General features: G+C 68.1%; 94 protein-coding genes, 3 tRNA genes and 1 pseudogene (1 of these 98 only partly in view). 44 read left to right on the top strand and 54 right to left on the bottom strand.

The window, feature by feature from the left end; translation table 11 throughout:
* Positions 1 to 62 precede the first annotated feature (62 nt).
* The 4 genes and pseudogenes from tuf to ASC79_RS20280 all read right to left on the bottom strand — a co-directional run.
* A pseudogene (gene tuf / locus ASC79_RS20290) lies at positions 63 to 1,244 on the bottom strand (elongation factor Tu); the annotation flags it as partial.
* A gap of 1 nt (position 1,245) precedes the next feature.
* Positions 1,246 to 1,353 (bottom strand): GTP-binding protein (locus ASC79_RS21800; protein ID WP_156378288.1); only part of this gene is annotated, 108 nt, incomplete at its 3' end.
* A 31-nt stretch (positions 1,354 to 1,384) separates the two neighbouring features.
* A tRNA-Gly gene (locus ASC79_RS20285) sits at positions 1,385 to 1,458 on the bottom strand.
* 55 nt (positions 1,459 to 1,513) lie between these two features.
* Positions 1,514 to 1,599, bottom strand: a tRNA-Tyr gene (locus ASC79_RS20280).
* A gap of 189 nt (positions 1,600 to 1,788) precedes the next feature.
* On the opposite strand from ASC79_RS20280, the gene rlmB reads away from it, so the two are divergent.
* Both rlmB and ASC79_RS20270 read left to right on the top strand, forming a co-directional pair.
* Positions 1,789 to 2,487: a 23S rRNA (guanosine(2251)-2'-O)-methyltransferase RlmB gene (rlmB, locus tag ASC79_RS20275; RefSeq protein WP_235528848.1), complete on the top strand. Its 699-nt coding sequence runs from the start codon at positions 1,789 to 1,791 to the stop codon at positions 2,485 to 2,487.
* A gap of 81 nt (positions 2,488 to 2,568) precedes the next feature.
* On the top strand, positions 2,569 to 3,297 hold the full coding sequence (locus tag ASC79_RS20270; protein WP_056026673.1) for a TerC family protein: 729 nt from the start codon (positions 2,569 to 2,571) through the stop codon (positions 3,295 to 3,297).
* A 69-nt stretch (positions 3,298 to 3,366) separates the two neighbouring features.
* Here ASC79_RS20270 and ASC79_RS20265 read toward each other — a convergent pair whose 3' ends face one another.
* A complete protein-coding gene (locus tag ASC79_RS20265; RefSeq protein WP_056026670.1) occupies positions 3,367 to 3,669 on the bottom strand; it encodes a helix-turn-helix transcriptional regulator in 303 nt (100 codons plus the stop codon).
* A gap of 66 nt (positions 3,670 to 3,735) precedes the next feature.
* On the opposite strand from ASC79_RS20265, the gene ASC79_RS20260 reads away from it, so the two are divergent.
* Both ASC79_RS20260 and ASC79_RS20255 read left to right on the top strand, forming a co-directional pair.
* Entirely contained in the window at positions 3,736 to 4,602 is an 867-nt protein-coding gene (locus ASC79_RS20260; protein WP_056026667.1) for a PhzF family phenazine biosynthesis protein, read from the top strand.
* On the top strand, positions 4,602 to 5,519 hold the full coding sequence (locus ASC79_RS20255; RefSeq protein WP_056026664.1) for a DMT family transporter: 918 nt from the start codon (positions 4,602 to 4,604) through the stop codon (positions 5,517 to 5,519). The genes ASC79_RS20260 and ASC79_RS20255 overlap by 1 nt, the downstream gene beginning before the upstream one ends.
* Here the strand turns inward: ASC79_RS20255 and metG are convergent.
* Positions 5,516 to 7,330, bottom strand: a complete 1,815-nt coding sequence (gene metG / locus ASC79_RS20250; protein ID WP_056026661.1) for a methionine--tRNA ligase — start codon at positions 7,328 to 7,330, stop codon at positions 5,516 to 5,518. The genes ASC79_RS20255 and metG overlap by 4 nt on opposite strands.
* A gap of 69 nt (positions 7,331 to 7,399) precedes the next feature.
* On the bottom strand, positions 7,400 to 7,753 hold the full coding sequence (locus ASC79_RS20245) for a DMT family protein (RefSeq protein ID WP_056026658.1): 354 nt from the start codon (positions 7,751 to 7,753) through the stop codon (positions 7,400 to 7,402).
* Between the two features lie 83 nt (positions 7,754 to 7,836).
* Between ASC79_RS20245 and ASC79_RS20240 the strand changes: the two genes are divergently transcribed.
* Genes ASC79_RS20240 through ASC79_RS20225 form a run of 4 tightly spaced genes read left to right on the top strand, consistent with a single transcriptional unit; the run spans position 7,837 to position 11,806 of the window.
* Positions 7,837 to 8,949 (top strand): polyamine ABC transporter substrate-binding protein, encoded by a 1,113-nt coding sequence (locus ASC79_RS20240; RefSeq protein ID WP_056026655.1) that lies wholly within the window; start codon positions 7,837 to 7,839, stop codon positions 8,947 to 8,949.
* A gap of 12 nt (positions 8,950 to 8,961) precedes the next feature.
* Positions 8,962 to 10,125, top strand: a complete 1,164-nt coding sequence (locus ASC79_RS20235) for an ABC transporter ATP-binding protein (protein ID WP_056026652.1) — start codon at positions 8,962 to 8,964, stop codon at positions 10,123 to 10,125.
* A complete protein-coding gene (locus ASC79_RS20230; protein WP_056026649.1) occupies positions 10,122 to 11,021 on the top strand; it encodes an ABC transporter permease in 900 nt (299 codons plus the stop codon). Before ASC79_RS20235 ends, ASC79_RS20230 begins: the two co-directional genes overlap by 4 nt.
* Complete coding sequence (locus tag ASC79_RS20225; RefSeq protein WP_056026646.1) at positions 11,018 to 11,806, top strand: ABC transporter permease; 789 nt, start codon at positions 11,018 to 11,020, stop codon at positions 11,804 to 11,806. The genes ASC79_RS20230 and ASC79_RS20225 overlap by 4 nt, the downstream gene beginning before the upstream one ends.
* Here ASC79_RS20225 and ASC79_RS20220 read toward each other — a convergent pair.
* From ASC79_RS20220 to ASC79_RS20195, 6 genes are all read right to left on the bottom strand, one after another.
* The gene (locus ASC79_RS20220; RefSeq protein ID WP_056026643.1) at positions 11,803 to 12,657 is read right to left on the bottom strand and encodes a cytochrome c; all 855 of its coding nucleotides are present in this window, start codon (positions 12,655 to 12,657) and stop codon (positions 11,803 to 11,805) included. The two genes, ASC79_RS20225 and ASC79_RS20220, sit on opposite strands and share 4 nt — an antisense overlap.
* 9 nt (positions 12,658 to 12,666) lie before the next feature.
* Positions 12,667 to 14,079 carry an amidase gene (locus ASC79_RS20215; RefSeq protein ID WP_056026640.1) on the bottom strand — a complete coding sequence of 471 codons (1,413 nt, stop codon included), beginning with the start codon at positions 14,077 to 14,079 and terminating at the stop codon, positions 12,667 to 12,669.
* Between the two features lie 65 nt (positions 14,080 to 14,144).
* Entirely contained in the window at positions 14,145 to 14,675 is a 531-nt protein-coding gene (locus tag ASC79_RS20210; RefSeq protein WP_056026637.1) for a hemerythrin domain-containing protein, read from the bottom strand.
* A gap of 57 nt (positions 14,676 to 14,732) precedes the next feature.
* Positions 14,733 to 16,025 carry an MFS transporter gene (locus tag ASC79_RS20205; RefSeq protein WP_056026634.1) on the bottom strand — a complete coding sequence of 431 codons (1,293 nt, stop codon included), beginning with the start codon at positions 16,023 to 16,025 and terminating at the stop codon, positions 14,733 to 14,735.
* Positions 16,026 to 16,147: 122 nt separating this feature from the next.
* The gene (locus tag ASC79_RS20200; RefSeq protein WP_056026631.1) at positions 16,148 to 16,468 is read right to left on the bottom strand and encodes a multidrug efflux SMR transporter; all 321 of its coding nucleotides are present in this window, start codon (positions 16,466 to 16,468) and stop codon (positions 16,148 to 16,150) included.
* 132 nt (positions 16,469 to 16,600) lie between these two features.
* Positions 16,601 to 16,676, bottom strand: a tRNA-Thr gene (locus ASC79_RS20195).
* 117 nt (positions 16,677 to 16,793) lie between these two features.
* On the opposite strand from ASC79_RS20195, the gene ASC79_RS20190 reads away from it, so the two are divergent.
* Complete coding sequence (locus tag ASC79_RS20190; RefSeq protein WP_056026628.1) at positions 16,794 to 17,279, top strand: YaiI/YqxD family protein; 486 nt, start codon at positions 16,794 to 16,796, stop codon at positions 17,277 to 17,279.
* A 36-nt stretch (positions 17,280 to 17,315) separates the two neighbouring features.
* Positions 17,316 to 17,810 carry a cytochrome c family protein gene (locus tag ASC79_RS20185; RefSeq protein ID WP_056026625.1) on the top strand — a complete coding sequence of 165 codons (495 nt, stop codon included), beginning with the start codon at positions 17,316 to 17,318 and terminating at the stop codon, positions 17,808 to 17,810.
* A 199-nt stretch (positions 17,811 to 18,009) separates the two neighbouring features.
* On the opposite strand, the gene ASC79_RS20180 is transcribed toward ASC79_RS20185, so the two are convergent.
* From ASC79_RS20180 to glpK, 4 genes are all read right to left on the bottom strand, one after another.
* Positions 18,010 to 21,168: an efflux RND transporter permease subunit gene (locus tag ASC79_RS20180; protein ID WP_056026734.1), complete on the bottom strand. Its 3,159-nt coding sequence runs from the start codon at positions 21,166 to 21,168 to the stop codon at positions 18,010 to 18,012.
* A complete protein-coding gene (locus ASC79_RS20175; RefSeq protein ID WP_235528846.1) occupies positions 21,168 to 22,346 on the bottom strand; it encodes an efflux RND transporter periplasmic adaptor subunit in 1,179 nt (392 codons plus the stop codon). The genes ASC79_RS20180 and ASC79_RS20175 overlap by 1 nt, the downstream gene beginning before the upstream one ends.
* Positions 22,347 to 22,591: 245 nt before the next feature.
* Complete coding sequence (locus ASC79_RS20170; protein WP_056026619.1) at positions 22,592 to 23,362, bottom strand: class II aldolase/adducin family protein; 771 nt, start codon at positions 23,360 to 23,362, stop codon at positions 22,592 to 22,594.
* Positions 23,363 to 23,855: 493 nt separating this feature from the next.
* Positions 23,856 to 25,355 (bottom strand): glycerol kinase GlpK, encoded by a 1,500-nt coding sequence (gene glpK, locus ASC79_RS20160; RefSeq protein ID WP_056026615.1) that lies wholly within the window; start codon positions 25,353 to 25,355, stop codon positions 23,856 to 23,858.
* A 121-nt stretch (positions 25,356 to 25,476) separates the two neighbouring features.
* Here glpK and ASC79_RS20155 point away from each other — a divergent pair, with 121 nt between their 5' ends.
* The 3 genes from ASC79_RS20155 to ASC79_RS20145 all read left to right on the top strand — a co-directional run bounded on the left by ASC79_RS20155 (position 25,477) and on the right by ASC79_RS20145 (position 27,956).
* Positions 25,477 to 26,592: a DUF2336 domain-containing protein gene (locus tag ASC79_RS20155; RefSeq protein WP_327082821.1), complete on the top strand. Its 1,116-nt coding sequence runs from the start codon at positions 25,477 to 25,479 to the stop codon at positions 26,590 to 26,592.
* A 33-nt stretch (positions 26,593 to 26,625) separates the two neighbouring features.
* The gene (locus tag ASC79_RS20150; protein ID WP_056026607.1) at positions 26,626 to 27,408 is read left to right on the top strand and encodes an NAD kinase; all 783 of its coding nucleotides are present in this window, start codon (positions 26,626 to 26,628) and stop codon (positions 27,406 to 27,408) included.
* 98 nt (positions 27,409 to 27,506) lie between these two features.
* Positions 27,507 to 27,956 carry a hypothetical protein gene (locus tag ASC79_RS20145; RefSeq protein ID WP_056026604.1) on the top strand — a complete coding sequence of 150 codons (450 nt, stop codon included), beginning with the start codon at positions 27,507 to 27,509 and terminating at the stop codon, positions 27,954 to 27,956.
* Positions 27,957 to 27,962: 6 nt separating this feature from the next.
* Here ASC79_RS20145 and ASC79_RS20140 read toward each other — a convergent pair whose 3' ends face one another.
* Complete coding sequence (locus tag ASC79_RS20140; RefSeq protein ID WP_056026601.1) at positions 27,963 to 28,736, bottom strand: NUDIX hydrolase; 774 nt, start codon at positions 28,734 to 28,736, stop codon at positions 27,963 to 27,965.
* A 53-nt stretch (positions 28,737 to 28,789) separates the two neighbouring features.
* The gene (locus ASC79_RS20135; RefSeq protein ID WP_056026598.1) at positions 28,790 to 29,956 is read right to left on the bottom strand and encodes a DUF2336 domain-containing protein; all 1,167 of its coding nucleotides are present in this window, start codon (positions 29,954 to 29,956) and stop codon (positions 28,790 to 28,792) included.
* Positions 29,957 to 30,116: 160 nt separating this feature from the next.
* Between ASC79_RS20135 and ASC79_RS20130 the strand changes: the two genes are divergently transcribed.
* Together ASC79_RS20130 and ASC79_RS20125 are read left to right on the top strand one after the other, a co-directional pair.
* The gene (locus ASC79_RS20130; RefSeq protein ID WP_056026595.1) at positions 30,117 to 31,919 is read left to right on the top strand and encodes a hybrid sensor histidine kinase/response regulator; all 1,803 of its coding nucleotides are present in this window, start codon (positions 30,117 to 30,119) and stop codon (positions 31,917 to 31,919) included.
* A gap of 74 nt (positions 31,920 to 31,993) precedes the next feature.
* On the top strand, positions 31,994 to 33,190 hold the full coding sequence (locus ASC79_RS20125; protein ID WP_162244322.1) for a CaiB/BaiF CoA-transferase family protein: 1,197 nt from the start codon (positions 31,994 to 31,996) through the stop codon (positions 33,188 to 33,190).
* Positions 33,191 to 33,200: 10 nt separating this feature from the next.
* Here ASC79_RS20125 and ASC79_RS20120 read toward each other — a convergent pair whose 3' ends face one another.
* Both ASC79_RS20120 and ASC79_RS20115 read right to left on the bottom strand, forming a co-directional pair.
* A complete protein-coding gene (locus tag ASC79_RS20120; RefSeq protein ID WP_056026729.1) occupies positions 33,201 to 34,025 on the bottom strand; it encodes a transglycosylase SLT domain-containing protein in 825 nt (274 codons plus the stop codon).
* A gap of 93 nt (positions 34,026 to 34,118) precedes the next feature.
* On the bottom strand, positions 34,119 to 34,700 hold the full coding sequence (locus ASC79_RS20115) for a hypothetical protein (RefSeq protein ID WP_056026592.1): 582 nt from the start codon (positions 34,698 to 34,700) through the stop codon (positions 34,119 to 34,121).
* A gap of 273 nt (positions 34,701 to 34,973) precedes the next feature.
* Between ASC79_RS20115 and ASC79_RS20110 the strand changes: the two genes are divergently transcribed.
* The 3 genes from ASC79_RS20110 to ASC79_RS20100 all read left to right on the top strand — a co-directional run bounded on the left by ASC79_RS20110 (position 34,974) and on the right by ASC79_RS20100 (position 38,262).
* Positions 34,974 to 36,473 (top strand): arylsulfatase, encoded by a 1,500-nt coding sequence (locus ASC79_RS20110; protein ID WP_056026589.1) that lies wholly within the window; start codon positions 34,974 to 34,976, stop codon positions 36,471 to 36,473.
* A gap of 150 nt (positions 36,474 to 36,623) precedes the next feature.
* Positions 36,624 to 37,445: an aldo/keto reductase gene (locus ASC79_RS20105; protein ID WP_056026586.1), complete on the top strand. Its 822-nt coding sequence runs from the start codon at positions 36,624 to 36,626 to the stop codon at positions 37,443 to 37,445.
* Positions 37,446 to 37,575: 130 nt separating this feature from the next.
* On the top strand, positions 37,576 to 38,262 hold the full coding sequence (locus ASC79_RS20100) for an energy transducer TonB (RefSeq protein WP_056026583.1): 687 nt from the start codon (positions 37,576 to 37,578) through the stop codon (positions 38,260 to 38,262).
* A 16-nt stretch (positions 38,263 to 38,278) separates the two neighbouring features.
* Here ASC79_RS20100 and ASC79_RS20095 read toward each other — a convergent pair whose 3' ends face one another.
* The 3 genes from ASC79_RS20095 to ASC79_RS20085 all read right to left on the bottom strand — a co-directional run bounded on the left by ASC79_RS20095 (position 38,279) and on the right by ASC79_RS20085 (position 41,193).
* Positions 38,279 to 39,448: an acyl-CoA dehydrogenase family protein gene (locus ASC79_RS20095; RefSeq protein WP_056026580.1), complete on the bottom strand. Its 1,170-nt coding sequence runs from the start codon at positions 39,446 to 39,448 to the stop codon at positions 38,279 to 38,281.
* Between the two features lie 10 nt (positions 39,449 to 39,458).
* Positions 39,459 to 40,496: an FAD-binding oxidoreductase gene (locus ASC79_RS20090; RefSeq protein WP_056026577.1), complete on the bottom strand. Its 1,038-nt coding sequence runs from the start codon at positions 40,494 to 40,496 to the stop codon at positions 39,459 to 39,461.
* A gap of 106 nt (positions 40,497 to 40,602) precedes the next feature.
* Complete coding sequence (locus ASC79_RS20085) at positions 40,603 to 41,193, bottom strand: TetR-like C-terminal domain-containing protein (protein WP_056026576.1); 591 nt, start codon at positions 41,191 to 41,193, stop codon at positions 40,603 to 40,605.
* 211 nt (positions 41,194 to 41,404) lie between these two features.
* On the opposite strand from ASC79_RS20085, the gene ASC79_RS20080 reads away from it, so the two are divergent.
* Positions 41,405 to 42,862, top strand: coding sequence for an NAD(P)/FAD-dependent oxidoreductase (locus ASC79_RS20080; protein ID WP_056026573.1), 1,458 nt, complete (start codon positions 41,405 to 41,407; stop codon positions 42,860 to 42,862).
* Position 42,863: 1 nt separating this feature from the next.
* Here the strand turns inward: ASC79_RS20080 and ASC79_RS20075 are convergent, their stop codons facing one another.
* The 3 genes from ASC79_RS20075 to ASC79_RS20065 form a co-directional block, all read right to left on the bottom strand.
* Entirely contained in the window at positions 42,864 to 45,362 is a 2,499-nt protein-coding gene (locus tag ASC79_RS20075) for an Ig-like domain-containing protein (RefSeq protein ID WP_056026570.1), read from the bottom strand.
* Positions 45,363 to 45,460: 98 nt separating this feature from the next.
* Positions 45,461 to 47,878, bottom strand: coding sequence for an ATP-binding protein (locus ASC79_RS20070; RefSeq protein ID WP_056026567.1), 2,418 nt, complete (start codon positions 47,876 to 47,878; stop codon positions 45,461 to 45,463).
* 93 nt (positions 47,879 to 47,971) lie between these two features.
* Positions 47,972 to 48,949: a LysR family transcriptional regulator gene (locus ASC79_RS20065; protein WP_056026564.1), complete on the bottom strand. Its 978-nt coding sequence runs from the start codon at positions 48,947 to 48,949 to the stop codon at positions 47,972 to 47,974.
* Positions 48,950 to 49,051: 102 nt separating this feature from the next.
* Between ASC79_RS20065 and ASC79_RS20060 the strand changes: the two genes are divergently transcribed.
* From ASC79_RS20060 to ASC79_RS20040, 5 genes are all read left to right on the top strand, one after another.
* Positions 49,052 to 49,612, top strand: coding sequence for a hypothetical protein (locus ASC79_RS20060; RefSeq protein ID WP_056026561.1), 561 nt, complete (start codon positions 49,052 to 49,054; stop codon positions 49,610 to 49,612).
* Positions 49,612 to 50,244 carry a GNAT family N-acetyltransferase gene (locus ASC79_RS20055; RefSeq protein WP_200937253.1) on the top strand — a complete coding sequence of 211 codons (633 nt, stop codon included), beginning with the start codon at positions 49,612 to 49,614 and terminating at the stop codon, positions 50,242 to 50,244. Before ASC79_RS20060 ends, ASC79_RS20055 begins: the two co-directional genes overlap by 1 nt.
* The gene (locus tag ASC79_RS20050; RefSeq protein ID WP_056026558.1) at positions 50,241 to 50,780 is read left to right on the top strand and encodes a cysteine hydrolase family protein; all 540 of its coding nucleotides are present in this window, start codon (positions 50,241 to 50,243) and stop codon (positions 50,778 to 50,780) included. The genes ASC79_RS20055 and ASC79_RS20050 overlap by 4 nt, the downstream gene beginning before the upstream one ends.
* Positions 50,777 to 51,034: a hypothetical protein gene (locus ASC79_RS20045; protein WP_056026555.1), complete on the top strand. Its 258-nt coding sequence runs from the start codon at positions 50,777 to 50,779 to the stop codon at positions 51,032 to 51,034. The genes ASC79_RS20050 and ASC79_RS20045 overlap by 4 nt, the downstream gene beginning before the upstream one ends.
* Positions 51,035 to 51,198: 164 nt before the next feature.
* The gene (locus ASC79_RS20040; RefSeq protein WP_082532283.1) at positions 51,199 to 51,612 is read left to right on the top strand and encodes a helix-turn-helix domain-containing protein; all 414 of its coding nucleotides are present in this window, start codon (positions 51,199 to 51,201) and stop codon (positions 51,610 to 51,612) included.
* On the opposite strand, the gene ASC79_RS20035 is transcribed toward ASC79_RS20040, so the two are convergent.
* From ASC79_RS20035 to ASC79_RS20020, 4 genes are all read right to left on the bottom strand, one after another.
* The gene (locus tag ASC79_RS20035) at positions 51,609 to 52,349 is read right to left on the bottom strand and encodes an RNA methyltransferase (protein ID WP_235528844.1); all 741 of its coding nucleotides are present in this window, start codon (positions 52,347 to 52,349) and stop codon (positions 51,609 to 51,611) included. The genes ASC79_RS20040 and ASC79_RS20035 overlap by 4 nt on opposite strands.
* Positions 52,350 to 52,423: 74 nt before the next feature.
* A complete protein-coding gene (locus ASC79_RS20030; RefSeq protein ID WP_056026717.1) occupies positions 52,424 to 54,538 on the bottom strand; it encodes a M13 family metallopeptidase in 2,115 nt (704 codons plus the stop codon).
* Positions 54,539 to 54,637: 99 nt separating this feature from the next.
* Positions 54,638 to 54,886, bottom strand: a complete 249-nt coding sequence (locus ASC79_RS20025; RefSeq protein WP_056026552.1) for a hypothetical protein — start codon at positions 54,884 to 54,886, stop codon at positions 54,638 to 54,640.
* 61 nt (positions 54,887 to 54,947) lie between these two features.
* Positions 54,948 to 56,297: an FAD/NAD(P)-binding protein gene (locus ASC79_RS20020; RefSeq protein ID WP_056026549.1), complete on the bottom strand. Its 1,350-nt coding sequence runs from the start codon at positions 56,295 to 56,297 to the stop codon at positions 54,948 to 54,950.
* Positions 56,298 to 56,482: 185 nt separating this feature from the next.
* Between ASC79_RS20020 and ASC79_RS20015 the strand changes: the two genes are divergently transcribed.
* From ASC79_RS20015 to ASC79_RS20005, 3 genes are read left to right on the top strand one after another with little or no spacing between them, the layout of a single operon-like run.
* Positions 56,483 to 57,739 (top strand): cytochrome P450, encoded by a 1,257-nt coding sequence (locus tag ASC79_RS20015; protein ID WP_056026716.1) that lies wholly within the window; start codon positions 56,483 to 56,485, stop codon positions 57,737 to 57,739.
* 57 nt (positions 57,740 to 57,796) lie between these two features.
* Positions 57,797 to 58,246, top strand: coding sequence for a nuclear transport factor 2 family protein (locus ASC79_RS20010; protein ID WP_056026546.1), 450 nt, complete (start codon positions 57,797 to 57,799; stop codon positions 58,244 to 58,246).
* 26 nt (positions 58,247 to 58,272) lie between these two features.
* Positions 58,273 to 59,085 (top strand): phytanoyl-CoA dioxygenase family protein, encoded by an 813-nt coding sequence (locus tag ASC79_RS20005; RefSeq protein WP_056026543.1) that lies wholly within the window; start codon positions 58,273 to 58,275, stop codon positions 59,083 to 59,085.
* Here ASC79_RS20005 and ASC79_RS20000 read toward each other — a convergent pair.
* Genes ASC79_RS20000 through ASC79_RS19990 form a run of 3 tightly spaced genes read right to left on the bottom strand, consistent with a single transcriptional unit; the run spans position 59,082 to position 61,167 of the window.
* Positions 59,082 to 59,816: a dienelactone hydrolase family protein gene (locus ASC79_RS20000; protein ID WP_056026540.1), complete on the bottom strand. Its 735-nt coding sequence runs from the start codon at positions 59,814 to 59,816 to the stop codon at positions 59,082 to 59,084. The two genes, ASC79_RS20005 and ASC79_RS20000, sit on opposite strands and share 4 nt — an antisense overlap.
* A 3-nt stretch (positions 59,817 to 59,819) precedes the next feature.
* Positions 59,820 to 60,386: a hypothetical protein gene (locus ASC79_RS19995; RefSeq protein ID WP_056026537.1), complete on the bottom strand. Its 567-nt coding sequence runs from the start codon at positions 60,384 to 60,386 to the stop codon at positions 59,820 to 59,822.
* A gap of 10 nt (positions 60,387 to 60,396) precedes the next feature.
* Complete coding sequence (locus tag ASC79_RS19990) at positions 60,397 to 61,167, bottom strand: SDR family NAD(P)-dependent oxidoreductase (protein ID WP_056026535.1); 771 nt, start codon at positions 61,165 to 61,167, stop codon at positions 60,397 to 60,399.
* 96 nt (positions 61,168 to 61,263) lie between these two features.
* On the opposite strand from ASC79_RS19990, the gene ASC79_RS19985 reads away from it, so the two are divergent.
* Positions 61,264 to 61,833 carry a TetR/AcrR family transcriptional regulator gene (locus ASC79_RS19985; protein WP_056026532.1) on the top strand — a complete coding sequence of 190 codons (570 nt, stop codon included), beginning with the start codon at positions 61,264 to 61,266 and terminating at the stop codon, positions 61,831 to 61,833.
* Here ASC79_RS19985 and ASC79_RS19980 read toward each other — a convergent pair.
* Entirely contained in the window at positions 61,830 to 62,843 is a 1,014-nt protein-coding gene (locus ASC79_RS19980) for a transporter (protein ID WP_200937252.1), read from the bottom strand. The genes ASC79_RS19985 and ASC79_RS19980 overlap by 4 nt on opposite strands.
* Before the next feature lie 167 nt (positions 62,844 to 63,010).
* On the opposite strand from ASC79_RS19980, the gene ASC79_RS19975 reads away from it, so the two are divergent.
* Complete coding sequence (locus ASC79_RS19975; RefSeq protein WP_056026529.1) at positions 63,011 to 63,826, top strand: alpha/beta fold hydrolase; 816 nt, start codon at positions 63,011 to 63,013, stop codon at positions 63,824 to 63,826.
* Here the strand turns inward: ASC79_RS19975 and ASC79_RS19970 are convergent.
* A complete protein-coding gene (locus tag ASC79_RS19970; RefSeq protein WP_056026526.1) occupies positions 63,801 to 64,325 on the bottom strand; it encodes a GNAT family N-acetyltransferase in 525 nt (174 codons plus the stop codon). The two genes, ASC79_RS19975 and ASC79_RS19970, sit on opposite strands and share 26 nt — an antisense overlap.
* A 157-nt stretch (positions 64,326 to 64,482) precedes the next feature.
* On the opposite strand from ASC79_RS19970, the gene ASC79_RS19965 reads away from it, so the two are divergent.
* Together ASC79_RS19965 and ASC79_RS19960 are read left to right on the top strand one after the other, a co-directional pair.
* Positions 64,483 to 65,472 (top strand): aldo/keto reductase, encoded by a 990-nt coding sequence (locus ASC79_RS19965; protein WP_056026523.1) that lies wholly within the window; start codon positions 64,483 to 64,485, stop codon positions 65,470 to 65,472.
* 97 nt (positions 65,473 to 65,569) lie between these two features.
* A complete protein-coding gene (locus tag ASC79_RS19960) occupies positions 65,570 to 66,367 on the top strand; it encodes a DUF1295 domain-containing protein (RefSeq protein ID WP_056026520.1) in 798 nt (265 codons plus the stop codon).
* 4 nt (positions 66,368 to 66,371) lie between these two features.
* On the opposite strand, the gene ASC79_RS19955 is transcribed toward ASC79_RS19960, so the two are convergent.
* From ASC79_RS19955 to ASC79_RS19945, 3 genes are all read right to left on the bottom strand, one after another.
* The gene (locus tag ASC79_RS19955; protein ID WP_056026517.1) at positions 66,372 to 67,205 is read right to left on the bottom strand and encodes an alpha/beta hydrolase; all 834 of its coding nucleotides are present in this window, start codon (positions 67,203 to 67,205) and stop codon (positions 66,372 to 66,374) included.
* Between the two features lie 78 nt (positions 67,206 to 67,283).
* Positions 67,284 to 68,684, bottom strand: a complete 1,401-nt coding sequence (locus ASC79_RS19950) for an AMP-binding protein (RefSeq protein WP_056026514.1) — start codon at positions 68,682 to 68,684, stop codon at positions 67,284 to 67,286.
* Between the two features lie 142 nt (positions 68,685 to 68,826).
* Positions 68,827 to 69,291, bottom strand: coding sequence for an Lrp/AsnC family transcriptional regulator (locus ASC79_RS19945; protein ID WP_056026511.1), 465 nt, complete (start codon positions 69,289 to 69,291; stop codon positions 68,827 to 68,829).
* 117 nt (positions 69,292 to 69,408) lie between these two features.
* Here ASC79_RS19945 and ASC79_RS19940 point away from each other — a divergent pair, with 117 nt between their 5' ends.
* The gene (locus tag ASC79_RS19940) at positions 69,409 to 69,645 is read left to right on the top strand and encodes a DUF6356 family protein (protein WP_056026508.1); all 237 of its coding nucleotides are present in this window, start codon (positions 69,409 to 69,411) and stop codon (positions 69,643 to 69,645) included.
* Positions 69,642 to 70,640 carry a YeiH family protein gene (locus ASC79_RS19935; RefSeq protein ID WP_235528843.1) on the top strand — a complete coding sequence of 333 codons (999 nt, stop codon included), beginning with the start codon at positions 69,642 to 69,644 and terminating at the stop codon, positions 70,638 to 70,640. Before ASC79_RS19940 ends, ASC79_RS19935 begins: the two co-directional genes overlap by 4 nt.
* Positions 70,641 to 70,834: 194 nt before the next feature.
* On the opposite strand, the gene ASC79_RS19930 is transcribed toward ASC79_RS19935, so the two are convergent.
* The 3 genes from ASC79_RS19930 to ASC79_RS19920 are packed head-to-tail and all read right to left on the bottom strand — an operon-like array spanning position 70,835 to position 74,521.
* Positions 70,835 to 72,115 carry an N-succinylarginine dihydrolase gene (locus ASC79_RS19930; protein WP_056026505.1) on the bottom strand — a complete coding sequence of 427 codons (1,281 nt, stop codon included), beginning with the start codon at positions 72,113 to 72,115 and terminating at the stop codon, positions 70,835 to 70,837.
* Complete coding sequence (gene astD, locus ASC79_RS19925; RefSeq protein WP_056026502.1) at positions 72,112 to 73,521, bottom strand: succinylglutamate-semialdehyde dehydrogenase; 1,410 nt, start codon at positions 73,519 to 73,521, stop codon at positions 72,112 to 72,114. Before astD ends, ASC79_RS19930 begins: the two co-directional genes overlap by 4 nt.
* Positions 73,508 to 74,521 carry an arginine N-succinyltransferase gene (locus ASC79_RS19920; RefSeq protein ID WP_056026499.1) on the bottom strand — a complete coding sequence of 338 codons (1,014 nt, stop codon included), beginning with the start codon at positions 74,519 to 74,521 and terminating at the stop codon, positions 73,508 to 73,510. The genes astD and ASC79_RS19920 overlap by 14 nt, the downstream gene beginning before the upstream one ends.
* A 114-nt stretch (positions 74,522 to 74,635) precedes the next feature.
* Between ASC79_RS19920 and ASC79_RS19915 the strand changes: the two genes are divergently transcribed.
* The 3 genes from ASC79_RS19915 to ASC79_RS19905 all read left to right on the top strand — a co-directional run bounded on the left by ASC79_RS19915 (position 74,636) and on the right by ASC79_RS19905 (position 78,270).
* The gene (locus tag ASC79_RS19915) at positions 74,636 to 75,121 is read left to right on the top strand and encodes an Lrp/AsnC family transcriptional regulator (protein WP_235528842.1); all 486 of its coding nucleotides are present in this window, start codon (positions 74,636 to 74,638) and stop codon (positions 75,119 to 75,121) included.
* A 360-nt stretch (positions 75,122 to 75,481) separates the two neighbouring features.
* Positions 75,482 to 76,930, top strand: a complete 1,449-nt coding sequence (locus ASC79_RS19910; protein ID WP_056026496.1) for a CoA transferase — start codon at positions 75,482 to 75,484, stop codon at positions 76,928 to 76,930.
* Positions 76,930 to 78,270: a carbohydrate porin gene (locus ASC79_RS19905; protein WP_056026493.1), complete on the top strand. Its 1,341-nt coding sequence runs from the start codon at positions 76,930 to 76,932 to the stop codon at positions 78,268 to 78,270. The genes ASC79_RS19910 and ASC79_RS19905 overlap by 1 nt, the downstream gene beginning before the upstream one ends.
* On the opposite strand, the gene ASC79_RS19900 is transcribed toward ASC79_RS19905, so the two are convergent.
* Positions 78,242 to 78,934, bottom strand: coding sequence for a glutathione S-transferase family protein (locus ASC79_RS19900; protein ID WP_056026490.1), 693 nt, complete (start codon positions 78,932 to 78,934; stop codon positions 78,242 to 78,244). The genes ASC79_RS19905 and ASC79_RS19900 overlap by 29 nt on opposite strands.
* A gap of 166 nt (positions 78,935 to 79,100) precedes the next feature.
* Here ASC79_RS19900 and ASC79_RS19895 point away from each other — a divergent pair, with 166 nt between their 5' ends.
* The gene (locus ASC79_RS19895; RefSeq protein WP_056026487.1) at positions 79,101 to 79,505 is read left to right on the top strand and encodes a GFA family protein; all 405 of its coding nucleotides are present in this window, start codon (positions 79,101 to 79,103) and stop codon (positions 79,503 to 79,505) included.
* Positions 79,506 to 79,511: 6 nt separating this feature from the next.
* On the opposite strand, the gene ASC79_RS19890 is transcribed toward ASC79_RS19895, so the two are convergent.
* Both ASC79_RS19890 and ASC79_RS19885 read right to left on the bottom strand, forming a co-directional pair.
* Entirely contained in the window at positions 79,512 to 80,285 is a 774-nt protein-coding gene (locus ASC79_RS19890) for a GNAT family N-acetyltransferase (RefSeq protein WP_056026479.1), read from the bottom strand.
* An 18-nt stretch (positions 80,286 to 80,303) separates the two neighbouring features.
* Entirely contained in the window at positions 80,304 to 80,648 is a 345-nt protein-coding gene (locus ASC79_RS19885; RefSeq protein ID WP_056026476.1) for a DUF2200 domain-containing protein, read from the bottom strand.
* Between the two features lie 106 nt (positions 80,649 to 80,754).
* Here ASC79_RS19885 and ASC79_RS19880 point away from each other — a divergent pair, with 106 nt between their 5' ends.
* Entirely contained in the window at positions 80,755 to 81,642 is an 888-nt protein-coding gene (locus tag ASC79_RS19880; RefSeq protein WP_056026473.1) for a DMT family transporter, read from the top strand.
* Here ASC79_RS19880 and ASC79_RS19875 read toward each other — a convergent pair.
* The 5 genes from ASC79_RS19875 to ASC79_RS19855 form a co-directional block, all read right to left on the bottom strand.
* Entirely contained in the window at positions 81,639 to 82,433 is a 795-nt protein-coding gene (locus ASC79_RS19875) for a TSUP family transporter (protein ID WP_156378500.1), read from the bottom strand. The genes ASC79_RS19880 and ASC79_RS19875 overlap by 4 nt on opposite strands.
* 118 nt (positions 82,434 to 82,551) lie before the next feature.
* Positions 82,552 to 82,926, bottom strand: coding sequence for a VOC family protein (locus tag ASC79_RS19870; RefSeq protein ID WP_056026470.1), 375 nt, complete (start codon positions 82,924 to 82,926; stop codon positions 82,552 to 82,554).
* A gap of 90 nt (positions 82,927 to 83,016) precedes the next feature.
* Positions 83,017 to 83,676: a peroxiredoxin gene (locus ASC79_RS19865; protein ID WP_056026469.1), complete on the bottom strand. Its 660-nt coding sequence runs from the start codon at positions 83,674 to 83,676 to the stop codon at positions 83,017 to 83,019.
* Positions 83,677 to 83,745: 69 nt separating this feature from the next.
* Positions 83,746 to 85,125, bottom strand: coding sequence for an amidohydrolase family protein (locus ASC79_RS19860; RefSeq protein ID WP_056026466.1), 1,380 nt, complete (start codon positions 85,123 to 85,125; stop codon positions 83,746 to 83,748).
* 80 nt (positions 85,126 to 85,205) lie between these two features.
* Positions 85,206 to 85,412: a hypothetical protein gene (locus ASC79_RS19855; protein WP_056026463.1), complete on the bottom strand. Its 207-nt coding sequence runs from the start codon at positions 85,410 to 85,412 to the stop codon at positions 85,206 to 85,208.
* Between the two features lie 177 nt (positions 85,413 to 85,589).
* Between ASC79_RS19855 and ASC79_RS19850 the strand changes: the two genes are divergently transcribed.
* Entirely contained in the window at positions 85,590 to 86,813 is a 1,224-nt protein-coding gene (locus tag ASC79_RS19850) for an FAD-binding oxidoreductase (protein WP_056026462.1), read from the top strand.
* Here ASC79_RS19850 and ASC79_RS19845 read toward each other — a convergent pair.
* Positions 86,810 to 87,679, bottom strand: coding sequence for an alpha/beta fold hydrolase (locus ASC79_RS19845; protein WP_056026459.1), 870 nt, complete (start codon positions 87,677 to 87,679; stop codon positions 86,810 to 86,812). The genes ASC79_RS19850 and ASC79_RS19845 overlap by 4 nt on opposite strands.
* Positions 87,680 to 87,756: 77 nt before the next feature.
* Positions 87,757 to 88,242 (bottom strand): hypothetical protein, encoded by a 486-nt coding sequence (locus tag ASC79_RS19840; protein WP_156378499.1) that lies wholly within the window; start codon positions 88,240 to 88,242, stop codon positions 87,757 to 87,759.
* Positions 88,243 to 88,758: 516 nt separating this feature from the next.
* Between ASC79_RS19840 and ASC79_RS19835 the strand changes: the two genes are divergently transcribed.
* From ASC79_RS19835 to ASC79_RS19825, 3 genes are all read left to right on the top strand, one after another.
* Positions 88,759 to 89,400, top strand: coding sequence for a DUF4142 domain-containing protein (locus ASC79_RS19835; RefSeq protein ID WP_056026452.1), 642 nt, complete (start codon positions 88,759 to 88,761; stop codon positions 89,398 to 89,400).
* 100 nt (positions 89,401 to 89,500) lie between these two features.
* Positions 89,501 to 89,707: a type II toxin-antitoxin system CcdA family antitoxin gene (locus ASC79_RS19830; protein WP_200937251.1), complete on the top strand. Its 207-nt coding sequence runs from the start codon at positions 89,501 to 89,503 to the stop codon at positions 89,705 to 89,707.
* The gene (locus tag ASC79_RS19825) at positions 89,707 to 90,009 is read left to right on the top strand and encodes a CcdB family protein (RefSeq protein ID WP_056026447.1); all 303 of its coding nucleotides are present in this window, start codon (positions 89,707 to 89,709) and stop codon (positions 90,007 to 90,009) included. The genes ASC79_RS19830 and ASC79_RS19825 overlap by 1 nt, the downstream gene beginning before the upstream one ends.
* A gap of 42 nt (positions 90,010 to 90,051) precedes the next feature.
* On the opposite strand, the gene ASC79_RS19820 is transcribed toward ASC79_RS19825, so the two are convergent.
* Complete coding sequence (locus ASC79_RS19820; RefSeq protein WP_056026445.1) at positions 90,052 to 91,293, bottom strand: hydrolase; 1,242 nt, start codon at positions 91,291 to 91,293, stop codon at positions 90,052 to 90,054.
* A gap of 65 nt (positions 91,294 to 91,358) precedes the next feature.
* Here ASC79_RS19820 and ASC79_RS19815 point away from each other — a divergent pair, with 65 nt between their 5' ends.
* Entirely contained in the window at positions 91,359 to 92,243 is an 885-nt protein-coding gene (locus ASC79_RS19815; protein WP_056026442.1) for a glyoxylate/hydroxypyruvate reductase A, read from the top strand.
* Between the two features lie 105 nt (positions 92,244 to 92,348).
* Here the strand turns inward: ASC79_RS19815 and ASC79_RS19810 are convergent, their stop codons facing one another.
* A complete protein-coding gene (locus ASC79_RS19810; protein ID WP_369817342.1) occupies positions 92,349 to 92,807 on the bottom strand; it encodes an Lrp/AsnC ligand binding domain-containing protein in 459 nt (152 codons plus the stop codon).
* 124 nt (positions 92,808 to 92,931) lie between these two features.
* Here ASC79_RS19810 and putA point away from each other — a divergent pair, with 124 nt between their 5' ends.
* Positions 92,932 to 95,689, top strand: partial view of a bifunctional proline dehydrogenase/L-glutamate gamma-semialdehyde dehydrogenase PutA gene (gene putA, locus ASC79_RS19805; protein ID WP_056026436.1) — the 5' portion only. 320 nt of this gene lie beyond the right edge of the window; 2,758 of the gene's 3,078 nt are visible here — the first part of the coding sequence; the start codon lies at positions 92,932 to 92,934; the stop codon falls past the right edge of the window.

Here is a 95,689-nt window from a genome sequence, read left to right as displayed (position 1 = left end):
CATCAAAAAGGCCGCCGAGGTTTCCCTCGGCGGCCTGATTGTCTTGGTGGTGGTGAGATCGACTATTCGACGATCTTGGCCACGACGCCGGCGCCGACGGTCCGGCCGCCTTCGCGAATGGCGAAGCGCAGGCCTTGGTCCATGGCGATCGGGGTGATCAGCTCGACGTCCAGCTCGGCGTTGTCGCCCGGCATGATCATCTCAACGCCTTCCTTCAGGCGGATGATGCCGGTCACGTCGGTCGTGCGGAAGTAGAACTGCGGACGATAGTTGGTGAAGAACGGGGTGTGACGGCCGCCTTCTTCCTTGGTCAGGATGTAGGCCTCGGCCACGAACTTCGTGTGCGGGGTGATCGAACCCGGCTTGCAGAGMACCTGGCCGCGCTCGACGTCTTCACGCTTGGTGCCGCGCAGCAGCACGCCCACGTTGTCGCCGGCTTGACCTTGGTCCAGCAGCTTGCGGAACATCTCGACGCCCGTGCAGGTCGTCTTCTGRACCGGACGGATGCCGACGATCTCGACTTCYTCGCCGACCTTCACGATGCCCTTTTCGATCCGGCCGGTCACCACGGTGCCGCGGCCCGAGATCGAGAACACGTCTTCCACCGGCATCAGGAACGGCAGGTCMACCGGACGCTCCGGCTGCGGGATGTAGGCGTCGACCTGGGTCATCAGCTCGAGGATGCGGTCYGCGCCGATTTCCGGGTTGCGRTCTTCAACCGCCGCCAGGGCCGAACCCTTGACGATCGGAATGTCGTCGCCCGGGAACTGGTAGGACGACAGAAGTTCGCGAACTTCCATCTCGACCAGGTCCAGCAGCTCGGCGTCGTCGACCATGTCGACCTTGTTCATGAACACCACCAGAGCCGGCACGCCGACCTGACGGGCCAGCAGGATGTGCTCGCGGGTCTGCGGCATCGGGCCGTCAGCGGCCGACACCACCAGGATCGCGCCGTCCATCTGCGCCGCGCCCGTGATCATGTTCTTCACGTAGTCGGCGTGGCCGGGGCAATCGACGTGCGCGTAGTGACGGTTCGCCGTCTCGTATTCCACGTGCGCCGTGTTGATCGTGATCCCGCGCGCCTTCTCTTCCGGCGCAGCRTCGATGTCGGCGTAGTTCATCGCCTTCGCGCCGCCGGTCTTCGCCAGCGTCAGGGTGATCGCAGCCGTCAGCGTCGTCTTGCCATGGTCAACGTGACCAATCGTGCCGATGTTGCAGTGCGGCTTATTGCGTTCGAACTTTTCNCAGCGTCAGGGTGATCGCAGCCGTCAGCGTCGTCTTGCCATGGTCAACGTGACCAATCGTGCCGATGTTGCAGTGCGGCTTATTGCGTTCGAACTTTTCCTTGGCCATCGGGGTCCTGCCGGCGTTTGAATCAGAAGGTTGGAGCGGGTAGCGGGAATCGAACCCGCATCCTCAGCTTGGAAGGCTGCTGCACTACCATTGTGCTATACCCGCCGCTGAAGGATGCGCGGGGTCGCGCCAGTCTCCTTAAAGTCACGCTCCGAGTGCGTGGTGGGGGAAGCAGGACTCGAACCTGCGAAGGCGTACGCCAGCGGATTTACAGTCCGCCCCCTTTGCCGCTCGGGACATTCCCCCAGCGCGCTCGGAGCCAGATCAGATGCCTGGACAGTGCCCCCCGCCTGAGCGAAGAACCGGTCCGGCCCCCGATTTGGAGCGCGTCTTATAGTGTCCTCCCCTCACGAACGCAACGCGCACTCGAAGGGTGCGAAAAAGTTTGGTCAAAGGCCCTTCAACCGCAAGCCAGACAACGGTTCTGACGAGTGGCTGTGGGGCTGGCACGCGGTTGCAGCCGCACTTTCCAATCGGAAAAGGAGTGCGCCCCAGAGACTTTTGGCGACTCCCGACCGGGCCAAGGAGCTCGAATCTCGATTCGGCCGCCCCAAGGCGCTGGAGGTCGTCGAGTCGGCCGGTATCAGCCAGATCCTGCCCCAGGGCGCCGTGCACCAGGGCGTCGCCCTGCGCATCCCCCTGCTCGAGTCCGTCGCTCTTGAAGACTTCGAGGCCAAGCCCGGCGCCGTGCTGCTGATGCTGGATCAGGTCACGGACCCGCAGAACGTCGGCGCGATCCTGCGCTCGGCTGCGGCGTTCGGCGCCGCTGGCGTCATCCTGCAGGACCGTCACGCGCCAAAGCTCACCGGCGCGCTGGCCAAGGCCGCGGTCGGCGCCGTCGACCAGATCGATACCGCCCACGTGGTCAATCTTTCCCGCGCGCTGGAGAGTCTTGCCGACCTCGGCTGGCGCGCAGTGGGGCTCGACGGTCATACCGACACCTACCTTGAACAGGCCCTGGACGGCGGCCCGACAGTGCTGGTGCTAGGTTCAGAGGGAGAAGGTCTGCGACGTCTCGTCGCTGAGCACTGCGACGAGCTTGCCAAAATCCATATGCCAGGCGGCTTTGAGAGCCTGAACGTCTCGGCGGCCGCCGCCGTTGCGCTCTATGAGGCCAGCCGAACCCGGTCGTAGAATTAACATCACACACGGAAAGTCTTCCGTCGTGCAGCTAAGCGGTTGCGGAGGCGCGGCGGCTGTCGCATTCAAGGCCCGATGATCGAAACTCTTCTCGCCCCAGGCGCCCTCGCCGCGCTCTTCTCCGTCCTGATGATCGACCTGGTGCTTGCCGGGGACAACGCCGTGGCCGTTGGCCTGGCCGCGGCCGGCCTGCCGCCCGAGCAGCGCCGCAAGGCGATCCTCTGGGGTCTGATCGCCGCAGTCACCATGCGGATCGGCTTTGCGCTGATCACCGCCCAGTTGCTCGGGATCGTCGGCCTGCTGTTCGCCGGCGGCCTGCTGCTGCTCTGGGTCTGCTGGAAGATGTGGCGCGAATTGCGCGAGCAGGCCGCTCACGATGAGGCGACCGCCGGCGCCGTGATGGACTCCGATCCGTCGACCGAGCCTTCGGCCGAAGCCGTCGCCCGTCAGCCCAAGACCTTCCGGTCGGCCTTCATCCAGATCCTGATAGCCGACCTGTCGATGTCGCTCGACAACGTGCTGGCCGTGGCCGGGGCCGCTCGCGAGCATCCGGGGATCATGGTCTTCGGCCTGCTGCTGTCCATCGCCCTGATGGGGGTCGCCGCGAGCTTCATCGCCCGCCTGCTGCACAAGTACCGCTGGATTGGCTACATCGGCCTGGCCATCGTGCTCTACGTCGCTCTGCACATGATGTGGGAGGGGCACCAGGACGTGGTCCGCGACCTCGGCCTCACCGCCTCCTACAATGCGGTCATGCCCAGCTTCCTCGAGATCGGTCCAGAAGCGCCGGCCCCCGCCCACTAGGGCGGGCCCGCCGCACACAGTTACGGACGCCGCCGAGCCGCTGGTTCGGCGGCGTTCTCGTTTCCGGGGTCAGACGGTCTCGGCGATCCGACGCATAGCCTCGGCGATCACGCTCTCGTCGCGCCGGTAGAAGGTCCACTGCTTGATGCGTCTTGGCCGCACCAGCCTTGCCTGGACCAGCAGCCGCATGTGCTCGCTCAGGGTCGGCGCGCTGATCCCCAGCTTGTCGGCGATGAACACGCCGCAGACTCCGTCCTCGACTAGGTCTCCATGCACCTGTGGTGGGAAATGCGCCGTCGGGTCCTTGAGCCAGTCGAGGATCTGAAGCCGTCGCTCGTTCGCGAGCGCACGGAGAAGGTCGGCTAGGTCCATTTTGGTACTTTGCCAATTGCCTAACTTATGTCAAGTCGAGGAACCCCTCCTCACCGGATCCAAGCCATGGCCAGCTACCCCTTCGTCACCCTGGACGTGTTCACCGACACCCGCTTTGGCGGTAACCCGCTCGCCGTCTTCACCGACGCGCGCGGCCTGAGCGACGCAGACATGCAGGCCTTGGCCGCCGAGATGAACCTCTCGGAGACGACCTTCGTCCTGCCGCCGCAGGACGCCGCCAACACAGCCCGCGTGCGGATATTCAATCGCACCGCCGAGATGCCGTTCGCCGGCCACCCCTCCGTCGGAACGGGCTGGGTGCTGTCGCAGATGGGCAAGGGCGACCATCTGCGCCTGGAAGTTCCCGCCGGCATCGTAGAGGTGAACATCGAGGACGGCGGCGGCGTCATCGCCGCGCCCCTGCCGCTGGCCCTCGGCGTCGAGCTTTCGGTGGAGCGCATCGCGGCCTGCGCGGGGCTGGCCCCCGCCGACATCGTCCTCACAGCCCATCGCCCGATCGAGGCCACCGTCGGCGTCACCTTCGTGATCGCCGAGGTCACGGCCGATGCGCTCACGCGCGCCGCCCCTGATCTCTCGGCCTTCCGTCAGGCTGCCCTGGACCTGCCTGAGTTCGGCGACCGGCTATCGCTGCATCTCTACGCCCATGACGGCGCGGGCCGCTTGCGGGCGCGCATGTTCGCGCCGAACTCCGGCACGGTCGAGGATCCGGCCACCGGCAGCGCGAACGCGACGCTGGCCGCGCTGCTGCTATCGCTTTCGGATGCGGACCACGGCGCCTGGGACATCATCCAGGGCGTCGAAATGGGCCGTCCCTCGCGTCTGCGCGCCGGCGCCCGTCGTACAGCCGACGGCGTGCGCGCCACGATCGGCGGCGGCTGCGTCCCCGTACTGCGCGGCGAGGCCAGCGTCTGATGACCGCCCGAAAGCCCCTCGACCTCTTCGCCTTTGGGGTGATGGTGGTCCTGTGTCTGTGCTGGGGCTTTCAGCAGATCGCGGTCAAGCTGATCGCATCGGACATCACGCCGGTCATGCAGATGGCGTTGCGCTCGGGCATCGCCGCCCTGGTGCTCGGCGCCGTGACGTTCCGGAACGAGGGCCGCGGCGCCTTCGCCGACGGCACCCTGCCCGCCGGATTGCTGGTGGGCCTGCTGTTCGGCCTGGAGTTTCTGTTTATCGCCCAGGGTCTGGTGCTCACCAGCGCCTCGCACATGGTCGTTTTCCTCTACAGCGCGCCGATCTTCTCGGCGCTCGGACTGCATCTGCGGTTTCGGGAGGAGCGGCTGCGGCCGTTGCAATGGATCGGCGTGCTCGTCGCCTTCGGCGGCATCGCCGTCTCGTTCCTGGGCGCGGACGGACAGGTCAGCCACGACATGCTGATCGGCGACGCCCTGGGCCTGTTGGCGGGCCTGGCGTGGGGACTGACGACGGTGGCGATCCGCGGCTCACGCCTCTCCGACGCACCGGCTGTGAAGACCTTGTTCTATCAGGTCGCCTTCGCCGGCGTAATGCTGCTGGGCATCGCCGCCCTGCGCGGCGAGACGGGCGTCAACCTGACCCCGACCGTCGCCCTGAACCTCGGCTTCCAGACCATCGTCATCACCCTGATCAGCTACGTGATCTGGTTCTGGCTGCTGCGAAAGTACCTGGCTTCGCGGCTGTCGATCCTATCGTTCCTGACCCCGCTGTTCGGCGTGATCTTCAGCGTCGTGGTTCTGCACGAACCGCTCGAGCCGGCCTTCGTCGCCGGCGCGCTGCTGGTCCTGGTCGGGATCAGCCTGGTCAGCGGGGCGGAACTGCTGCGCGACCGCTTCGGCCGCGCAGCCGCTTAGGCCGCGGCGTCCGGACCGCCGAAGCGCTCCAGCCACTCGGCGACCTGCTCGTTCTCGACCTTCTTGAACAGCACTTCCGGCGCGGCGACCGCACGGCCAGCAGGCAGGATGTCGAGGATCGCCGCCCCCTGGGCGCTCGGCCACGCGGCCGGATAACCCTCGCCGACCGCAATGGCGATCTTCTCGCAGGCGAACGGGATGAAGGGCTCGGAGACCTTGGCGAACAGGGCGACCAGGTTCAGGCCGGTGCGCACCACCACCGCGGCGCGATCCACGTCGGTCTTGATCGCGGTCCACGGCGCGGCTTCGGTAAGATACTGGTTGCCCAGCACCCAAAGCTGCCGAAGGGCGGCCGTCGACTTGCGGAACTCGCGGGCGTCCATGAGCTCGGTCAGTTCGGCGAGCTTGGCGTTCACGTCAGCGTAGAGCTTGGTCTCCAGCTCGCCCGGCTCGCCGCCGGCCGGGACCACGCCCTCGAAGCGCGCTTCGGTGAACTTCAGGATTCGATTGACGAAATTTCCCAGCACGTCGGCCAGGTCGGCGTTCACCTGCGCCTGGAACTGCTCCCAGGTAAAGGTCGAGTCCGAGGTCTCCGGCGTGTTCGCCGTCACCCACCAGCGCCAGTAGTCGGCGGGCAACAGTTCCAGCGCGTGGTCCATGAACACGCCGCGCTTCTGCGACGTCGAGAACTTGCCGCCGTAATAGTCCAGCCAATTGAAGCCCTTGAGCTGATCGACCAGCTTCCAGGGGGCGTTGTTCACGGTCCGCCACGAGCCGTCGGCCTCGAGCTTCTCGTTGATCCCGATCAGGGTGCAGGGGAAGCCGACCGTGTGGAACGGCACGTTGTCCTTGCCCATGAATTCCACATAGGTCACGTCCGCCGCCTCGGATCCGCGCCACCAGCGTTCCCACTCGCTGTCCTCGGCAGGGCCGCGGCCGGCCTCGGCGGCGCGGGCGTCGGCCCACTCCCAGGTCGCGGCGATGTACTCGATGGGCGCGTCGAACCAGACGTAGAACACCTTGCCGGCCAGGCCTTCGATGTCAGGCGTCTGGCCTTCCGGGTTCGCGCCCCACTCGAACGCGTTGACCGGAACGCCCCACTCCAGGTCGCGGGTGATGCCCCGGTCCTGCAGCCCTTCATCCAGCCACTTCAGGGCGATGGAGGTGACCAGCAGCGGCCACTCGCCCTTCTTGCCGTCGATCCAGGTCCGAAGTTTGTCGGAGAAGAGGCTCTGGCGCAGGAACAGGTGCTTGGAATCGCGGATCTCGATGTCTTCCGATCCCGACACCGCCGAGCGCGGCTTGATCAGGTCGGCGGGGTCCAGCACCCGCGTGCAGTTCTCGCACTGGTCGCCGCGCGCCGCCTGATAGCCGCAATGCGGGCAGGTGCCGATCACGTAGCGGTCCGGCAGGAAGCGCTTGTCGGCGTTAGAGTAGACTTGCTGTGTCACCCGCTCCTCGATGAAGCCGGCTTCCCAGAGCTGCTGTGCGAACCGCTGGGTCAGCTTGTGGTTCTGAGGCGAAGACGAGCGCCCGAAGTGATCCCACGACAGGCCGAACTTGCGGCCCAGGTCGTGCTGCACGTCGTGCTGCTGCGCACAGAAGGTCGCCGGATCGAGGCCGGCTTCGGCCGCCGCCAACTCGGTCGGGGTGCCGTGTTCGTCGGTCGCGCAGATGTAGAGCGTCTCGTTGCCTCTGGCGCGCTGGAACCGCGCATAGACGTCGGCCGGCAACATCGAGCCCGCGAGCGTCCCCAAGTGCTTGATCCCGTTGATGTAGGGCAAGGCCGAGGTGATGAGGATGCGGGACATGACTGCTCTCGAAATGGGGAGGAACCGCGGCTTATAGGGCGCCGGCGCCCATTCGCGATAGCGCGCTCTCTAGAGCGGCCCCTTGAAGATGAACACCGCCCCGGCCGCGATCAGCGCGAAGCCGACCATATGATTGAGGGTGAAACGCTCGCCGAGATAGGTGATCGAGAAGATCGCGAACACCGCCAGGGTGATCACTTCCTGCATCGTCTTCAGCTCGGCCGGGGAATAGAACTCGCGGCCGATCCGGTTGGCCGGAACCGCCAGGCAGTATTCGAAAAAGGCGATGCCCCAGCTGACCAGCACCAGCAACCAGATCGGCCGGTGCTCGACCTTCAGATGCCCATACCAGGCAAAGGTCATGAAGATGTTGGAGACGACGAGCAGCAAGATCGGCGCGATCATCGCCATGGAGGTAGGCATCGGAAGCGCTCCTTGCGCATTAGCACTTAAAATCTGGCGGCTTGGCCCTATAAGCTGCCCTTCGGGCGAGTTGGAGAGCGGGCATGAAGGGTTGGACGAAAGCGCTGGGTACGGCTGCGGTCCTGGCTTTGAGCGTGACCATGGCCGCGTGCGGCCAAGGCGGCGGCGCCAAGGACCAGACTCTGAAGATCTACAACTGGTCGGACTATATCGACCCCCAAATCCTGGCCGACTTCACCAAGGAAACCGGGATCAAGGTCCAGTACGACACCTTTGATTCCAACGAAATCCTCGAGACCAAGGTCCTGCAGGGCAATACCGGCTACGACATCGTCGCGCCATCGAACCATAACGTGCCCCGCTACATCGCGGCCGGCGCCATCGCCCAGCTCGACAAGGCCCAGTTGCCGAACAGCAAGAACCTGTGGCCCGACATCATGAGCCACATGCAGCCCTTCGATCCGGGCCAGAAGTACACCGTGCCCTACATGTGGGGGACGATCGGGATCGGCTACAACGTCAAGGAAGTGGCCAAGCGCCTGCCGGGCGTGAACATCGACAGCTGGGCGGTGGTGTTCGACCCCGTCAACCTCGCCAAGCTGAAGGATTGCGGCGTCTACTACCTCGACGCCTCCGAGGACATGTACGCGGTCGCGCTCAACTACCTGGGCAAGGACCCGAATTCCAAAAACGTCGCCGACTACCAGGCCGCGACCGACATGATGGTCAAGGCGCGGCCCTTCATCCGCAAGTTCCACTCCTCGGAGTATGTCGAGGCGCTGGCCAACGGCGACATCTGCCTGGCGGTCGGCTATTCGGGCGACATCCTCCAGGCCCAGACCCGCGCCGAGGAAGCCAAGAACGGCGTCGAGATCGCCTACGTGATCCCCAAGGAAGGCAGCCAGGTCTGGTTTGATGTCTTCGCCATCCCGGCCGACGCGCCCAACCCGACCGCGGCCTACAAGTTCCTCGACTACATGCTGCGTCCCGAGGTCATCGCGAAGGCGTCGAACTACACCCAGTACGCCAACGCCAACCTGCCGGCGACGCCCATGGTCGACGCCGAGATCCGGAGCGATCCGAACGTCTACCCGACCCCGGACCTCTTCAAGCGGCTCTTCGTCACCACCACCAAGGACCAGGCTCTCCTGCGCGAAGTCACGCGCATGTGGACCCGGGTGCAGACCGGCCAGTAGGAAGGCGGATCGATGACCGAGCGCAGCCGCCCGCGCCTGAACATCGGCGCGGTCCGTTCGACCTTTGCGCCCTGGACCGATCCCACGGCCAAACCCCTGGTGCGCTTCGAGAAGGTGGTGAAGCGCTTCGACGGCGAGACGGCGGTGAACGGCGTCTCCCTCGACATCTATCCGGGCGAGTTCTTCGCCCTGCTCGGCCCGTCCGGCTGCGGCAAGACCACGCTCATGCGCCTGCTGGCCGGCTTCGAAACCCCGGACGAGGGCCGCGTGCTGCTCGCCGGTGAGGACCTCGCGGGCAAGCGGCCCCACGAGCGCCCGGTCAACATGATGTTCCAGTCCTACGCACTGTTCCCGCACCTGTCGGTCGAGCGGAACATCGCCTTTGGTCTGAAGCAGCAGGGCATGGCCAAGGACGAGATCGCCGCCCGGGTGGACGAGATGCTCTCCCTGGTCCGGCTCGACGGCCTGGCCAAGCGCAAGCCGCACCAGCTCTCTGGCGGCCAGCGCCAGCGCGTCGCCCTCGCCCGGGCCATCGCGCCGCGGCCGAAGATGCTGCTGCTCGACGAGCCGCTCGCCGCCCTCGACAAGAAGCTGCGCGAAGAGACCCAATTCGAGCTGATGGCCCTGCAGCAACAGCTGGGCATGACCTTCCTGATCGTCACCCACGACCAGGAAGAGGCGATGGTCACCGCCGACCGCATCGCCGTTATGCGGGCAGGCCAGATCGTGCAGATGGGCCGCCCCGCCGACGTCTACGAGGCGCCCAACTCACGCTATGTCGCCGACTTCATCGGTGACGTGAACATCTTCGAGGGCAAGGCCGAGCACGCCGACGGCGTCACCGTCCGCATGGCCAGCGCCGAGTCGCCCCAAGGGTTCGACATCGTCGAGGACGACAAGATCGAGATCGGCGCCACCGCCTGGCTGGCCGTCCGGCCCGAGAAGATCCAGGTCCACCTCGACGAGCCGCCGCCCGGCCCCAATCGCTTGGCCGGCAAGGTCGCCGACATCGGCTATCTCGGCGACTGGACCACCTATCTGGTCGAGTTGGAGAGCGGCCGCACCATCCGCGCCGCCCGGGCCAACGCCTCGCGCTTCGTTGATCGTCCTGTCGACTGGGACGATCAGGTCTGGCTGACCTTCGCCCGTGATGCGGGCGTGGTGCTGACCCAGTGAGCGCCCGCCGCGACCGGACCAGCCTGGCGGCGCTGGCGCCGCTCCTCTGGCTCGGCCTGTTCTTCCTCTTCCCGTTCCTGCTGGTGGCCAAGCTGTCGCTGTCGGAAACGACCCTGGCCATGCCGCCCTACGCTCCGCGCCTGGACTGGTCGCAGGGCATGGCCGGCCTGCGCGCCTTCCTGGCGGGCCTCGACTTCGAGACCTACGCCAGACTGACCACCGACCGGCTCTATATCGTCGCCTATCTTTCCAGCCTGAAGTTCGCGGCGGTCGCCACCTTCATCCTGCTGCTGATTGGCTACCCGCTCGCCTATGCGATGGCCCGCTGCCCGCCGTCGCTCCGCAGTGCGCTGCTGATGGCGATGATCCTGCCATTCTGGACCAGCTTCCTGATCCGGGTCTACGCGCTGATCGGCATCCTCAAGCCGGAAGGCCTGCTGAACGTCGCCCTGCGGGCAGTGGGCCTTGGCCCGGTGTCGCTGCTCAACACCGACACGGCGATCTATATCGGCCTGGTCTACGCCTACCTGCCGTTCATGGTGCTGCCGCTCTATGCCGTGCTCGAACGCCAGCAGCACGACCTGCTGGAGGCAGCGGCCGATCTCGGGTGCGCGCCCTTCGAGGCGTTCTGGAGGGTGACGTTCCCGCTTTCGCTGCCCGGCGTCGCGGCAGGGTCCCTGCTCTGCTTCATCCCGATGGTCGGCGAGTTCGTCATCCCCGATCTGCTCGGCGGTTCTTCCACCCTGATGCTCGGCAAGACCATCTGGACAGAGTTCTTCGCCAACCGCGACTGGCCTGCGGCCTCGGCCGTGGCCATCGTGCTGCTGTTCACGCTTGTGATCCCGATCGTCCTCTACCAGCGCCAGCAGGCCAAGCTGACAGAGCTCGGCCGATGAAGCGCGGGCTCAGCGGTTTCAACATCGCCGCCTTGGTGGTCGGCTTCGGGTTCCTCTACCTGCCCATCGTGCTGCTGGTGGTCTACTCGTTCAACGCCAGCCGACTGGTGACGGTCTGGGGCGGGTTCTCCACCCGTTGGTACGCCTCGCTGTTCCGCAACGAGCAACTGCTGGATGCGATCTGGGTGACGTTCCGGGTCGGCCTGATCTCGGCGACCATCGCCACGGTCTTGGGCACGCTCGCCGCCATCGCCTTGGTCCGCGCCCGCCGCTTCCGCGGCCGCACGCTCTTTTCCGGCATGGTGTTCGCGCCGCTGGTCATGCCCGAAGTGATCCTCGGCCTATCCCTATTGCTTCTGTTCGTCTCGCTCGGCCTGCCGCGCGGCTTCTGGACGGTCACCGTCAGCCACGCGACCATCACCATGTGCTACGCCTCCGTGGTCATCCAGGCCCGGCTCGCGGCTTTCGACCGCCAGCTGGAAGAGGCCGCCCAGGATCTCGGCTGCCCGCCGATCAAGGCGTTCTTCCTGGTGACCCTGCCGAACATCGCCCCGGCTGTGGCGGCGGCGTGGATGTTGGCCTTTACCCTCTCGCTCGACGACCTGGTCATCGCCAGCTTCACGTCCGGCCCCGGCGCCACCACCCTGCCCATGCGCATCTACAGCCAGGTTCGCCTGGGTGTGAGTCCGGAAATCAACGCCGTTTCCACCCTGCTCATCGGGTTGGTCGCGACGGGCGTGATCGCCGTCTACCTGTTCCAGATGCGGCGCAAGACCGAAGACTAGTCGGCCTCGTTCAGCCTCGTGGCCCGCGCCGACAGGTACGCGTAGAGCTCGGCGAGCTCGGCGTCGCTGAACACCTTGAAGTCCGAACGCGCCACCAAGGTCATGATGCCCAGATGCCGGCCGCCGGGCGGAACCCCCGTGCGCATCAGGGTCGTGAACGCCTCGGCGTCATAGGCCCCGACCACCCGCAGATCCGGGCCGCCCTCGAGGTCGTCGCCGGCCAGATCCGAGCCATGGCACTCCGAACAAACGGTCCGGGCCGTGTGCCGCCCCGCCGCCAGCTCCGGCCCCAGATCCATGGCCGGCCGCGACCGGGCGCGCGCGACTCTCCGCGGCTCGTCCAGCGCCCCGGCCAACACCGCCGCGCGGGCGCGCCATCCAGCGCTCTCGGGCGGGGTCGGAGCTCCCGCCGGGGCGTGCGAACGTATGAAGGCGAGCACCGTCGACAGCTCGTCCGCCGTCAAGTGCATCAAGGTCTGCGATGGCATGCCCCACAGCGCGCGCCCGTCGCTGGGCCTCACGCCTTGGCGGATCGCCTGGGCCAGTTGCTCGTCGCTGTAGCGCGCCGCCGCCAGGGTGAGGTTCGGGGCGTAGTTGCGCACCAGCCGCGGGTTCGGATTGTAGACCTTCCCCTGCAAGTCCGCGCCATGGCAGCTCGTGCAGCCGTAGAGCTTGCTGAGGCGGCGCCCCTCCGCCGCCAGCGCCGGCGAACCCGCGCTCGCCGCCTCCGGTCTGACCGGATAGGTCCGGGTGATCAGGACCTCGCTCCAGATCCACAGCGCTACGACCAGCAGCGTCCCGGTCGCCACGCCTCCCAGCAGGATCGAAATGAGAAGCCGCCCCGACTTCATGCCGCGCGCCTAGAGCGTGGGCACGCGATCGAACCAGGGCCGCGCCTGTTCGAGTTGCCCCGCCAGACGGAACAACAGCGCCTCCTCCCCCGTCCGCCCGACGAACTGGATGCCGATCGGCAGCCCGCCCTGGCTCCAGGCCAGCGGCACGCTCATCGCCGGTTGGCCGGTGTTGTTGAAGGCCTGGGTGTTCGGCATGAACGCAAAGAGCCGCTGCGTGTACTGGCGGACGTCTTCCGTCAGGTGACCCACGGGGATCGCCGGGCTGCCCAGCGTCGACAGCAACAGCACGTCATACTGCTGGAAGAGGCCCGCCACGGCCCGCCCGTAGGCATGGATCGCCGCCAGCCCGCGCACATAGGCCGCGCCCGAAACTTCCTTGCCGCGTTGGTACATGAGCCAGGTCAGCAACTCGACGTCACCCTCTGCGACCGCTCGGCCACGGCGTTCGCCTTCAGCGTCCAGGGTGGCGGCGATGCTGGCGGCGATGACATCGCCCGCCCCTTGCTGCATGGCCGCGAGGTCGCCGGGCACGCGCACTTCCTCGACCATGTGCCCCAAGCCGTCACACAGCTTCGCGGCGTCCAGCACAGCGGCCGCGCACTCGGGATCGAGCGCTGCGGAGGCCAGCGCCGCGGTGGTGTAGCCGATCGCCAGCTTGCCAGGATCGCGCCGCACCTCCTCGGCGAACGGCCGTTCAGGCGCCGCCAGGAAGTAGGGATCGCCGGGCTGCGGCTGGCAGACCGCGTCCAGCAGGGCGGCGCTGTCACGCACCGAGCGCGTCACCGCGTGCTGGATCGAGGCTCCGCCCCACCCCTCGCCGGTCGGCGCGAACGACACGCGTCCGCGCGACGGCTTCATCCCGAACAGGCCGCAAGCCGAGGCGGGCGTGCGGATCGAGCCGCCGCCGTCGCTGGCGTGCGCAGCCGGCACGATTCCGGCCGCCACGGCCGCCGCCGCCCCGCCCGATGAACCGCCCGGCGTGCGCGTGGTGTCCCAGGGATTGCGGCAGACGCCCAGCAGCGCCGGCTCCGTCACCGGCATCAGCCCGAACTCCGGCGTATTGGTCTTGCCGAACAACACAAGTCCAGCGTCCTTGTAGGCCGTGGTGATCGCGCTGTCGGCGGCCGCAGTCGCGTCGCGGAACACTGCTGAGCCTGCCGTGGTGGGCGAGCCCGCAAGCTGCGCGCCCAGATCCTTCAACAGGAACGGCACCCCCGCCATGGGACCGCCCCAGATCTCGCGCTTGACGTCCTGACGCCCCCATTCGGTGAGGTCCATGGTCACCGCGTTGATCTTGGGATTGACCGCCGCCATCCGCGCGACCGCGGTCTCCAGCAGTTCCGAAGGACTCACCTCGCCGTTCGACACCAGTCCGGCCAGACCCACGGCGTCGTGCTTGCGGTACTCTTCGAAGTTCATGGCGCGCTCCCTGCTTTGCCGCAGGTGACCATAGGCGCGCGCCTATTCCAACCTCGCCTGGTCGCCTAGTGACGCAGGCCGATGTGCTCCAGGGTCGCGCCCTTCATCGAATGGGTCTGCTGGATGGGCAATCCGGTGGTCTCGAACTGGGTCTTCAGTTGCTGCTTGCGCGCCTGCATGCGCTCGCCCAGATCATCCATGTCCAGCCCCGCATCCCGAGCCTGAGCGAACATCCCCTCGGAACGCATCTCTTCCTCATGGACGTGGTGCTTGATCTCCTCGGACAGCACCTTGACCTTGGCGTCGTAGAACGCTTCGTCAGGCGCAGCGTCCGCCAGTTCGGCGATCAGCATCTTGGCGCCGTCGTGCTCGACATAGGCCTCGTCGAGCGTGCCGTCCCCTATCTTCCCCCGGCAGGCGGGATAGAAGATCTCCTCCTCGATCATCGTATGGACGGTCAGGTCGACGCAGATCTGGTGAACCAGCGCGGCCTTTCGCGAAGCGCCGCGCGCTTTCTCAAAATCCTCGAACAGAGCTTCGACGGCGCGGTGATCGGCCTTGAGCAGCGCGATCGCGTCGAGATGCGACGTAGCCATGGTGTCTCTCCTGAGATTGCTCTCGAGATCAACCTTCGCCCCGCAGGCAGCGTTCCTTCAGTCCTCGGCGATCTCACTGTGCTTCTTGGTGTCGCGCATCCGCAGGTAAGTGATGAGCGAGACGCCAATCATGCCGGTGACGTACCAGTAGAACCCGCTCTCCATCCCCTGCGCCTTGAACCACAGGGCCACGTACTCGGCGGTGCCGCCGAAGATGGTGTTGGCCAGGGCATAGGGCAGCGCCACGCCCAGCGCCCGGATATGGGCCGGGAACAGCTCCGCCTTCACCACGGCGTTGATCGAGGTGTAGCCGGTGACGATGATCAGGGCGCCCAGCACGATGGCGAAGGCCACGTACGGGTCATTGGTCTTCGAGAGCGTCGTGAAGATCAGATAGGTGAAGGTCACCCCCAGCACGCCGAAGGCGATCATCAGCGGCTTGCGCCCGATCTTGTCCGACAGCGCCCCGGCCGCCGGCTGGATCAGCATGTAGACAAACAACGCCGCAGCGCTGATCGCGGTCGCCGTCTCGCGGCTGAACCCCGACGTGTTGACCAGGAACTTCTGCATGTAGGTCGAGTAGGCATAGAAAGCGAGCGTGCCCCCCGCGGTCAGCGCGATGACCACGAAGGCCTGGCGCGGATAGTGCTTGAACAGGGCGAGGCCGCTCGACTTGGGCGCGTCGCTGGCCTGGGCGTTCTTGAACGACTCGGTCTCGGCCAGGCCCCGGCGCAGATAGAACACCACGACCGCCAGCGCGCCGCCGATCACGAACGGGATGCGCCAGCCCCACGCCTCGAGATCCGGCTCCGGCAGGATGGCCTGCAGCAGCAACAGCACCAGCAGCGCCAGCAACTGGCCGGAGATCAGCGTCACGTACTGGAAGGACGAGAAGAAGCCGCGGCGCTGCTTGCCGGCCATCTCGCTGAGATAGGTCGCGCTGGCGCCGTACTCGCCGCCGACGCTCAGCCCCTGCATCAGCCGCGCGAGCACAAGCAATGCCGGCGCGATCCAGCCGATCTGGTTGTAGCCCGGCGTCACCGCGATCAGCAGCGAACCGGCGCACATCAACGACACCGACAGGGTCAGGCCCGCCTTGCGGCCCTTCCGGTCGGAGTAGACCCCCATGATCCAGGCCCCGATGGGGCGCATCAGGAAGCCGACCGCGAACACGGCGGCGGCGTTCAGCAACTGCGCCGTGCGGTCGCCCGCCGGGAAGAACACCGGGGCGAAATAGAGCGTGAAGGCCGAATAGACGTACCAGTCGTACCACTCGACCAGGTTGCCCGTGGACCCGCCGATAATCGACTTGAGACGATGCCGGCGATCGGCGGCGACGCTATCGGCCATGAGACCCCTCCCCCTGGGGAATCAGAAACAATCGGCCGGCGCTTTATCGGCGCCGGCCGGACGACCGGAGACTACTTCCGGACGAAGCGTTCTTCATAGCCCTTCGCGCCGCCTTTCGGCGACTAGTGCGAACTGGAAAGCTTCATGAGCACCAGGCCGCCGACGATCATCACCGCGGCCAGCACGCGCACCGCGCTGATGTGTTCCCCCAGCACCGCCACGCCGACCACAAACGCGCCGACGGCCCCGATTCCGGTCCAGATCGTATAGGCGGTGCCCAGCGGCAGGGTCTTCATCGACACCGACAGCAGCGCGAAGCTCGCCACCATCGTCCCGATGGTGATCACGGTGGGCACGAGCTTGGTGAAGCCGTGCGACTGTTTCATGGAGAACGCCCAGACCACCTCGAGCAGTCCGGCGACAAACAATAGAATCCAGGCCATTGCGGCCCTCCTTTCGAAGAGCCGGGCCGTCCCGGACATTGCTACCCATGAGATATGGGGGAGGTCGTTCCTCGCGGGCCCTAGCTAGGTCCGGCCCGCCAGCGGGTCAAGGTTGCGGCCTCTTTGACGCAATGGTGCCGGCTACAGGATTCGAACCCGTGACCTTCGGTTTACAAAACCGCTGCTCTACCAACTGAGCTAAGCCGGCGCGGCGTCTCGCGCGCCGGCGACCGATGCCACGCCCCGCCCCCGCTGCCAAGCCCCCGGCATGGCCGACGCCTCGCCCTCACCTTCGCACCGCCCGTCCGAAGCGCTATGAGACCGCATGGACTCCAAACCGATCGAGATCTTCATCGACGCCGACGCCTGTCCGGTGAAGGACGAGACCTACAAGGTCGCCCAACGCTACGGCCTGAAGACCTGGGTCGTCTCCAACGCATTCATGCAGATTCCGCAATCGCCGCTGATCGTCCGGATGATCGTCGACGCCGGACCCGACGTCGCCGACGACTGGATCGCCGAGCACATCCGCCCGGGGGACGTGGCCGTCACCAACGACATCCCTCTGGCCGAACGCGTGCTGAACGCCGGCGGTTATGCCCTGGCCGCCAACGGCCGCCCGTTCACCGAGAACTCGATCGGCTCGGCGATCGCCCAGCGCGCCCTGATGGAACAGTTGCGTTCGACCGGGGACATCCTCGGAGGCCCCAAGCCCTTCGACCGCAACGACCGCTCGCGCTACCTCCAGGCGCTGGACGAGATCATTCAGAAGGAACGCCGGCGTCGCGCCTTGCAACGCGGCGGCGCATGACTAGCTTGCGGTCAAGTTTGGCTGAGGGGTTTTGAAATGCGCAGTGCGCTGATGCTGTCCGTCCTGGGGTCCTGCGCCCTGCTTGCCGGCTGCGGCCAAGGCGGCGGCGAGAAGTCCGCAGGATCGGCCTCCGCCCCCGCCGCCGAGCATGAACCCACGGCTGCCGAAAAGCAGGCCGTCCTCGATAGCCTGCCGGCCCCCTACAACACCGCCGACATCGACAACGGCAAGATGAAGTTCGCCATGTGCCGCTCGTGCCACACGATCGTTGAAGGCGGCGCCAATCTGACCGGGCCGAACCTGCACGGCGTCTTCGGCCGCAAGGCCGGGGCGCTTGAGAACTACAAGTACTCGGAAGCTGTGAAGAACGCGGGGTTCGTCTGGGACGCCGAGCACCTCGACAAGTGGCTGGCCGAGCCGCGCACCTTCCTGCCCGGCACCAAGATGTCCTTCGCCGGCCTGAAGGCCGAGAAGGACCGCATCGACCTGATCGCGTTTCTGAAGGTCGAGACCGGCTACAAGGCGCCGTGAGACGCTAGCACTCCAGAAAAGCAACCTTGACGAGAATACAGATCGGCCGCAGCATGACGCTGTCGAGGCTGCGCTTGCATCTGTCAGCCGAGATCCTGCGCCGGCGCCTGTGACACCCCCTTGTCGCAGCCGGCGCCACCCCGACAACTCGCCTCCCCCGCTGGGGGAGGCTTTTTCGTTCAGGGACTAGCGAGGATCGCTACTCGGCGGCGTTCGCCGCCCGCGCCTGTTCGGCCTCTTCGAAGGCCTCGATGCGCCGCGCCGTGGTCTGCGGCGACTTCGTGAACCGCGCCAGCATGTTGTAGAAAACCGGCACGATGAACAGGGTCAGCAGGGTCGAGAAGATCGCCCCGAAGAAGATGACCACCCCAATCGTCTTGCGGCTTTCGCCGCCTGCGCCGCCCCACATGATGAGCGGGATAGCGCCAGCGGCCGCCGCGATCGAGGTCATGATGATCGGGCGCAGACGCAGCGAGGCGCTTTCGATCACGGCCTCGCGGATCGACAGACCCTCGTCGCGAAGCTGGTTGGCGAACTCGACGATCAGAATGCCGTTCTTGGCCGCGATGCCGATCAGGATGATCAACCCGATCTGACTATAGGTGTTGATGGTCGAGCCTGCGATCAGCAGGCCGAACAGCCCCCCAAGGGCCGCGACCGGCACGGTCAGCATGATCACGGCCGGGTGGATCCAGCTCTCGAACTGCGCGGCCAGGACCAGGAAGACCAGCAGCAGCGCCATGCCGAAGGCCAGGCCCACCGCGCCGCCCGCTTCCAGATAATCGCGGGCCATGCCGCCCCACTTGACCTGCGGGCCAGGCGGCATCTTGGCGATCTCGGCCTCGAAGAACTTCACCGCATCGCCCACCGGATACCCCGGGTTCAGCTGCGCCGAGAGCGTCACCGAGCGCAGGCGATCGACGCGGGAGCGATCGGGCGTGTCGCCGCGCACTTCCGTGGTCACCACGGTCGAGAGCGGCACCAGTTGCCCGGAGCTCGACCGGACATAGAGCTTGCCGATGTCTTCCTCGGTCTGCCGCTGCTCGCGGTCGGTCTGCAGCAGGACGTCGTATTCCTGGCCATTCTTGATGTAGGTCGTGACCCGGCGCGTGCCGAAGTTGCTTTCCAGCGCGCGGCCCACGGCCTGAGCCGAGACGCCCAGCGCCGCGGCCTTTTCGCGGTCGATATTGACCAGCACCCGCGGGCTCGTCGGCTCGTAGTCGAGACGCGCACGCGCCAGGCCCGGGTTCGCCTCGGCGGCCGCCAGCAGCGGTTTGATCCAGGCGGCGACCTGAGCGTAGTCGTCGCCGGCGACGATCACGTCGACGCCGCTCCCGCCGCCGCCGCCACCCCCGCGCTGGAAGGCCGGCCGCACCGAGGCGATCGCCCGCACAGAAGTGATCGACGACAGTTCGCGGTTGAGGCGCGCCGCCAGTTCGTTCGACGTGACGCCGATGTCTTCGGCGACGTTGGCGTTGCCAAAGCCGCTGTTGAACTGTGTGCCGTTGAAGCGTGGCACGCCGAGGATGTATCGGGTGATGACCCCGTCGTTCAGGAGCTCCAGCAGACGCGCCTCGATCTGGGCCGCGGCCTTCATCGTGTAGTCGTAGCCCGCGCCTTCCGGCGCGACGATGTTGAGATCGACCCGCCCGCGGTCCTCTTCCGGCACCAGCTCGCGCGGCAGGACCGCGAACAGTCCGCCCGCCCCCGCCGCCAGCACGATGACCAGCCCGATGGTGGCGAAGGTCGCCCGGCGGTCGCCGAGCAGGCTGTCGAGGGAGGCGTGATAGGATGACTTCAGCTTGGCCATCGCCGCATCCACGCGACGGGCCAGGAAGCCCTCGCCATGCGCCGGACGCAGCAGCTTGGAGGCCAGCATCGGCGACAGGCTGAGCGCCAACAGGGCCGAGAACGCCACCGCGGCGGCGATCGCCACCGCCAGCTCGACGAACAACCGGCCAATATAGCCCGGCAGGAACATCAGCGGCGCGAACACCGAGATCAGCACGATGGTCGTGGCCACCACGGCGAAGAACACCTGCCGCGCCCCGCGCTGGGCCGCGACGATCGCCGGTTCGCCGTCGTCTATCCGGCGCTGGATGTTCTCGACCACGACGATGGCGTCGTCGACGACCAAGCCGATCGCCAGCACCAGGGCCAGCAGCGTCAGCAGGTTCAGCGAGAAGCCCAGAGGCGCCAGGACGATGAAGGTCGAAAGGATGCAGATCGGCGCCACCACCGAGGGGATCAGCGCCGCGCGCCAGGTCCCCAGGAAGATGAAGTTCACCAGGGCCACCAGGCCCATGGAGATCGCCATCGTGATCCAGACTTCTTCCAGGGCGTGCTTGGTGAAGATCGTATAGTCGACCGCCACCTCCAGCACCGTGCCCTTGGGCAGCGACTTGTTCAGTTCCGGCAGCAGAGCGCGCACGCCGTCGGAAATCTCCAGGTCGTTGGCCTGCGACTGCCGCGTGATGCCGATGCCCACCTGGTCGCGGCCGTTCGAGCGGAAGCTGCGGCGACGCTCGTCAGGGCCTTCCTCAACGCGGGCGATATCGCCCAGCCGGGTGACGTACTCCTGCGTCGTGTTGCCGGTCGCCGCCGCCGTGCGCGCGCCGGACGGCACGACGGGCAGTTGCGCGAACTGATCGGGCGTCGAGTAGCCACGTCCGACGCGGATCGTGAAATCCTTGTCCGGGGCTTCCAGTGAACCGGCGGGCAGTTCGAGGTTCTGGTTGTTCAGGGCGTTTTCGACATCGTCGACGGTCACGCCACGCGCAGCCATCGCATCCGGATCGAGCCAGATCCGCATCGAGTAGAGCTGACTGCCGCCGACGAAGACCTGCGCCACGCCGGGCACGGTCGAGAACCGCTCGACCAGATAGCGCTGGGCGTAGTCCGACAGCTCCAACCGGTTCAACGTTGTCGAAGCGAACGAGATGAACATGATCGGCGAACCGTCGGCCGTCGCCTTGGCGATCTGCGGCGGGTCGGCCTGCAGCGGCAGGTTCGCCGCCACCCGGCTGACGGCGTCACGCACGTCGTTTGCGGCGTCGTCCAGATTCCGATCGAGCCGGAAGGAGATATTGATGTTCGAACGGCCGTCGCGCGACGACGAGTTGACGCGGTCGATCCCCTGGATGCCGGAGATCTGTCGCTCGATGACTTCCGTGATCCGCTCTTCGACGACTTCGGCGGACGCGCCGCGATAGGTCGTGGAGATGGAGACGACCGGCGGATCGACGCTGGGCAGTTCACGGACGGTCAGCGAGGCGAACGCCGCCACGCCGACGACGCAGAGGATGATCGCCGCGACCGCCGCGAAGACGGGACGGCGGACCGAAATGTCGGACAGCATCATGCGCCGGGTCGCGCGGCGCGCGCCTCAGGCTGAGCGCCCGGCTTCTGGGCCACGAGGATCCGGACCGGCTGGCCCGGCTGAATCTTGTTGAGTCCGTCGGCGACGATCTGTTCGCCGGCCCGCAGCCCGTCGCGGATCTCGACGAAACCGTCCTGGCGAACGCCGGTGATCACGGGGCGCTGCTCGGTCATCGACTGCTCGCCGCGCTTGGTCAGGACATAGACGAAGGCGGCGTCGCCCTGGACCGAAACCGCCGATTCCGGCGCGGCCACGACCTGCCGCTGGCCCTGGGCGATGGAGACGCGCAGCATCATGCCCGGCTTCAGCTTGCCGCTGGGATTGGGGAACTCGGCGCGCGCGGTGATCGCGCGGGTGCGTTCGTCGATACGGGTGTCCAGCTTCTGGATGCGGCCTTGGATGGTTTCGCCTGGATAGGCGTCGACCCGGGCGGTGATCGGCTGGCCTTCGCGGATCGAGGCCAGGTAGCGATCAGGCACTTCGAAATCGACGCGAACGCTCGACACGTCATCCAGCGTCACGATGGCCGCGCCCGGATTGACCAGGGCGCCCGGGGCGATGTCGGAGAGACCGACCACGCCGGCGAACGGCGCGCGGATCATGCGGTCGCCTTCGCGGGCCCGCGCGGCGTCGACGTCGGCCTTGGCGGCCAGATAGGTCGCTTCGCGCTGATCCAGGGCGGTCTTGGACGCATAGCCTTGGGTCGCGAGTTGCTTCCAGCGGTCGTAGTCCCGCTGCGCCTGCACCAGCCGCGCCTGCGCCTGAGCGATCCCCGCGCTTTGCTCGGTGGCCTTCAGTTCGACCAGCACCGCGCCCTTGGGCACCGACTGGCCGTCGCTGAAGCGGACCTTCTCGACCAGCTGCGTCGCCGCCGCCGTCAGCGTCACCGACTGGCGTCCCTTGGCGACGCCGATCACGTCGATGGCGTCAACGAAGGTCTTGGCCTGCGCGCCGACCACGTTCACTGGCGAGGGGCCGCCCATGCCGCCGCCGCCGCCGGGGCGTCCGCCGCCTCCCCCGCCCTTTTGGGCGGCCATCGCGCCGCCGCCGGGGCCTCCGGGACCTTCCTTCTTGCCCAAGGTCAGCTTCCAGCCGCCCGCGAGCACCATGAGGCCCAGGATCACAATCGCGCCGACGAGGAAAAAGTGGCGTCGCAACAAGTTACGAAATCTCCGGGAAGGCGCGGAAAAGGGATACGGAATAGGCTGAATCGAAGCGGGTCTTAGGACGACGACATAGGCGCCGTCCGGTGACAGAACGATGGCTTTGCGTGTCGGTGCTGAAATACATCGTCGATAACTCCGGCGATAATACTCGACGAAGCTTATTGGGGGCGAACTGCAAAGAAAACGGGCGCCCGAGACCGGACGCCCGCCTTGCCCAGTCCTTGCCTAGGACCTCGCTAGACGTCGTAGCCCGGCAACGACCGATCCAGCTGACGCAGCGCGCCCGGCCAGGCCAGTTTGCCGCCCAGGCCCCGCGCCATCTGCGCTTTCACTTCGTCCTGCGCGGCCTCCGGCGCGAACAACACGTTTTCGCGGCCCGCCGACAGCGCCATGACCTGCTGCTTACAGGCCCGCTCCAAGTAGAACATGTTGATCCAGCAATCGGCCGCCGTCTCCCCGACGGTCAACGTGCCGTGATTGCGCAGCAGCATCATCTTCTTGTCGCCGATGTCGGCCACGAGGCGCTCGCGCTCGTCCAGGTTCAGCGCGATGCCTTCATAGTCGTGATAGGCCAACTGCGTGCGCACGATCAGCGCGTGCTGCGACAGCGGCAGCAGGCCGTCCTTCTGCGCCGCGACGGCCACCCCCTGGTCGGTGTGCAGATGCATGACGAAGTGGGCGTCTTCGCGGGCCGCATGGATCGCAGAGTGGATCGTGAACCCCGCCGGATTGATGAAATACGGCGTCTCCTGGAGGATGTTGCCGTCCAGGTCGATCTTCACTAGCGCCGAGGCGGTCATCTCGCCGAAGTACATGCCGTACGGATTGATCAGAAATTGGTGATCTGGTCCCGGCAGCCGCGCCGAGATGTGGGTGTAGATCGCGTCGTCCCAGCCATACAGCGCGACCAGCCGGTAGAGGGCCGCCAGGTCCACCCGGGCCTGCCATTCCTCAGCGCTAACCTTGCCCTTCAGCGAGCCCACGCTCGCCAGCGAACCATCGGCCATGGCGGCCTCCCTGTGGTGATTTCTGCCTGATCGTTGATTACTAGAGTCGCGCCGACAGCGATCACCGTCAAGCGCAGCCTCGCACCTTGATTCTACACGGCAAACGAGCGTTGACACCCGTCGGCGATGGATCGAGAACTCTGTTAGCGCAAAACCAACTGGCGCTCTTGAGTACCGCGTATCGGCCCGAATGTTCCTAGGCTGGGGATGGCGGGTCTCTTAGGAAAAATTTGTAGCTGCACGCTCGGAGGCGGGAGGTCGCCTGTGCGGAACATGCTGAAACTTGCCGCGTTCGCGGCGGGGCTGACCTTGGCTGGAGCCCCGGACGCCGCAACCATATACAGGGCGACATTAGTCGCGCCGTCGCCCGTGGGGACCGTCGCATCGCCCGAGACGGCCGCATCCCTGATCAGCTGGGCGCTGATGATCGCCGGCTTCGGCATCGCCGGCATGGCGATCCGCTGGCGACGCTGGGTCTTCAGAGCCTAGCCGGTCAGGCGGTGGTCTTCACGCGCGCCACCGCGTCCAGCCAGCGTGCGTAGGCCGCTTCCCGGCCATGGACGCTCAACGTCGGTTCCATGCGCTCGGTCGAGGGCCGCGCCGCCGCGGCCTCTTCGACACTGGCATAGACGCCCGCCCCCAGGCCCGCGAACAGCGCCGCGCCAAGCGCCGTGGTTTCCATGTAGGTGGCGCGGCCGACAGCGATGCCGGTCAGGTCGGACAGCCGCTGGCTGAACCACGCGCTGCGGGACATGCCGCCGTCGATCCGCAGCTCAACGTCGCGGCCGAACGCGCCGGGCGCATCGGCCCGCATCGCCTCGATCAGGTCGCGGGTCTGCAGGGCGCAGGCTTCGAACGCCGCATCGGCGATCTCGGCCAGCCCCGTGTCGCGGGTCATGCCGAACAGCGCGCCACGCGCATTGGCGTCCCACCACGGCGCGCCAAGGCCGGTGAAGGCGGGCACCAGCACCACGCCATGATCGCTGCGCGCGCTCTGGGCCAACTTCTCGACGCCGGCGCCCCCGCCCTCGACCTTCAGCCCTTCATTCACCCACTGCAGCGCAGCGCCGGCGATGAAGATCGAACCTTCCAACGCATAGGTGGGGCGACCATGCAGCCGAGCCGCCACCGTGGTCAGCAGCCGTGAGCGCGAAGGCGCAAGATGCTCGCCGGTGTTCACCAGCATGAAGCAGCCGGTGCCGTATGTGGCCTTCATCTCTCCGGCGCGAATGCAGCCCTGGCCCATCAGGGCCGCCTGCTGATCTCCCGCCACGCCGCGGATCGGGATGGCTCGCCCCAGCAACTCGCTCTGCGTCGAGCCGTAGTCGCCGGCGCAGTCCAACACCGTCGGCATCAGGGCCGCCGGCACGTCCAGCATCTCGAGCATCTCGGGCGACCACGCCTGCGCCTTCAGGTCGAACAGCATGGTGCGCGAGGCGTTGGTCGCGTCGGTGGCGTGGACCTTGCCGCCCGTCAGTTTCCAGATGACCCAGCTGTCCATGGTGCCGGCCAGCAGTTCGCCGGCCTCCGCCCGGGCCCGTGCGCCATCCACCGCATTCAAAATCCAGGCGATCTTCGTGCCGGAAAAATAGGGGTCGAGCAGCAGTCCGGTCAGCTCGGTGACCAGCGGCTCGCGACCTGCCGCGCGCAGGCGCTCGCAGGTGGGCGCCGTGCGGCGGTCCTGCCAGACGATCGCCCGGTGGATCGGCTTGCCGGTCGCCTTGTCCCAGACGACCACGGTCTCACGCTGATTGGTGATCCCCATCGCCGCCACGTCCTCGATCGGCCGACCGGTCTTCGCCAGCGCCTCGCGCATGACAGTCACCGACGCCTCGAAGATCTCCTCGGCGTCATGCTCCACCCAGCCGTCGTCAGGATAGAATTGCTGCAGCGGGCGGCCCGCCTCGGCCACCGGCGCGCCGGTGGCGTCGAACACGATCGCCCGCGTCGAAGTGGTGCCCTGGTCCAAGGCCAGGATCAGAGGTTCCGCCATTCTCCACCTCCGCAGATCTCACTCGGCGCACGACTCGCGCCCACATGGTCAACAGGTTGTAACCATGTTTTCATCCGCTCGGCGCAGATTCGAAGTGAGCGCCGGGGATGCCAGTTTGAGCGTGGCCGCCAAGACCGATGACCTGCTGAGTCTGGCCCGCAGCCGCGCGCCGGCCGACCGCGAGCGTCTGCTGCTGGCCATCGTCGATCTCTGCGACGACGGCGAAGGCGCCGCCGACCTGATGACATCCAAGCCGGTCCAGGCCCTGCTGAACTCGATCTTCATGTCGCTCGTCGTCGAGGCCGAACGCGACATCCGCCGACGTCTGTCGGAGAAGCTGGCCCAGGCGGACTGGGCGCCGTCGGCTCTCGTCAACGTGCTGGCTCTGGATGACATCGAGATCGCCCGCCCCGTCATCGCCAGCAGCCCGGTGCTCAAGGACCACGACCTGGTGCGCCTGCTGGTCGAGGCGACGATCGAGCACCAGATCGAAGTCGCCCGCCGCCCCAACATCGGTCCACCCGTCGTGGCCGCCATTCTCCAGCACAGCGAACCGGCGGTGCTGACCGCCCTGGCCGGCAACGCGACGGCTGCCGTGGCCGAGCATGACCTCGCGGTGCTGGTCGCCGCATCCGAACGCAACGCCGCGCTTCGCTCGCCGCTTGCGCGTCACCCCGGTCTGACCGGCGGTCTGGCCCGCCAGCTCTACGTCTGGGTCGGACAGGCGTTGCGCCATTCGCTGGTCGATCGCTTTCGCCTGGACGCCGCCGCGCTCGACGCCGCCCTGGCCGTTTCCGTCCAGGAGGCCCATGGCGGCCTGGCTACGCCGGAAGTCGCCGCGCCTCACGCCCGCGAGGGCGAGCGCGAGGAGATGGAGCGGCGGCTGGTCGCCAAGCTCGAGGCCGCCGGCCAGCTGCGTCCCGGCTATCTGCTGCGCGCGCTGAAGGAAGGCCGCCTCACCCTGTTTCTGGCCAGTTTGGCGTCGATCGGCCGCTTTGATCCGACCCATGTGCGCCGGGCCGTCGACTCCGACCGCCCAGAGCTGCTGGCCCTGGCCTGCGCCGCCGTCGGCATCGACCGCAGCGTCTTCCCGACCATCCTCCAGATGGTTCGCAACCTGAACCACGGCCTGCCGGGCGGCGGACAGGAAGGCGCGCGCCGCGCCGGCGGCGCCTTTGGGCCGTTCGACGCCCACTTCGCGGGCGCCGCTTTCCGCCAGGCCGTGAACCCCGGTTGACGGATCGCCCGTTTCACGGACTTTTGCCCGGCCATGTTCAAGCCTGAGCCCTTCGTGACCCGTCTCGCCTTCGCGGCCAGCGACCGCCCCGAGGCCCAGGAGGCCAAGGAAGCGCTCATCGCGCGCTATGGTCAGGCCTCCGACGACGAGGCCCAGGTCATCGTCGCCCTCGGCGGCGACGGCTTCATGCTCGAAACCCTGCACGAGAACCTGAAGGGCGGCCGGCCGATCTACGGCATGAACCGCGGCTCGGTCGGCTTCCTGATGAACGAGTACAGCGAGGACGCGCTCCTGGAGCGGATCAACGCGGCCGAGCAGGCGATCATCCATCCGTTGTCGATGGTCGCCGTCGATGCCGACGGCCGCCGCCTTGAGGCGCTGGCCATCAACGAGGTCTCGCTGCTGCGCCAGACGCGCCAGACCGCCAAGCTGCGCATCTCGATCGACGGCAAGGTCCGGCTGGCGGAGCTGTCGTGCGACGGCGCTCTGGTCGCCACCCCTGCCGGCTCGACCGCCTACAATCTCTCGGCCCACGGCCCGATCATTCCGCTGGACGCAAAGGTGCTGGCGCTGACCCCGATCAGCGCCTTCCGCCCCCGCCGTTGGCGCGGCGCCCTGCTCGCCCACACCGCCAAGGTCACCTTCGAAATCCTGGAAGCCGACAAGCGACCCGTCAGCGCGGTGGCCGACAACTTCGAGGTCCGCGATGTGGTCCGGGTACAGATCGCCGAGAACCGCGACGTGGCGTTGCACATGCTGTTCGACGCTGGCCGAAGCCTCGAAGAGCGCGTCCTGGCCGAGCAGTTTTCTGTGTGATTACCGCTGGTTCCGGGCTCATTCGTTGTTAACGCCTGCCCTCTAGGCTGACGCATGTTGTCCTAGGAGGCCGCGTAGTGAGCCAACAGAATCCGGTCATGCAGCCGCCCAGCCTTCGTCTGAAGGTCGGTGGCCGGTTCGGTGCGATCGACCCGAGCGCCATCGCCAAGGCCGAAGCCGCCCTGAAGAGCCTGTCGGGCAACTTCGCCCAATGGCTTTCCGAAGAAGTGGTCAAGCTCGACGCTTCCCGCGCGCGCGTCCGCGACGAAGGCGTTTCCGCCGAGACCATGGAAACCCTCTACCTCCGCGCTCACGACCTGAAGGGTCTGGGCACGACCTATGAATTCCCGCTGATCACCCGCATCGGCGCTTCGCTGTGCCGGCTGATCGACGACAAGGACAAGCGCCTGACCGTGTCGCTGGCCCTGGTCGACGCCCACATCGACGCCATCAAGGCGGCCGTGCGCGACGACATCAAGACCGACGACCATCCCGTCGGCCGCATCCTGATCGAAGAGCTGGAACGCAAGGTCGCCGCCGCGGCCTGACGGCGTCTACATCACGCTCGACAGCGGCTCCTCGACCACGCCATAGCCGGCGTCCGGCGGCAGAACCAGAACCTTGCCGTCCGGCCGATCCTGGATCTGCGGCTCCACCGTCACCAGGGTCCGCGCCTGGGCCTGCGCGACGCAATCGTCGGCGCTGACCGCTTCGGCCAACAGCTTTACGTTCATGCGGGTCGGGAAGATCACCTTCCGCTCGCCGGCCTCGGCCAGCCGCAGAACCTCGAGCGGCGAGATCCATTCGGCGTCGACCGTCTCGCGGCCATCGCACGCGGCCAGCTGGTCGTCCGGCGCCGTCACCACATAGAACCAGGTATCGAAGCGCTTGGGCGTCAGCGGCGGCGTGATCCAGCGCGCGAAAATCGTCAATGCATTCAGATCGATGACGACGTCCAGCTCGCGCACCACGTCAAGAAAAGCCAGCTCGCCCGCATCCACCTTCTGACGCACGTCCAGCGGCGCCGACTCCCCGCCGATCGGCGATCCGTCCGAGCGGCGGCCCAGCAGGATGCCCGCCTCCTCGAACACCTCGCGGATCGCCGCTATGCGCAGGCCGCGCTGCTCGGCGTCGAACTCCGCCCAGCCTAGCGCCTGGCCCTTCCAGGCCGGGTCGTGGTCGCCCGCATGGCTCTTGCCGCCCGGAAACACCAGCGCTCCGGAGGCGAAGTCGATCTGGTGATGGCGCTTCACCATCAGCACTTCGAACGTCGGATCGTCGCGCAGCAGCAGAATCGTGGCGGCGGGCTTGATGTCTGGCGATGTCATGGCGCGCAGCTTGGGAGCCCCTCCCCGCGCACGCAAGTATGACGCTAGGGCAGTTAGGCGCTGGCCTGACGCCGCGCCTCGGCCTTTTCCTGATAGGACGCGCGGGCCGCGCCCGACAGCCTGTCCATCTTGTCCAGCAGGTAGTCAGTGTCCTCGCGCCCGGCGATCTCAGGCTGGGTCAGGAAGCGATGCAGCATCCGCTCCTGGAAGCGCTCGCGGTCCCGCGCGCCACCGTCGAACTCCATGGAGTGATATGTGTCCACCCCGGCCCGGAAGGCGCCGTAGAGCCGCGCCGGCAACCCGGCCCGGTCATAGACCGCCTTCAGCCCCAGCGGGCCGGCGTCGTGGATCATCAGCCAGGTGCGGTGGTGAGGCACGCTGGCCAGCTCGGCCAGTCCCCACTCTAGGAAGGTCATGTGCCCCTGGGCGAGGGCCCGCAGCAGCAGCGAGGCGGTCAGCCGGTCATGCTGGCGCAGATGGCTGACAAAGGCCTTCACGTCGCTGGTCCGCCCGGCTTGGTCCACCAGGTCCACCGTCGCGCGCTCCTGCGCGCCCATGGCGATCTCCAGGGCCAGCTCGGCGGAAATCTCGTGTCGGTTCAGCAGGTGGTCGCGAACCTGTTCGCTGACCATGCTGACCAGCTTCTCGGTCACCGCCAGCGGCAGCGCGTTGCGATAGGCCACCGCCGCCAGCACCTGCTCGGAGCGTTCGAACCGCTCGACCGCGTCGCTCAGCGTCTGGTCGGCGAAGTCGGCGTTGTCGTTGGCGCACGCCGCCTCGACCGCACTCTCCGCGCCATGATCGACGATCGCCCGCGTCACCGCCTTCGACACCTGCGGCCGCTTGGCGATCGCGACCTGACGCACCGGCTCGCCCAGCCGCACGATCTCGACCAGATCGGCGTCGGTGAACACCGGCGACGCGCCCAGGATCGGCAGGCAGACCGTTTCCACGTCGCGGGCCAGTTGCAGCGCCACATCGTGCGGCACCAACGGCGAGCTCTTCAAGGTTATCGACAGCGCCTCGCGCACCATCTCGGCGGCGTCGCGCGCCATCACCCGCAGGATGTCCTGCGCATGGCCGCGGTCGTCTTCGCTGAGCACGGCGGCGTCCAGTCGGCGGCAGATCTTCCGCGCGGCGAAGGCGCGTTCGTCTGGCGTCGCGCCCCTGACCAGCGTGCGGATGTCTTCGTCCGTCAGCGCCGCCCGCGTCGTCGCCATACCCCTGCCCCCGATAGGGGCGTCAGCCCCCGCCAAAAGGATAATCTAGGGTTAAGCTTAATGAACGGTTGCTCGCCCGGCTGTGGATTTACCTTGCCGCGTAACCCTCCGCCAACCCTGCCGCGCTAGGGTCTTGGCCAGCCGCCGAGGAACCCCATTCATGCTGGTCGAGACCGATAAACTAAAGACCCGAGGCGGGTCATCGGTCACCCAGCAGGCGCTTGAGACCCAGACATCCCTGCTGCCCTACGCGCTGGGCGTCTTCACCATCAGCCTGCCGATTCTGGTCTGGGCCGGCTCCTACGCGCAGAACGCCGTCTGGATGACCGGCACTTTCGCCATCTTCGCCGTCGCCTGGGGCGTCTTCTACGCCGCGGTGAACTGGCTGAAGGAGCCTGAGGCCCTCAACCTGCGCAAGCGTGGCCAGGTCCACATCCTCTGCGGCCTGATCTGGGCCGCCGCGGTCGCCCAGTTGGCGGCGTTCGGCGACGGCGCCGGGCCGGTTCGCGGTGAACTGATGCTGATCTCGGTCGCCGCCGCGGTCATGGTGATCTTCTTCACCGCCCCCTGGCTGCCCAGCCTGCTGATTGTCGGCGCCGCCACCGCCGCAGGCCCGCTCTACTTCCTGCTGCGCAACGCCGAGGAGCGCAGCCTCGCCAACCTGGCCTGGGGCGGCATCGCCCTGGCCTTCGCCCTCGCCCTGATCCTCAACCGCATTCTGCGCCGCCAGTTCGCCCTGGCCGCCGAGCGCGAGGTGCTGATCACCGACCGCGACCTGCGCATGGACCAAGCGCGCCAGCTCGCCCAGTCGAAGTCGGACCTGGTCGCCACCCTCAGCCACGAGATCCGCAACGGCCTGACCGGCGTCGCCCACGTGCTGGCGTCCGCCGTCGGACACAACGGCCGCAGCGCCCCCTCTCGCGAGCAGCTGTCCGCGGCGCTGGACGCCGCCAACGACCTGATCTCGGTGCTCAACACCACGCTCGATTCCGAGACCGCCGAAGCGGGCCGCCTGGAGGTCGACACCCACGCCTTCGACGCCGTCGCCCTGATCCGCGACCTGGTCATCCTCAACCGCCCCAACGCCGCCTCGCGCGGCCTGGAGCTCACCCTGCACATCGCGCCCGATCTGGCCTCGCGTGAGCGCGGCGCGGCCGTCGCCGACGCCCACCGCGCCCGCCAGATCCTGGCCAACCTGCTCGGCAACGCGCTGAAATTCACCGTCCGCGGCCGCGTCGAGGCGCGGGTCGAACTGGCCGCCTCGGGCCGCCTGGCGGTCGAGATCGCCGATACTGGCCCTGGCCTGGCGCATGAAGAGCTCGAACAGGCCTTCGAGCCGTTCAACCGGATCGCCCGCACCAGCGCCGGCACCTCCGGCGCGGGCCTTGGCCTGTCGCTCTCGCGTCAGCTGGCGCGCCTGATGGGCGGCGAGCTCTCGGCCCACAGCGCCGTCGGCGTCGGTTCGTGCTTCCGCCTGGAACTCCCCTTCGACGTTGAGGCCCAGCCCACCGGAGAGATCGAGACGCCGGTCGAGCTCGGCGCTGTCCAGACCGAGACCCGCCAGCGCCTGCGCGTCCTGATCGCCGAGGACGACGCCCTCAACGCCGCCATGCTGCGCGCCGTCCTCGAACAGCTCGGCCACCAGGTCGTCCACGCCGTCGACGGCCGCCGCGCCGTCGATCTCGCCCGGGTCTGCGAGTTCGACCTGCTGATGATCGACGGGCGCATGCCCAACATGGACGGCCCCGCCGCCATCGCCGCGGTCCGCGAACTGGAAGGCGCCATCGCCCTGGTCCCGATCGTCGCCGTGATCGGCGGCGACGCCGACGAAGCCAACGAGTGCACCCAGGCCGGCGCCGACTCTGTCCTGCGCAAGCCGGTCAGCGTTTCGGCCGTCGCCCGCGCCGTGGCCGACGCCGTCGCGGTCGAGCGCGGCGAGACCCCGGCACGCGCCTTCGCCTGACCTGACGCCCGGGCAGCCTTGAGGCCGCGCCCGGCGAGCGCCAAGATGCCCCCAACAACAAGGGAGGGCGCCACGTGCTGCTGCAGGGTCTGAAGGTCGTGGAATTCGCCTCCTATATCGCCGCCCCGGGCGCGGCCGGCGTCCTGGCCGACTGGGGCGCGGAGGTGATCAAGGTCGAGCGCCCCGAAGGCGACCCGATGCGCCACGTGTTCGGCGACGCCAAGGGCGAGATTTCCGGCAATCCCACGTTCGGCCTCGACAATCGCGGCAAGCGCGCCGTCGTCCTCGACATCTCCAAGCCGGAAGGCCGCGACGCCCTCGCCCGGCTCGCCGGCCAGGCGGACATCTTCCTGACCAATGTGCGTCCCGCCGCGCTCAAGCGCGCCGGGCTGGACGAGACGACCCTGCGGGCCGCCAATCCGCGGCTGATCTACGCCATGGTCACCGGCTACGGCCTCGACGGCCCCGACGCCGGCAAGCCCGGCTTCGACGTCACCGCCTTCTGGTCGCGGGCCGGGGTCGCGCACATGCACGCGCCCAAGGGCACGGACCCATTTATCCTGCGCACCGGGGTCGGCGACCACATGACTTCGCTCGCCACGGTCTCGGCGATCCTCGCGGCGGTCTATGAGCGCGAGCGCACTGGCGTCGGTCGCGTGGTCCAGACGTCCCTGCTGGCCACCGGCATCTACGCCGTCAGCTCCGACCTCGCCGTGCAGCTGGCCTTCGGCAAGCTCGCCTCGAACCGGCCGCGCAGCGCGCCCTTCGATCCGCTGGCCAACTTCTACCGCAGCCGCGACGGCCATTGGTTCGTGCTGAACCCGCGCGGCGCCAGCAACGACTGGCAACTGCTCTGCAAGACCTTCGATCGGCCCGACCTGCCCGCCGACGAGCGCTTCGCCTCCGGCCGCGTCCGCCGCCAGAACAGCGCCGCCCTGGTCGAGCAGTTCGACGCCGCCTTCTCCGCCCTGGATTTCGAAGAGATCGCCCGCCGGCTGGATGAGGTCGATCTGGTCTGGTCGCCGGTCCAGACGCCCGCCCAGGTCGCCGCCGACCCGCAGGCCGCCGCCGCCGGCGCCTTCGTCGAGATCGAGGACGGCCATGGCGGCGCCTACCGTTCACCCGCCGCGCCGGCCCGCTTCCCGGGCGCCGAAGCCGACCGTCGCCCGCCTGCCCCGGGCCTTGGGCAGCACACGCGCGAAGTCCTCGCAGAGCTCGGTTATTCCACCGCGGAGATCGAGGCCATGCTCAGCGCCGGCGCCGCCGCCTAGCTGCGCCCGCTCAGCTTGCCTTGTCGCGCGCTTCGGACAGGACGCGCAGCATCTCGCTGGTGAACAGCGAGCCGGTCACGCGGCGGCTGGCGCTCGCGTCGTCGTCGGACTTCACGCCCCGCAGGATCAGGTCGACCATGGCGTCCTGGCTTGATTGCACCGCCTGCTGGCGCGCCGACGCGTACTGGACGAATTCGGTGCTCGGCGCCGGCTGCCGCGCGCCCGTCGCCGCTGGGCCGTTCGCGCCCTTGGTCAGGTTGGCGTAGACCTCGGAAACCGTGGCGGCTCGGCCGTTGCGATAAAAGATCGAGCGGTTGGCCCCCGCCGCGTCGGGAAACAAGGCCGCGGCGCTGGCCCCAGGCTGGGTGCGGACAGCCTCGATCAGCCGCGCCGATCCCTGCGGTCCCAGGAAGTGCGCGGCATACAGCTCGCCGGCGGTCGGCGTGCGGCCGACCCTGCCCTTGAGATAGGAGGCGTGGTCCGACGTCAGTTCGCCGGCCATCAGCGAGGCCGCGTGCGGATCCAGCCGCAGGTCCATCACCGCCTTGCGCGCCTCGGCCCCCGCCACCCGGTAGCGGCCGTCGGTCCCCTTGGTGATCAGCTCCGAATAGCGGGCGTAACCGTACTTGGCGCCGTGCTGCTTGAGCGTCGCCAGCCAGGTTTGCTCGACGAACTGGAACAGGCCCGCCGCCGAGGAGGTCGAGGCCTTGGCCCGCGGGTTGTAGCCGCTCTCCCGCGCCGCGGTTTTCATCAGGAAGGTGAAGTCGACGCCGGTGGCGTTCGAGGCCCGCTGAATTGCGGCCTCCACGACTCCCTTGATTCCCTGAATCGACATGGCCCAGGTGTGCCCGGTCATGGTTAACGCGCCGCTAACCATGTTCGCTGGGCGCCCCGCCCCAAACCCCGCCGAAAAGCTACCGCCCTTGCCTCACCACTCAAGCGCTTCGGGGTTCTCGATCGGCGATCCCGATCGTGTATCCACCGCGACGCGCTTCAGCCGGCCGTCTTTCAGGAGCCCGACCATGTAGGCCTGGACTTCCGACGTGGGGTTGGAGGCGCTTCTCGCGATGCCGGCCACGACCGCCGGTGCGCCCTTCTCCGAGGCTTCAGCCGTCCGGATCGCGTCGGCCAGCGAGACCTTGGCGGCCTTCACCGCAGACGCGCGCCGTTGGTTCCGCCAGGTCAACATCCACGCCGGGACAGACGCCCCAATAAGCTCAACCGCTTGGCTGGTCGGATTGTCGAGCCGCCAGAACCTGACCTCCTCCCCCTTCAACACGATGGCGGAGTAGCCTGGAGCACCCGCGACGTTGTCATAAGTGATCGCCGCCACGCGTCCGCCGTTCAGGGCCTCGATGTTGGTCACCATGTCCGGCAAGATCTTCGGATCGCCGCTGAAACCAGTGACGTCGATGCTGAGGTTCTGGTTCACCTTCAGGGTCTGGGCGAGAGATGGCGCTGCAGCAGCCAGACTGCTGACGGTGGCGAGCGCAAGCAGAAGGGCGCGCATGGAGCTATCCTTGGAGGTTATGTTTCCCACCCGCGTTACACCCCTCAGCAATTGCAAAGTCACTCGCGCCGACACCTGAGCATGGGCGGTGGTCCACCTGAGAGCCGCCCTCGCGAATGACCGAGACAGGTGGATGGTGTTGAAGAAGTCGGTCCTCAGTCTGGAGATAGCTGGCCAGGGGGATCTTGCATGGAAGCCTGCGGGTAAAGCCCGATATCGCCTTCCGGCGCCGCCCCCAGAATCCAGGCTTCGGTTCTGGCGAGGAAAGCGACCATGGCGAAGAAACCCAACATCCTGATCCTCTGGGGCGACGACATCGGCCAGTCGAACCTCAGCTGCTTCACCAGGGGCATGATGGGTTACACCACGCCCAACATCGACCGCATCGCCAGTGAGGGCATGCTGTTCACGGATTACTACGCCGAGCAGAGTTGCACCGCCGGCCGCGCCAGCTTCATCACGGGGCAAGGCGGCCTTCGCACCGGCCTCACCAAGGTGGGCATGCCTGGCGCCAAGGAGGGCATGAAGGACTCAATCCCCACCATCGCCACTGTGCTCAAGGCCCAGGGCTACGCCACCGGCCAGTTTGGCAAGAATCACCTCGGCGACCGCGACGAGCAACTGCCGACCATGCATGGCTTCGACGAGTTCTTCGGCAATCTCTACCACCTCAACGCCGAGGAGGAGCCGGAGAACCCCGACTATCCCGACGCCAAGGAGTTCCCCAATTTCCGCAAGCGCTTCGGCCCGCGCGGGGTCTTGCACTGCAAGGCCGACGGCAAGGGCGGGCAGTCGATCGAGGACACCGGCCCGCTGACCAAGAAGCGCATGGAGACGATCGACGACGAGGTCACCGAACGATCGGTCGCCTTCATTCGCGAGCAGGTGAAGGCCGGCGTACCCTTCTTCGTCTGGTTCAACACCACCCACATGCACTTCCGCACCCACGTGAAGCCGGAAAGCAGGGGTCAGGCCGGGCGCTGGCAGAGCGAGTATCACGACGTGATGATCGATCACGACAAGGCGATCGGCGTCCTGCTCGACCTCGTGGACGAACTGGGCATCGCCGACGACACCTTCGTCATGTACTCGACCGACAACGGACCGCACTGCAACTCCTGGCCCGACGCGGGTACGACGCCGTTCCGGTCAGAAAAGAACACCAGTTGGGAGGGCGCCTACCGCGTGCCCGCCATGGTCCGCTGGCCGGGCAAGATTCCCGCTGGCTCGGTCTCGAACGACATCGTCTCGCACCTCGACTGGTTGCCGACCTTCGCCGAAATGGCGGGCGCCGCCTCGATCAAGGAGGACCTCAAGAAGGGCGCCACCCTCAACGGCAAGACGTTCAAGTCCCACCTCGACGGCGACAGCCTCGTGGGCCACCTGACCAAGGGCGAGAAGAGCCCGCGCAAGGGCTTCATCTACTTCACCGACGAAGGCGAAGTGGCCGGACTGCGCATGGACAACTGGAAAGTCGTGTTCATGGAGCAGAAGGCCGAGGGAACACTGGAAATCTGGGGCCGCCCCTTCGTCACCGGCCGCATCCCGAAGCTGTTCAACCTCCGCACCGATCCCTACGAGTTCGCCGACATCACCTCGAACACGTACTGGGACTGGTATCTAGATCGGGCCTTCATCCTGGTCCCGTGCCAGGACATCATCGGCGAGTATCTCGAGACGTTGAAGGCGTTCCCGCCGGCCCAGAGGGCGGGCAGCTTCAATCTCGAGAAGGTGATGGACACCCTGCAGTTCGGCGCAACCGGCGGCTCCTGAGGACCGACTGTCGCTCGCCTCGCGCAAGCGCGGCGAGCGACCCCGCCCAGGCGCCCGCCGCCCTTGTCGCTGGACAAAGCTGAGGCGCGCCTTGCACGTCGTCGACCGAGTTCCAATCTTGGCCGTCTGGCTTCAACGCAAGGTGCTTCCATGACGCAGCCCACGATCCGCTTCAACGACGGGGCGGCCTTGCCGCAACTAGGTCTCGGCGTCTGGCAGGTGCCGGACGACGAAGCTGCGAACATCGTGCAGACCGCGGTGGACGCGGGCTATCGCCATGTCGACACCGCCGCCATCTACCAGAACGAAGCCGGGGTCGGCCAAGGCCTCAAGCGCGCCGCGGCCGGCGCCGAAGTGGCCCTGACCACCAAGCTCTGGAACGAAAGCCAGGGCTACGACCGCGCCCTCAAGGCCTTCGACAAGTCGCTCCAGCGCCTGGGCCGCGACAGTGTCGACCTCTACCTGATCCACTGGCCCTGCCCGACCCAGGACCTCTATGTCGAAAGCTGGAAGGCGCTGGTCCGCCTCAAGGAAGAGGGACGCGCCAAGTCCATCGGCGTCTCCAACTTCGCCACCGATCATTTGCGCCGGATCGTCGGCGAGACCGGCGTGACGCCGGCGGTGAACCAGATCGAACTGCACCCTCGCTTCCAGCAGACCGCCCTGCGCGCGGTGCACGATGAACTGGGCGTGGTGACCGAGTGCTGGAGCCCGCTCGGCCAGGGCAAGGTTCTGGAGGATCCGATCATCGGCAAGGTCGCCGCCAAGCACGGCAAGACGCCGGCCCAGGCGATCATCCGCTGGCACCTCGACAGCGGCTTCCTGGTGATCCCGAAGTCGGCCAACCCTGGCCGCCTGCGCCAGAACTTCGACGTCTTCGACTTCGCGCTCGACGCCGAGGATCTGGCGGCCTTCGCAACCCTGGACACCGCCGAGGGCCGCATCGGCCCCGACCCGCTGAAGTTCGGCTAGCCGCGCCGCTGGCGGGGCGGCGCCACTTCGCCACCGCCCCGCCACGGTTCAGCTTCGCGACGGCCAAGCTCCAGACACGATCACGGCGCGACCCTTTGTTTCAGCGACGAAAAACAAAGGGAGGTCGCCAATGGTCATCCGTCAGTTCCTGCCGGCCACGCTGGGCCCGCCAAAGCCCCGATTGGGCCGATCTCCGGCCGTCACGGCCGCCATCGCCTTGTCGGTCGTCGTCCACGGCGGCCTGGCCGCCTACCTCGCCGTGAAGACCTGGAGCCCGCCCCAGATCGAAGCCCTGCCTGAGGGGCCGATCATCAACGTGCAGACCTACACGCCGCCGCCCAAGACTGAGATCCAGCCCAAGCCGGTCGAACGCAGCGTGGCCCCGCGCCAGGCCGCGATTGTCGACACCCCGTTCACGACGCGGGCCCCGATCCCGATGGCGCCCGTTCCGGCTCCGGCGCCCACTGAACCGCCGACCACGATCGCGCCGCCCGCTCCTCCGATCCCGGCGCCGCCGTCGGTGATCGTCGCGCCCAACTGGCAGAAGCGCCCCGGCGCCGCCGAACTCGCCCGCTTCTACCCGGACTCCGCCCAGCGGCGGGGGATCGGCGGCACGGCGACGATCTCTTGCCAGGTCAGCGCCGCAGGCCTGCTCAGCGGCTGCTCGGTCGCGCGGGAGTCGCCGGCCGACGAAGGCTTCGGCCGCGCCGCCCTGAGGCTCGCCCCCTACTTCCGGATGAGCCCGATGACCCGCGACGGCCAGCCGGTAGAAGGTGGGACGATCCAGATCCCCATCCGCTTCAACCTCGGCGGATGAACCGGTCTCGGCCTGCTCAATAGCTCTTGGGCAGGCCGAGCACCCGCTCGGCGATGTAGTTCATCACCATCTCACGGCTGATCGGCGCGATCCGCGCGATCATCGCCTCACGGAAGTAGCGCTCGACATCGAACTCCTTGGCGTAGCCCATGCCCCCGTGCGCCAGAACCGCCGCCTCGCAGGCGTGGAAGCCGGCCTCGCCGCCGAGATACTTGGCCGCATTGGCCTCGGCGCCGCACTCGCGCCCGGCGTCGAACAACGCCGCGGCCTTGAACGCCATCAGGTTCGCCGCCTCCAGCTCCGCCCAGGCCTTGGCCAGCGGATGGGCCACGCCCTGGTTCTGGCCGATCGGCCGGCCGAACACGACGCGCTCCTTGGCGTACCCAGCCGCCCGCGCCAGCGCCGCCCGGCCCAGGCCCACGGCCTCGGCTCCGAACAGCACCCGCTCGGGATTGAGCCCGTCCAGCAGGTAGTAGAAGCCGCGCCCCTCCTCGCCGATCAGGTCGTCGGCCGGGACCTCCAGATTGTCGATGAAGACGCTGTTCGACTCGACCGCCTTGCGGCCCATCTTGGGGATCACCGTCGCGCTGATCTTGCTGCGATCGAAGTCGGTGTAGAACAGGCTCAGGCCTTCGGTCGCCTTCTTCACCTGGTCCTTCGGCGTGGTCCTGGCGATGATCAGCATCTTGTTGGCGCGCTGGGCCATGGTGGTCCACACCTTGCGGCCCGTGATCACATAGCCGTCGTTCGTGCGCACCGCGCGCGTCGTCAGGCTCGTGGTGTCCAGGCCCGAGTCCGGCTCGGTGATGCCGATGCAAATCTTGTCCTCCCCCGACATCAGCCGCGGTATCGCCCGGTTTCTGAGAGCCTGGCTCCCATACCTGACGATCGGCATCGGCCCGAAGATGTTCAGGTGCATGGCGCTGGCGCCCGAGAACCCCGCCCCCGACTGCGCCACCGCCTGCATGACCAGCGCCGCCTCCGTCAGCCCCAGCCCGGCCCCGCCCAGCTCCGCCGGCATCGCCGTCCCCAGCCAGCCGCCCGCCGCCATGGCCGCCACGAACGCCTCGGGGAAATCGCCAGTCTCGTCGGTCTTGCGCCAGTAGTCGGCGTCGAACCCTGCGCAGAGCCTGGTCACGCTCTCGACGATGGCTTCCTGTTCCTCGCTCAACCAGAAGCCGCTCATCGATCTCTCCCTACTTCGCCGGCGCGTCGAACCTCGCCGGACTCATGGCTTCGGCAAAGGGACCAGCTTCCCCTTCCGTCACGCAAGCCACGATCAAGCGGGCGATCAGCGGCGCCAGCAGCCAGCCGTTGCGCCGCGCCCCGACCGCCAACAGCACGTCCTGGTGCCGCCCGCGCCCGACCATAGGCAAGCCGTCCGGCGTCGCGCCCCGCACCCCGGTCTCGGCCTCGAATGTGGCCCCGGCCAGATCCGGGAACAGCCGCACGCCAGCGGCCCTCAGCGGCTCCACCCTGGCCGGCTCGACCGCCCTGTCCCCTAGCCCCGCCTCCATCGTCGCGCCGATGGTCAGCCCGCCGGGCGCGGCGGTGACGTAAGCCCCCTGCCCCCGCACGACGACGCCGCGATAGGCCCTCTCGCGCGTGCGCAGGATGTGTCCCTTGATCGGCGACAGGTTGGCCAGTTCCGGGGCCACGACGGCGAGGTCCTGGCCGGCGCCAGTGGCGATCACCAACCGCTCGGCGCCTTCAAAGCCGGTGGCCGTCGCCTGGCGAAACTCGACCCCCGCCTCCGTCGCCGCACGGCGCAAGGCCGCCAAGGTGCTCGAGGCCTCGATCCGCCAGTCCTCGCGCACCAGCAGGCCGCGACCCCACGCCTCGGCCACCCCCGGCGCCAGACCCGCCAGCGCGCCGCGCTGCAGTTCGGTCGGGTGAAGCCCCAGGCCTCGCAGCCCCCCATCGACGCGGGCCAGGAAGTCATCGTCGCCAACGGCGACGGCTCCGGAGCGATCCACGGTCACGCCGATGCGCGCTTCCAGGGCGGGCCAAAGATTGCGCGCCGCCATCAGCAACTCGAAATGGGGCGCAGCGCTGGCGTCCAGCACCGCCTCGAAGGCCGGCGCCAGCATGCCGGCCGCCACGCCCGAAGCGTTGTCCCCGGCGGGCCCCGGATCGAAGACCGTCACGCGCGCCCCGGCGTCCGCCAGGGCCAGGGCCGTCGTCAGGCCCAGCGCGCCGGCCCCGGCCACGGTGATCTTGGGGCCTTTGCTCATGGGCCTAACGAAAGGGCTTCGGCCTCAAAATCAAGCCAATAGACCAAACCAAAGCGGCGCCTCGGCAAGATCGTCGCCGACCAGCTGGTTGCGTGGCGGGATAGGCCTAGCGCGGGCGGAACAGCGCCTCGAGGCCCTGAATCACGTCCTCCATCAGCGGTGAATCCCCGCTCTCGTCCGCCTGTGTCAGCGAGGCGGCTCCGTGGCCGCAGGCCCAGACCGCCAGGGCGACCTTGTGGACCACCACCGGGTCGACGCCCTGCTGGCTCGGTGCGCTGGCGATGACCTCCTGCAGAACCGCAAAGGCGCTGTCGCGCGCCTCGGCGACTTCGGGCTCTGCGATCAGCGCGGCGTCGAACATCAGCTCGTAGAGCGCCGGTTGGCCGCGGGCGAAGGCGAAGTACGCCAAGGCCGTCGTACGGATCGGCGTGGCTTCGGCGGTGGCGCCCGCCTGCCGCAGGCTGGCCTCCAGTTCGCGAAACCCCATGGAGGCCAGGCCCGCCATCAGCGCAGCCTTGGATGCGTAGTGGTGATAGACAGATCCCGCGGCGATCCCCGCTCGCGCCGCCAGCGCCCGCAGGTTCAGGTCTGCGCGGCCGCCAGCCTCCAGCAGCGCCCGCGCCTCATCCAACAGAAGCGTCCGCAGATTGCCCACATGATAGGGCCGGCGCCGCGCGCCCTGATCGGCCCAGGTCATCGTGCCGCGCCCGCCCACCCATGGAGGTCCGAAATCGAAAGCGCGCTTACGCGGCGACGTGGCATGGCGTTCTCCCTACGTGAACAATGTTCTCAAGCCCGCCGCCGAATGTCGAGGCCGCCGATGGATCGCGCCGGTCGATGTGACCGTTGATAACCTATCGTCCCGCCGCTAGCGTCCCCCACACAAGAAAGTTCGAGGGGAGTACGACATGGCCGCGGACGTGAAAGTCGCCATTTTGGGCGCGGGCTTCGCCGGCCTCTGCATGGGCCTGCAACTCAAGGCCCAGGGCGAGTCGTCATTCGTCATCCTCGAAAAAGCCGACCGCGTCGGCGGCACCTGGCGCGAGAACATCTATCCCGGCGCCGGCTGCGACATCCCCAGCCACCTCTATTCCTACTCCTTCGCCCCGAACCCCGATTGGCCGGAGGTCTACTCCGCCCAACCCGACATTCTCGCCTATATCGAAGGGGTCGTGGACCGGCACGAACTCGGTGATCACATCCGCTTCGGCGCGGAAGTCACGGGCGCGGTCTGGGACGAGGCGGCCGGCTGCTGGACGATCGACCTGGCCGACGGTTCGAGCGTGACGGCGCAGGCCTTCGTCACCGCCTGGGGCCAACTCAACCGGCCGAAGGCGCCGCCGATCGAGGGCCGCGAGAGCTTTGCAGGCCGGGCGTTCCATTCGGCTCAGTGGGACGCTTCCATCGACCTCGCCGGCAAGCGCGTGGCGGTGATCGGCAACGGCGCCAGCGCCATCCAGTTCGTACCCGAGATCGCCAAGGTCGCCGGCCGGCTGACCCTCTTCCAGCGTTCGCCCAACTGGATCGTGCCACGGATGAACCGCCCGTACACCCCAGAAGAAAAGGCCCAGTTCCGCGCGCGTCCCGAACTGATGGAGAAGGTACGCTCCGAGATCTTCCAGATGGCCGAGGACCGCCTCATCGCCAAGCGCAACGGGACCGCTCCCGTCGAGGAAGTGCCGATCCCGCTGGCCCATTTGAACGCCCAGGTCGCCGACCCCGAACTGCGCGCCAAGTTGACGCCGGACTACGAGGTCGGCTGCAAGCGCGTACTGATCTCCAACGACTTCTATCCGGCGTTGACGCGGCCGAACGTTGAACTCGTCACCGAGGCGATCACCCGCATGACGCCGCAGGGCGTCGTCGACCAGACCGGCCGACTGCATGAGGCCGATGTCGTGATCTACGCGACCGGATTCGAGACCAAGTCATTCGCAGGTGAGACCGCCATCCACGGCGTGGGTGGCGTCACCCTCGCCCAGGCGTGGAAGTCCGGGCCGGAAGCCTATCTAGGGATCAGCGTTTCCGGTTTCCCCAACCTTTTCATGCTCTACGGCCCGAACACGAACCTCGGCCACAACTCGATCATCTACATGATCGAGGCCCAGGTGGGCTACGTACTGCAGGCCCTGGCCCAAGACCGGCCAGTGTCGGTCAACTCGGACGTCCAGGCCGCCTACAACGACAAGATCCAGGCAGAGCTCGCCCACACCCCGTGGGCCGGAACCTGCACCAGCTGGTACAAGACCCCCGAGGGCAAGATCCTCAACAACTGGCCCGGCTCAGCCCAGGCCTACGCTCAGGCCGTCGCCGGTTTCGACGCCGAGGCGTACGAAGTCGTCCGCACCACCGAACCGGCCGAATAGGTCAGCCGAACACGAAGTCGGCCGCCGTCAGCGCCGACTTCGCCACCCCTGCCAGCACGATGGTCTGGCCGCCAAGGTCGATCACTGTGTCGCCGCCGTCGGTGACGAGTTTGGCCGACAACGCCCCGAAATCAGCTGCGTCCGCCGGCGAGATGCGGATGCGGTCGCCTTCGGCCTGAGAAAAGTCCATCACCACATCGCGGCCGCCTCCGCCGGTGAAGTTGAACAGGTCGGCGCCCGCGCCGCCCATCAGCACATCATCGCCCAGGTCGCCGGACAGATAATCGTCGCCGCCCCCGCCGAAGACCGTGTCCCCGCCCTGTCCGCCCAGCACGCTGTCGCGCCCCAGATCGCCCAGCACGTAGTCGTTCCCCTGGCCGCCCTGGACGAAATCGTCGCCCTGGCCGCCGAACACGCTGTCGTTGCCCAGGTCCCCGAACAGCAGGTCGGCCCCGGCGTTGCCGTGCACGAAGTCGTTGTCCTGGCCTCCGCGCACGATGTCGTCGCCACCGGCTCCGCTCAGGGTGTCGTCTCCGGTGTTGCCCTGGATCAGGTCGGCCCCGCCCGCGCCGCCGACGCTATCGCTTCCCGGTCCGGCCGATACCGATCCCCCTTCAGCAGGCAGCGCGATCACGTCGTCGTCGCTGGCCGGCTGCGGCGGCACGTAGCCGACCGCATAGTTGTTGGAGATCGAAATTCCTAACCCCGCGTTGCCCGCGTCGTCGGTCACCAGGGAACTATCCAGCAGGATGAGATTCGTTGCGTCGCTCACGCCGACGGTCGGGGTAAGCGTCGCCGTCCAGGTCTTGTTGTCGCTGGTGGCGAGGTTGCTGAGCACGCCGTTTTCCACCGACAGGTCGGAAAGGCCAAAACCAACAACTGGTTCGGAAAACTCGATCGTAACCAGGGTCGTCTGCCCCGCCTGGATTGTCGGATTGCCGACAATGATGCTCGTCGCCGAAGGCCTGGCGGTGTCGATCTCGTAGTTGCCGGAAACGGCGCTTCCTGTACCGGCGTTGCCAACCCCGTTAGCCACCCCGGTCAGATCCAGCGTGATGACGTTCGATGCGGCGCTGACGTTGACGTTCGGCGTCAGGGTGGCGGTCCAAGTGACACCGCCATCGGTGCTACTGGGATTCGTGAGCGTCCCGTTCTCGACGGTCAGATCGCCTCGGTCGAAGCCGTTTACGGCCTCCGAGAACGTGATCGTTACGTCGCTGCTCTCGCTCGCCTTGAGTGCGGTGGCGTCCACGACAACGGTCGCCGTCGGGCGCACCGTGGCGATTGTGAAGTTGGCGGAGTACGTCGGCGACGCCCCGGCGTTTCCGGCCAGGTCGGTGTAGCCTGTATTGTCCAAGCCGATCACGTTGGTGTAGTCGCGGACGCCCTCCCCCGGCGTGAAGGTCGCTGTCCAGGTGATCCCGCCATCGCCGCTGCTCATCGCCGTGAGCGCTCCGTTCGGGGTCGACAGGTCGTCAATGGTAAAGCCGATCACCGCCTCCGAGAACGTGACCGTCATCAGCGAGGTCTCGCCGGCCTTCAGCTCCGGATCGGCCAGATTTACGGTCGCCACGGGCCGTTGGTGATCGACGACGTAGTTCAGAGAGTTGACCGTACCCGACCCTGCGTTGCCCGACAGATCGGTCACGCCGGTCAAATCGAGCACAATGACATTGCTGTTGTCGTTTACGCTGGCCGTCGGCGTGAACGTGGCCGTCCAGGAGACACCGCCGTCGCTGCTGCTCACGGCAGATAGCGCACCATTGTCGATCATCAGATCTGCGTTGGTGAACCCGGTCACGGCTTCCGAGAACGTGAAGGTGACATTGCTGGTCTGCCCGATCCCCAAGGCCAGGTCGGCAAGCACCACCGTCGCGGTCGGGCGAACGGTATCGACCGTGTAGTTGCCGGAGTCGCTTGTGCCCGCCCCGGCGTTGCCGCTGGCGCCCATGACGCCGCTCATGTCCAGCGTGATGACGTTCGTCGCATCCGTCACATTGGCGCTTGGCGCAAACGTCGCCTCCCAGGTGACCCCGCCATCTGCGGAAGCGACCGCTGACAGCGTCCCGTTCGCGACGGTCAGGTCGGCGTTCGAAAACCCGCTGACGGCCTCCGAGAAGCTGATCGTCACCAGGCTGGTCTCGCCGATTCTCAGCGCCGCGTCGGCGAGGCCGACCGTCGCCGACGGCCTCAAGGTCTGGATCATGAGCGACGGGCCGGAAGCGCCCGCGCCGTCATCGCCTGCCGCGTTCGTATAGGAAGCGTTGTCCACCGAGATCGTGGCGGACCCGGCAGCGACCCCAGCCGTGGGCGTGAAGCTTGCCTCGTAGACCAGCGGATCAGCTGTTGGCTCCAGAACAGAAATCGAGCCCCCGGTCACGCTCACATCGCCGAGCGAAAACCCCATGGGGAGTTCGGAGAAGGTGAACGTGACGGTCGCCGTCTCGCCGGCTTTCAGCGTGATCTTGTCGCAAGTGATCGTGAGCGTCGGCGCGGCCATAGGGACTTACTCAAAGGGAACTGGGTCCCTCCAAATGCCCCGATCGCGCGAATTATTCTACCCAAAGTCGTAGTTAACACGCGCTAATCGCGTCGAAGCTAGGCCGCCCTCGTCTCGGCCCCGTCTTCCAGCACCTTCTGCAGCGCCTCGAACAGCCGCCCGACCTCGATCGGCTTGGGCACGAACCCGTCCATCCCGGCCCCGGCGTACTCAGCCACCTGGTGGGCCATGGCGTTGGCTGTCAGGGCGATGATCGGGGTTCGCGGCCGTCCCTCCAGGGCTTCGCGGCCGCGGATCAGGGCGCAGGCGCTTGGTCCGTCCATGACCGGCATCTGCACATCCATCAGGATCACGTCCCACTCGCCGCTCTCCCAGGCGCGCACAGCCTCCAGGCCGTTCTCGACGATGAACGGATCCACGCCGATCTGGTGCAGCAGGGTCTTGAGAACCAGCTGGTTGACGGTGTTGTCCTCCGCCGCCAGCACCCGCAGCGCCGAACAGGCGCTGGCCTCGGGCTGTTGGTCGCTGACCGTCGGCGGCGTCGGCAAAGCCACGCTGGCGCCAACCCAGGTCAGCGGCAGGGTCACGAAGAACGTGGTGCCCTCACCCACCTCGCTCCGCGCATCGATGGCGCCGCCCATCAGCCCCGCCAGCTCACGGCAGATCGCCAGCCCCAGGCCCGTGCCGCCATAGCGCCGGGTGGTGGAAGCGTCGGCCTGCTCGAACTTCTGGAACAGCGCAGCCAGCCGGTGCGGCGCGATCCCGATGCCGGTGTCGGACACGCTGAGCCGCAGCCCGGAGGCGTCACGGTCGACGATGACCCGCACCTCGCCCTGCTCCGTGAACTTCAAGGCGTTGGAGACGAGGTTGTAGAGGATCTGCCGCACGCGGGTGGAATCCCCGCGATAGACGCCCAGCGCTGCGGGCTCGATCGCCAGGGCGAACGAGAGCCCCTTCTTGTTGGCGATCGCCGTGAACGCCGCATGCGCTCCGCGCGCCAGCGCCGCGACGTCGAAGTCGGCCTCTTCCAGCTCCAGCTTGCCGGCCTCGATCTTCGACAGATCCAGGACGTCGTTGAGGATCGCCAGCAGCGTCTCGCCCGACTGCCGGATCACCTCCAGCCGCTCACGCTGGATGTCCGACAGCCCATTCTCGGCCGACATCGCCTGGGCCATGCCCAGCACGCCGTTCAGCGGCGTGCGAATCTCGTGGCTCATCGTGGCCAGGAAGGTCGATTTGGCCCGGTTCGCAGCCTCGGCGTCTTCCTTGGCCTGCACCAGGGCGCGCTCGGCGGCCTTGCGCTCGCTGATGTTCTGCAGCGCGCCGATCACCCGCAGCGGACGCCCGCGCTCGTCGGCGATCAGGCGCGTCGAGCCCATCGCCCAGACCTCGCGCTCGTCGCTGCGGACCAGGCGGTACTCAGGGCTATAGGGCTCGCCATCGGTCAGATGCTGTCGCCACGCCTCCTCGACACGCTCCCGGTCGCGCGGGTCGATCGTGCTGAAGATGTCGCGATGCAATTCTTCATAGGTCTTCGGCTCGGTGAAGAACGTGTCCTCGGCCCCGGTCTTGATCAGCTCGCGGCGCGCGTAATCCATCTCGAACACGTGGATGTCGGCGATCTCCATCGCCAGCATCAGCCGCTGCTCGGACCGCTCGGTCGCTTCCAGAGCTTCGATCATGTCGGTGATGTCGTGGCTGGCGATGATCAGGCCGCCGACTCCGCCGTCGGCCGTAAGCCACGGCGCCAGCTCGGCCCGATACCATCGGATCGCACCGCCGGGCTCGACCACCTGCAGCCGGTCGGCCGTGATGACCTCCCCGCACAGCACCCGGTCATAGGCTTCCTGCCATCGCTCGTACATGTACGGCGCCAATTCCTGGATGGTCCGGCCGTAGACGATCTGCTGGCCCAGATCGAGCGTCCGGATCCAGCGTGGGCTGGCCCCGATCACGCGCATCTCCCGGTCGGTGAGCACCAGCGCCACGGGCATGGCTTCGACGATCGCCGCCAGGGTCGATTGCATGGCGTCGCGCTCACGGCGGCTCTGCTCGCGGGCCTTGCTCGCCTGGGCGCGCGCCCATTCGTCGGCGACGAATTGCGCCAGATCGTCGAGGCGGCAGGCCAAGGCGCCGTCAAAGGCGCGCGGCTGATCGCCGAACACCGCCAGCACTCCAGGGGTCGTGCCGTCGGCCAGCCGGATCGGCACGCCGACATAGGATCTCAGATAGGGCGGCCCTGCGACGGCGGGGCTCTCGGCGAACCGGGCGTCGGCCCTGGCGTCCTCGATCCACAGCAGCTCGCCGCTGGCCTGGACGATCTCGGCCGCCCGGTCGCGTTCGCGGAGGATGCGGCTGGCCGGGTCACGGCTGCGCCAGACCTCCCCGTCCTTGAGGAAAATGATCTGCGCATCGAGGGCGGAAAACATGGTCCTGGCGAGCCGCGTCGCGCGGTCGCAGACGGCCTGGGAGATATCCAGGCCGAACGGGCGCGTCTCGGCCGTGCCGTCCGCCATGCTGATCCCCCCTGATTCTTATTGATATCAGCGGGATGACCCTGAGCGACTAAAGTTAAGGCTCGATTGAAGCGGTTGTGGCCCGAACCGGGCTCAACCCCGCGCCGTGGCCGCCGGCCAGGACCACTCGCTGAACTCGCGCGGGTGGATGAACTCGGGGCGGAACCAGGGCCGCTCGCGGGCGTCGAAGATGCTCGCCAGCCATTCAGCCACCTTGGCGACCCGGCCGGACTTGGCCGCCTCGCGGTGATGGCACAGCCATACGGTGGAACTGGCCAAGGGCGGGATGTCCAGCATCACCAGGTCGGGCGCCACCGCCACGATCGCGGTCGGGATCGCACCGATGCCCGCGCCCCGCTGGATCGCATGCAGCATCACCGTCGAGGAGTTCACCACCATCGACGGCTCGGCCAGCTCCATGAACGCCGAGGTTTTCGCGCCCCAGCGCCCGCGCTTGCTGACCTGGGCGGAGTGATAAATGAAGCGGTGTCCCACCGCCGCCTCGATCCGCGTGGGGGCGCCATACGTTTCCAGGTACTCCCGCGAGGCGAACAGCGCGTAGTGCAGCGTCGCAAGGGGCGTTGCGGTCAATTCCGGCACGCCGCTGGCGTCCATCAGCTGGATCGAAAGGTCCACCTGACTGTCGACGGGGTTCTCCGGATAGAATCCGCAATCCAGACCAAGCTTGATACCAGGGTTCTCGCGGACGAAATCGGCGACCTCCTGCCCCAGCACATAGCCGCCCAATCCCTCAGGCATGGCGACCGTCACTTCGCCCGCGTCCGGCGTCTCGTGATCCAGGCTCAGGCGCTCGATGTCCAGCGACGCGCGCTGCATGGTCAACGCCCGGTCGTAAACCAACTCTCCGGCCCGGGTCAGTGAAACCCCGCGTAGCCCACGATCGAAAAGCTTCGCCCCCAGGCGCAGCTCCAGGTCCTCGATACGCCGTGTGACCGTGGGTTGAGTGGTGCGCAGCCGCCTGGCCGCGGCGCCGAAACTACCCGTCTGGGCGGCGGCTACGAAGGTTTTGATATCGTCCCAATCGGCGCGACCGCCGTCGTCGTTGTCCATCCGGCACCCAAAAGGCCGTGGGGCCCCCATACGAACTTCGAGGCTGCACACTCGAACATTGACGCTCTACCAAAACACATCTTCGCACAAGAAGGCGGCAAGATGATGATCATTCGCGATTTCGCAGAACGCTGTCATCGAGGACTGAGGGAACTCGGCCTGACGCTCGCCACGCATGACGAGATCATCGAGGGCCGCGCCCTCGCCGCGCGCACAGTCAGTCCGAACATCGCCACCGTGGAAACCCTGGCGCAGCTCCAGGATCTCACTCAGTCCTCCTCGTTTACCTTCCGTAGCGTCAATGGACAACTCTCTGGCGTCATGGCGATTATCCCGCTGACGGCCGCGGCGCTGCCTGACTTGGCCGCCGGCGTCTTCGACGGCGTCAACCCGCCGCAGGACCAGGCCGCCCGCCCGGGCGAGGCGGTGGTCGCAATCTACGGCTGGGGCATGGCCGGCACGACGCTGCGCGGACGCGGCGCGGTGATGGCCGGCGCGGTGAAGCTGCACCGCGAACTCTTCCCCACCATCCCGCTCTACGGCCGCGCGGCGACGCCAGGCGGGGAACGCACCCTGCTCAAGCGCATCGGCGCCCGCCCCGTCCCTGGCCCCGGCGGCCTGGTGATGGCGCGCGCCTGGTCCGCTGTCAGGAAGGCCGCCTGATGAACGCCAATGTCCGCATGCCGCTCGATGCTCGCGCAATCGCCGACGTCGACGAGGCCGAGCTCGAGATCGTCGTCTGCCGGACCCTGCCCGACATCATGCAGGCCATGGCCGTCCGATCGCTGGTCTACATGGGCGAACAGGCCTGCCCCTATGACGAGGAATACGACGGCAACGACTTCGCCGGCACGACCCACCTGATCCTGCGCCGCGACGGCGAGCCGGTCGGGACCCTGCGGATTCGCTGGTTCGCCGACTTCGCCAAGGTCGAGCGCGTAGCCGTGCGGCGCGAGTACCGCGGCGGTCGCGCCACGCTCATGCTGATCCTCGCCGCCAAGCGCCTCGCCGAGAAGAAGAACTACCGGCAGATCCTCGGCTACGGCCAGGTCCGCCTGATCCCCTTCTGGGAGCAGTACTTCAACGCTCAGATCCGCCCTGGACGCGACGGCTTCGCCTTCTCCGATCACGACTATGTCGAAATGGTCGTCGAGGGCGCGCCCCCGCCCGACGCCATCACCCTGGAAAGCGACCCCATGGTGCTGTTGCGGCCCGAAGGCGCCTGGGACGAGGTCGGCGTGCTCGACCGCTCGACGGCCCGGCCCGTCACCAATCAGGGCGCCCAGTCGCGATGACCGCGCCGCCCGCCGCACTGGTGTGCCTGGACATGCAGCGTGCGCGCCTGTCCGGCCCGCAGCTCGCGCTTAACCCCGGCCAGATCGTCGCCGCCTGCCGCCATGTCCTGGCCCAGGCCCGCGCCCGGCGCTGGCCGATCCTGCACGTGCATCGGCGCGAGGCCAGCTCCGAAGGCGCGCGGCCGATCCTGGGCCTCGAGCCGCTGCCGTCCGAGCCGGTGTTCCTGCGCCCCGGCCCCTCCGCTTTCTCGCATCCGGCGTTCGCGCGCCGGGCGCTCGAACTGGGCGGGCCGCTAGCCCTGGTCGGTTTTTCGATGGCCGACAGCGTGTTGGCCACCGCTGTGGCCGCCGCCGACCGCAAGCTGCCGGTGGACGTGCTCTGCGACGCCGTCGCCTCCGGCTTCCGGGACGACGGCGTGCTCCTGCAAGCCCTCAGCGCTCCGCTGGCGGCGCTTTCGCCGCTTTGCCGGCTCATCCAGACCGAAGACCTGCTTCAAGAGGAGGTCGCGACTTTCGCCGCGGCCAACGCCCCATGACCGACATCAAGATCACCGCACCGGGCGATGACGCCCAGAGCTTCCTGCGCGCCCTCGATGGCGGCCCGCGCATGGACCCCGATACCCGCCAGCTTCTGCAGATGGCCGCCCAGCTTGGGCCGCGCGACCGCGTGGCGCTGAGCCACATCATCCGCCGGGCCGGCGAGATCTGCGACGAGCAGGGAGAAGAGGTCGCCCTGGCTGTCCTCCAGCAGATCGAAGCGATCCTGAACGGCCGGAAAGCCGATGCCTGAACGCTGATAAGCGAGTTGACGCGCCCAAGATTCGCGCCATAAGCGAACATTAACTTTCTGTTGCGGCACAACGTCCACTTCACCATATAGGTGTAGCGAGGCGAGATACGCCTATGTCAGATTGTCGGCGTGCGCTTCCGATACGTGTTTAGGGACGTTTTTCAGTGAACGAGAACTCCGAGGACCAAGGACCCGACCCGATCGACGTGGCGGTGGGTCACCGCATTCGTGTGCGTCGCAAGTGGCTTGGCATCTCCCAATCCACCCTCGCCGACCACCTGGGGGTGAGTTTCCAGCAGGTGCAGAAGTATGAGCGCGGCGCCAATCGCGTCTCGGCCTCCATGCTCGTCCGTATCGCCCAGAAGCTCGACACCACCGTCGGCGAACTCGTCGGCGAGACGCCGACCCCGATGAGCGACGAGAGCCTGTTCGAAAAGCTGGCCGTGCCCGGCGCCGTGCAACTGCTCGAAGCCTTCGCCAGCGTTCAGCAACCGTCCATGCGCACGGCGATCCTGAACCTCACCCGCTCGCTGATCGAAGAGTCGGAAGAGACCGTCAGCATTCGGCGCGCGCGCTAATCGCGCTCGCGCCTCGCCGCAAAAGCGAGGTGGTGCAGCACCACACCGGCTGTCACCGCCACATTCAGAGAGTCGAAGCCGTCCGCCATCGGAATGCGGACGGTTCTCGCCCGCTCCAGCAACGCCTTCGACAGGCCCGGCCCCTCAGCCCCCAGCACGACCGCCGCACGCCTTGTCCGGGGCGTGTCGGCTAGCGCCGCCTGCCCGCTCGGGCTCAGCGCCAGCGGCTCGAAGCCGCGCCGTTCCAGCACGCCCAGCAGGTCCTCGTCCTCGCCCAGCCGTGCGAACGGCTTGAGCAGCGCCGCCCCGACCGAGACGCGGATCGCCTTCCGATACAGCGGATCGCAACAGGTCGGATCGAGGATCACCGCATCGGCCCCGAACGCCGCGGCGTTGCGGAACAGTCCGCCCATGTTGTCATGATTGGCGATGCCGCTCAGCACCAGGACCAGCGCCTCGTCCGGCAGGCTCGCCAACAGGTCGTCGACGCTCGGCTCGGCCGACCTGCGGCCCAGAGCCAGTATGCCCCGGTGGATTGGAAAGCCGACGACCGCGTCCATCACCGCCTGGCTGGCGGCGTAGACCGGAACGTCTTGCGGCAGCGCGGCGATCACGTCCGCCAGCGCGGCCACGCGCTTTTCAGCCAGCAGCAGCGACTGCGGCCGCGCGAGCGGCGATCGCGCCAGCACCCGCACCACCACCTCGCCTTCGGCGACGAACAGACCTTGCCGGCCCACGAGGTCGCGCTCGCGCACATCGCGATAGGCCGCGATGCGCGCGTCGTCCGGATCCTCGATGGCGACGACTTGCGCTACCAGATCTTCACCCGCTGATCGGGGGTCAGATACAGCCCCTGCCCCGGCTTCACCTCGAAGGCCGGGTACCACGGATCCAGGTTGCGAACGGTCTGCGCGCGGTACACGCCCGGCGAGTGCACGCCCGACAGCACGTTCCTGCGCAGCGAGGCCTCGCGGAACTTGCTGCGATAGTTCTGCGCCCAGCCGAAATAGAACCGCTGGTCGGCGGTGAAGCCGTCGATCACCGGCGCCGGCCGCCCCTTCAGCGACAGGTGATAGGCGTCGTAGGCGCTGGCAAGACCCGCCAGGTCAGCGATGTTCTCGCCCAGCACCTGGTTGCCGTTGAGGTGCAGGCCCGGCAGCGGCTCATAGGCGCTGTACTGCGCCGCCAGCGCCTGGCCGCGGGCCTTGAACTGCGCCATGTCGGCGGGGCTCCACCAGTTCTTCAGGTTGCCCTTGACGTCGAACAGCGCGCCGGTGTCGTCAAAGCCGTGCACGATCTCGTGCCCGATCACCCCGCCGATGGCGCCGTAGTTCACCGCCGCGTCGGCGTTGGGATCGAAGAAGGTCGGCTCCAGGATCGCCGCCGGGAACACGATCATGTTCTGCATCGGCAGGTTCAGCGCGTTGACGGTCTGCGGCGTCATCCACCACTCGTCGTGGTCGACCGGCCCCTTCAGCTTGGCGACGTTGCGGCGGTAGTCGAACAGATCGGCCCGCTGCCAGTTGCCGTAGGCGTCGCCGCGCACGATCTCCAGGCCCGAATAGTCGCGCCACTTGTCGGGATAACCGACCCCGACGCGGAACACGGCCAGCTTTTCCTTGGCCTTGGCCTTGGTGTCCGCGCTCATCCAGTCCAGGCGATCGATACGGGCGTCGAAGGCGGCCAGGATGTTCTTCACCATCTCCTGCATCTGCGCCTTCGCCTCAGGCGTGAAGTGGCGCTCGACATAGAGCTGGCCCACCGCCTCGCCCAGCGCCGCGTTGGTGTTGTCCACGCCGCGCTTCCAGCGATCGCGCTGCTGCGGCGTCCCGCCCAGCGCCGTGCCGTTGAAGGCGAAATGCTCGTCGGCGAACGCCTTCGAGAGGTAGGGAGCCCCGCGCTCGATGGCGTGGAACGCCAGATAGTCCTTCCAGGTGTCGATCGGCTGGCTGCCGACCAGCTTGGAGATGCCGGAGATGGCCGACGGCTGCCAGGGACCGACGACCGGCTGGTCGGTCATCCCCGCGCCCTGCAGCCAGGCGCTCCAGTCGATGCCCGGCGCCTTCTTCTGCAGATCGGCCTGGCTCCAGACGTTGTTGGCCTTGGCCACGTCGCCGGTCTCGTCGACGGTCAAGTGCGCCCTGGCGATCGCGGTCTCCAGCGCCAGGATCTTGGCGGCCCGCGCCTCGGCGTTCGCATAGCCGCCGAGCGTCAGCATCGCGGCGATGTGCGCCTTGTACTTGCCGCGCAGTTCCTGGAACCGCGGGCTGTCGTCCAGGTAATAGGCGCGGTCTGGCAGGCCCAGCCCGCCCTGCATCAGATACGGCCGATACTTGGACGTGTCGTTCATGTCCTCGGCGACCCACAGCCCGAACAGCCGGTCGGTCGTGTAGTCGGTCATGTTCAGTGCATCGACGTCGGCCCGCAGCGTCGCGCCCAGCTCGCGCGACAGGTCGGCGCGGGTCTTGATCGCCGCGATGCGGTCCAGTTCGGGCTTCAGCGGCGCGGCGCCCGCCGCCTCGATCGCCGCCTCGTCCATGAAGCTGGCGTAGTAGTCGCCGATCTTGCGCGCGTTGGAGCCTTCCGCGCCCTGCGCCTTGGCGGCTTCATCGAGAATTGCGCGGGTGCGCTCGGTCGCGAGATCGGCGAGGACGGCGAAGGTGGCGTAGCTGCCGCGGTCGGCTGGGATCTCCGTGGCCTTCGTCCAGCCGCCGTTGGCGTAGGCGTAGAAGTCGTCGCCCGGCGCCACTGCCTTGTCCATGCCGGCGACGTCGAAGCCGAACGTTCCGTACTTCGGATTCGGCTTGGCCGCCTCGGCGACCGGCGCAGGCGTCGCGTCCACGACCGGCGCGGACGCCGTCGTGGCGCAGGCGGACAGCACCAACGGCGCGCACGCGCCGAGCAGCAGGGTTTTCCAGGTGTTCATCGAGCGCTCCATCGGCGGCGCGGTCTCGCGCGCCGCTCGCTTTGGAGCCTTTCATACACCGGCCGCCTCCTGGGAAGCGGCCGATGCATTAAACTTCCGTCATTTGGCGGGGGCCGGCACGGCCGGCGGCGTCGGTTGAACGGGCGGCGGCGAGCCGTCAGCCGGTACAACGCCGGTGTCGCCGGCGTCAGGCGCGGCGGTCTCCACAGGCCCTGGAACCGGCGTCGCCTGGCTGGTGTCGGGCATGGCTGCGCCGGTCGTCTCGCCTTGCGGTTCGGGGCGTTGGTCGCAGGCGGCCACGCCGAGCAGAAGCAGCCCGCAGGCCGTCACGATCAAAGGCGTCTTCATCTGGGTCTCCCTTCGTCGAAAGAAGGTCAACGACCACGGTCCTTTGCCGTTCCGAGCAGTTTCAGGCGGCCCTTGCGCGGCGCACCCCGCTCAGGATCGCCTGGGCCGCGCCCGCCGCCTGGCTGCGGATGTCCGGAACCGAGGTGATCTCCCAAAACGCGCCGCGGGTCAGCGGCCCAACCGCGAACAGCCCCGGCTCCGGCCGCCCACTGGCGCCGATCAGCCGAGAGCCGATATCGACCTCGGCTCCCAGGCGACAGGGGTCGGGACGGATCACCCCTCGCGTCAGCAGGCGTTGCAGCAGCGGCTCGCTGGCCCGGTCCAGGTCGCCCAGCAAGCCCGCGCAGTTCACCACCGCCGCCACGCCCAAGCGCCGCACCAGACGCCCGCCGCGCGGCCGCCAGGACACTTCGACATTGTCCCGCGTCAGGCTGAGGCTCGTCACCTCGCCAGCCCGCACCACCAGTTCGCGCCCGCGCATCAGCAGGCTGATACGGCGCGCCACGCTGGGCGCCAGCCGGTGACGATGCACATCCCACCAGGGACGCAGGTGGCGCAGGAACGACTGCCGCTCGGCCTGGCTCCAACTCAGCCAGATCGACTGGACGTGCGGGCGCAGGGAATCGATCGCCTCGCGCCACTGGCCGTCCGCCGAAGCGGCGCGGATCTCCGCCAGCAACTCCCGCGGCGAACCGTGCGGCGCGATCTCCGCCCCCTGCTCGCTCGTCGGCGCGTGCTGGCGCGGAGTCAGGCCCCGGCGGGAGATGGCCCAGAACCGCCGGCCCGGCCGCCACAGGCTGACCGCGGCGTCGATCATGGTCAGGCCCGTTCCCAGCAGCAGGACATCGGACGCTTCGTCCTCGAGCTTGGCCTTGGAGTCCCACGGATCGCCGATGTAGCGGGGCGAGTTCAGCAGCGCCTCGCTCGCCGTGCTCGGCGCGGCCGGCCGCAGCACGCCCAGCGCCAACACCACCGCCGCAGCATCGATCTCACGCCCCAGGGCCAGCCGCACCCGCCAGCCTTCTCCGGACCGCTCCACGTCGACGGCCTCGTCCTGCTCCAGCAACAACCGGCCTGGGGTCGTGGTCTCCAGCGCCTCGCGCAGCAGATCCTGCAGATAGTCGCCATAGACGCCGCGGGTGACGAACCCGCCGTGCGAACTCCACCCCTCGTGGCGCGCCAGCCAACGGGTGAAGTGCTCCCGATCGTCCGGGAAGGCGCTCATATTGGCCACCCGCACGTTCAACAGGTGGTCGGGATTGCCCGTGGAATAGGCCGCCCCGCGGCCAAACGCCTTGGCCCGCTCGATCAGGCGAACTGTCGGACCTTCCGGATCGGCGGCCAGATGCAGCGCCGTCAGTAGTCCCGAGAACCCCGCCCCGATGACCGCAACCGTGGGCCGCTGACTCATTGATCCAAACTCCAAACGCGTAGGCCGACCTAATTCCTATCACTTTTGTGGACTTTAAAACGACAGAAAATCTGCATTCGAACGCAGATCGGATGAGACGGCTGTGGAAACTCGCGCTAAAACTTGACGCCTGCGTCATCTTTGGCTTGAGAACCTCGGGCGCATCGGACTTGGAGGAGGAACTGATGAGCGACGGAAACATCGATCTGAGCAAGGACGCTCGCGCGCTGGCCTATTCGACCCCGCTCGACCAGATCAATCCGGCCCAGCCGGCCCTCTTCCAGTCCAATGAGATGTGGTGGAACTTCGAGCGCCTGCGCAAGGAAGCGCCGGTCCACTACACCGCCGACAGCGAATACGGCCCGTACTGGTCGATCACCAAGTACAACGACATCATGGCCGTCGACACGAACCACCAGGTGTTCTCGTCCGAGCCGGGCATCACCATCGCCGACCAGAACGGCGACGAAGGTCCGCTGCCGATGTTCATCGCCATGGACCCGCCCAAGCATGACATCCAGCGCAAGACCGTCAGCCCGGCCGTCTCGCCCAGCAACCTGCTGGTGCTTGGCCCGCTGATCCGCGAGCGCGCCGCTGCGATCCTCGACTCCCTGCCGATCGGCGAAGAGTTCGACTGGGTCGACAAGGTGTCGATGGAACTGACGGCGATGACCCTCGCCACCCTGTTCGGCATCGACCAGGCCGATCGCCGCAAGCTGACCTACTGGTCGGACGTGGTGACCGCCGTTCCCGGCCACGGCCTGATCGACACTCTCGAGCAGAAGATGCAGATCTTCCTCGAGTACCACGGCTACTTCACCGAACGCTGGAACGAGCGGGTCAATTCCGAGCCGACCGGCGACCTGATATCCATGCTGGCCCACGGCAAGGACACGCGGGACATGTCGCCCCGCGAGTACTTCGGCAACGTCGTGCTGCTGACCGTCGGCGGAAACGACACCACCCGCAACACCATCTCCGGCTCGATCCTGGCCCTCAACCAGAACCCGGACCAGTACAAGAAGCTGCGCGAAAACCCCTCGCTGATCCCGTCGATGGTCTCCGAGACCATCCGCTGGCAGACGCCGCTCGCCCACATGCGCCGCCGCGCGACCCAGGACTTCGAGTTCCAGGGCAAGCAGATCCGCGAAGGCGACAAGGTGGTCATGTGGTACGTCTCGGGTAACCGCGACGACGAAGTCATCGAGCGTCCGAACGACTACATCATCGACCGCGAGCGCCCGCGGAATCACATGTCCTTCGGCTTCGGCATTCACCGCTGCGTCGGCAACCGACTGGCCGAACTCCAGCTCCAGATCATCTGGGAAGAGATCATGAAGCGCTTCCCCGACATCCAGCTCGTCGAGGAGCCCAAGCGCATCTACTCGACCTTCGTGAAGGGCTACGAGTCGATGAAGGTGGTCATTCCGAAGCGCGCCTGACCGCTTTCGTCGCGAACCGATTGGAGAGCCTGGGCCCCGCGCCTAGGCTCTCTTCGTATGAGAACCCTGCCATTCGATCCGACCGATATCGGCGCCGTCGTTGACGCCATGTACGCCATGATCTCGGGCCCCAAGGGGCCTCGCGACTGGGCGCTGCAAGCCGAGATCTTCCACCCTGACTCCCGCCAGATGCGCACCTGGGTCGGCGAGGACCGCCGCCCCTGCATCAAGATCATGGGCCCGGCCGACTACCAGGCCGACGTCGAGCCGTTCTTCGCCGCCAACGACTTCTATGAGGTCGAGATCGCGCGCCGCATCGACGTGTTCGGCAACATGGCTCAGGTCTGGAGCGCCTATGAGGCCCGCACCGAACCCGGCGAAGCCCCGCCCGAACGCCGCGGGATCAACTCCATCCAGCTGTTCTGTGAAGCCGACGGTCGCTGGCGCATCGTCTCGATGATCTGGGACAACGAACGCCCTGGACTTGCCCTTCCGTCATTCGGGTAGAAACTCGCCTCAAAAGGGAGGCGGCCATGTCCGAGCCGTTCGACATCGAGGCCCACGTCCGGCGTCTGAGCAAAGACGGCTACACGGTCATCGAGGACTTCGCCGACGCCGACGCCCTCACCGCCGCGCGCGCGGCCCTGGCCCCTCACCTCGGCTCGCACCACGGCCGCAACGCCTTCGAGGGCTTCGCCACGGAGCGCGTCTACACCCTGGTCGCGCGGGGCCAGGTGTTCGAGGACCTGACCGCCGAGCCGAGGCTGCTCGCGCTGCTCGATCGCTTCCTGCAGCCGAGCTACCTGCTGACCGCCAGCCAGGCGATCTGCATCTATCCCGGCGAGGCGGCCCAGGCGCTTCACACCGACGACGGTTTCTATCGCCAGCCGCGCCCGCGCCCCGCCATCAGCCTCTCGCTGATCGGCGCAATAGACGCCTTCACCGCGACCAACGGCGCCACCGACATCATCCCGGGCAGCCATCTCTGGAGCGACGCCGACATCGCCGCCCTGTCGCCGCAGCAGGCCTTGTCCATGCTGCAGCCGGTGATCATGCCGGCGGGCGGCGCCATCGTCTTCCAGGGCACGCTCGTCCATCGGGGCGGCGCCAACCGCTCGGACGCACCGCGCTTGGCCTTCACCAACCAGTACTGCGAGCCTTGGGGCCGCACGCAGGAGAACTTCTATCTCGGCGTGCCCCGCGAGCGCGTGAAGGCGATGTCGCCGCGCCTGCAAGACCTGCTCGGCTACAACATCTGGCCGCCGTTCATGGGCCAGGTGACCGGCTCGCATCCGCTGAAGAGCCTGGACGACGACTGGATCGCGCCGGTGGAGCGCGCCCCCTAGAGGTTCCGCGCGAACAATGCGTTCAGCCGCTGCCAGTGCCGCTCGGCGCTGGTCTTGTCGTAGGCCGCGCGCTGCGGGAACGCAAAGCCATGCTCGACCTTGGGATAGAGCTCCACCTCGGCGTTGATCTTGTCCGCCGCCAGCGACTGGTCCAGCGCCTGGACGGTCTCCAACGGCGCCCAGCGGTCGATCTCGGCGCAGGCGAAATAGAGCTCTCCCTTGGCCTTGCGGGCGGCCAGGTGCGGACTGTCCGACTTGTCCGTCACCAGGAAGGTCCCATAGATCGAAGCCGCCGCCGCGACCTTGTCGGCATGCCGCGCGGCCGCGTTGATCGCGAACTGCCCGCTCATGCAGTAGCCCACGCAACCGATCTTCTTGGTGGAGGCGGCCGCCTGCCCCTTGGCGAACTCCACCAGCGCGTCGGTGTCCTCCATCACCATGGCGATGCTCAAGCCGTTCATCAGCTCGAACATTCGCGCCCGGCCAGGATCGCTTGGGTCGGGCGACAACGGGCCCAACTCCAGCACGCCTGCCCTGTAGTAGAGGTTGGGGAGCATCACGTAGTAGCCGGCGCTGGCCAGCCGCCGCGCCATGTCGCGCAGTTCCTCGCGGATCGCTGGCGCGTCCATGTAGAAGATGATCAGCGGATGCGGCCCGCCGCGATCGGGATGGACGATGAAGGTCGTCGTGGCCCCGTCCTTGGTGGAGATATCGATGGTCTGCTCGATCATGTCTCAGCTCCTGGGCATCAGCACGCAGGCCCGCGCCAGCGAGACCCGCGTCAGCTCGCGGCGGCGCAGGAACACGGCCATCGCCTCGGTGGTCGGATCGCGCGAGACCTGCCACTCGCCCAGGTCCCGATAGCGGGTCATCAACAGCAGCCGGCGCGCGCCGGACTCGCGGTCCGCCTCGTCCTCCTCGGCCAGGAACAGGCCGAAGATCTTGGTCTCGAACCGCGCTTCGAAGTCGGGCCAGGCCTCGCCCGATAGCCGGACGAATTCGTCGGCTGCGTCGCCGTCGATCGTGAACCAGTTATGGACGTAGATCCCGCCCGGCTCAGGCGGCGTGTCGTCGACCGGCCGCAAGGTCGGCGACAGCCGGCAGCGGTCGCTGGCCACGATCCCTGGCGTGAACGAGACCCGCGTCCCCGCCGCCGCCAGCACCAGCGCCTGGTCGGACGCAAAGCCCAGCAGCGGCGCGAACACGGCTTTCACGCCGGCCGACCCATAGAGATGGTCGGCCAACAGCTTCTGCGCCGCGCGCTCGCGTCCCAGCGTCAGCTGAAAATAGTCGTATTCCAACGACTTGGCCCTAATAGTTGACGCGCGAGGAGATCGCGCCGTCCACCAGCATGTTGATCCCGGTCGTGAAGGCCGAGCGCGGGCTGGCCAGGAACACGGTCGCGGCCGCCACTTCCTCGGGGGTCGCCATCCGGCCGGTCGGGTTGCGCTTGATCATCTGGTCGAAGAACTGCGGCATGCCCGCCTTCACGTTGCCCCAGACGCCGCCCTCGAAGAACACCGTGCCCGGCGACACCACGTTGGCGCGGATGTGCTTGGCGGCGTTCTCACGGGCCAGGCCCTTGGCGTAGTGGATCAGCGCCGCCTTCATCGCCCCATAGGACGAGGCGTTGTTGGTTTCGGCCGCCGACACCGACGAGGTGATCAGGAACGCCGCGTCGCCGTGCGTCTCGGCCGCCTTCTCCAGGAACGGCCTGGCCGCCTCAAAGCTGCGCACCGCGCCCAGGATGTCGATCTCGAACATCGCGCGCCACTCGTCCTCGCCGGCGCCCTGCACCAGCGCGCTGGCGTTGGAGACCATGACGTCGATGCCGCCCAGCGTCTCGCCGGCTTCAGTGATGAAGGCGCGGATCGCCGGGCCGTCGGCGATATCGACCGCCTTGCCGAAGGCCTTCACGCCCTTGGCCTCCAGCGCCTTGACCGCCTCGGCGACCTGGTCCGCGTTCCGCGCGCAGATCGCGACGTCCGCGCCCTCGTCGGCCAGCAGGTCGGCGATCGCCCGACCGATGCCGCGCGATCCGCCCGTCACCAGGGCCTTCTTACCCTTCAATCCCAGATCCATGTCCCGCTCCCAACGTTCGTTGGACGATGTTCTAACCCGAAGCTGCGACGCTTGAGCAGACTTGACAGGACGTCTCCCTCGACAATTTGTGAGCCCATGCTCACGACGCCGACCTCGACAAAGGACAAGCTGGTGCGCGCGGCCCTCGAAATCGGCGCGCAGGACGGACTCGAATCCGCCACCACCGCGGCTATCGCGGCCAAGGCCGGCGTCGCCGAAGGCACGCTCTACCGGCATTTCCCGTCCAAGGACGACCTGCTGATCGAGGTCTATCGCGGCATCAAGCGGCGCATTTTCGAGGCCATCAGCGACGGCGAGAGCGGCGACGAGGCGCCTGACGCCCGCCTCAAGCGCGTCTGGCGCAAGCTCTACGACACCTATCGCGGCGACACCCAGGCCTTCCTGTTCGGCCAGCGCTTCGCCGAATCCGCCCTCTCAAAGCGCGAAGGCGGCGCGGCGCACGAACAGATCGCCGCGGCCGTCGGCCGGCTGCGCCGGGCCGGCATCGAGCGCGGGCTCTTCAAGGACCTGCCAGGCGACCTGCTGGGCAACCTGTTCTTCGCGCCCGTCGGCCCGATGCTGAAGACCGAGCTCAAGGGCCGCCGTTGGACCGAGGCCGAACTCGACGCCACCGCCGAGGCGGTGCTCGATTCCTGGCGCGCCTAGAGTCCGCCCCCGCCGGCGCCCGGCGGCATCTTCACCCACAGCGGCATGCTGAAATCGAGGAAGATGGAATGGCCCTCGAGGCGGTTCTTGGCCTCGAACTCCTTGATGGCATGTAGCCGCAGCGTCGCCGGCGCCTTGCCGAACAGCATGAAATTGTAGGCTCCGTTCACGCCCAGGCCGGCCACCCGGCCCTTGAAGGAACCCAACCGCGCGCCGGCGCCGGAATCTCCGGTGACTTGCTCGAAGTAATAGCCCTGCACGCCGGCCGACCAGGTCTTGTTGAACTTCTTCTCGACCGCCGCCTCGGCGTGGAATTCGGTGCCGGTCTCGTAGTTGGTGTGCTCGTTCTCGCCGTTGAACGTGAAGCCGGCCTTGCCCGAGACATCCCATCCGGACGTTTCGTTCAGGTAGGTCCCGGCCAGCGACACGTCCGCAGCCCAGCGATGGAACGCCAGGTTCGCCAACCTATCCTCGCGGTAATTGCCGATCGGGATGTTGATCAGCGTGCTGGCGGCGATGTGGGTGTCGCCGCTCGTCCAGCCCCAGATCGCCGTCACCAGCGGGTCGCCGACGACCAGGGCGGAGTCGCTGCGGCTGCGTGAAATCTGCTGGCCGCCAGGACCGGTCAGTGTCGCGGAGACATTGATGTCCGGCCCCCCGATCGGCAGCACCGCGCCCAGGACCAGAGTCCCACCCGCCAGCTCCGTCGTCGGGACCCACAGCACGGTGGCGAAGTTCGCGTTGACCGTGGCGTCCAGCCCGGCGACGACGTTCCCGCCGATCAAGAACTCCCGATCGGCGCTCGCCTCGCCGCTGTAGTAGTACTGGGTGTCGAGTAGGAAGACGCCCTGGATTGGCGGCACCACCGCCGCGCCCGGCCCGCCGGACCCCAGCAGATAGACGCTCGCCCCGCCCTCGGAGGCGTTGGCCTGCCCTGCCCAGAGCGCCGTCACGGCGAGCGCGGCGCCGCATCCCAGCAACCGCATGGTCATCCCGTCAGCTCGCTTCATCGCGACATCCCCTATGGCGCTGATCACGAGGGGATCGTGGCGGCAGGTCCCGACCGCGACCATGAGGTGAAACCCGCAGTTCCTTGTCAGCAGACCGATGACAGCGATTGTCGGCTAGGCTGCTCCTCGCACGTCCTTGGGCCATGCAGACCTTGAGGAGATCCGGGATGAAACCGACCAGCGGCTATGCGTCCAACGCCGGGCTTGAGACCTACTACGAGATCCATGGCGGCCCGCTGCGATCAGGCCAAATCCCGTTCGTGCTGCTGCACGGCGGCCTGATGACTATCGAGGTCGGCTTCGCTGGCCGCCTGCTGCCGCAACTGACGGCCCTCGCCCCGGTGATCGCCCTCGAGCTCCAATGCCACGGCCACACCGGCGATCGCCCCGGTCCCGTCCGCATGGACGTCCTGGCCGACGACATCGCCGCGGTCCTTGACCATCTTGAGGTCCCCGCGGCGCATCTGGTCGGGTTCAGTTTGGGCGCCATGGCCGCGTTCGGCGTGGCCGTCCGCCACCCCGGCAAGACCGCCAGCCTCACCGCGCTCGGCGCCTCCTACACCTTCGACGGCATGCAGCATGAACTCGTGAAGCTGCAGCGCGACCCGGCCCACATTCCCTCCGAAGCGCTGATCCCGCTGTTGCCGACCGAGGAGGACTTCGCCGCCTGGCGCGCCGGGTTCGAGGCTGCGGCCCCCGATCCCAGCGCCTTCGATCAGAGCGTCGAGCGCATAAACGCCATGGTCTCCAGTTGGGATGGCTGGGCCAAGGACGACATCGCCCGCATCGCCGCCCCGGTCCTGCTCGCCATCGGCGACAACGACTTCGTGCGGATCGACCATGCGCAAGAGACCGTCGCTCTGCTGCCCGACGCCCGGCTCGCCGTCCTCCCCGGCACGACCCACACCGGACTGCTCGATCGCGGCGAATGGCTGGTCCCGATGATCGCCGAGCGGATTAGAGCGCCTTCTCCAGCACGATGAACTCCAGGTCGTCGCGCGCCGGTTCGCCGAAACGCAGGTCCGCATAGGGGAAAGGACGCGTCTCCCCGGTGCGGCCATAGCCGCGCCGCTCGTACCAGGCGATCAGGGTGTCGCGGATCTGGATGACCGTCATGCGCACGCGTTGCGCGCCGAGCGCACGGGCATGCTCCTCCGCCGCCGCCAGCATCGTCCGCCCCAACTGCCGGTCCTGCAGGTCCGGCCGGACGGTGAGCATGCCGAGATACCAGGCCCCGCCGTCCGTCGGCTCCAGCCAGACGCAGCCCAGCAGCGGCCCGCCCGCCGCCTCGCGCATGGTCATCACCACGGCCGACGGCGTCGCGGCCAGGTCCCGCGCCAAGGTCTCCGCGTCCGTGCGCCGGCCGCCCAGGTAGTCGGCCTCGGTGGTCCAGCCCTGCCGCGAGCTCTCGCCCCGATAGGCGGAGTTCACCAGCGCGGCGACGGCAGGAAGTTCGGACGGGTCGGCGGGGGCGAAATGCATGCCCCTCGTAAATCCACAAGCCGCGCCGCCGGGCCAGCCCAAAGTTCCGCCCTTGAGGAACAGCGCCCCTCCCTTGACGCTTTCCAGCTCAGCGCCTAATTGTCTGCATGTGAGTGAGCGCTCACACTTCCCCCAATCCAAATCTGCGGAGTGCCCCATGATCCGTCGGGAAATCGGCCGAACCGGCCGTGACGTGAATGCTATCGGCCTGGGCTGCATGGGCATGTCGATCGCCTATGGCGAGCCGATGAACGAAGCCGAAGCCGTCAAGCTGCTGCACCAGGCGCTGGACCTCGGCGTCGATCACTTCGACACCGCCGAGCTGTACGGTTTCGGCGCCAACGAAAACCTGCTCGGCCAGGCCTTCCACGACCGCCGCGACAAGGCGTTCATCGCCACCAAGTTCGGCCCGGTGGGCGATCTCGCCACTCGCACCGTGCGCGGTGTCGACGGCTCGGAAGCCAACATGCGCCGCGCGATCGAACAGTCCCTGCGCCTGCTCAAGACCGACCACGTCGACCTCTACTATCTGCACCGCAAGGACCCGAACCTGCCGATCGAGGAAACCGTCGGCGCGATGGCCAAGCTGGTCCAGGAGGGCAAGATCAAGGCGATCGGCCTCTCCGAGGTCAACGCCGACAGCCTGCGCCGCGCCCAGGCCGTGCATCCCATCGCCGCCGTGCAGTGGGAGTACTCGATCTTCACCCGCGACATCGAGCGCGAGGTCCTGCCGCTCTGCTGGGAGACCGGCGTGACCGTCGTCGCCTATTCGCCCCTCGGCCGCGGCATGCTCACCGGCGCCTTCACGCGCGAGCACAGGCCGGAGGGGAACGACTACCGCGCGGTGGTCTCGCCGCGTTTCCAGGGCGACGCCTACGAGGCCAACCTCGCCCTGGTCGAGGAGATCGAGAAGATCGCCCAGGCCCGCGGCGCGAACGCTTCCCAGATCGCCCTGGCGTGGGTCCTGGCCGCCAAGCCGAACGTGGTCGCCATCCCCGGCACCACCCGGCTGGCCAACCTCCAGTCCAACCTCGCCGCAGCCGACGTCACCCTGACCGCAGCGGAAACCGCCGGCCTCGACGCCCTGGCCGCCAAGGTCGCGGGCGAGCGCTACGACGAACGGGGCATGACCCTGGTCAACGCCTAGGTGCAAGGGGGCGCGACTTCTCGTCTCGCCCCCTTGTTCGGTGCATCCGAACAGCGCTTTCGGACGTATCGTCCCGGTATCTGATCGGGGGCGATCCATGGACGTCAGTCAGCTTCTCGTCGTCAACGCCGCGGTGTCGGCCGCCTGCTTCCTCGGGCTCTGGCTGCTTTCGATCCGCCTGAAGGACCCCAGCTTCGTCGACGGCTGGTGGGCGCTGGGCATGGTGGTCATCGCCTGGACGACCTTCTTCGTCGGCGGCGCGCGCGGCCCCCACGCCCTGGCGCTGGTCGCACTCTGCACGGTCTGGGGTCTGCGCCTTGGGCTCTATCTGTTGTGGCGCTGGCGCAGCCACGGTCCGGACCCCCGCTACCAGGCCATGATGGGCAAGGCCCAGGCCGAACGCGGCTGGAGCTTCGCCAAGGCTTCGCTGCTGATGGTCTTCGCCCTTCAGGGACCGCTGCAGTTCATCGTCTGCCTGCCGGTGCAGCTTGGCCAGGCGACGGAGGCCCCGTCGTTCGAGGCCCTCGCCTGGGCGGGCGTCGCCCTGGCCTGCATCGGGATCGCCTTCGAAACGATCGGCGACCACCAACTGGTCCGCTTCAAGGCCGACCCCGCCAATGCCGGCCGCGTGCTCGACACCGGCCTGTGGCGCTATACGCGCCACCCCAACTACTTCGGCGACGCCTGCCTGTGGTGGGGCCTCTACCTGATCGCCGCCGACACCGGCTGGATCGGCGCGGCGTCCCTGCCCGGCCCGCTGCTGATCACCTTCCTGCTCACCAAGTGGAGCGGCGCCCCGACCGTCGAAGGCCGGATGCGCCGCAGGCGGCCGGAGTACGAGGCCTATATCGCCCGCACCTCCGGCTTCATTCCCCTGCCGCCCAAGCGGACCTAGACCGCTAGATCCGCGCCTCGATCCACCCGACGATGTCGGCCAGCACGCCCTCCTTGCCCACGTCGCTCAGCAGGTCGTGGAAGTGGCCCTCATAGAGGGTCAGCGTCTTGTCCTTCGACCCGGCGTGTTCGTGGAAGAACTGGCTGCCCTTGGGCAAGGTCGCCTTGTCCTCCGTCCCGTGGATGATCAGCACCGGCAGGGTGATGGTCGGGATCTCCTTGGTCAGCCGCTCGTCCGCCCGCTGCAACGCCGCGACCGTGATGCTCGGCTGGGTCTCGTCGTGGATCAGCGGATCCTCGTTCATCGCCTTCACCACCGCCGGGTCGCGCGAGAAATCGACGTTCTTGAGCTTCAGGATCGGGATGTTCGGCGCCACGTGGCTGACGCCCTTGATCACCTGCAATGCGATGTCCGGCGCCGGCACCCGGAATGCAAAGCTCTCGCAGATCAGCCCGGCGATGTCGGCCTGGTGATCCAGGGCGTAGGTGCTGGCGATCACCCCCCCAGCGCTGTGGCCCAGCACATAGACCGGCAGTCCCGGATCGCGCGCCTTGGCGATGCCGACCACCTGCACCAGGTCGCCGACATACTCGTTCACGTGCTCGACGTGGAACCGCTCGCCCTCCGACAGGCCGCGGCCCCGATAGTCGTGCGCGTAGACCGCAAAGCCCTTCGCGGCCAGCTGCTCAGCGACCCACACATACTGTCCGCTATGCGAATTGAAGCCGTGGCTGATGACCACGATCGCCTTGGGCGCGCCCTGCGGCCGCCACGAGCGCATGAAGATCTTGAGGCCGCCGGCCCCCTCGAAAGTTTCTTCCGTCGGAACCTGGCCCATAGCGCCCTCGCTGAGTTGAGGGGCGCAACCTACCCTCGAAACAACGAACGTAGCTATCCGAAAGAACCTGGAGTTTCGCTATCCCCCGAAGGCGCCTGCATAGCGCTCACGCAGCAGGTTTTTCTGCACCTTGCCCATGGCGTTGCGCGGCAACTCGTCGACGAAGAACACCTTCTTGGGCGTCTTGAACGCCGCCAGTTGCTCGCGCAGCGTCGCGATCATGGCTGCCTCATCGCCGGTCCCGATCACCACCGCGGTCACCGCCTCGCCAAAGTCGGGGTGCGGCAAGCCGATCACGGCGCTCTCGGTCACCCCGTCCATCTCGTCGAGGATCAGTTCGATCTCCTTGGGATAGACGTTGAAGCCGCCGGAGATGATCAGGTCCTTGGCCCGCCCGCTGATCCACACCCGCCCGTCGGCGTCCTGGCGCCCGACGTCGCCGGTGATGAAGTAGCCATCCTCGGTGAACTCCTGGGCGGTCTTCTCCGGCATCTGCCAGTAGCCGCCGAACACGCTGGGCCCCCTGATCTCGATGGTCCCGGTCTCCTCGCCGCCGCCGATCCTCAACTCCACGCCCGGCAGCGGATAGCCGACACTGCCGGCGATGCGCTCGCCGTCCAGCGGGTTCGAGGTGATGATCACCGCCTCGCTCATCCCATAGCGTTCCAGGATGCGCTTGCCGGTCCGCGCCTCGAACTCGGCGAAGGTCGATTCCAGCAGCGGCGCCGAGCCGCTGATGAACACCCGCATGTGCTCGGCCGCCTGCCGCGTGAAACCGCGATTGGCCAGCAGCCGTGTGTAGAAGGTCGGCACCCCCATCATCACGGTCGACTTCGGCAGCCCCGCCAGCACCTGAGCGTCGTCGTACTTGGCCAGCCACACCATCGGCGCGCCCGACAGGAACGCGCAGTGCAGCGCCACGAACAGCCCATGCACGTGGAAGATCGGCAGCGCGTGCAGCAGCACATCGTTCTCGCTGAACCCCCAGGCCGCGTGCAGCGCCTGGGCGTTGGCCGCCAGGTTGCCGTGGCTCAGCATCGCGCCCTTGGACCGCCCGGTGGTGCCGGAGGTGTAGATGATGCAGGCCAGGTCGTCATCGCCGCGCGCCAGCGTCTCGCGCAGCGGCTCGCGGCTGCGCGCGTCGGCGACCAGTTCGACCGCGTCCTCGACGAACAGCACCGGCTGCGCGTCGTCCATGAAGTAGTCGATCTCGGTCTCGGTATAGGCGGTGTTCAGCGGCAGGAAGACCGCTCCCACCTTCAAGGTCGCCAGATAGACGACCACCGCCTCGACGCTCTTCTCCGACTGCAGCGCCACCCGGTCGCCCGGCTCGACCTCGTGCTCGACCAGCAGCGCCGCGGTCCGCGCCACGTCGTCCTCCAGCGCCCCATAGGAGATCGCGCTCCCGTCGGGCAGCAGGAACGCCGGCTTGGAGCGATCGGCGGGAAAACGCGAAGCGAGCAGCTCGTAGAGGTTCATGCGTCCTGCCTAGCCGATCCTCGCCCGCCCCGGAACTCCCCTCCCACGAAGTGGCCAGCACGTCCCCTCTCCCCCACGGGGAGAGGGCTAGGGTGAGGGGCCACGGCCCCGCCGCCCCCCGCAGCCTGAGAGAAGAGCGCCCCTAAACCGGCAACGCGGTCGTGAACTTGATCTGCTCCATCGCGAAGGCCGAACTCACGTCGTTCAGCGGCGCGGCGGCGATCAGGCGCTTGTAGAACCGGTCATAGGCGGCGATGTCCGACACCACGACCTTCAGAAGGTAGTCGGTCTCCCCCGCCAGCCGGTAGATTTCCACCACCTCCGGCAGGGCCGACGCCCCCTTGGCGAACTGGGCCAGCCACTCCTCGTCGTGGCGGCTGGTCTTCAGCGACACGAACACAACAAGCCCCAGGTCCAGCTTCTCGCGCGCCAGCAGCGCCACGCGGCGCTCGATCACACCCTCGTCCGTCAGCCGCTTGACCCGCTTCCAGCATGGCGTCTGCGACAGCCCGACCCGCTCGGCCAGCTCGGCGACCGGAATCGTCGCGTCGGCCTGCAGCTCACGCAGGATTCGCCGATCTATCGGATCAAGGAGAACGCTACTCATAAAATCCACCGCTCGACAGGAACAACATTCTCCATTCTGAACGAACGGCGACAAATTCGACAACGCCTTTCTCTCCCCACGCGCCCATCCTGCAGGTCGATTGCGTGGGAGAGTTTCATGTTGGACGCGTTCAACCGGCATCCGAGTTCCGTGGGCGAGAGCTATGGCCGGCACCTGGCCCAGGCCTCCAGCTTTGGGCTGACCATGATCACCGCCGGCGCCGCCTGCCTGGTGCACGCCATCTTCCCGTTCTGGTTCGAAAAGACCGCCAGCCTCTGCGTCCAACGCCTGCATGCCCAGATGGCCGCCCGCGGCCGCCCGGACGCCGGCGCGCACAAGGCCCTGCAGGCGTGACCCACCTCCCGCTCACCGCGGGACAGGCGCGCCACCCCGCGCTCGGCGTGGTCGCCATCGGGCTGATCGCGCTGGCCGCGCTGATGCTCGGCCGCGCCAGCGGTTTCCCGGCCCCGGTCATCGCCGCCGTGGCCGGCATGGGCCTGGGCCTGGCCGGCTGGTCGACCACCCTTGGGCCTGCGCTCTGCTGGTGGGCCAAGCCGGGCTTGAAGACCGGCGTCGCCCTGCTCGGCGCCCAGATCGCCTTCGCCGAACTCGCCGCCCTCGGCCTTCCCGTCGCGCTCGCCAGCGGCGGCGTGGTCATGGCCAGCCTCGGCGCGGCGACGGGCATCGGCCTGCTCGCCGGCCTGCCGCTGGTCGAGGCGCTGATCGCCGCCAGCGCTGTCTCGATCTGCGGCGCCTCGGCGGCCATGGCCGCCGCCAGCGCCCTACCCGACAGTGACGCCAGCCGCCGCACCACCGCCCTGGTGGTGGTCGGCGTCAACCTGCTCTCGACCATCGCCATGGTCGCCTACCCGCTGATCGCCCGCCATCTCGGCTTCAGCGAGCGCCAGACCGGCGTCTTTCTTGGTCTCTCGATCCACGACGTCGCCCAGGTGGTCGCCGCCGGGCAATCGGTCTCGCCGGCCGCCGAGGCTTCGGCCGCCCTCTCCAAGCTCTCGCGCATCCTCTGGCTCGGACCGGTGATCGTCGCCGTGGCGCTGTCGATGGGCATGCAGGCGCGCGCCCGCCGCTTCCCCGTCCCGCCGTTGTTCGTCTGGGCCTTCGCCGCCATGATGGCCGCACGCAGCTTTGGCCTGATCCCCGCCGCACTGTTGCCTGCCCTGGCTCTGACCTCGCAACTGCTGCTGCTCGGCGGCGTCGCCGCCATCAGCGCCCAGGTCGCCCCGCGCGACCTCATGCGCATCGAGCCGCGGCTCGCCTCGACGCTCACCGCAGCCACCGGCGTCATCGCCCTGCTGGCCGCCGCGACCAGTTTGACGCTGGTGGGATAGCTCCAATCCCCGGCGTCGCCCGGGCGGGCGCTCCCCCGCGCCCGTCCGGGCTCCCCCCGCAGTGTCATCCCGGTTTGCGAAGCAAGACCGGGATCCATTCGCGCCGTACTGGCCAATTTCGCGCGAACCTTGAGGGATCAGGTGTTCATAGGTCCCGGCTTTCGACTGCGCCGAAACCGGGATGACACCTCATGCTACCCGATCGCCGCCTCCAGCGCCGCGTGAGCCTGCCGCGCCTGCGCCCATAGCTCCGGCTTCGCCAGGTCGCCTGGCGCGATCTTTTCTGGCCAGTGCGCCACGACGACCTTGGCCAGCGTCGTCCAGCGCGCCTCGTCGAGGATGAAACGCGGATCGATCCCGGCCCGCGCCGGCCCGTCCACCGGAACCCTCAGCCGCAGGCAAGCCGGCCCGCCGCCATTGCGCATGCTCTCGCGCACATCGACCACCACCGCCCGCGTGATGGGATTGTCGCCAGCCACCACCGCCTCGACCGCCGCCCAGGCCGCCGCATTGTCCTTGGCGTCCGACGGCAGGATCAGCGCCATGCCGCCCTCCGGCAGACTGACCAGCTGCGAGTTGAACAGATAGGACGACACCGCGTCCGCCAGGCTGACCCCGAACGTCTCCACGACGTGCAGGTTCGGCAGCCGCGCCCGCAACTCGCCATACAGCCTGGCCGGATCGGCGAAGGCCTCCGGGTGGGCCAGCAGCACGTTCTGGTTTGCGACCGCCACCACGTCGTTGTGGAAGGCGCCGGCCTGCACCGCGCCTTCGTTCTGCAAGGCATAGAAGGTCCGCTCGGCCGCCAGCCCGGCCAGCCGCGCAACGGCCTGGCTGGCGCACTGGCTCTGGCGCTCTGGAAACGCCCCGCCGCGGCTCGCCTCGCCATGCGCGAAGACGTTGAGGCCCGGCGCGCCGTGGCTCGCCGCCAGCCGCATGTGATTGGCGGCGCCTTCGTCGCCAAAGTGCCTGGCGCTCGGCAGCGGCCCATGAACGGCGAAGCGATCCTCGCTGGCGAACACCCGCTTCAGCAGCGCGAAGGTCTCATCCGCCTCGAAGCTCCGGTGCAGCATCCCGGCCAGGTTGGCGGTCACCAGATGCACCCGCCCATCGGCGGTGTCGGGCGCCGCCAGCACGGTCGCCGCATTGGCCCGCCACATGCTCGAGGACGAGCATGCGGCCCGAAACAGCGCCAAATCCTGCTCGGCCGCGGTGGCCAAAACGTCGTCGTCCGAGCCTGCAAAACCGAACCCGCGCAACGCCTGCGCCGCCGGCCGCAGCGGCGGCGGCAGGAACCCCTGGGTCAGGCCCAGCTCCATCGCCGTGCGCATCTTGGCCAACCCCTGCAGGGCCGCCGCACGGGGATAGGACACCTCGCCGAAGTTGTTCTGGCTGGCGACATTGCCGACCGAAAGGCCCGCATAGTTGTGGGTCGGCCCCGGCAGGCCGTCGAAATTGATCTCAACGGCGCTCACGCCGCCAACCCCGTGGCGATGCGGAAGTCCACCGCCCCCGCCTCCATGCTCGCCACCGGATAGGCGCAATAGTCGGCGGCGTAGTAGGCGCTGGGCCGATGGTTGCCCGACAGCCCCGGCCCGCCGAACGGCGCGGTGGCCGCCGCGCCCGTGGTCGGCCGGTTCCAGTTCACGATGCCCGCCCGCGCCTGGCTCCAGAACCTGCGGTACAGCGCCTCGTCGTCCGACAGCAGCCCAGCCGCCAGGCCAAAGCGCGTGGCGTTGGCGACGCTCATCGCCTCGTCCCAATCCCTGGCTCGAACCAGTTGCAGCAGCGGTCCGAAGTTCTCGGCGTCGGGAACCGCCACCCCGGTCACGTCGACGAGGCCCGGCGTCAGGAACGGCTTGCCGTCCTCCAGCTGTCGCAGCTCGCGGATCGCCGTCCCGACCAGCCGCGCCTGCGCGTCCAGCAGGTGTGCGGCGCTGGCCATGTCGATCACCGGCCCCATGAACGGTTGCGGCTCGTCGAAAGGCGCGCCGACCACGATGCGGTCGATCAGGGCGCTCAGGCCCTCGACGATGCGATCCCCCGCCGCGCCCTGCGGCACGATCAGCCGCCGCGCGCACGAACAGCGCTGACCGGCCGACACATAGGCCGACTGGACGATCAGGTGGGCCGCGCTTTCCGCGTCGGCGACGTCCCAGGCGATCAGCGGATTGTTGCCGCCCAGCTCCAGGGCGACGATCTTCTGCGGCCGGTCGGCCAGGGCGACATGGATCGCCTGCCCGGCATTGACCCCGCCAGTGAACAGCACGCCGTCGATCCCGTCATGGACCACCAGCGCCTTGGCGATCTCCGCGCCGCCGACCACCACCTGCAGCACCTCGTCGGGCACGCCCGCCTCGCGCCACAGATGCGCCAGCAGCAGGCCGCTGGCGGGGGTCTTCTCACTGGGCTTGAACACCACCGCGTTGCCGGCCAGCAGCGCCGGGGCGATGTGGCCGTTTGGCAGGTGCATGGGGAAGTTGAACGGCCCGATCACGGCCAGCACGCCGTGCGGCCGGTGCGCCAAGCGCGCCGTCCCGCCTGGAATGTCGCTGCTCCGCTCGCCGGCCCGTTCGGCCTGGGCGCGGATCGAGACCTCGACCTTGCCGGCGACGGTGTCGGCCTCGGTCAGCGTCTCCCAGAACGGCTTGCCGGTCTCGCGGCTCAGCAGCCGGGCGATCTCCTCGCGCCGCGCCTTGGCCAGCTCGGCGAATCTGCGCGCCACCGCATGGCGCTCGTCCAGCGAGCGGCTCGACCAGGCCTCGAACCCTCGCCGCGCCCGCGCCAGCAGAGCGTCCAGTTCGCCGGCCTGCGCCGCCGCGCCGCGCCAGACCACCTCGCCGGTGCAGGGATCGGTGGAAACGATCTCAGAATTCGACATGGCGGATGACGTCTCCCACTTGCACGTTCAGAGCGGCGGCCAACTCCGGGCTGACCCTCACGCCCTCGCCCTGCGCCGAGATCCGCCCGCGCGAGGCGCGGAACGTCTCGACGGCGCCGGCGCAGGCCAGCACCTCGACCCCGTCGTCGCAGGGGCCGATCTCACGGAGCGTCGCAACCCGGCTGTCGCGGACCGCCCGCAGGTTGTCGATGTCGGCGACCATGGTCGGGCCGGCGTCGAAGATGTCGATGCAGCCTTCGAACTTGAAGCCTTCCTCGGTCAGCAGGGCGTGCGCCCGCGCACCGTCCGGGTGGAACTGGCCCACCGACAGCGCCGCGTCGGTCGGCAGCAGGTTCAGGTAGATCGGATACTTCGGCCCCAGGTCGGCGATGACCTGCTTGCCGGCGCCGACGCTGATGCGGTCGGCCTCCTTGAACTCCAGGCCATAGAACTTGCGGCCCACCGCTTCCCAGAACGGCGAGCGGCCGTCCGCGTCCTGATAGCCGCGCAGCTCGGACACCACCCGGTCGCCGAACCAGTCGCGGTGCTCGGCCATGAACAGGTAGCGCGAGCGCGCCATCAGCCGCCCGCCCGCCATTCCCCGCAGGCCCGGCCGGACGAACAGCCCTCCGACCTCCGCCGAGCCGTCATAGTCGTTCACCGGAGTCAGGATGGTGTTCTCCACCACCTTGCCCAGCGCCTGCGACGTCTGGCGCAGGCGGCCGATGCGATACGAGTAGAACGGCCAGTCGCCGCCCACGCTCGGGAAAATACAGCCCGTGCCCACCACTTCGTCGCCAGCCTGCATGACCAGCAGGATCTGGCTGCCGGCCTTGCGGTTTCCCGCCAGCGCATCGGCGCTGGCGTTCAGCAGGCCTAGTAGGCGCTCGCGGCAGGGCGGCAGATTGGTCATGCCCAGCCCGGCGCTCAGCGCCAGGGCGTGCAGGGACTCAAGGTCGGACAGGGCGGCCGGGCGGATAACGACGCCGGTGCTTATCATGGCATCCTCCGCAGAAATGATCGAAGCCTCAGATGCTTATTGTGCTAGGGATTCCTCGAAATGGGCGGCGGAAGACGAGGTCTTGCTCCGCAGATACTGCGGCGGGAACAGGCCTTGGACGGATATCCTTCGCTCGACCGGATCGATCTCAAGATCCTGGCGAATCTGCAGGCCGACGGCCGCATCACCAACCAGGCGCTTGCCGACAAGGTCGCCCTCTCGCCCAGCGCCTGCCTCGCCCGCGTCCGCCGGCTCGAAACCGAGCGCCTGATCCTCGGCTATCACGCCCGCCTGGACATCGAGCGCATCCGCCCGACCGTCACGATCTATGGCGAGGTGACGCTCAAGAGCCACCGCCCCGCCGACCTGCTGCACTTCGAGTCCGTCCTGGCCGAAATCCCAGAGGTGGTCGAGGCCGCGCAGGTCTCCGGTCCCTTCGACTACCTGATCAAGGTCGTCTGCCCCGACGTGCGCGCCTGGGGCGAACTGGCCGACCGCCTGCTGCAAGAAGGCCTCGGCGTCGACAAGATCGCCTCCCACATCCTCATGAAGGACGCCAAGCCCTTCACCGGCGCCCCGGTGAGCGCCGGCAAGCGCTAGGCAGAAAATTAGTCACCGCACAGAGGAACGCGCGAGCCGCAAGCTCAAGGTTACGCAAGTAACCGCCGGCCCAATGAATGTCATTACGTTTCAACTATATAAGCTTGAGCAATCCCACTCAGGTCAATGCCTGATAGCGGCCATACATCATTGACGTCCGCAATATTCAGACATCCCTAATCTCCAAATGCGGGAACGCAGACGGAGAGATCGATGCCTCAATCAAGCGATTTGTCCCGGCGTTTTGTTGTTCAGGCCGGTGGACTTGCATTGGCGGCAGGGACCGCCGCCCTCACGTCCGCCTCAGCATCCCAGGCCGCTGATCGCGACTTCGATATCGATCGAACTTTCTCGCAGTTCATGCGCGACATCGGCGCCGACGTGTCCGACGCCGGCGGGCGCGTCACATTTACCGGCGCAGATCCGATCATCCGCAGTCACTTTCGGGTCGGATCCTGCATGGCGATCGCCGCCATGGGCGCGGGGCTGGGCGCAGCTGCGATCTGGCGCGACCGCACCGGCGAAAGCCAGGACCTGACTGTCGATCTCCGCGAGGCCGTCTACAACGTCAATCCGCTGATCGGGGCCATCCTCCTGATGGCCCAGCGCGACGGAACGATCCCCGCCGCCGATCCGGTGCCGCGCGACTTCATCATCCCGACGGTGAACGGCCTGATGCTTCAGGCGCCGCTGGGCCTCGGCAATCCGCTGACCTTCGTGCCGTTCGAAACCCGCGACGGCCGCTTCCTGAACGTGACCGGCGCCTATCCGCACCTGGAGGCGCGCGCCCTCAAGACGATGAAGTCTCTCCCCGGCCGCGAGAACATCGTGAAGGCGCTCAAGCAGGTGAACGCCTTCGAGTTCGAGGAAGAACTGAACGCGGCCGGCGGCGTCGGGGTCGTGCACCGCACCACCGAGGAATGGCTGGCGCATCCGGAAGGTCAGGTGCTGGCCCGCACCCCGCTGATCGAGATCATCAAGCTTTTCGATGGCGCGCCGGTGCCGTGGGCCGCAGGTCCCGCCGCCCAGCCCCTGTCGGGCCTTCGCGTGCTCTCCAACACCCACGTGATCGCCGGCACCTGCTCGTCACGTACGTTGGCGGAATATGGCGCTCACGTGCTGCATGTGGCGCGCGATCAGGCCTTCGAGCACGAAGCCCTGGTCGTCGACGTCAATGTCGGCATGCGCTCGACCTTCGTCGACCTTCGCAATCCCGACCAGAACAAGCGGCTGAAAGCTCTCACGCCCCAGGCCGACGTGTTCGTGGAAAACTACCGCGTCGGAACTCTGGATCGCCTCGGCTTCGGCCCCGCCGAACTCGCCAACGGACATCGCGGGCTCATCTACCTTTCCTGCAACGCCAACAGCGCGACGGGACCTTGGGCGAACCGCGGGGGGTTCGACATGGAAGGTTTATCCGTCTCGGGCTTCACCATCGCGGAAGGCGGCGGAGGCGTGCCGCGCTTCCCGCCGACCCTGGTGATGAACGACTACATCGCCGGCTATCTCGGAGCGTGCGGCGTCATCGCCGCCCTGCGCCGGCGCGCCAAGGAAGGCGGCAGCTATCACGTCCGGGTCAGCCTCACGCGGGCGGCCATGTGGTACGCCAGCCTCGGCCGTTTCCCGAACACCCAGTTCGATCTGTCCGGTCCCCAGAACCGGCTGATCACGCCCGAGCTGCTGGTCGCCCAAACCCCCTATGGCGAGGTCCGCCGCCTCGGTCCGCAGGTGAAGCTCAGCCGTACGCCAGGCCGCTGGCGCACGCCGCTGGTCGCGGTGCGTGGGTCCGACAAGGTCGCGTGGGTGTGATGCGCGCGCCGCTCATCGCGCTGGCCTTCTGTGCGACGGCCGCCGCCGCCCAGGCGCAGACGCCGAGCGCCGCCCCCGCACCGCAGGCGCCGGCGGACGAAACCGAACTCAGCCCCTATCCGGAACTGCTGGAGACACCTCTCTCCACCGAGGGAGATATCGCCGAGGACGAGCGTCTGGCGGCGGCCGCCGCCGACACGCCCGAACTGCAGCCGTGGTTCGCCTTCAAGCAGAGGTTCGAGGATCGCACCGGGATCAGTTTCGGCGGCTCCTACGGGATCCTCGCCCAAAGCTACTCCGACAGCCTGGTCGACCAGGATTGGGCCGCCGGCCACAAGTTCACCTTCAACGCCTCGGCCGCCCTGCTCAATCGCGGACAGCCCAACGCACTCCACTTCGACCTGACCGTCGAGGACAGGCGCCCCATCTTCGGATCGGAGCGCGCGCCCCTCGCCGCCGGCGTGCTGGCGGGGTCGGGCGTCCCGACCGCGGCGACCTGGGGGGACTTCGAGCTTGGGGTCACCCAGGCCTACCTGCGTCAAACCCTTGCGGGCGGCCGGTTCCAGTACACGATAGGCAAGGTGTTCGCGCCGAACTTCGTCAACCCCTACCCGTTCTTCGACGACAATCGGCAGTTCCTGAGCCTGGCCTTCTCGACCAGCCCCACGATCGCCGTGCCGCTGCGCGGGGCGGGCGCGGTTGCGGCGGTCTATCCGGGCACAGGCTCGCTCTACATCAAGGGCGGCGTCTTCACGGCCAACTCCAGCGATACGGGCTGGACCGTGGACGACTTCTTCAGCCGCAACGAGCACTTCTATTTCGTCGAGGTGGGTTCAACCAGTTTCGCCCGTCGCCCCATCCCGATCCACGCGCGCGGGCCGATGGACGCGAACAATTTTCACGTCACCTTCTGGTATCGCGACCCGCTGGAGCCTCGCGACTCCCAGGACATCACACGACCGCAGGACGAGGCCTACGGCGTCGCCTTCAACATCAACCAGATGGCCGGCGAGAACATCATGTGGTTCGTCCGCGGCGGGCTGGGGACCGGAGGCTTCGCCAAGGTCAATCTGACGGTCGGAATGGGATACAGGCCCCCTGACCGGCAAGCCGATCTGTTCGGCGTCGGCGTCGGCTGGTCCGATCCCGACGACGCCCAGATCCCGCAACAGCTCCCGTTCGACCTGCGCGATCAGGGCACGCTCGAAACCTTCTACAGGTTCGCCCTGACGCCCAACATCGCGCTCACGCCCGCCTACCAGCTCATCGTCAATCCGAGCCTCAATCCAAGCGAAGACGCGCTGTCGGTCTTCAGCCTTCGGGCGCGGCTGGCGTTCTGACCTGCGACGCCGCCTCGAACACCGCCCATTGCGCGTCGAACGCGCGCTGGTAGGCGGGCCGCGCCTCGCCGCGGGCGATGTAGGCGCAGAGGTTCGGGTGCTCCTCCAGCAGGCCCGACCCGTCCAACCTGCGCAGCACGGTCACCATCATCAGGTCCGCGGCGCTGAACGCGCCATCCAGCCAGTCGGCCTCGCCCAGCCGGCGCGACAGTTCCCCCAGCCGGGTCCGCACCCGCTCGTCCAGCATCGGCAGCCGCGCCGCGTACCAGGGCTTGTCGCGCTCGACGATGGTCGCCATCGAGCGCTCGACGATCGGCGGCTCCACCGTGCTCAGCGCCGCGAACATCCAGGCAGTCGCCCGCGCCCGGGCGTCCACATCGACCGGCAGCAGGCCCGAATGGCGCTCGGCGATGCGCAGCACGATCGCGCCGGACTCGAACAGGGTCAGGTCGCCTTCCTCGTAGGTCGGGATCTGCCCGAACGGATGGAGCGCCAGATGCGCGGGTTCCTTCATCGCCTGGAACGACACCAGCCGGACCTCGTAGCGCTGGCCCACCTCTTCCAGCGCCCAGCGCACCCGCATGTCCCGCGCCAGACCGCGCCCCCGGTCAGGCGAGCTTTCGAAGGCGGTGATGACGGGCGCCTCGCCCTTGGTCTTCAGCATGATCTTCCTCCTGGCTCTCCCAAGGACGAACGAGCAACGGCCATTGCGACACCCGTCCGCAACTCCGGCTGCGAGCTTTGGCCCTGCCCGAGCTCACGACGCCTGCCGAGTTGACCTGTTGTCGTCCCAAACGCCACTGTGCTCGGAAAACGCTCGGAGGCGACCTGTGCTGACTGGATCTTGCCTGTGCGGCCGATTGGCCTACGAGGTCGACGCCGAGATCGATGGCGTCATCCACTGCCACTGCGAAACCTGCCGCAAGGCCCATGGCGCCGCCTTCTCCAGCCTCGCCGCGGCGCCACGGGAGCGGTTCAGATGGATCCGGGGCGAGGACGTCCGCAAGTCGTTCGAGTCATCGCCCGGCAAGCATCGGCACTTCTGCTCGGAGTGCGGCTCCCAGCTGGTAGCCGAGCGGGACGGCGCCCCGGCCGTCATGCTCCGGCTCGGAGGCCTCGACACGCCTATCCACGTCGAGCGCCAGTGGCACATTTGGCGCTCCGACGGCGCGAGTTGGTACGATCCCAGCGTCGCGCTGCCGGAGCTCCCCGAAGGCTTTCCGCCGCAGAAGTAGCCCGAGCTAACCGCGCTCGACGCTCGACGCCGGCAGCACCCACGCCGAAAGCTCGGCGATCTGCTCGAAGCCGAGACTCGCATAGAGCGGCCGGCCCGCCTCGGTGGCGCCCAGGTGAAAGCGCACCACGCCGCGCCGCCGATAGTCGTCAATGATCTGACTCAGCAGGGCGCGCCCCATGCCTTTGCGCTGGTGCTCAGGCGGCGTGGCCATCAGCGTGATCCCCGCGGTGTCGCCCGTCGGGGTCACCGAGACGGTGCACATGGGTCCTTCGTCGCCCCAGGCGATGTAGGTCGCCACGCCCGAGGTCTCGGTGATGCTCACTTCGAGACACCTGGCGACGACATCGCGTGGCTCGTCGAAGGCGGCGGCGATCAGATCCCCTGCGATGCCGACCAACTCCGGCCCCAGCGCACGGACGATCTTCGTAGGGCGGCCGGGCTGAACGGCGACATCTGGACGAAGCACCATCAGCGGCGCAGTGCCGACAGCGGCCAGTCCCAGCCCCGTCGCCACCGGCGCAAGGCTCTGCGCCACATGCGGGCTCATGATGGCCGTGAGCGGCCTGTTCCGCTCCTTCGCCCGGGCCACCGATCGAACAAGGAAGCCTTCGACATCGGGGTCGGCCCCCAGGATCAGCCTGTTGTGGTCGGCCAGCGGCTCATCGGTCAGGCCCAGGACGCAGCTGCGCGTCACGTGCAGCTCGATCCCAGGCGCCGCGATCATCTGCGCGACCAGCGCCCGCACGCAGAGCCGGATCAGCTCTTCGGTCTCGTCCATGGATCCCCCCGCCCGATCCTACTTCCGCAGGATCTTCTCCATCGCCTTGCCCTTGGCGAGTTCGTCGACCAGCTTATCCAGGTAGCGGATTTCGCGCATGATCGGCTCCTCGATGTTCTCCACCCGCACGCCGCAGACCACGCCCGTGATCAGCGAGCGCGCCGGGTTCATCGCCGGCGCCTGGGCGAAGAAGTCCTCGAAACTGGCGTCCATCCGCGCGTCGAGCTCCCCGGCGCCGTATCCGGTCAGCCAGCAGATTATCTCGTCGACTTCCGCCTTGGTGCGCCCCTTCCGCTCGGCCTTGGCGATGTAGGCCGGATAGACCTTCGCGACGCTCATGGCGTAGATCTTGTGCTTGGTCATGCGCGCTCCTCGGGCGAGCGGCCAGCCTAGCGGGTCCCGGACGCGGTTGTCGCGCCCCGGGCAAGACCTCTCGCCATCTCCCGGCGAATAGGGCACGAAGCGCCCCATGAAGCGCCTCGCCTTTCTTGCTCTGTTCGCCGCGGGCGCCTTCTGGGGGCTGGGCTTTCCCCTGGGCAAGCTCGCCCTGCGCGAGACCGACGCCGCGCACATGGTGCTGCTTCGCTTCGCGGTCGCCGCCCTCGCCGCCGCGCCCTTCGCCTTCCGCGACACCCAGACCCGGGCGCTGTTCCGCTCGCCGCCGGTGCTGCTGGCCGGCGCGCTCTACGGCGTGGCCTTCATGGTCCAGTTCGAGGGCCTGGCCCATGTCAGCGTCACCCTGGCCGCGCTGCTGGTCGGCGCCATGCCGGCCCTGATCGCCGTCTCCGCCCGCCTCCTCGGCGAAAAGGTCAGCCGCGCCTCCTGGGCCGGCGTCGCCGCCGCCACGCTCGGGGCGGCGCTGATCGCCGGCAGGCCGGACGCCGGCTCCTCGCCTTTCGGCGTCGCCCTGTCGCTGATCGCCCTGCTGATCTTCCTGGCCTGGCTGCTGGTCCTGCGTCGCGCGCCTCAGGCGGCCAGCCCGATGGCGATCCCGGCCGTCACGGTCGTGGTCGCCGCCCTGACCATCCTGCCCATCGCGCTGATCATGCACGGCCCGCCGAAGCTTGACCTCAGTACGGCGGCCTGGGCCGGCATCGTCGGCCAGGGCGTGCTCTCGACCCTGATCGCCACCGCCGCCTGGCAGTTCGGCTCGGCCAGGGTCGGCGCCGCCAGCGCCGGGGTGTTCATCAACATCGAACCGCTGATGGGCGCGGGGATCGGCGTCGCCCTGTTCGGCGATCAGCTGACGCTGGCCCTGGCGGGCGGCGGCCTGCTGATCATCGCCGGAAGCCTGGCCGTGGTGTTGGGCGAACGCTCGACTCCGGCCATCGACACCCCCGCCCCGACGCCCGCCTAGGCCAGCAGTCCGGCGATCATCATCCGCAGCGGATTGGCCGGGTCGGCCAGCAGCTTGACCGTCATGGCCAGCGAGATCACCACCAGCAGCGGCCGGATCAGCCTTGGCCCCCAGCGCATCGCCGCGCGAGAGCCCAGCCGCCCGCCGATGAACTGGCCCACGGCCATCGCCGCCCCCAGCGCCCACAGCACATGGCCGCCCATCCCCAGCACCACCACCGAGACGACGTTGCTGGTCAGGTTCAGCACCTTGGTGTGCGCCGTCGCCCGCACCAGCCCCATGCCCAGCAGGGTCACAAGGCTCAGGGTGTAGAACGACCCGGCGCCCGGCCCGAAGAAGCCGTCGTAGAAGCCGATTCCGCCGGCGACCAGGCCATAGCCGACGCTCCCCAGCCGCGCATGCCGCTCCTGCTCGCCGACCTTGGGCCCCAGCAGGAAGTAGAGCGCGATCGCCACCAGCATCACCGGCAGCAGCAGCATCAGCCAGCGGGTGTCGACCACCATCACCGCCAGCGCGCCGGCCACAGCCCCGACCAGGGCCATGACCAGCGGGACCTTGATGACCTCCAGGTCGATCCGCCCCGCGCGCCAGAAGGTCCAGGTCGCCGAGGCGGTGCCGATGCTGCCCTGGACCTTGTTGGTGGCGATGGCCGAGACGGGATCGATCCCCGCCGCCAGCAACGCCGGCACGGTGATCAGTCCGCCACCGCCTGCGATCGCATCGACAAACCCCGCCGCCAGCGCCGCGACGCACAATAGCGCCACGACCTCCGGCCCCAACTCAGCGAACAAAACGGCCCCTCCAGAAGGCCGTTGCTATAGGCCCGCCGCGGCAGGGCCTCAAGTTGCAGCTCGAGCTGTCCATCCCGGCCCTCGGCTGCGCCGAAACCGGGATGACACCCGTAGAGAGCTACATCCGGTGCAGGGCGCAGAGCTTGTTGCCGTCCGGATCGCGCAGATAGGCCAGGTACAGCTTGCCCGTCGTGCCGGCGCGCACGCCCGGCGGCTCCTCAATGCTGACGCCGCCGGCGGCCACGCCTGCGGCGTGCCAGGCGTCGGCCTGCTCGGAACTGGCGCAGTTGAAGCCGACAGTGCTCCCGTTACCGATCGTCGCCGCCTCGCCGTCGATCGGCAGCGACACCGCAAACACCCCGGTCGGCGTCATGTAGAACACCCGATGGCCGTCGACGAACCCCGGCGACACGCCCAGCGAGCCCAGCAACGAGTCGTAGAATCCCTTGGCGCGGTCGAGGTCATTGGTGCCGACCATCACGTGCGAGAACATGGCGCTTCCCCTTCTTGTCCCGGCTTGCTGCCGGCGGCCGACGCTACCACCACGGGTCGAGCCGTTGGAAGGGTCTCGAACGGGTCGCGGCTACTTCGGCTGCGGCACCAGGCGGAGGTAGGGGCGCGGCGCATCCCAGCCGCCCGGATAGATCGTCTTGGCTTCGTCGTCGGACACCGAGCCGGCGATGATCACCTTGTCGCCGTGCTTCCAGTTCACCGGCGTCGCCACACGGTGCTTGGCGGTCAGCTGCATCGAGTCCAGCACCCGCAGGATCTCGTCGAAGTTGCGGCCCGTGGTCATCGGATAGGCCAGCATCAGCTTGATGCGCTTGTCGGGGCCGATGATGAACACCGTGCGCACGGTGGCGTTGTCGGCGGCGGTGCGGCCGTCCGAACCGCCTTCGATCTCCTCGGGCAGCATGTTGTAGAGCTTGGAGACCGCCAGATCGGTGTCGCCGATCATCGGAAAGTTCGGGGCGGTTCCTTGCGTCTCGGCGATGTCCTGCGCCCAGCGGGCGTGGTTGTCGACCGGATCGACCGACAGGCCGATGATCTTGGTGTTCCGCTTGTCGAACTCGGGCTTCAGCTTGGCCATGTAGCCCAGCTCGGTCGTGCAGACCGGCGTGAAGTCCTTGGGGTGGGAGAACAGGATCGCCCAGCTGTCGCCGATCCAGTCGTGGAAGTTGATCTTCCCCTCAGTGGTCTCGGCCGTGAAGTTCGGCGCCTCGCCATTGATACGGAGTGACATCGCTATTCCCTTCTTTTTCCGGCGCGCACACGAGGCGCCGACCACCGACCATGCCAATTCGGCGCAGGATCAGTTGGAGACCAGGTCCTTGTAGATCTTGCCGTCCTTCATGATCACCAGGAAATTCCGCTCCGGGTCGGTGACCAGCTTGATGTCCTGCAGCGGGTCGCCGTTCACCAGCAGCAGGTCGGCGAACGCCCCCTCCTCCACCACGCCGATGGCGCCCGGATAGGGATTCCGCAGCCCGGTGGTCTCGCGCAGCATCTGGCCGTTGGTCGAGGTCGCCATGATCAGCGCCTCGGCGGGCGTGTACCAGCGCGTCAGGTCCACCAGACCCTGCGCCTGCCGCGCGGCCAGGGCCGGTGAGAACAGGATGTCGGTGCCGAACGCGGTCTTGATCTTGTACTTGCGGACCAGCTTGTAGACGTTGTCGGTTCCTGACACGACCTGGGCCAGCTTCGCCTGCTCGCTTGGCCCCATGCCGGCCGCCATCGACAGGTCCACGAACGGCTGCGTGCTCAGCCAGACGCCCTTCTCGGCGATCAGCCGGGCGGTCGGCTCGTCCATCAGGTGGCCATGCTCGATGCAGCGCACCCCCGCGGCGATCGCCCGCTGCATCGAGGCGGACGTATAGGTGTGGGTGCAGACCACCGTCCCCCAGTTCTCCGCCGCCTCGACGGCGGCCCGCAGCTCGGCCTCGGTGAAGGTCGACACGTCCAGCGGGCTGAACGGCGAGGCCACGCCGCCCCCGGCGGTCAGCTTGACTTGCGAGGCGCCCTGCATCAGCTGCTCGCGGGCGCGCAGGCGCACCTCGTCCGGGCTGTCGGCGATCATCGCCCCGCCTAGCACCTCGATACGGCTGTGCTCGCCCATCGCCCGCGGCAGTTCCGGCAAGGTCCGAAAGTCGCCATGTCCGCTGGTGACCGAGATCATCGCTCCCGACGGATAGATCCGCGGCCCGACCAGCACGCCCTCGTCGATCGCCCGCTTCAGGGAAAAGCTCGGCCCGCCCATGTCGCGGACCGTCGTGAAGCCGCGCATCAGCGTCGCCTCGGCCTCGGCGCCCGCCAGCAGGGTGGTGTAGCCGACGTCGCTGACCAGCATCACCTGCGGCGTCGCCCGGATCAGCATCGTGTGCCAGTGCAGGTCGGTCAGGCCCGGCATCAGCACCCGCCCGCCGCCGTCGATGACCCGCGCGCCGGGGCCGGCGTCGATCGGACTGCTGGAGATCTTCTGGATCACCTTGCCCGAGACCAGCACGTTCGAGGGACCCAACAGCACCCCGCTCTTGCCGTTGAAGATGCGTACGTTCTGGAACAGCGTCGCCGCGTTATCGGCGGCCGCGGCCGGCGGCGCCTGGTCGGCGCGGGCGGCCGGCCCGGCGCCCAGGACCATGGCCAGCGCCGCAAGCGCGCCCGCCAAGACAGAAGACCGACCGGCAAGGATCATGCTCGACGTCCCTTCGTTCCGCGCAGGGCGCCGACCGCCCAGCCCCAATCACCCGCGCCCCATCGCGCGCTCAGCTCAGTTCAGCGCGGCGGCGCCTTGTTGCGGGCGATGACCTTCAGCACCACCAGCACCACGCCCAGCGCCGCCAGGGCCAGCCCGACCAGCGTCGCGAACGGCCCGGCGTCGAACACGCCGAACAGGACCAGGGCCAGACCGACCACAATCAGCAAAAGACCGATGAGATACTTCGCCAGCAGCGCGCCGGCGCCTGGGGGTGCAGCAGCCATGATGGCCCTCGCTGAACAGTCCCCCTCATTCGCGGAACGGCGATACTTCACCTTGGTTCCCGCCAGAGGCGCGCGCGCAACCAAAAGGTGAGCCAAGGGCGTCCGGCGCCTTCCCCGCTGTCGGGCGTTGGAGCTCACGGCCCGCGCCCGGCGGGTCGCCAGCGGCGGAGATCGACATTGGCGCTTACCGAACACCTGGACCTTCGCGGCGGCCGGCCGTGCTGGCAGGCCGACGCCCCCGACGCCGCGCCCTCCTCGGCTCAGCCAGACCGCGACGTCGACGTCGCCATCGTCGGCGCCGGGGTGATGGGCGCGATGCTGGCCGAGCGGCTGACCCGCCAGGGCGCCAGCGTCCTGGTCCTCGACCGCCGCACGCCCAGCACCGGCGCCACCTCGGCCTCGACCGCCCTGGTCATGTGGGCCGCCGACACCCCCCTGACCCACCTGGCCGAGGATGTCGGCTGGGAGCAGGCCGCCCGCCGCTGGCGCCGCGTCCATGCCGCCGTCCAGGCGCTGGACGCCGACATCCGCAGCCTTGACCTCGACTGCGCCTGGACCGCACGGCCCGAGCTCTATCTCGACGGCGACCTGCTGGACGCCCAAGGCCTGCAGGCCGAGGCCGACGCCCGCCGCCGCGCGGGCCTGCCCTCGACCTTTCTCTCCGCCGCCGAGGTCGAACAGCGCTTCGGCATACCCGGCCGCCCGGCCCTGCTGTCGGACGGCGCGTTCGAGGTCGATCCCGTCGCCCTGACGCTCGGCCTGCTCGCCGCGGCCCAGGCGCGCGGCGCGGCCTGCGTCTACCCCGCCGACGTGGTCAGCCTGGAAAGCGGCGTCGAGGGCGTGCGCCTGCACCTCGCCGACGGGCGGGTCGTGAGCGCCGCCCAGGTCGTGCTCGCCACCGGCTACGAGGCCGCGCGCCCCGCCCTGCCCGCCAGCTTCGGCCTGATTTCCAGCTTCGCCATCGCCACGCCCCCAGGCGTCGCGCCGCGCTGGCGCGACAACGCCCTGATCTGGGAAGCCTCGGAGTCCTACCTCTACGCCCGCGCCACCCGCGACGGCCGGGTAATCGTCGGCGGCGAGGACGAGGACTTCGCCGACGCCGGGCGCCGCGACCGCCTGATCCCCGAGAAGGCGCAGGTCCTGGCCCGGCGCGGCGGCGCCTTGATCGGCGACGCGCCCCTGCCCGTCGACTGCGCCTGGGGCGCGACCTTCGGGACCTCCCCCGACGGCCTTCCGGCCGTCGGCCCGGTCCGCGGCCAGCGCCACGTCTGGCTCGCCAGCGGCTTCGGCGGCAACGGCGTCAGCTTCGCCCGCCTGGGCGCCGAACTGCTCGCCGGCCAGCTCGCGGGCGAGCCGCAGGCCGACGACGCCGACTTCTCGCCCTACCGGTTCGAGGCCTAGCTCGCCAGGAACGCCTCGGTCTCGGCCATGAACTGATCGAGCTTGTCGTGGTGCACCCAGTGGCCGGCGCCCTCGAAGTTCACCAGCCGCGCATCGCGGAAGTTCTTGATCCGACCGTCCTTGACCGGGTCCGACGCCCAGGATTCCTCGCCGCGCATCAGCAGCACCGGCGCGGTGATGTTGCGCCACAGCTGGTGCTGGTCGTCATGCGACAGGCCGCCGACCCCGCCCCACCGCGCATGGTTGTCGAATTTCCAGGAGAAGGTGCCGTCCTCGTTCTGGTGCGCGCCATAGACGGTCAGGTGCCGGGCCTGCTCGGCCGACAGGTGCGGGTTCTCCTCGGCCATGCGGGTGACGGCCTCCTCGATGCTCGCATAGCGGCGCGGCGCGCGGCCCGAGTTCTCGCGGCGGTCGGAGATCCAGCTGCGCAGCCGCTCGTCCACCGACTTCTTGGCCTGCTGCGCCATCACCTTCGGCGACGGGCCCAGGCCCTCGATGGCGACGATCTTCTTCACCTGCTCGGGGAACGCCCCGCTGTAGTTCAGGCAGATCCCCGCCCCCATCGAGTGGGAGATGATCGTCACCGGGGCCAGGCCCTTCTGATGCACGATCTGGGCGATATCATAGAGATAGGCGCTCATGTCATAGCCGCCGCCGATGGCCCAGGCGCTGTCGCCATGGCCGCGCAGGTCGGGCGCAATCACGTGATAGCGGTCGCGCAGCCGCTCGGCGACCCAGTCCCAGTTGCGGCAATGATCACGCCCGCCATGCACCAGCAGCAGCGGCGGCGCGCTCTCGTTGCCCCAGTCCACATAGTGCAGGCGCAGGCGCTGGGAAAAATAGAAGTGGGACGTCGGGCCTTGCATGGGAGTCTCCGCGGTGGCGGCCGACGCTTAGCACCGGCGCCCCGGCCAGCTCCACCACTGGAAATCTCCAGGCGGCCTTAGAACACCTCCAGCCAGCGGTCGTTGTCGGCGTCGGGATTGGACTTGCCCAGGCAGACCAGGCCATCCCGCGCCCTGGTCTCCTTGCCGCGCGTCAGCTCCCAACGCAGCTGCTTGCAGGCGAACGGCCCCACCGCCTCGGCGCTGACCGCGGTGATCTTCCCGACCGAGGCGCGCCCCCGCCAGTTCAGCGACTGCCCGACCTCCAGCGCCCCCAGGGCGCTGTCAAAGGCCCACATGTCCCGCAGACCCAGGAACTTGTTGGCCGCGGTGTCGAAGCTCACCCCGCCCTCGCAGTCGTCGCACGACACCTCGCCGAACGCCTTGAAGGCGCTCTTCTGGGCCTCCAGCGCCGCATCGAACTTCAACTGCCCGGGCCGCCGAACCTTCGGATCGCCCAGATTGATCGGCTGCGGCCCGCTCGCGGCCTGCGCCGCCGACGCGACGGCAAGGACGACGGCGGTCGCCAAAATATGATGCTTCACAAAGGCCTCCCTGGATTGCTCCACCAGAGACTGCCCCACGCGGCCGTCGGCGGCGCGGCCGCGTCGACGGAGGCCGGGCTGGATCGACGGAGCGACGAAATGGGCCTGGGGCGGGACGAAGCGGGGCCAGGCGCGCGCCGCGCGTGAGTCGCGAGGGCGCAAGTGAACCAGGCCGCTGAGGGCTCGTTTGAGACCTTGAGAGCGTCTCCTGTCCGGCAGCGGCCCTAAGGCGAAGGTCGCAAGGTCTGCGAATCGGCGCCCGCGCGGCGACTACATGAGCTCAAACGTCCCTGGGCTGCTTCCGACACTCCCGCAACCAAGTTGCGCTGTTCCGTGGGAGCAGTCGCGCACGTGCGGGGCGGCGTCCAATGTAGATGACCCGCCGGCCGTGGAGGCGCGGGGGAGAGGGTCGCGCGCCTAGCAACAAATTCCACCGCATCTTCGGGTTTACCCTGCTACCGCGCGGGCGACCTTACTGCGACGTTTCCCTGGGTTAGTCCTGAGGGAGACGCGACAATGAAGCATGCCACATTTCTCGCGGCCGCGGCCGCTTCAGCGCTCGCGCTAGGCGCCTGTCAGAGACAGGAGGCCGCACAGGACGCAAGCGTTCCGGAGGCTCCGCCGACCCAGGCCGCCCCCGCCGTTGCGCAAGCCACGCCTCCGCCCAGCGTTGAGGAAATAACCCCCATCGAACCGCTGGTGGTGACTGCCCCCGCCACCCCGGGCACGCCCAGCACAGCGACCCTCCTTTGGGGCGTAACCCTGACGAACCTGTACGAAGTCCAAGCCGGGAAGATCGCCGAAACGAAGGCCCAGTCTCCCGCCGTGAAGAGCTTCGCAAAGACGATGGTCACCGACCACCCGGCGATGACGAACCAGATGACCCAGCTCTTCAAGGCCACGAACGAAGAGATTCCCACCGAGCTTGGCCCGCGCGGCAAAAGCATGATCAACGCCCTGAACGCGGCCCGCCCAGAGGATTTCGACAAGGTCTACCTCGAGCAGCAACGAGCCGCGCAGCAGGCGGAGCTATCCCTCCTGCGGGACTATGCCGCCGCCGGAGAAAGTTCAGAGATCAAGCCAGCGGCCGCAAAGGCGGCTCTCTTGGTCCAGGCCCACCTCGACAAGGTGCGCGAACTGCAGGCCACGGCGAAATAGCGCCGTCGCCTCTGCGACGACTGAAATATCGTTGAAAGCACCCCGTACGTGCGCGTAATTTATGCGCATGGACAACGCGCACCCTACTAGTCGCCAGCGATTGAACCTGACCCTCCCAGCCCCGCTGGTCGAGGAAGCCAAGGCCCTTGGCCTGAACCTCTCCCGCGCCTGCGAGAGCGGCCTGGAAGCCGCCGTCGCGGCCGAGCGGGCGCGGCGCTGGCAAGCTGACAACCGCCCGTTCTTCGACTGGTACAACGCCAAGGTGGAAACGGATGGCCTGGTGCTGGCCGAGTATCGGCAGTTCTGATGAAGCATGGCGTCTACCGGCTTCCGAGCGGCGTGCTGGTCGTGGACGTGCAGTCTGACCTGCTGAATCCCACAAGCACCCGCGTGGTCGTGCCGCTCATTGCGGCGCCGGACCTGCCAGGCTCACAGCCGGGACGGCTGACGCCCGTCTTCGAGGTCGAGGGCCAAAGGGTCATGCTCTTGCCGCTGCAGATGGCCGCCATACCTCTTCGCGAGCTCGGACATCAGCCTCTGCGCATGCTCACCGAAGACGAGGCCTACGCCGTGAGCGGCGCGCTCGGCGTACTGTTCGAGGGCGTCTAGCAAAGTCCGCCTTCGAGCCACACCTGCTCCGAGCCCAGCCCCCTACCCCATCGCCGCCTTGATCTCCGCCGCCGGGATCTCGCCGCTCGCCAGCTTGGCCAGGATCAGCGCCGAGAGCTGCGCGCGCTCGACGAAGCTCTCGGGCCAGGCGTATTCGTCGTGCGAGTGGATGTCGCCGCCGCGCACTCCCAGGGTGTCGACATTGGGCAGGCCGGCGGCGAACAGGTTGTTGCCCTCGCACACCCCGCCGGAGGGGGCCCAGGTGATCTCCTGGCCGATCAGGGCGCCGGCGTCCTTCACCGCCCCGAACAGCTGCTGCTGGGCCGGGGTGAACGGCTTGGCCGGGCGGGTGAAACCGCCGTGCAGTTCGGCGGCGATCCCCTCGGCCGCCGTCGCTGCGACCTGGCCCTTCACATAGTCCAGCGCCCACTCTCCCGCCGCGGCGTCGGGCAGGCGGATGTTGAAGCGCACCACGGCCACGTCCGGCACCATGTTCAGCGGCCCGCCGCCGTCGATGCGCGCGACGTTCAAGGTCACGCCCTCGCGCTGGCCGTTGGCGGCGGCCAGCCGCACCGCCAGGTCGGCGGCCGCGGCGACGGCGTTGCGTCCCTTGTCGAAGTCGCGCCCCGCATGGGCCGCGCGCCCGCGCACCACGACATGGAAATTGCCCGAGCCCTTGCGCTGGGCGGCCAGCGCCCCGCCGGCCATGGCCGGCTCGTAGGTCAGGCCCACATGCCCGCCCGCCGCCAGGCGCGCCAGCACCGGGCCTGAGGCCAGCGAGCCGATCTCCTCGTCCGGCGACAGCAGCACCCGGTAGCCGACCTCGCCCCGGTCGGGGTGATCCTCGAACGCCCGCAGCGCCGCCAGCATGACGCTGATCCCGCCCTTCATGTCGGCCAGGCCCGGCCCGTTCAGCGCCCCGTCGGCCCGCTTGGTCACCGCCGTGAACGGGGTCCCGGCCGGATAGACCGTGTCGTAGTGCCCGGTCAGCACCACCTGCACGCGCGCCTGCGGGCGCACGGTCAGCATCAGAGCGTCGGGATGGACCTGGGCGGTCAGGCTCCCGTCGGCGGCGACCTCGTGGCTGTCGGCCAGGGATACGTTCTCGACCTCGCCCGGCAGCTCGCCCATCGCCGCCTCCAGAACGGCGCGCTGAGCCTCCAGTCCCGGCAGGTTCCGGCTGCCTGACGATAGGGCGCACCATTCCACGGCGCGGCCCAGAATCTCCGATTCCTCCCCGGCAAGCCGCTCGAGGATGGATGAATCTTGCGCGGTCAGTTTCATGGCTGCGAGCCTCGCCCCCAAAAGCGGGCTCGCGCAAGGCCCCATCGGGAGGTTACTGGAAGCCCATGGCCATAACCTTCCTGAATCGCCTTTCATCGGCAGCCGAAACCCGCTGGCTGGAGGCGCTGCGCGCCGCCCTGCCGGACGAGACGATCACCACCGAGCCCTCGGCCGACACCGACATCGCCGTGGTCGCCAATCCCGGGCGCGGCGTGCTGGGCAGCCTGCCGAACCTGGCCTTCGTACAGTCGGCCTGGGCCGGGGTCGACGGGCTGCTGGACGACCCCGACCTGCCGGCCGCGCCGATCGCCCGGCTGATCGATCCCAGCCTCGCTGCGCAGATGGCCCAGGCGGTCGCCGCCCACGTGCTGGCCCTGCACCGCCAGGCCCCCGCCTACGCCGCCCAGCAGCGGCGCGGCCTCTGGCGGCAGTTGCCGCAGGCCCCGGCCAGCGAGCGCCGTGTCGGCTTCCTCGGCTATGGCGAACTGGCCAGCGCCAGCGCCAACCTGCTGGAATCCATCGGCTTTCAGACCTATGGCTGGAGCCGCCGGCTGGGCGACCTCGACACCCTGCTGGCCACCAGCGACTATGTGGTCAACCTGCTGCCGCTGACCGACCGCACCCGCGGCATCCTCTGCGGGCCGGTGTTTGCGAAGATGAAGCGCGGCGCGGCGGTGATCAACGTCGCCCGCGGCGGCCACCTGGTCGAGCAGGACCTGATCGCGGCCCTCGACGCCGGGGCGCTCTCCCACGCCGTCCTCGACGTGTTCGACGCCGAGCCCCTGCCCCGCAACCACGCGTTCTGGTCCCACCCCCAGATCACCGTGACGCCGCACGTCGCCGCCGTCACCGACCCGGTCTCGGCCAGCGCCTTCATCGCCGCCAACATCGCCCGCTTCCGCGCCGGCCAGCCGGTCGAAGGCCTGGTCAGCCGCAAGGCCGGGTACTGATTTACTTCCCCTCTCCCCTCGGGGAGAGGCCGGGTGAGGGGGCCAGCGCCCCTCCCCCTCACCTAACCTCTCCCCGAGGGGAGAGGGACCCCACACGGAGTTGCCCTAAACCGGCAGCTCCGTCACCGACTTCACCTCTTCCAGCACCGCATAGGTCCGCGTCTCGCGCACGCCGGGCATGCCGACCAGCACGTCGCCAAGGAAGCTGCGATAGGCCTCCATGTCGCTGACCCGCGCCTTGATCAGATAGTCGAAGCCGCCCGCCACCATGTGGCACTCCAGGATTTCCGGCGTCCGCAGCGCCGCCTTGGCGAACTCGCTGAAGGTGTCGCCCGTTGTACGGTCGAGCTGGACCTCCACGAAGATCAGGAGCGCGCGGTCGATGGCCTTGGGATCGAGGATGGCGGCGAAACCGGTGATCACCCCGCGCTCGCGCAGCCGCCGCACCCGGTCCGAGCAGGCCGAGGGCGACAGGTGGCACTGCTGGGCCAGGTCCAGGTTGCTGATCCGGCCGTCCCGCTGCAAAGCCCGCAGCAGCCGCCGGTCGGTGTCGTCCAGCTGCACGTTGTCCGCCAAATTAACCTCCGCCCTAAAATTCGTGCGGCCAATGCCCACGATGTCCGTCGGACATTCGGCATCATAATCGATACGCCGGACGACAGGAAACAACCCCACGAAAGCTCCGCCCATGACCTCCTGGACCGCCCTGGACGACCTCGACGCCAAGTATCGCGACGAGACGCAGGCCGTGACCGCCCTGCTCGCCGCGCGTCCGTTGAGCGGCCAGCAGCAGATCACGATCCGCGCCCAGGCCGAGAACCTGGTCCGCACGGCCCGCAAGGCGGCAAATCGTCAGGGCGTGGTCGAGAGCTTCCTGCAGGAGTTCAGCCTCGGGACCCGCGAGGGCCTGGCCCTGATGTGCCTGGCCGAGGCGCTGCTGCGCACGCCCGACGCCGAGACCCGCGACCGGCTGATCGCCGAGAAGATCGGCGGCGCCGATTGGGCCAGCCACCTGGGCCAGTCCGACAGCCTGTTCGTCAACGCCTCGACCTGGGGGCTGATGCTGACCGGCAGGATCGTCGACGTCGACGAGGACGCCCGCCGCGACCCGCCGGGCTTCCTGCGCCGGCTGGTCGAGCGGATCGGCGAGCCTGTGGTGCGCAAGGCGGTGGCCCAGGCCATCGGCATCATGGGCGAGCAGTTCGTCCTTGGCCGCACCATTGAGGGCGCCCTCAAGCGCGCGGCCAAGGAAGGCCAGGTCTGCTCGTTCGACATGCTGGGCGAAGGCGCGCGCACCGCCGCCGACGCCGTCCGCTACGAGCAGGCCTACGCCGACGCTCTGGAGGCCGTGGGCCGCCATTCCAAGGGCGCTGGACCTGAGGCCGGCCACGGCGTCTCGGTCAAGCTCTCGGCGCTCTCACCGCGTTACGAGGCGACGCATGAGGACCGCGTCTGGACCGAGCTTTATCCCCGGGTGAAAAGGCTCACCCTGATCGCCGCCAAGCACGACATCAACTTCACGATCGACGCCGAGGAGGCCGACCGCCTCACCATCTCCCTCAAGCTCCTCGACCGCCTGGCCCGCGACGCCGACCTGGGCGCCTGGCGCGGCCTTGGCCTTGCGGTCCAGGCCTACCAGAAGCGCGCCCCCCTCGCCGTCGCCCGCGTCGCCGAGATCGCCCAGGCCAGCGGCCGGCGGCTGATGGTCCGGCTGGTCAAGGGCGCCTACTGGGACAGCGAGATCAAGCGCGCCCAGGTCAACGGCCGGCCGGACTATCCGGTGTTCACCACCAAGGCCGCCACCGACCTCTCCTACCTGGTCTGCGCCCGCGCCCTGATCGCAGCCAGTCCGCACGTCTACGCCCAGTTCGCGACCCACAACGCCCACACCCTGGCCGCGGTCGACGCCATGGCCAAGGAGGCCGGGGTGAAGATCGAATTCCAGCGCCTGCACGGCATGGGCGAAGCGCTCTACCGCGCCGCCGAGACGCTGCGCGACGGCGCGATCGTGCGCACCTACGCCCCCGTCGGCGGCCATGAAGACCTGCTGCCCTACCTGGTCCGCCGGCTGCTGGAGAACGGCGCCAACACCTCCTTCGTCCACGCCCTGCTCGACGAGCGCGTCCCCGCCGAGGACGTGGTCGTCGATCCGGTCGTCGCCGTCGAAAAGGCCGGCGTCGGCCCGCACCCGAAGATCCCGCGCCCCGCCGACATCTACGGCGCCGAGCGCAAGAACTCCGCCGGCTTCGACCTCTCCATCCCCGACGAGGCCGCCCGCCTGCACCACGCCGCCCGCGCCCTGCAGCCGCTGAGCGCCGGCCCCGCGGCGGGCGAGGCGCAGACCGTGTTCAGCCCCTCACAGACCAACGTCGCCGTCGGTCATGTCCGCGAGGCCTCGGTCGCCGAGATCGACGCCGCCTTCGCCGCCGCCCGGGCCGCCCAGCCGGCCTGGAACGCCCTGGGCGGCTTCCGCCGCGCCGAGGTGCTGCGGGCCATGGGCGAGGCCCTGGAGGCGCACGCCGAGCGGCTGATCGCCATCTGCGCCCGCGAGGCCGGCAAGACCCTGGCCGACGGCGTCGCCGAGGTGCGCGAGGCGGTCGACTTCTGCCGCTACTACGCCCACCTCGCGCAGACGAAGTTCGCCGGTCCCGAAACGCTGAAGGGCCCGGTCGGCGAGACCAACAGCCTGGAGCTCCATGGCCGCGGCGTCTTCGTCTGCATCAGTCCGTGGAACTTCCCGCTGGCCATCTTCACCGGCCAGATCGCCGCCGCGTTGGCCGCGGGCAACGCCGTGCTCGCCAAACCTGCCGAACAGACCCCGTTGATCGCCGCCCAGGCCGTCGAGCTGTTCCATGCGGCCGGCCTGCCGCCCGCCCTGCTCGCCCTCCTCCCGGGCCGTGGCGAGACCGTCGGGGCGGCGCTGACCGCCCACCCGGACTGCGACGGCGTCGCCTTCACCGGCGGGACCGACACCGCGCGGCGGATCAACCAGACCCTGGCTGCGCGCCCCGGCCCGATCATCCCCTTCATCGCCGAGACCGGCGGCCTCAACGGCATGTTCGTCGACACCACGGCGCTGAAGGAGCAGGTCGTCGATGACGTGGTGCTCTCGGCCTTCGGCTCTGCGGGCCAGCGCTGCTCGGCCCTGCGCATCCTGTTCCTGCCGCACGACACCGCCGACCTGATCATCGAGACCATCAAGGGCGCCATGGACGCCCTGGTGATCGGCGATCCGGCCGATCCCGCCACCGACGTCGGCCCGGTGATCGACGAGGAGGCCCGCTCGGCCCTCGCCGCCCACCTCGCGCGCCTCGAGCGCGAGGCCAAGGTCCTGCATCGCCTGGAGGCTCCCAAGACCGGGACCTTCTTCGGCCCGGTCCTCGCCGAGATTCCTTCGGCGCGGTTCCTCGAGCGCGAAGTCTTCGGGCCGATCCTGCACATCGTTC

The organism is Phenylobacterium sp. Root1290 (assembly GCF_001425305.1).
Classification (GTDB): Bacteria; Pseudomonadota; Alphaproteobacteria; order Caulobacterales; family Caulobacteraceae; genus Phenylobacterium.
The sequence above is the reverse complement of the archived record's forward strand: the minus strand, read 5'-3'. Positions and strand labels throughout refer to the sequence as shown.

Bases quoted from the DNA above. Each gene is read 5' to 3' on its own strand.
- ASC79_RS20270 (WP_056026673.1), top strand. From the start codon at position 2,569: ATGATCGAAACTCTTCTCGCCCCAGGCGCCCTCGCCGCGCTCTTCTCC.
- ASC79_RS20265 (WP_056026670.1), bottom strand. From the start codon at position 3,669: ATGGACCTAGCCGACCTTCTCCGTGCGCTCGCGAACGAGCGACGGCTT.
- ASC79_RS20260 (WP_056026667.1), top strand. From the start codon at position 3,736: ATGGCCAGCTACCCCTTCGTCACCCTGGACGTGTTCACCGACACCCGC.
- ASC79_RS20255 (WP_056026664.1), top strand. From the start codon at position 4,602: ATGACCGCCCGAAAGCCCCTCGACCTCTTCGCCTTTGGGGTGATGGTG.
- metG (WP_056026661.1), bottom strand. From the start codon at position 7,330: ATGTCCCGCATCCTCATCACCTCGGCCTTGCCCTACATCAACGGGATC.
- ASC79_RS20245 (WP_056026658.1), bottom strand. From the start codon at position 7,753: ATGCCTACCTCCATGGCGATGATCGCGCCGATCTTGCTGCTCGTCGTC.
- ASC79_RS20240 (WP_056026655.1), top strand. From the start codon at position 7,837: ATGAAGGGTTGGACGAAAGCGCTGGGTACGGCTGCGGTCCTGGCTTTG.
- ASC79_RS20235 (WP_056026652.1), top strand. From the start codon at position 8,962: ATGACCGAGCGCAGCCGCCCGCGCCTGAACATCGGCGCGGTCCGTTCG.
- ASC79_RS20225 (WP_056026646.1), top strand. From the start codon at position 11,018: ATGAAGCGCGGGCTCAGCGGTTTCAACATCGCCGCCTTGGTGGTCGGC.
- ASC79_RS20220 (WP_056026643.1), bottom strand. From the start codon at position 12,657: ATGAAGTCGGGGCGGCTTCTCATTTCGATCCTGCTGGGAGGCGTGGCG.
- ASC79_RS20215 (WP_056026640.1), bottom strand. From the start codon at position 14,079: ATGAACTTCGAAGAGTACCGCAAGCACGACGCCGTGGGTCTGGCCGGA.
- ASC79_RS20210 (WP_056026637.1), bottom strand. From the start codon at position 14,675: ATGGCTACGTCGCATCTCGACGCGATCGCGCTGCTCAAGGCCGATCAC.
- ASC79_RS20205 (WP_056026634.1), bottom strand. From the start codon at position 16,025: ATGGCCGATAGCGTCGCCGCCGATCGCCGGCATCGTCTCAAGTCGATT.
- ASC79_RS20200 (WP_056026631.1), bottom strand. From the start codon at position 16,468: ATGGCCTGGATTCTATTGTTTGTCGCCGGACTGCTCGAGGTGGTCTGG.
- ASC79_RS20190 (WP_056026628.1), top strand. From the start codon at position 16,794: ATGGACTCCAAACCGATCGAGATCTTCATCGACGCCGACGCCTGTCCG.
- ASC79_RS20185 (WP_056026625.1), top strand. From the start codon at position 17,316: ATGCGCAGTGCGCTGATGCTGTCCGTCCTGGGGTCCTGCGCCCTGCTT.
- ASC79_RS20180 (WP_056026734.1), bottom strand. From the start codon at position 21,168: ATGCTGTCCGACATTTCGGTCCGCCGTCCCGTCTTCGCGGCGGTCGCG.
- ASC79_RS20170 (WP_056026619.1), bottom strand. From the start codon at position 23,362: ATGGCCGATGGTTCGCTGGCGAGCGTGGGCTCGCTGAAGGGCAAGGTT.
- glpK (WP_056026615.1), bottom strand. From the start codon at position 25,355: ATGGCGGAACCTCTGATCCTGGCCTTGGACCAGGGCACCACTTCGACG.
- ASC79_RS20150 (WP_056026607.1), top strand. From the start codon at position 26,626: ATGTTCAAGCCTGAGCCCTTCGTGACCCGTCTCGCCTTCGCGGCCAGC.
- ASC79_RS20145 (WP_056026604.1), top strand. From the start codon at position 27,507: ATGCAGCCGCCCAGCCTTCGTCTGAAGGTCGGTGGCCGGTTCGGTGCG.
- ASC79_RS20140 (WP_056026601.1), bottom strand. From the start codon at position 28,736: ATGACATCGCCAGACATCAAGCCCGCCGCCACGATTCTGCTGCTGCGC.
- ASC79_RS20135 (WP_056026598.1), bottom strand. From the start codon at position 29,956: ATGGCGACGACGCGGGCGGCGCTGACGGACGAAGACATCCGCACGCTG.
- ASC79_RS20130 (WP_056026595.1), top strand. From the start codon at position 30,117: ATGCTGGTCGAGACCGATAAACTAAAGACCCGAGGCGGGTCATCGGTC.
- ASC79_RS20120 (WP_056026729.1), bottom strand. From the start codon at position 34,025: ATGTCGATTCAGGGAATCAAGGGAGTCGTGGAGGCCGCAATTCAGCGG.
- ASC79_RS20115 (WP_056026592.1), bottom strand. From the start codon at position 34,700: ATGCGCGCCCTTCTGCTTGCGCTCGCCACCGTCAGCAGTCTGGCTGCT.
- ASC79_RS20110 (WP_056026589.1), top strand. From the start codon at position 34,974: ATGGCGAAGAAACCCAACATCCTGATCCTCTGGGGCGACGACATCGGC.
- ASC79_RS20105 (WP_056026586.1), top strand. From the start codon at position 36,624: ATGACGCAGCCCACGATCCGCTTCAACGACGGGGCGGCCTTGCCGCAA.
- ASC79_RS20100 (WP_056026583.1), top strand. From the start codon at position 37,576: ATGGTCATCCGTCAGTTCCTGCCGGCCACGCTGGGCCCGCCAAAGCCC.
- ASC79_RS20095 (WP_056026580.1), bottom strand. From the start codon at position 39,448: ATGAGCGGCTTCTGGTTGAGCGAGGAACAGGAAGCCATCGTCGAGAGC.
- ASC79_RS20090 (WP_056026577.1), bottom strand. From the start codon at position 40,496: ATGAGCAAAGGCCCCAAGATCACCGTGGCCGGGGCCGGCGCGCTGGGC.
- ASC79_RS20085 (WP_056026576.1), bottom strand. From the start codon at position 41,193: ATGACCTGGGCCGATCAGGGCGCGCGGCGCCGGCCCTATCATGTGGGC.
- ASC79_RS20080 (WP_056026573.1), top strand. From the start codon at position 41,405: ATGGCCGCGGACGTGAAAGTCGCCATTTTGGGCGCGGGCTTCGCCGGC.
- ASC79_RS20075 (WP_056026570.1), bottom strand. From the start codon at position 45,362: ATGGCCGCGCCGACGCTCACGATCACTTGCGACAAGATCACGCTGAAA.
- ASC79_RS20070 (WP_056026567.1), bottom strand. From the start codon at position 47,878: ATGGCGGACGGCACGGCCGAGACGCGCCCGTTCGGCCTGGATATCTCC.
- ASC79_RS20065 (WP_056026564.1), bottom strand. From the start codon at position 48,949: ATGGACAACGACGACGGCGGTCGCGCCGATTGGGACGATATCAAAACC.
- ASC79_RS20060 (WP_056026561.1), top strand. From the start codon at position 49,052: ATGATGATCATTCGCGATTTCGCAGAACGCTGTCATCGAGGACTGAGG.
- ASC79_RS20055 (WP_200937253.1), top strand. From the start codon at position 49,612: ATGAACGCCAATGTCCGCATGCCGCTCGATGCTCGCGCAATCGCCGAC.
- ASC79_RS20050 (WP_056026558.1), top strand. From the start codon at position 50,241: ATGACCGCGCCGCCCGCCGCACTGGTGTGCCTGGACATGCAGCGTGCG.
- ASC79_RS20045 (WP_056026555.1), top strand. From the start codon at position 50,777: ATGACCGACATCAAGATCACCGCACCGGGCGATGACGCCCAGAGCTTC.
- ASC79_RS20030 (WP_056026717.1), bottom strand. From the start codon at position 54,538: ATGAACACCTGGAAAACCCTGCTGCTCGGCGCGTGCGCGCCGTTGGTG.
- ASC79_RS20025 (WP_056026552.1), bottom strand. From the start codon at position 54,886: ATGAAGACGCCTTTGATCGTGACGGCCTGCGGGCTGCTTCTGCTCGGC.
- ASC79_RS20020 (WP_056026549.1), bottom strand. From the start codon at position 56,297: ATGAGTCAGCGGCCCACGGTTGCGGTCATCGGGGCGGGGTTCTCGGGA.
- ASC79_RS20015 (WP_056026716.1), top strand. From the start codon at position 56,483: ATGAGCGACGGAAACATCGATCTGAGCAAGGACGCTCGCGCGCTGGCC.
- ASC79_RS20010 (WP_056026546.1), top strand. From the start codon at position 57,797: ATGAGAACCCTGCCATTCGATCCGACCGATATCGGCGCCGTCGTTGAC.
- ASC79_RS20005 (WP_056026543.1), top strand. From the start codon at position 58,273: ATGTCCGAGCCGTTCGACATCGAGGCCCACGTCCGGCGTCTGAGCAAA.
- ASC79_RS20000 (WP_056026540.1), bottom strand. From the start codon at position 59,816: ATGATCGAGCAGACCATCGATATCTCCACCAAGGACGGGGCCACGACG.
- ASC79_RS19990 (WP_056026535.1), bottom strand. From the start codon at position 61,167: ATGGATCTGGGATTGAAGGGTAAGAAGGCCCTGGTGACGGGCGGATCG.
- ASC79_RS19985 (WP_056026532.1), top strand. From the start codon at position 61,264: ATGCTCACGACGCCGACCTCGACAAAGGACAAGCTGGTGCGCGCGGCC.
- ASC79_RS19980 (WP_200937252.1), bottom strand. From the start codon at position 62,843: ATGAAGCGAGCTGACGGGATGACCATGCGGTTGCTGGGATGCGGCGCC.
- ASC79_RS19975 (WP_056026529.1), top strand. From the start codon at position 63,011: ATGAAACCGACCAGCGGCTATGCGTCCAACGCCGGGCTTGAGACCTAC.
- ASC79_RS19970 (WP_056026526.1), bottom strand. From the start codon at position 64,325: ATGCATTTCGCCCCCGCCGACCCGTCCGAACTTCCTGCCGTCGCCGCG.
- ASC79_RS19965 (WP_056026523.1), top strand. From the start codon at position 64,483: ATGATCCGTCGGGAAATCGGCCGAACCGGCCGTGACGTGAATGCTATC.
- ASC79_RS19960 (WP_056026520.1), top strand. From the start codon at position 65,570: ATGGACGTCAGTCAGCTTCTCGTCGTCAACGCCGCGGTGTCGGCCGCC.
- ASC79_RS19955 (WP_056026517.1), bottom strand. From the start codon at position 67,205: ATGGGCCAGGTTCCGACGGAAGAAACTTTCGAGGGGGCCGGCGGCCTC.
- ASC79_RS19950 (WP_056026514.1), bottom strand. From the start codon at position 68,684: ATGAACCTCTACGAGCTGCTCGCTTCGCGTTTTCCCGCCGATCGCTCC.
- ASC79_RS19945 (WP_056026511.1), bottom strand. From the start codon at position 69,291: ATGAGTAGCGTTCTCCTTGATCCGATAGATCGGCGAATCCTGCGTGAG.
- ASC79_RS19940 (WP_056026508.1), top strand. From the start codon at position 69,409: ATGTTGGACGCGTTCAACCGGCATCCGAGTTCCGTGGGCGAGAGCTAT.
- astD (WP_056026502.1), bottom strand. From the start codon at position 73,521: ATGTCGAATTCTGAGATCGTTTCCACCGATCCCTGCACCGGCGAGGTG.
- ASC79_RS19920 (WP_056026499.1), bottom strand. From the start codon at position 74,521: ATGATAAGCACCGGCGTCGTTATCCGCCCGGCCGCCCTGTCCGACCTT.
- ASC79_RS19910 (WP_056026496.1), top strand. From the start codon at position 75,482: ATGCGCGACATCGGCGCCGACGTGTCCGACGCCGGCGGGCGCGTCACA.
- ASC79_RS19905 (WP_056026493.1), top strand. From the start codon at position 76,930: ATGCGCGCGCCGCTCATCGCGCTGGCCTTCTGTGCGACGGCCGCCGCC.
- ASC79_RS19900 (WP_056026490.1), bottom strand. From the start codon at position 78,934: ATGCTGAAGACCAAGGGCGAGGCGCCCGTCATCACCGCCTTCGAAAGC.
- ASC79_RS19890 (WP_056026479.1), bottom strand. From the start codon at position 80,285: ATGGACGAGACCGAAGAGCTGATCCGGCTCTGCGTGCGGGCGCTGGTC.
- ASC79_RS19885 (WP_056026476.1), bottom strand. From the start codon at position 80,648: ATGACCAAGCACAAGATCTACGCCATGAGCGTCGCGAAGGTCTATCCG.
- ASC79_RS19880 (WP_056026473.1), top strand. From the start codon at position 80,755: ATGAAGCGCCTCGCCTTTCTTGCTCTGTTCGCCGCGGGCGCCTTCTGG.
- ASC79_RS19870 (WP_056026470.1), bottom strand. From the start codon at position 82,926: ATGTTCTCGCACGTGATGGTCGGCACCAATGACCTCGACCGCGCCAAG.
- ASC79_RS19865 (WP_056026469.1), bottom strand. From the start codon at position 83,676: ATGTCACTCCGTATCAATGGCGAGGCGCCGAACTTCACGGCCGAGACC.
- ASC79_RS19860 (WP_056026466.1), bottom strand. From the start codon at position 85,125: ATGATCCTTGCCGGTCGGTCTTCTGTCTTGGCGGGCGCGCTTGCGGCG.
- ASC79_RS19855 (WP_056026463.1), bottom strand. From the start codon at position 85,412: ATGGCTGCTGCACCCCCAGGCGCCGGCGCGCTGCTGGCGAAGTATCTC.
- ASC79_RS19845 (WP_056026459.1), bottom strand. From the start codon at position 87,679: ATGCAAGGCCCGACGTCCCACTTCTATTTTTCCCAGCGCCTGCGCCTG.
- ASC79_RS19835 (WP_056026452.1), top strand. From the start codon at position 88,759: ATGAAGCATGCCACATTTCTCGCGGCCGCGGCCGCTTCAGCGCTCGCG.
- ASC79_RS19825 (WP_056026447.1), top strand. From the start codon at position 89,707: ATGAAGCATGGCGTCTACCGGCTTCCGAGCGGCGTGCTGGTCGTGGAC.
- ASC79_RS19820 (WP_056026445.1), bottom strand. From the start codon at position 91,293: ATGAAACTGACCGCGCAAGATTCATCCATCCTCGAGCGGCTTGCCGGG.
- ASC79_RS19815 (WP_056026442.1), top strand. From the start codon at position 91,359: ATGGCCATAACCTTCCTGAATCGCCTTTCATCGGCAGCCGAAACCCGC.